General features: G+C 71.0%; 99 protein-coding genes, 1 tRNA gene and 2 pseudogenes (1 of these 102 only partly in view). 40 read left to right on the forward strand and 62 right to left on the reverse strand.

Annotated elements, in window-relative coordinates; genetic code table 11:
• The 5 genes and pseudogenes from ACFPZJ_RS14655 to ACFPZJ_RS14675 form a co-directional block, all read left to right on the forward strand.
• Positions 1-464 (forward strand): annotated as a pseudogene (locus tag ACFPZJ_RS14655) (DUF3459 domain-containing protein); the annotation flags it as partial.
• Positions 461-2,161 carry a maltose alpha-D-glucosyltransferase gene (gene treS, locus ACFPZJ_RS14660; RefSeq protein WP_381021323.1) on the forward strand — a complete coding sequence of 567 codons (1,701 nt, stop codon included), beginning with the start codon at positions 461-463 and terminating at the stop codon, positions 2,159-2,161. The pseudogene ACFPZJ_RS14655 and the gene treS, both read left to right, overlap by 4 nt.
• Before the next feature lie 121 nt (positions 2,162-2,282).
• Complete coding sequence (locus tag ACFPZJ_RS14665) at positions 2,283-3,722, forward strand: maltokinase N-terminal cap-like domain-containing protein (protein ID WP_381021325.1); 1,440 nt, start codon at positions 2,283-2,285, stop codon at positions 3,720-3,722.
• Between the two features lie 52 nt (positions 3,723-3,774).
• Positions 3,775-6,678, forward strand: coding sequence for a 1,4-alpha-glucan branching enzyme (gene glgB / locus ACFPZJ_RS14670; RefSeq protein WP_381021327.1), 2,904 nt, complete (start codon positions 3,775-3,777; stop codon positions 6,676-6,678).
• A gap of 132 nt (positions 6,679-6,810) precedes the next feature.
• Positions 6,811-6,945 carry a hypothetical protein gene (locus ACFPZJ_RS14675; RefSeq protein ID WP_381021329.1) on the forward strand — a complete coding sequence of 45 codons (135 nt, stop codon included), beginning with the start codon at positions 6,811-6,813 and terminating at the stop codon, positions 6,943-6,945.
• A gap of 115 nt (positions 6,946-7,060) precedes the next feature.
• Here ACFPZJ_RS14675 and ACFPZJ_RS14680 read toward each other — a convergent pair whose 3' ends face one another.
• The 4 genes from ACFPZJ_RS14680 to ACFPZJ_RS14695 form a co-directional block, all read right to left on the reverse strand.
• Positions 7,061-9,340: a HelD family protein gene (locus tag ACFPZJ_RS14680; protein ID WP_381022116.1), complete on the reverse strand. Its 2,280-nt coding sequence runs from the start codon at positions 9,338-9,340 to the stop codon at positions 7,061-7,063.
• Between the two features lie 131 nt (positions 9,341-9,471).
• On the reverse strand, positions 9,472-9,786 hold the full coding sequence (locus tag ACFPZJ_RS14685) for a thioredoxin family protein (RefSeq protein WP_381022118.1): 315 nt from the start codon (positions 9,784-9,786) through the stop codon (positions 9,472-9,474).
• Positions 9,783-10,211: a MerR family transcriptional regulator gene (locus tag ACFPZJ_RS14690; RefSeq protein ID WP_381021331.1), complete on the reverse strand. Its 429-nt coding sequence runs from the start codon at positions 10,209-10,211 to the stop codon at positions 9,783-9,785. The genes ACFPZJ_RS14685 and ACFPZJ_RS14690 overlap by 4 nt, the downstream gene beginning before the upstream one ends.
• 202 nt (positions 10,212-10,413) lie before the next feature.
• Entirely contained in the window at positions 10,414-11,799 is a 1,386-nt protein-coding gene (locus ACFPZJ_RS14695) for a cation:dicarboxylate symporter family transporter (RefSeq protein ID WP_381021333.1), read from the reverse strand.
• A gap of 175 nt (positions 11,800-11,974) precedes the next feature.
• Here ACFPZJ_RS14695 and ACFPZJ_RS14700 point away from each other — a divergent pair, with 175 nt between their 5' ends.
• Positions 11,975-13,615, forward strand: coding sequence for a sensor histidine kinase (locus ACFPZJ_RS14700; RefSeq protein ID WP_381021334.1), 1,641 nt, complete (start codon positions 11,975-11,977; stop codon positions 13,613-13,615).
• A complete protein-coding gene (locus ACFPZJ_RS14705; protein WP_381021335.1) occupies positions 13,612-14,298 on the forward strand; it encodes a response regulator in 687 nt (228 codons plus the stop codon). Before ACFPZJ_RS14700 ends, ACFPZJ_RS14705 begins: the two co-directional genes overlap by 4 nt.
• A 48-nt stretch (positions 14,299-14,346) precedes the next feature.
• Here the strand turns inward: ACFPZJ_RS14705 and ACFPZJ_RS14710 are convergent, their stop codons facing one another.
• The gene (locus tag ACFPZJ_RS14710; RefSeq protein WP_381021337.1) at positions 14,347-14,904 is read right to left on the reverse strand and encodes a hypothetical protein; all 558 of its coding nucleotides are present in this window, start codon (positions 14,902-14,904) and stop codon (positions 14,347-14,349) included.
• Positions 14,905-15,063: 159 nt separating this feature from the next.
• On the opposite strand from ACFPZJ_RS14710, the gene ACFPZJ_RS14715 reads away from it, so the two are divergent.
• The 4 genes from ACFPZJ_RS14715 (at position 15,064) to ACFPZJ_RS14730 (ending at position 19,101) form a co-directional block, all read left to right on the forward strand.
• Positions 15,064-16,440, forward strand: coding sequence for an extracellular solute-binding protein (locus tag ACFPZJ_RS14715; RefSeq protein WP_381021339.1), 1,377 nt, complete (start codon positions 15,064-15,066; stop codon positions 16,438-16,440).
• Positions 16,441-16,456: 16 nt separating this feature from the next.
• Positions 16,457-17,407: a carbohydrate ABC transporter permease gene (locus ACFPZJ_RS14720; protein ID WP_381021341.1), complete on the forward strand. Its 951-nt coding sequence runs from the start codon at positions 16,457-16,459 to the stop codon at positions 17,405-17,407.
• An 8-nt stretch (positions 17,408-17,415) separates the two neighbouring features.
• Entirely contained in the window at positions 17,416-18,255 is an 840-nt protein-coding gene (locus ACFPZJ_RS14725; RefSeq protein ID WP_381021343.1) for a carbohydrate ABC transporter permease, read from the forward strand.
• A gap of 108 nt (positions 18,256-18,363) precedes the next feature.
• Positions 18,364-19,101 carry a helix-turn-helix domain-containing protein gene (locus tag ACFPZJ_RS14730; RefSeq protein WP_381021344.1) on the forward strand — a complete coding sequence of 246 codons (738 nt, stop codon included), beginning with the start codon at positions 18,364-18,366 and terminating at the stop codon, positions 19,099-19,101.
• On the opposite strand, the gene ACFPZJ_RS14735 is transcribed toward ACFPZJ_RS14730, so the two are convergent.
• Positions 19,098-20,123: an ATP-dependent 6-phosphofructokinase gene (locus ACFPZJ_RS14735; RefSeq protein ID WP_381021346.1), complete on the reverse strand. Its 1,026-nt coding sequence runs from the start codon at positions 20,121-20,123 to the stop codon at positions 19,098-19,100. The two genes, ACFPZJ_RS14730 and ACFPZJ_RS14735, sit on opposite strands and share 4 nt — an antisense overlap.
• 223 nt (positions 20,124-20,346) lie before the next feature.
• On the opposite strand from ACFPZJ_RS14735, the gene pta reads away from it, so the two are divergent.
• The 3 genes from pta to pyk all read left to right on the forward strand — a co-directional run bounded on the left by pta (position 20,347) and on the right by pyk (position 25,167).
• Complete coding sequence (gene pta, locus ACFPZJ_RS14740; protein ID WP_381021348.1) at positions 20,347-22,458, forward strand: phosphate acetyltransferase; 2,112 nt, start codon at positions 20,347-20,349, stop codon at positions 22,456-22,458.
• Complete coding sequence (locus ACFPZJ_RS14745; protein WP_381021350.1) at positions 22,455-23,669, forward strand: acetate kinase; 1,215 nt, start codon at positions 22,455-22,457, stop codon at positions 23,667-23,669. Before pta ends, ACFPZJ_RS14745 begins: the two co-directional genes overlap by 4 nt.
• Before the next feature lie 73 nt (positions 23,670-23,742).
• Complete coding sequence (pyk, locus tag ACFPZJ_RS14750) at positions 23,743-25,167, forward strand: pyruvate kinase (RefSeq protein WP_381021351.1); 1,425 nt, start codon at positions 23,743-23,745, stop codon at positions 25,165-25,167.
• A gap of 103 nt (positions 25,168-25,270) precedes the next feature.
• On the opposite strand, the gene ACFPZJ_RS14755 is transcribed toward pyk, so the two are convergent.
• The 4 genes from ACFPZJ_RS14755 to ACFPZJ_RS14770 form a co-directional block, all read right to left on the reverse strand.
• Positions 25,271-26,635, reverse strand: a complete 1,365-nt coding sequence (locus ACFPZJ_RS14755) for a hypothetical protein (RefSeq protein WP_381021353.1) — start codon at positions 26,633-26,635, stop codon at positions 25,271-25,273.
• Positions 26,625-27,197, reverse strand: a complete 573-nt coding sequence (locus ACFPZJ_RS14760; protein ID WP_381021355.1) for a DUF6114 domain-containing protein — start codon at positions 27,195-27,197, stop codon at positions 26,625-26,627. The genes ACFPZJ_RS14755 and ACFPZJ_RS14760 overlap by 11 nt, the downstream gene beginning before the upstream one ends.
• A gap of 117 nt (positions 27,198-27,314) precedes the next feature.
• Entirely contained in the window at positions 27,315-27,947 is a 633-nt protein-coding gene (locus ACFPZJ_RS14765) for a DUF6230 family protein (RefSeq protein ID WP_381021356.1), read from the reverse strand.
• 658 nt (positions 27,948-28,605) lie between these two features.
• Positions 28,606-29,586, reverse strand: coding sequence for a tetratricopeptide repeat protein (locus tag ACFPZJ_RS14770; protein ID WP_381021357.1), 981 nt, complete (start codon positions 29,584-29,586; stop codon positions 28,606-28,608).
• 244 nt (positions 29,587-29,830) lie between these two features.
• On the opposite strand from ACFPZJ_RS14770, the gene ACFPZJ_RS14775 reads away from it, so the two are divergent.
• Positions 29,831-30,580, forward strand: a complete 750-nt coding sequence (locus ACFPZJ_RS14775) for a TetR/AcrR family transcriptional regulator (protein ID WP_381021358.1) — start codon at positions 29,831-29,833, stop codon at positions 30,578-30,580.
• Positions 30,581-31,156: 576 nt separating this feature from the next.
• Here ACFPZJ_RS14775 and ACFPZJ_RS14780 read toward each other — a convergent pair.
• The 9 genes from ACFPZJ_RS14780 to ACFPZJ_RS14820 form a co-directional block, all read right to left on the reverse strand.
• Entirely contained in the window at positions 31,157-32,857 is a 1,701-nt protein-coding gene (locus ACFPZJ_RS14780) for an acyl-CoA mutase large subunit family protein (protein WP_381021360.1), read from the reverse strand.
• A 76-nt stretch (positions 32,858-32,933) separates the two neighbouring features.
• On the reverse strand, positions 32,934-33,272 hold the full coding sequence (locus ACFPZJ_RS14785) for a DUF3817 domain-containing protein (protein WP_381021361.1): 339 nt from the start codon (positions 33,270-33,272) through the stop codon (positions 32,934-32,936).
• Between the two features lie 43 nt (positions 33,273-33,315).
• Complete coding sequence (locus tag ACFPZJ_RS14790; protein WP_381021363.1) at positions 33,316-33,825, reverse strand: MarR family winged helix-turn-helix transcriptional regulator; 510 nt, start codon at positions 33,823-33,825, stop codon at positions 33,316-33,318.
• 10 nt (positions 33,826-33,835) lie between these two features.
• A complete protein-coding gene (locus ACFPZJ_RS14795; protein WP_381021364.1) occupies positions 33,836-34,558 on the reverse strand; it encodes a TetR/AcrR family transcriptional regulator in 723 nt (240 codons plus the stop codon).
• On the reverse strand, positions 34,555-35,235 hold the full coding sequence (locus ACFPZJ_RS14800) for a DUF4166 domain-containing protein (protein WP_381021366.1): 681 nt from the start codon (positions 35,233-35,235) through the stop codon (positions 34,555-34,557). Before ACFPZJ_RS14800 ends, ACFPZJ_RS14795 begins: the two co-directional genes overlap by 4 nt.
• A complete protein-coding gene (locus ACFPZJ_RS14805) occupies positions 35,232-35,984 on the reverse strand; it encodes a hypothetical protein (RefSeq protein WP_381021368.1) in 753 nt (250 codons plus the stop codon). Before ACFPZJ_RS14805 ends, ACFPZJ_RS14800 begins: the two co-directional genes overlap by 4 nt.
• A 146-nt stretch (positions 35,985-36,130) precedes the next feature.
• Positions 36,131-36,424 (reverse strand): MTH1187 family thiamine-binding protein, encoded by a 294-nt coding sequence (locus ACFPZJ_RS14810; protein WP_362192941.1) that lies wholly within the window; start codon positions 36,422-36,424, stop codon positions 36,131-36,133.
• A complete protein-coding gene (locus tag ACFPZJ_RS14815) occupies positions 36,421-36,771 on the reverse strand; it encodes a DUF3817 domain-containing protein (RefSeq protein ID WP_381021369.1) in 351 nt (116 codons plus the stop codon). The genes ACFPZJ_RS14810 and ACFPZJ_RS14815 overlap by 4 nt, the downstream gene beginning before the upstream one ends.
• 114 nt (positions 36,772-36,885) lie before the next feature.
• Entirely contained in the window at positions 36,886-37,287 is a 402-nt protein-coding gene (locus ACFPZJ_RS14820; protein ID WP_381021370.1) for an ACT domain-containing protein, read from the reverse strand.
• A gap of 194 nt (positions 37,288-37,481) precedes the next feature.
• Here ACFPZJ_RS14820 and ACFPZJ_RS14825 point away from each other — a divergent pair, with 194 nt between their 5' ends.
• The 4 genes from ACFPZJ_RS14825 (at position 37,482) to ACFPZJ_RS14840 (ending at position 40,156) form a co-directional block, all read left to right on the forward strand.
• Complete coding sequence (locus tag ACFPZJ_RS14825) at positions 37,482-38,114, forward strand: AIM24 family protein (protein ID WP_381022119.1); 633 nt, start codon at positions 37,482-37,484, stop codon at positions 38,112-38,114.
• 1 nt (position 38,115) lies between these two features.
• Positions 38,116-38,766 carry an AIM24 family protein gene (locus ACFPZJ_RS14830; protein ID WP_381021372.1) on the forward strand — a complete coding sequence of 217 codons (651 nt, stop codon included), beginning with the start codon at positions 38,116-38,118 and terminating at the stop codon, positions 38,764-38,766.
• Positions 38,763-39,563, forward strand: coding sequence for an AIM24 family protein (locus ACFPZJ_RS14835; RefSeq protein WP_381021374.1), 801 nt, complete (start codon positions 38,763-38,765; stop codon positions 39,561-39,563). Before ACFPZJ_RS14830 ends, ACFPZJ_RS14835 begins: the two co-directional genes overlap by 4 nt.
• A 116-nt stretch (positions 39,564-39,679) precedes the next feature.
• A complete protein-coding gene (locus ACFPZJ_RS14840; protein ID WP_381021375.1) occupies positions 39,680-40,156 on the forward strand; it encodes a MarR family winged helix-turn-helix transcriptional regulator in 477 nt (158 codons plus the stop codon).
• Between the two features lie 12 nt (positions 40,157-40,168).
• On the opposite strand, the gene ACFPZJ_RS14845 is transcribed toward ACFPZJ_RS14840, so the two are convergent.
• Positions 40,169-41,605, reverse strand: a complete 1,437-nt coding sequence (locus ACFPZJ_RS14845) for a sensor histidine kinase (protein ID WP_381021376.1) — start codon at positions 41,603-41,605, stop codon at positions 40,169-40,171.
• Positions 41,602-42,270 carry a response regulator transcription factor gene (locus tag ACFPZJ_RS14850; protein WP_381021377.1) on the reverse strand — a complete coding sequence of 223 codons (669 nt, stop codon included), beginning with the start codon at positions 42,268-42,270 and terminating at the stop codon, positions 41,602-41,604. Before ACFPZJ_RS14850 ends, ACFPZJ_RS14845 begins: the two co-directional genes overlap by 4 nt.
• A gap of 115 nt (positions 42,271-42,385) precedes the next feature.
• Between ACFPZJ_RS14850 and ACFPZJ_RS14855 the strand changes: the two genes are divergently transcribed.
• Positions 42,386-43,030: a PepSY domain-containing protein gene (locus ACFPZJ_RS14855; RefSeq protein WP_381021378.1), complete on the forward strand. Its 645-nt coding sequence runs from the start codon at positions 42,386-42,388 to the stop codon at positions 43,028-43,030.
• A gap of 533 nt (positions 43,031-43,563) precedes the next feature.
• Here the strand turns inward: ACFPZJ_RS14855 and meaB are convergent.
• Entirely contained in the window at positions 43,564-44,520 is a 957-nt protein-coding gene (meaB, locus tag ACFPZJ_RS14860) for a methylmalonyl Co-A mutase-associated GTPase MeaB (RefSeq protein ID WP_381022121.1), read from the reverse strand.
• Positions 44,521-44,577: 57 nt separating this feature from the next.
• Positions 44,578-45,777: an acetyl-CoA C-acetyltransferase gene (locus ACFPZJ_RS14865; protein ID WP_381021380.1), complete on the reverse strand. Its 1,200-nt coding sequence runs from the start codon at positions 45,775-45,777 to the stop codon at positions 44,578-44,580.
• Positions 45,778-45,925: 148 nt separating this feature from the next.
• On the opposite strand from ACFPZJ_RS14865, the gene mce reads away from it, so the two are divergent.
• The 7 genes from mce (at position 45,926) to ACFPZJ_RS14900 (ending at position 55,807) form a co-directional block, all read left to right on the forward strand.
• The gene (mce, locus tag ACFPZJ_RS14870) at positions 45,926-46,366 is read left to right on the forward strand and encodes a methylmalonyl-CoA epimerase (RefSeq protein WP_381021382.1); all 441 of its coding nucleotides are present in this window, start codon (positions 45,926-45,928) and stop codon (positions 46,364-46,366) included.
• A 232-nt stretch (positions 46,367-46,598) separates the two neighbouring features.
• Positions 46,599-50,546: a polarized growth protein Scy gene (gene scy / locus ACFPZJ_RS14875; RefSeq protein WP_381021383.1), complete on the forward strand. Its 3,948-nt coding sequence runs from the start codon at positions 46,599-46,601 to the stop codon at positions 50,544-50,546.
• 183 nt (positions 50,547-50,729) lie between these two features.
• Positions 50,730-51,668, forward strand: coding sequence for a coiled-coil domain-containing protein (locus ACFPZJ_RS14880; protein ID WP_381021385.1), 939 nt, complete (start codon positions 50,730-50,732; stop codon positions 51,666-51,668).
• A 96-nt stretch (positions 51,669-51,764) separates the two neighbouring features.
• The gene (locus ACFPZJ_RS14885; protein WP_381021387.1) at positions 51,765-52,721 is read left to right on the forward strand and encodes an ABC transporter ATP-binding protein; all 957 of its coding nucleotides are present in this window, start codon (positions 51,765-51,767) and stop codon (positions 52,719-52,721) included.
• A gap of 1 nt (position 52,722) precedes the next feature.
• Positions 52,723-53,493: an ABC transporter permease gene (locus tag ACFPZJ_RS14890; RefSeq protein WP_381021389.1), complete on the forward strand. Its 771-nt coding sequence runs from the start codon at positions 52,723-52,725 to the stop codon at positions 53,491-53,493.
• 122 nt (positions 53,494-53,615) lie between these two features.
• The gene (locus tag ACFPZJ_RS14895; protein ID WP_381021391.1) at positions 53,616-54,923 is read left to right on the forward strand and encodes an ABC transporter ATP-binding protein; all 1,308 of its coding nucleotides are present in this window, start codon (positions 53,616-53,618) and stop codon (positions 54,921-54,923) included.
• The gene (locus ACFPZJ_RS14900) at positions 54,920-55,807 is read left to right on the forward strand and encodes an ABC transporter permease (protein ID WP_381021393.1); all 888 of its coding nucleotides are present in this window, start codon (positions 54,920-54,922) and stop codon (positions 55,805-55,807) included. Before ACFPZJ_RS14895 ends, ACFPZJ_RS14900 begins: the two co-directional genes overlap by 4 nt.
• Before the next feature lie 20 nt (positions 55,808-55,827).
• Here the strand turns inward: ACFPZJ_RS14900 and ACFPZJ_RS14905 are convergent, their stop codons facing one another.
• The gene (locus tag ACFPZJ_RS14905) at positions 55,828-56,160 is read right to left on the reverse strand and encodes an ATP/GTP-binding protein (RefSeq protein ID WP_381021394.1); all 333 of its coding nucleotides are present in this window, start codon (positions 56,158-56,160) and stop codon (positions 55,828-55,830) included.
• A 239-nt stretch (positions 56,161-56,399) separates the two neighbouring features.
• On the opposite strand from ACFPZJ_RS14905, the gene ACFPZJ_RS14910 reads away from it, so the two are divergent.
• Positions 56,400-57,428 (forward strand): LLM class flavin-dependent oxidoreductase, encoded by a 1,029-nt coding sequence (locus ACFPZJ_RS14910; RefSeq protein WP_381021395.1) that lies wholly within the window; start codon positions 56,400-56,402, stop codon positions 57,426-57,428.
• A gap of 147 nt (positions 57,429-57,575) precedes the next feature.
• Here the strand turns inward: ACFPZJ_RS14910 and ACFPZJ_RS14915 are convergent, their stop codons facing one another.
• Positions 57,576-57,968 carry an SCO5389 family protein gene (locus tag ACFPZJ_RS14915; protein WP_381021397.1) on the reverse strand — a complete coding sequence of 131 codons (393 nt, stop codon included), beginning with the start codon at positions 57,966-57,968 and terminating at the stop codon, positions 57,576-57,578.
• A 245-nt stretch (positions 57,969-58,213) separates the two neighbouring features.
• On the opposite strand from ACFPZJ_RS14915, the gene nucS reads away from it, so the two are divergent.
• Positions 58,214-58,885, forward strand: a complete 672-nt coding sequence (nucS, locus tag ACFPZJ_RS14920; RefSeq protein ID WP_381021399.1) for an endonuclease NucS — start codon at positions 58,214-58,216, stop codon at positions 58,883-58,885.
• A gap of 136 nt (positions 58,886-59,021) precedes the next feature.
• Here nucS and ACFPZJ_RS14925 read toward each other — a convergent pair whose 3' ends face one another.
• From ACFPZJ_RS14925 to ACFPZJ_RS14935, 3 genes are all read right to left on the reverse strand, one after another.
• Positions 59,022-61,556, reverse strand: coding sequence for a P-loop NTPase family protein (locus ACFPZJ_RS14925; RefSeq protein WP_381021400.1), 2,535 nt, complete (start codon positions 61,554-61,556; stop codon positions 59,022-59,024).
• Positions 61,557-61,820: 264 nt separating this feature from the next.
• The gene (locus ACFPZJ_RS14930) at positions 61,821-62,144 is read right to left on the reverse strand and encodes an STAS domain-containing protein (RefSeq protein ID WP_003993003.1); all 324 of its coding nucleotides are present in this window, start codon (positions 62,142-62,144) and stop codon (positions 61,821-61,823) included.
• A 161-nt stretch (positions 62,145-62,305) separates the two neighbouring features.
• Entirely contained in the window at positions 62,306-63,154 is an 849-nt protein-coding gene (locus ACFPZJ_RS14935; RefSeq protein ID WP_381021401.1) for a 3-hydroxyacyl-CoA dehydrogenase family protein, read from the reverse strand.
• Between the two features lie 372 nt (positions 63,155-63,526).
• On the opposite strand from ACFPZJ_RS14935, the pseudogene ACFPZJ_RS14940 reads away from it, so the two are divergent.
• Positions 63,527-63,676: pseudogene (locus ACFPZJ_RS14940) on the forward strand (ABC transporter permease); the annotation flags it as partial.
• Between the two features lie 223 nt (positions 63,677-63,899).
• Here the strand turns inward: ACFPZJ_RS14940 and ACFPZJ_RS14945 are convergent.
• Positions 63,900-64,226: a hypothetical protein gene (locus ACFPZJ_RS14945; protein ID WP_381021403.1), complete on the reverse strand. Its 327-nt coding sequence runs from the start codon at positions 64,224-64,226 to the stop codon at positions 63,900-63,902.
• 110 nt (positions 64,227-64,336) lie between these two features.
• Positions 64,337-70,477, reverse strand: coding sequence for a DNRLRE domain-containing protein (locus ACFPZJ_RS14950; protein WP_381022122.1), 6,141 nt, complete (start codon positions 70,475-70,477; stop codon positions 64,337-64,339).
• Positions 70,478-70,780: 303 nt separating this feature from the next.
• Here ACFPZJ_RS14950 and ACFPZJ_RS14955 point away from each other — a divergent pair, with 303 nt between their 5' ends.
• A complete protein-coding gene (locus ACFPZJ_RS14955) occupies positions 70,781-71,353 on the forward strand; it encodes a cob(I)yrinic acid a,c-diamide adenosyltransferase (RefSeq protein WP_381021404.1) in 573 nt (190 codons plus the stop codon).
• A gap of 6 nt (positions 71,354-71,359) precedes the next feature.
• Here the strand turns inward: ACFPZJ_RS14955 and ACFPZJ_RS14960 are convergent, their stop codons facing one another.
• Both ACFPZJ_RS14960 and ACFPZJ_RS14965 read right to left on the reverse strand, forming a co-directional pair.
• Entirely contained in the window at positions 71,360-71,557 is a 198-nt protein-coding gene (locus ACFPZJ_RS14960) for a DUF5708 family protein (protein WP_381021406.1), read from the reverse strand.
• Positions 71,554-72,192, reverse strand: coding sequence for a hypothetical protein (locus ACFPZJ_RS14965; RefSeq protein WP_381021408.1), 639 nt, complete (start codon positions 72,190-72,192; stop codon positions 71,554-71,556). Before ACFPZJ_RS14965 ends, ACFPZJ_RS14960 begins: the two co-directional genes overlap by 4 nt.
• A gap of 152 nt (positions 72,193-72,344) precedes the next feature.
• On the opposite strand from ACFPZJ_RS14965, the gene ACFPZJ_RS14970 reads away from it, so the two are divergent.
• From ACFPZJ_RS14970 to ACFPZJ_RS14980, 3 genes are all read left to right on the forward strand, one after another.
• On the forward strand, positions 72,345-73,514 hold the full coding sequence (locus ACFPZJ_RS14970) for a sensor histidine kinase (RefSeq protein ID WP_381021409.1): 1,170 nt from the start codon (positions 72,345-72,347) through the stop codon (positions 73,512-73,514).
• The gene (locus ACFPZJ_RS14975; protein ID WP_381021411.1) at positions 73,511-74,152 is read left to right on the forward strand and encodes a response regulator; all 642 of its coding nucleotides are present in this window, start codon (positions 73,511-73,513) and stop codon (positions 74,150-74,152) included. Before ACFPZJ_RS14970 ends, ACFPZJ_RS14975 begins: the two co-directional genes overlap by 4 nt.
• A gap of 127 nt (positions 74,153-74,279) precedes the next feature.
• The gene (locus ACFPZJ_RS14980) at positions 74,280-76,103 is read left to right on the forward strand and encodes a glycosyl hydrolase family 18 protein (RefSeq protein ID WP_381021413.1); all 1,824 of its coding nucleotides are present in this window, start codon (positions 74,280-74,282) and stop codon (positions 76,101-76,103) included.
• Between the two features lie 86 nt (positions 76,104-76,189).
• Here ACFPZJ_RS14980 and ACFPZJ_RS14985 read toward each other — a convergent pair whose 3' ends face one another.
• The 26 genes from ACFPZJ_RS14985 to ACFPZJ_RS15110 all read right to left on the reverse strand — a co-directional run bounded on the left by ACFPZJ_RS14985 (position 76,190) and on the right by ACFPZJ_RS15110 (position 104,572).
• Complete coding sequence (locus ACFPZJ_RS14985; protein WP_381021414.1) at positions 76,190-76,636, reverse strand: DUF2550 domain-containing protein; 447 nt, start codon at positions 76,634-76,636, stop codon at positions 76,190-76,192.
• Between the two features lie 129 nt (positions 76,637-76,765).
• Positions 76,766-77,143, reverse strand: a complete 378-nt coding sequence (locus tag ACFPZJ_RS14990; RefSeq protein WP_381021416.1) for a F0F1 ATP synthase subunit epsilon — start codon at positions 77,141-77,143, stop codon at positions 76,766-76,768.
• Between the two features lie 110 nt (positions 77,144-77,253).
• The gene (gene atpD, locus ACFPZJ_RS14995; protein WP_381021417.1) at positions 77,254-78,702 is read right to left on the reverse strand and encodes a F0F1 ATP synthase subunit beta; all 1,449 of its coding nucleotides are present in this window, start codon (positions 78,700-78,702) and stop codon (positions 77,254-77,256) included.
• Entirely contained in the window at positions 78,702-79,619 is a 918-nt protein-coding gene (locus tag ACFPZJ_RS15000) for a F0F1 ATP synthase subunit gamma (protein ID WP_381021418.1), read from the reverse strand. Before ACFPZJ_RS15000 ends, atpD begins: the two co-directional genes overlap by 1 nt.
• Before the next feature lie 21 nt (positions 79,620-79,640).
• Positions 79,641-81,248 carry a F0F1 ATP synthase subunit alpha gene (atpA, locus tag ACFPZJ_RS15005; protein ID WP_381021419.1) on the reverse strand — a complete coding sequence of 536 codons (1,608 nt, stop codon included), beginning with the start codon at positions 81,246-81,248 and terminating at the stop codon, positions 79,641-79,643.
• Between the two features lie 128 nt (positions 81,249-81,376).
• On the reverse strand, positions 81,377-82,192 hold the full coding sequence (locus ACFPZJ_RS15010; protein ID WP_381021420.1) for a F0F1 ATP synthase subunit delta: 816 nt from the start codon (positions 82,190-82,192) through the stop codon (positions 81,377-81,379).
• Complete coding sequence (locus tag ACFPZJ_RS15015) at positions 82,189-82,737, reverse strand: F0F1 ATP synthase subunit B (RefSeq protein ID WP_381021421.1); 549 nt, start codon at positions 82,735-82,737, stop codon at positions 82,189-82,191. The genes ACFPZJ_RS15010 and ACFPZJ_RS15015 overlap by 4 nt, the downstream gene beginning before the upstream one ends.
• Before the next feature lie 39 nt (positions 82,738-82,776).
• Complete coding sequence (locus ACFPZJ_RS15020; RefSeq protein ID WP_010040161.1) at positions 82,777-83,013, reverse strand: ATP synthase subunit c family protein; 237 nt, start codon at positions 83,011-83,013, stop codon at positions 82,777-82,779.
• A gap of 75 nt (positions 83,014-83,088) precedes the next feature.
• Positions 83,089-83,859, reverse strand: a complete 771-nt coding sequence (atpB, locus tag ACFPZJ_RS15025) for a F0F1 ATP synthase subunit A (protein ID WP_381022123.1) — start codon at positions 83,857-83,859, stop codon at positions 83,089-83,091.
• A 273-nt stretch (positions 83,860-84,132) separates the two neighbouring features.
• A complete protein-coding gene (locus ACFPZJ_RS15030; protein WP_381021423.1) occupies positions 84,133-84,570 on the reverse strand; it encodes a hypothetical protein in 438 nt (145 codons plus the stop codon).
• 362 nt (positions 84,571-84,932) lie between these two features.
• Positions 84,933-86,282, reverse strand: a complete 1,350-nt coding sequence (locus ACFPZJ_RS15035; RefSeq protein ID WP_381021425.1) for an MraY family glycosyltransferase — start codon at positions 86,280-86,282, stop codon at positions 84,933-84,935.
• 129 nt (positions 86,283-86,411) lie between these two features.
• The gene (locus ACFPZJ_RS15040; protein WP_381021426.1) at positions 86,412-87,650 is read right to left on the reverse strand and encodes a serine hydroxymethyltransferase; all 1,239 of its coding nucleotides are present in this window, start codon (positions 87,648-87,650) and stop codon (positions 86,412-86,414) included.
• A gap of 128 nt (positions 87,651-87,778) precedes the next feature.
• Positions 87,779-88,459 (reverse strand): arsenate reductase/protein-tyrosine-phosphatase family protein, encoded by a 681-nt coding sequence (locus tag ACFPZJ_RS15045; protein WP_381021428.1) that lies wholly within the window; start codon positions 88,457-88,459, stop codon positions 87,779-87,781.
• A complete protein-coding gene (locus ACFPZJ_RS15050) occupies positions 88,456-89,103 on the reverse strand; it encodes an L-threonylcarbamoyladenylate synthase (protein ID WP_381021429.1) in 648 nt (215 codons plus the stop codon). The genes ACFPZJ_RS15045 and ACFPZJ_RS15050 overlap by 4 nt, the downstream gene beginning before the upstream one ends.
• Positions 89,104-89,156: 53 nt before the next feature.
• A complete protein-coding gene (gene prmC / locus ACFPZJ_RS15055; RefSeq protein WP_381021430.1) occupies positions 89,157-89,996 on the reverse strand; it encodes a peptide chain release factor N(5)-glutamine methyltransferase in 840 nt (279 codons plus the stop codon).
• 115 nt (positions 89,997-90,111) lie between these two features.
• Positions 90,112-91,179 carry a peptide chain release factor 1 gene (gene prfA / locus ACFPZJ_RS15060; protein WP_381021432.1) on the reverse strand — a complete coding sequence of 356 codons (1,068 nt, stop codon included), beginning with the start codon at positions 91,177-91,179 and terminating at the stop codon, positions 90,112-90,114.
• Positions 91,180-91,287: 108 nt separating this feature from the next.
• Positions 91,288-91,512 carry a 50S ribosomal protein L31 gene (rpmE, locus tag ACFPZJ_RS15065; protein ID WP_014675000.1) on the reverse strand — a complete coding sequence of 75 codons (225 nt, stop codon included), beginning with the start codon at positions 91,510-91,512 and terminating at the stop codon, positions 91,288-91,290.
• Positions 91,513-91,761: 249 nt separating this feature from the next.
• Positions 91,762-92,901 (reverse strand): LCP family protein, encoded by a 1,140-nt coding sequence (locus ACFPZJ_RS15070; protein ID WP_381021434.1) that lies wholly within the window; start codon positions 92,899-92,901, stop codon positions 91,762-91,764.
• A 224-nt stretch (positions 92,902-93,125) separates the two neighbouring features.
• The gene (locus ACFPZJ_RS15075; RefSeq protein WP_381022125.1) at positions 93,126-94,934 is read right to left on the reverse strand and encodes a trypsin-like serine protease; all 1,809 of its coding nucleotides are present in this window, start codon (positions 94,932-94,934) and stop codon (positions 93,126-93,128) included.
• Positions 94,935-95,076: 142 nt separating this feature from the next.
• On the reverse strand, positions 95,077-97,104 hold the full coding sequence (rho, locus tag ACFPZJ_RS15080) for a transcription termination factor Rho (RefSeq protein ID WP_381021435.1): 2,028 nt from the start codon (positions 97,102-97,104) through the stop codon (positions 95,077-95,079).
• Positions 97,105-97,512: 408 nt separating this feature from the next.
• Complete coding sequence (gene thrB / locus ACFPZJ_RS15085) at positions 97,513-98,430, reverse strand: homoserine kinase (protein ID WP_381021436.1); 918 nt, start codon at positions 98,428-98,430, stop codon at positions 97,513-97,515.
• 372 nt (positions 98,431-98,802) lie between these two features.
• A complete protein-coding gene (gene thrC / locus ACFPZJ_RS15090; protein WP_381021438.1) occupies positions 98,803-99,861 on the reverse strand; it encodes a threonine synthase in 1,059 nt (352 codons plus the stop codon).
• A 6-nt stretch (positions 99,862-99,867) separates the two neighbouring features.
• Positions 99,868-101,160 carry a homoserine dehydrogenase gene (locus tag ACFPZJ_RS15095; RefSeq protein WP_381021440.1) on the reverse strand — a complete coding sequence of 431 codons (1,293 nt, stop codon included), beginning with the start codon at positions 101,158-101,160 and terminating at the stop codon, positions 99,868-99,870.
• A gap of 163 nt (positions 101,161-101,323) precedes the next feature.
• A complete protein-coding gene (gene lysA, locus ACFPZJ_RS15100; protein ID WP_381021442.1) occupies positions 101,324-102,715 on the reverse strand; it encodes a diaminopimelate decarboxylase in 1,392 nt (463 codons plus the stop codon).
• 15 nt (positions 102,716-102,730) lie between these two features.
• Positions 102,731-104,014 (reverse strand): ArgS-related anticodon-binding protein NrtL, encoded by a 1,284-nt coding sequence (nrtL, locus tag ACFPZJ_RS15105; protein ID WP_381021443.1) that lies wholly within the window; start codon positions 104,012-104,014, stop codon positions 102,731-102,733.
• A 99-nt stretch (positions 104,015-104,113) separates the two neighbouring features.
• The gene (locus ACFPZJ_RS15110) at positions 104,114-104,572 is read right to left on the reverse strand and encodes a response regulator (RefSeq protein WP_381021445.1); all 459 of its coding nucleotides are present in this window, start codon (positions 104,570-104,572) and stop codon (positions 104,114-104,116) included.
• A 272-nt stretch (positions 104,573-104,844) separates the two neighbouring features.
• On the opposite strand from ACFPZJ_RS15110, the gene ACFPZJ_RS15115 reads away from it, so the two are divergent.
• Positions 104,845-104,916, forward strand: a tRNA-Arg gene (locus ACFPZJ_RS15115).
• A 142-nt stretch (positions 104,917-105,058) separates the two neighbouring features.
• Here the strand turns inward: ACFPZJ_RS15115 and ACFPZJ_RS15120 are convergent.
• The 3 genes from ACFPZJ_RS15120 to ku all read right to left on the reverse strand — a co-directional run bounded on the left by ACFPZJ_RS15120 (position 105,059) and on the right by ku (position 108,249).
• Positions 105,059-105,442 carry a DUF6083 domain-containing protein gene (locus ACFPZJ_RS15120; RefSeq protein WP_381021447.1) on the reverse strand — a complete coding sequence of 128 codons (384 nt, stop codon included), beginning with the start codon at positions 105,440-105,442 and terminating at the stop codon, positions 105,059-105,061.
• A gap of 363 nt (positions 105,443-105,805) precedes the next feature.
• Positions 105,806-106,936, reverse strand: a complete 1,131-nt coding sequence (locus ACFPZJ_RS15125) for a class I SAM-dependent methyltransferase (RefSeq protein ID WP_381021449.1) — start codon at positions 106,934-106,936, stop codon at positions 105,806-105,808.
• Positions 106,937-107,166: 230 nt separating this feature from the next.
• Positions 107,167-108,249 (reverse strand): non-homologous end joining protein Ku, encoded by a 1,083-nt coding sequence (gene ku / locus ACFPZJ_RS15130; RefSeq protein WP_461095528.1) that lies wholly within the window; start codon positions 108,247-108,249, stop codon positions 107,167-107,169.
• Between the two features lie 85 nt (positions 108,250-108,334).
• Between ku and ligD the strand changes: the two genes are divergently transcribed.
• Entirely contained in the window at positions 108,335-109,216 is an 882-nt protein-coding gene (gene ligD, locus ACFPZJ_RS15135) for a non-homologous end-joining DNA ligase (protein WP_381021452.1), read from the forward strand.
• Positions 109,217-109,357: 141 nt separating this feature from the next.
• Here the strand turns inward: ligD and ACFPZJ_RS15140 are convergent, their stop codons facing one another.
• Complete coding sequence (locus ACFPZJ_RS15140) at positions 109,358-110,161, reverse strand: nuclease-related domain-containing protein (RefSeq protein ID WP_381021453.1); 804 nt, start codon at positions 110,159-110,161, stop codon at positions 109,358-109,360.
• Positions 110,162-110,260: 99 nt separating this feature from the next.
• Here ACFPZJ_RS15140 and ACFPZJ_RS15145 point away from each other — a divergent pair, with 99 nt between their 5' ends.
• The 4 genes from ACFPZJ_RS15145 to ACFPZJ_RS15160 all read left to right on the forward strand — a co-directional run.
• Entirely contained in the window at positions 110,261-110,767 is a 507-nt protein-coding gene (locus tag ACFPZJ_RS15145) for a protein-tyrosine phosphatase family protein (protein ID WP_381021455.1), read from the forward strand.
• A 202-nt stretch (positions 110,768-110,969) separates the two neighbouring features.
• Positions 110,970-111,710, forward strand: a complete 741-nt coding sequence (locus tag ACFPZJ_RS15150; protein ID WP_381021457.1) for a hypothetical protein — start codon at positions 110,970-110,972, stop codon at positions 111,708-111,710.
• Between the two features lie 5 nt (positions 111,711-111,715).
• A complete protein-coding gene (locus ACFPZJ_RS15155) occupies positions 111,716-112,990 on the forward strand; it encodes an ATP-binding protein (protein ID WP_381022127.1) in 1,275 nt (424 codons plus the stop codon).
• Positions 112,991-113,083: 93 nt separating this feature from the next.
• Positions 113,084-114,420 carry the 5' portion of an FtsW/RodA/SpoVE family cell cycle protein gene (locus tag ACFPZJ_RS15160; protein WP_381021458.1) on the forward strand. 25 nt of this gene lie beyond the right edge of the window, so only the first 1,337 of its 1,362 coding nucleotides appear in the window; its start codon is at positions 113,084-113,086; its stop codon lies off the right edge, out of view.

The raw sequence follows: 114,420 nt of genomic DNA on the forward strand, positions 1-114,420 counted from the left end.
TGCGCGAGGGCAGCGAGGAGTACCTCGACTCCGAGAAGTACCAGCTCCGCCCCCGCGACTGGGAGACAGCCGAACGCGAAGGCCGCACCATCACCCCCCTGATCACCAGGCTCAACACCATCCGGCGCGAGAACCCGGCGCTCCAGCAACTGCGTGATCTGCACTTCCACCAGACGGACAAGGAAGCGGTGATCGCGTACTCGAAGCGGAAGGGTTCGAACACGGTTCTGGTGGTCGCCAACCTCGACCCTCACCACACCCAGGAGGCCACGGTCTCGTTGGACATGCCGCAACTCGGCCTGGAATGGCACGAGTCGGTGCCGGTGCGCGACGAGCTCACCGGCGAGACCTATCACTGGGGCAGGGCCAACTATGTGCGCCTCGAACCGGGCCACAGGCCCGCGCATGTCTTCACGGTTCTGCGACCGTCCACCCCGCAGATCGGAGGGTCACCCACAAAATGATCGTCAACGAGCCCGTTCCGGACACCTTCGAGGACACTCCCGCGAAAGACCGGGACCCTGAGTGGTTCAAACGCGCCGTGTTCTACGAGGTCCTCGTCCGCTCCTTCCAGGACAGCAACGGCGACGGCGTCGGTGACCTGAAGGGCCTGACCGCCAAACTCGACTACCTGCAGTGGCTGGGCGTCGACTGTCTGTGGCTGCCGCCCTTCTTCAAGTCGCCGCTGAGGGACGGCGGCTACGACGTCTCCGACTACACCGCCGTGCTGCCGGAGTTCGGTGACCTGGCCGACTTCGTGGAGTTCGTCGACGCCGCCCACCAGCGCGGCATGCGCGTGATCATCGACTTCGTCATGAACCACACCAGCGACCAGCACCCGTGGTTCCAGGAGTCGAGGAAGGACCCCGACGGGCCGTACGGCGACTACTACGTGTGGGCCGACGACGACAAGCAGTACCAGGACGCGCGGATCATCTTCGTCGACACCGAGGCCTCCAACTGGACGTACGACCCGGTGCGCAAGCAGTACTACTGGCACCGCTTCTTCTCGCACCAGCCGGACCTCAACTACGAGAACCCGGCCGTGCAGGAGGAGATGATCTCCGCGCTGAAGTTCTGGCTGGACCTGGGCATCGACGGGTTCCGGCTGGACGCGGTGCCGTACCTGTACCAGCAGGAGGGCACGAACTGCGAGAACCTCCCGGCCACGCACGCCTTCCTCAAGCGGGTGCGCAAAGAAATCGACGCGCAGTACCCCGACAAGGTGCTGCTGGCGGAGGCCAACCAGTGGCCGGAGGACGTCGTCGACTACTTCGGCGACTTCCAGTCCGGCGGTGACGAGTGCCACATGGCCTTCCACTTCCCGGTCATGCCGCGCATCTTCATGGCCGTACGGCGGGAATCCCGCTACCCGGTCTCCGAGATCCTCGCCAAGACCCCGGCCATCCCCTCGGGCTGCCAGTGGGGCATCTTCCTGCGCAACCACGACGAGCTGACCCTGGAGATGGTCACCGACGAAGAGCGCGACTACATGTGGGCCGAGTACGCCAAGGACCCCCGCATGCGCGCCAACATCGGCATCCGGCGCCGACTCGCCCCGCTGCTCGACAACGACCGCAACCAGATCGAGCTGTTCACGGCCCTGCTGCTGGCGCTGCCGGGCTCGCCGATCATCTACTACGGCGACGAGATCGGCATGGGCGACAACATCTGGCTCGGCGACCGCGACGCGGTCCGCACGCCGATGCAGTGGACCCCGGACAGGAACGCGGGCTTCTCGTCCTGTGACCCGGGGCGGCTGTTCCTGCCGACGATCATGGACCCGGTCTACGGCTACCAGGTCACCAACGTCGAGGCCTCGATGGCCTCGCCGTCCAGCCTGCTGCACTGGACCCGCCGCATGATCGAGATCCGCAAGCAGAACATCGCCTTCGGGCTGGGCTCCTACACCGAGCTGCCCTCCTCCAACCCCGCGGTCCTCGCCTTCCTGCGGGAGTACGAGGACGACCTGGTGCTGTGCGTGAACAACTTCTCGCGCTTCGCGCAGCCCACGGAGCTGGATCTGAGCGCCTTCGAGGGCCGGCATCCGGTGGAGCTGTTCGGCGGGGTCCGCTTCCCGGCCATCGGCGAACTGCCGTACCTGCTGACCCTCGGAGGCCACGGCTTCTACTGGTTTAGGCTCCGCAAGGACGCCGCGTAGGGCCTGCTCCGGCACTGATCGGCCAGGCAGGCCGCAAACCCCGTGGCGGGGCGTTTCCAGCGCCCCGCCCGGGGCACGCATCAGTAACACCCCGCCCACCCCGGGGAAAGGACGCGACGCCATGTCGGAAGCCGTCACACGCATCGTCACCGCCCCTCCCGGCCTCCTTGCGTCACTGGATCCGCTGCTGAGGGAGTGGCTGCCGCGGCAGCGCTGGTTCGCGGGCAAGGGGCGTCCGGTCACCGGGTTCACCCTGGTCGAGGCCACCGAGCTGCTGCCGTCCACCGCCAAGCTGGGCCTGTACCACCTCCTCGTGCGCGCCCATCAGCCGCTCGTGCCGGGCCACAGCGCCCCCGAGCAGCCGGGCGACTGCTACCAGCTGCTGATAGGCGTGCGCGAGGCGCTGCCGCCCCGGCTGGCGCCCGCGCTCATCGGACACGTGACCAGCGGGCCCCTGGCCGGACGGACGGTGTACGAGGCCCTGCACGACCCCCGGCCCGCCGAACTGCTCCTGGAGGCCCTGCGCACCCAGGCCCGCATCGGCGGGCTGCGTTTCGACAGGGACCCGCACCAGGAGATCCGGGCCGGCCTGGTGCCCCGCCTGGTGACCGCCGAGCAGTCGAACTCGTCGGTCGTCTACGGCGATACGTTCATCCTCAAGCTCATGCGCCGGGTGGTGCCCGGGATCAACCCCGATCTGGAACTGCCGCTGGCGCTGGCCCGTGTGGGCTGCCCGAAGGTGCCGCCGCCGACGGCCTGGATGGTGGCCGACGTCGGGCGGTCCGCCGCCTCGGCCGCGGTCACCGGTCCTGCGGACTTCGCCGACGAGCCCTACGTCCTCGGCGTGCTCCAGCCGTTCGTGCAGGGCGCCGCCGACGGCTGGGAGCTGGCGCTGCGCGAGCTGGCCAAGGGCGAGGACTTCGTCGCCGAGGCGCGGGACCTCGGGCGGGCCACGGCCGAGGTGCACACCGCGCTGGCCCGTGCCCTGCCGACGGTGACGATGGGCCACCTCCAGCTCCAGCGGACCGTCGAGGGCATGATCGAGCGGCTGGAGGCGGCCGTACAGGCGGTGCCCGCGCTGCGGCCGTACGCGCCCGGGCTGCACTCGGCGTTCACGGCGCTGGGCGACCTGGCCGCCGAGGGCCGTACCTGGACCGCGCAGCGCATCCACGGTGACCTGCACCTCGGGCAGTGCCTGCGCTCGCCCGCCGGCGACTGGTGGCTGATCGACTTCGAGGGCGAGCCCGTACGGCCGCTGGCCGAGCGGCGGATGCCGCAGCCGGCGATGAAGGACGTCGCCGGCATGCTCCGTTCGTTCGACTACGCGGCCCGCTCGGTGGACCCGCCGCAGCCGGACTGGGCCCGCACATGCCGGGCCGCGTACTGCTCCGGCTACGCGGAGGCCGCCGACCGCGACCCGCGCACCGACCCCGTGCTGCTGCGCGCCTACGAGACGGACAAGGCGATCTACGAGGTGGTGTACGAGGCCCGGCACCGCCCCGACTGGCTCCCGGTTCCGATGGCCGCCGTGCACCGGCTGGCCTCGGCCGACCCGACCTGAGCACCTCCTGACCACCTGATCCACCCGTACCTTCGCCTAGGAGGCCCCGCCCGTGACCCCCCGCCCCGAGTCCAGCGGTTCGCATCCGAAGAAGGCGGCCGAGACCGCCGGCGTCGAGCGGCCCACGACCGCGCAGAAGAAGGCCGCCGCGAAGAAGACGGCGCTGCCGGAGCAGGCGGCGGCGAAGAAGACCGTCGCGAAGAAGACGGCCGCGAAGAAGACGGCGGTCCCGAAACAGGCGACGGCCAAGAAGACGGCGGCCGGGAAGACCGCCGCGAACGAGTCGGCGGTCCCTCAGCAGACACGCGCCAGGAAGACGGCCGCGAAGAATGTCGCGGCGGCCGAGGAGGCGGCGTCGAAGGCCCTGGCCAAGAAGGCGACGACGAAGAAGGCCACAGCGAAGAAAGCCACAGCCAAGAAGGCGCCCGCGGAGAAGGCCGCGGCGAAGAAGACGACAGCGCGGGAGGCTCCGGCCGAGCGGGCGACCGCGCGGGGGACGGCGGCCGAGCAGACCACGGCCGACAGGGCGACGGCCAAGAAGACCGCCGCGAAGACGGTCGCCTCGAAGGCCACGGTCGCGAAGGCGACGGCGAAGAAAGCCACGGCGAAGAACGCCGCGGTGCAGAAGACGGCGCCCGCCAAGACACCCGCCAAGAAGACACCGGCCAAGAAGACACCGGTGAAGACGGCGACGAAGGCCACGGCGAAGAAGGCCACGGCCAGGAAGCTCACTCCGGCTGCCGCCGCCGTGCCGGAGCCCTCGGTCGCCGTCTCCCCCGCCGTCGACGCAGCCGACCGGGAGCGGCTGCTGAGCGGCACGCACCACTCCCCGCACTCCGTGCTCGGCGCCCACCCGGTGCCCGGCGGCATCGCCGTGCGCGCCTTCCGGCCGTACGCCCTGTCGGTGACGGTGGTCGCCGGGGACCTGCGGGCCGAGCTGCACGACGACGGGGAGGGCTTCTTCTCCGGGCTGCTCCCGCTGCGGGAGGTCCCGCAGTACCGGCTGCTCGTCGCGTACGAGGGGACGGTCCAGGACACCGAGGACGCGTACCGCTTCCTGCCCACGCTGGGCGAGTTCGACCTGCACCTGATCGGCGAGGGCCGGCACGAGGAGCTGTGGAAGGCGCTGGGCGCGCACCCCATGACGCACCAGGGCGTGACCGGCACCCGTTTCTCGGTGTGGGCGCCGAACGCGCGGGGTGTGCGGGTGGCCGGCACCTTCAACTTCTGGGACGGCACCGGCTTCCCCATGCGGTCGCTGGGCTCCTCGGGGGTGTGGGAGCTGTTCGTGCCGGGCATCGGCGAGGGCGAGCTGTACAAGTTCGAGATCACCCGCCCCGACGGCTCCAAGACGCTGCGCGCCGACCCGCTGGCCCGCCGCACGGAGGAACCGCCCGCGACGTCGTCGGTCATCACGTCCTCCACCTACGAGTGGGGCGACGAGCAGTGGCTGGCGCAGCGCGCCGAAGTCCCCGCGCACAAGGCGCCGTTCTCCGTCTACGAGGTGCACCTGCCCTCATGGCGCCCTGGACTGACCTACCGTCAACTGGCCGAGCAGCTCCCGGCCTACGTCAAGGACCTGGGCTTCACGCACGTGGAGCTGATGCCGATCGCGGAGCACCCCTTCGGCGGGTCCTGGGGCTACCAGGTCACCGGCTTCTACGCCCCGACGGCCCGGCTCGGCACCCCGGACGACTTCCGGTACCTGGTGGACTCGCTGCACCAGGCGGGCATCGGCGTCCTGATGGACTGGGTGCCCGCGCACTTCCCGCGCGACGACTGGGCGCTCGCCGAGTTCGACGGCCGTCCGCTGTACGAACACGAGGACCCGCTGCGCTCCGCGCACCCCGACTGGGGCACCCTGGAGTTCGACTACGGCCGCAACGAGGTCCGCAACTTCCTGGTGGCGAACGCCCTGTACTGGTGCGAGGAGTTCCACATCGACGGCCTGCGCGTGGACGCGGTGGCCTCCATGCTGTACCTGGACTACTCGCGTGAGCCGGGCCAGTGGGTGCCGAACGAGTACGGCGGCCGGGAGAACCTGGACGCGGTGGCGTTCCTGCAGGAGATGAACGCGACGGTGTACCGGCGGGTGCCGGGCGTGGTGACCGTCGCGGAGGAGTCGACCGCCTGGGACGGTGTCACACGGGCCACCGACCACAAGGGCCCGAGTGGCTTCGGCGGGCTCGGGTTCGGGCTGAAGTGGAACATGGGCTGGATGCACGACTCGCTGGGGTACATGTCCCACGACCCGATCCACCGCCAGTACCACCACCACGAGATGACGTTCTCGATGGTGTACGCCTACAGTGAGAACTACGTGCTGCCGATCTCGCACGACGAGGTGGTGCACGGCAAACGGTCACTGGTGTCGAAGATGCCCGGCGACTGGTGGCAGCAGCGTGCCAACCACCGCGCCTACCTGGCCTTCATGTGGGCCCACCCCGGCAAGCAGCTGCTCTTCATGGGGCAGGAGTTCGCGCAGGGCGCCGAGTGGTCCGAGGCGCACGGCCCCGACTGGTGGCTGCTGGACCCGAACTACGGCGCCGAGCCGGACCACCGGGGCGTGCGGGACCTGGTCCGCGACCTCAACACCGTCTACCTCCACACCCCGGCCCTGTGGCAGCGGGACACGGAGCCGTCCGGTTTCCAGTGGGTGGTCGGGGACGCCGCCGAGGACAACGTCTTCGCGTTCCTGCGGTTCGACGTCGACGGCACCCCGCTGCTGTCGGTCTCGAACTTCTCGCCGGTCGTCCGCCGCGACTACCGTCTCGGTGTCCCGCAGGACGTCTCCGCCTGGCAGGAGGCCCTCAACACCGACGCCGGCCGCTACGGCGGCGGTGACGTCACCAATCCCGCCGTCATCAAGCCGGAGCCGCAGGGCTGGCACGGCCGCCCGGCGAGCATCCGGCTGACCCTGCCACCGCTCTCGACGGTGTGGCTGCGCCCGGCCTGACGGTCAGCGGGCCCACTGTGACAGCGCTGTGACCGGAGGCGTGGCCTCCGCCGCTGTCCGGACGCTGGTGGGGTGGCCGATGTCTGCCGCCCCCCGGCGTCCGCCGCCCGTCCTGCCCCGTGGGGTGGCGGTATGACGGCCTGCTGCCGGCGGGAGGACGGCACCACCTACGAGCTCGCGACCGGGACCCAGGCCGTGTTCTGGGTGTGCTGCTCGGTGACCGTTCTGTCGCCGGCGGGCGGCCTGTGGCGCGCCCTGCGGACCTGAGGGCGCTGCTGCGGTAGGGCGGCGCCGGGCCCGCGCCGGGCCCGCCCTGCCGCAGGGCCGGGTCCGCGCCGGCCGCCCGAGTCCGGCCGGAGCCCCTCGGGCACGCCGCCGCCGGCTACCGCAGGGCCTCGGCCAGCGCCTTCGGCAGCTCCCCGGTGTGCAGCACCCCCAGCCGCTGGGTGGCCCGGGTCAGGGCGACGTACAGGTCGCTGGTGCCGTACCGGCCGGGCTCGACCACGAGGACGGAGTCGAACTCCAGCCCCTTGGCCTGGCGCGGGTCGAGCAGGACGACCGTGCGCGTCAGGTCCGGTTCCGCCCCCGCCGTCACCCCGTCCAGGCGGGCCGCCAGCCTCCGGTGGAGGTCGCGCGGTGCGATGACCGCCAGCCGTCCCTCGGCGGGGGTCAGCTCCCGCGCCGCCTCGGCCACGGCACCGGGCAGGTCGTCGGTGGCGCGGGTCCACGGCCGTACGCCCGTGGACCGCACCGAGCTGGGCGGTTCGAAGTCCGGGTGCTCGGCACGCACCACGGCCGCCGCCACGTCCATGATCTCGGCGGGCGTGCGGTAGTTGACGCCGAGGCGGGTGTGCTCCCAGCGGTCCTCGACGTAGGGCTCGAGGATCTTCGCCCACGAGCCGACACCGGCCGCCTCCGCGGTCTGCGCCGGGTCGCCGACCAGGGTCATCGAGCGGGTCGGGCTGCGCCGCATCAGCAGCCGCCACGCCATCGGCGACAGCTCCTGCGCCTCGTCGACGATGATGTGCCCGAAGGCCCAGGTCCGGTCGGCCGCCGCGCGCTCGGCGGCGCTGCGGTGGTCGTCCTCCTCATGGCGCTCGGCGAACCGTTCGGCGTCGATGATGTCGTGCGCCAGGAGCACCTCGGAGGCCTCGGGGTCGTCCTCCTCCTTGTCCTCGAACTCGTACGTCCGGGAGGCGTACGACACGTCCAGCACGCCCTGCGCGTAGGCGATCTGCGCCTGTCGCTCGCGTTCCGCGCGTTCGCGCGCCAGCCGGTCGTCCTCGCCGAGGAGCTCGGCGGCCTCGTCGAGCAGCGGCACGTCCGCGACCGTCCAGCGCCGGGTCACCGGGCGGCGGATCGCCGCCGCGTCCTCGTCGGGGAGGAAGCCCTCCGGCGCGGCGAGGAAGTCCGCGACGAGCCGCTGCGGGGTGATCCTCGGCCACAGCCGGTCGATGGCGGACCAGACCTCGGGGTTCTCGGCGAGTTCGTCGCGGATCTGGGTGATGTCGCCGGCGTCCAGCAGGCTGGACCCGTCGAACGGGTCGGTGCCGATGCGTTCGGCGTACAGGTCGGTGAGGGTGTTGAGGATGTGGCCCTCGAAGTGTTCGCGCGCGGCGTTGTGGGGCAGCTTGGCGGCGCGGGTGCGTTCGCGGGCCACGTTGACCAGGCCGTCGTCGAGCATGAGGATCTCGCGGTCGTGCTCGATGGTGATCACCGGGTCGGGCAGCGCCTGCCGGCTGCGGACCACCTCGGCGAGCACACCGGCCATCTCGGCGCGGCCCTTCACGGCGGCCGCCTCGGGCGTGTCGGTCGCCGTCGCCTTCACCCCGGGGAACAGCTCCCCGACGGTCGCCAGCAGTACACCGGTCTCACCGAGGGAGGGCAGCACCTCGCCGATGTAGCCGAGGAAGGCGGGGTTCGGCCCGACGATCAGCACGGCCCGCTTGGCCAGCAACTCCCGGTGCTCGTAGAGCAGGTACGCGGCACGGTGCAGGGCGACGGCGGTCTTGCCGGTGCCAGGGCCGCCCTCGACCACCAGCACTCCGCGGTGCGGGGCGCGGATGATGCGGTCCTGGTCGGCCTGGATGGTCCGCACGATGTCGCCCATGCGGCCGGTGCGCGCCGAGTTCAGCGCGGCGAGCAGCACGGCGTCGCCCGTCGGGTCCTCGTGGCCGGTGCGGGTCTCGTCGCCGAGGTCGAGGATCTCGTCGTGCAGGGCGGTGACGCGCCGGCCGTCGGTGGAGATGTGCCGCCGGCGCCTGAGCCCCATCGGGGTGTGGCCGGTGGCCAGGTAGAAGGGACGGGCCACGTCGGCCCGCCAGTCGATGAGGATCGGCGTGCGCTCGGCGTCGTCGGCTCGCAGCCCGATCCTGCCGATGTGGTGGCTCACCCCCGAGGTGAGGTCGATCCGGCCGAAGCAGAGCGAACCGTCCACCGCGTTCAGCGCGGCGAGCAGCCCCGAACGCTCGGCGACGAGGATGTCCCGCTCCAGCCGGGCCTGCATCGGGGTGTTCCCCTGCGCGAGCGCGTCCGTGACGGAGGTTTCGGCGTCGCCGCGCAGCGCGTCCACGCGTGCGTACAGCCCGTCGATGAATCCCTGTTCCTCGCGCAATTCATCGTCCGGAAATTCGGTGTTTGACAATTCCGCTCCCGCCCGGATATACTGTGCTCACTGAACTTCACAGCGGCTTCAAGGGATTGACCTAATCGAAGTCGCGAACCAATGAATATACGCAGTGAAATCCCCCGAGCGCAATTGCTCGGGGGATTTCCTTTCGTCCGGGCCGCGGCCTACAGGACGTCGGCCAGCTCCTCGCGCAGCCGCCGCTCGGGCCGGGCCCCGACCATCGACGCCACGGGCTCGCCGTCCCGGAAGACCATGAAGGTCGGCATCGACAGCACCTTGTACGCGTGGGTGGTCGCCGGGTTGCGATCCACGTTCAGCTGCACCACCTTCAGCCGCGCTCCCTCCTCGGCGGCGAGGGACTTCAGCACCGGCCCCATCTGCCGGCACGGCGGGCACCAGTCGGCGGTGAACTCCACCAGCACCGGCAGCTCCGCGCCGAGCACCTCCGCCTCGAAGTCCGCGTCCGTCACGTCGGTCACCACGCGTGGCCTCCCAGTTCGCACCCGGGTTCCGGACCGCCCGGAACCAGCGTCTCGGCGGCCAGCGCGTCACGCGCCCGCTCGGCCCGGACCAGCTGACGCGCGACCGTCTCCCGCACCGCCGTCAGCTCCCCGATGAGGGAGTCCAGTTCGGTCAGCTTGCGCCGGTAGACCGCGAGGGACGCGGGGCAGGTGTCGCCCTCCGGGTGACCGGCCCGCAGACACTCCACGAAGGGCCGTGTCTCCTCCAGCTCGAAGCCGAAGTCCCGCAACGTCCTGATCTGCTCCAGCAGCCTCAGGTCCCGTTCGTCGTACGTCCGGTGCCCGTTGCCGTCGCGCCGCGCGGGCAGCAGCCCCCGCGTCTCGTAGTACCGCAGCGTCCGCGTGGTGGTCCCGGCCCGTGCGGCCAGTTCGCCGATTCGCATGCCTGCGAACGTACGCCTTGACGCCGACGTCAAGGCAAGGGAGCCGAGCCGGGCCCACGGCAGGGGCCGCGGGCCGGGCGCACGGGCAGCGAAAAGCCGAGCGGCCCGGCCCACGGGGGGAGGCCGGACCGCTCGGCGGCTCGGGGCCGGGCGGCTGAGCGACGGGGGGACACTCAGCCGCCCGGGGTCTGGGCGGTGCCGGTCAGGCCCTGGCGAGTTCCTTGTCGCCGCCCGGCTCGGGCACCTCGGCGCGGGTCTCGCCGCCGTGACCGTCGTCCAGGAGCGTCGTCTCGTCGAAGGGCACCCGGCCGGCGAGTACGTCGTTGACCCGCTCCTTGTCGATCTCCTTGGTCCAGGTGCCGATCAGGACGGTGGCGACCGCGTTGCCCGCGAAGTTGGTCAGGGCGCGGGCCTCGCTCATGAAGCGGTCGATGCCGACGATGAGGCCGATGCCGTCGACCAGGGCCGGCTTGTGCGACTGCAGGCCACCGGCCAGCGTCGCCAGGCCCGCGCCGGTGACACCGGCGGCGCCCTTCGAGGCGACCAGCAGGAACAGCAGCAGCGGGATCTGCTCGCCGATGGACATCGGCGTGCCCATGGCGTCGGCGATGAACAGCGAGGCCATGGTCATGTAGATCATGGTGCCGTCGAGGTTGAAGGAGTAGCCGGTCGGGACGGTGATGCCGACCACCGGCTTGCTGACGCCCAGGTGCTCCATCTTCGCGATGAGCCGCGGCAGCGCGGACTCGGACGAGGAGGTGGACAGAATCAGCAGGAACTCGCGGCCCAGGTACTTGAACAGCGTCAGGATGTTCAGGCCGGAGACGACCCGCAGCAGCACGCCGAGCACGACGAAGACGAACAGCACACAGGTGACGTAGAAGCCCAGCATCAGCACGGCGAGGCTCTTGAGCGCGTCCAGGCCCGCCGAGCCGGTGACGGCGGCGATGGCGCCGAAGGCACCGATCGGGGCCGCCCACATGATCATGGCGAGGACGCGGAAGACGAGCCGCTGGATGTGCTCGACACCGCGCAGGATCGGCGCTCCGGCCGGACCCATGGCCTGCAGCGCGAAACCGGCGAGCAGCGCGATGAGCAGGGTCTGCAGCACCTCGCCCTCGGTGAAGGCGGACACCAGCGTGGTCGGAATGATGCCGAGCAGGAACTCGGTGGTGCCCTTGGCCTCGGCGTCGACCTGCGCGTGACCGGCCTCCTTGACCGCGTCGGTCACCGCCAGGCTCGTACCCGGCTCCAGGATGTTGCCGACGACCAGGCCGATGCCCAGCGCCACCAGGGACATCACCAGGAAGTAGCCGAGGGCGATACCGCCGACGGCGCCGACCTTGGTGGCCTTGCGCACCGAGCCGATGCCCAGCACGATCGTGCAGAAGATGATCGGCGAGATCATCATCTTGATCAGGTTCACGAACCCGGTGCCGATCGGCTTCAGCTCGACCGCGAAGTCGGGTGCGGCCAGCCCCACGGCGATACCGAGGGCGACCGCGATGATCACCGCGATGTAGAGATAGTGCGTGCGGTCCCGCTTGGCTTTTGGTGCGGCAGGTGCCGTATCGGCTGCGCTGGTCACGGCGGCCCTCCTTGACGACGTCGTCGGCATCACCGGCGTGCGGCTCACGTCCGGGCGTCGGGAGCGGTGCTCCCGCAGATGCGGTTGGGGAATGCCGTGACTATGTCCTGCTCTGTGAGCGCGGTCACCCTTCCGTTCATTTAGTTCACAATCAGCCAAGGGGCAGACTGACGACATGCGCATCCCGCTCCCGAGACCCCGCAGCCTCGCGGCCCAGCTCTTCGCCATGCAGGCCGTGCTCATAGCGGTCGTCGTAGCCGGTTACGCGCTGTTCACGTACCTCAGCGACCGCGGCCAGGCCGAGGACGCCGCGGGCCGCCAGGCCACGGCGGTGGCCCGGTCGGTGGCCGACTCACCCTCCGTGGTCGAGGCGATCCGCACCCCCGATCCGACGGCAGAGCTCCAGCCGTACGCACTGCGCGTGATGCGGGACACCGACGTCGACTTCGTCACGATCATGAACCCGCGGGGCATCCGCTGGACCCACCCCGATGCGAAAGAAATCGGCCAGCGCTTCCGCGGCCACACCGACAGGGCGCTGAGGGGCCAGACCTTCACCGAGACCTACACCGGCACGCTCGGCCCGTCGGTCCGCGCGGTGACCCCGATCCGGGACGGCGAGAGGATCGTCGGCCTGGTCAGCGCCGGCATCCGGGTCGAGGAGATCAGCCAGCGGGTGCAGAGCCAGCTCACGGCCCTGATCGGCGTGGCGGCCGGGGCGCTGGCGCTGGGCGCCGTCGGCACCTACGTCATCAACGCCCGGCTGCGGCGCCACACCCACGGCATGAACGCGGAAGAGCTCAGCCGCATGCACGACTACCACCAGGCCGCGCTGCACGCCGTGCGCGAGGGGCTGCTGATGCTCGACGGGCAGTACCGTGTGGCGCTGATCAATGACGGCGGGCGGGAGCTGCTGGGCGTGTCGGGCGAGGTGGTGGGCAGGTCGGTGGCCGAGCTCGGCCTGCCTCCGTCGCTGACGGGCGCCCTGCTGGCCTCCGAGCCGCGGGTGGACGAGGTGCACCTGACGGCGGACCGCGTGCTGGTGGTGAACACCTCCCCGGTGTCGGGCGGCGAACGGCGCGGCACGGTGGTGACCCTGCGGGACGTCACCGAACTCCAGGCCCTGATGGGCGAGCTGGACTCCGAGCGCGGCTTCACCCAGGCTCTCCGGTCCCAGGCCCACGAGGCGGCCAACCGTCTCCACACGGTGGTGTCGCTGATCGAGCTGGGCCGGGCGGAGGAGGCCGTGGACTTCGCGACGGCCGAGCTGGAACTGGCCCAGGCCCTCACCGACCAGGTGGTCGCGGCGGTGAGCGAACCGGTCCTGGCCGCGCTGCTGCTCGGCAAGACGGCACAGGCCAACGAGCGGGGCGTGGAGCTCGTGGTCTCCGAGGACAGCCGCCTGGACGACGGACTGCTGCCGGAGAGCCTGTCGGCCCGGGACCTGGTGACGATCCTGGGCAACCTGATCGACAACGCCGTGGACGCGGCGCAGGGCGGGGTACGGCCGCGGGTGACGGTCACGGCACTGACCGAGGACGACAAGGAACTGGTGCTGCGGGTCTCCGACACCGGCCCGGGCGTGGACCCCGCCCACGCCGAGGCGGTCTTCCAGCGGGGGTTCTCCACCAAGCCGTCCAGGCCGGGCGGCCGGGGGCTGGGCCTGGCGCTGGTACGGCAGGCGGCCACCCGGCACGGCGGCTCGCTGTCGGTGGCGGACGCCGACGGGGGCGGGGCGCGGTTCGAGGTACGGCTGCCGCTGCGGGAGGCCGTCGCCGAGGGTGCGATCTCAGCAGGGCCGGGAGGCGACGCATGACGAGCGAGCAGCCGATTCGCGTGCTGGTGGTGGAGGACGACCCGGTCGCCGCCGACGCGCACCTGATGTACGTCGGGCGGGTGCCGGGTTTCGTGGCCGTCGGCAAGGCGCACACGGGCGCGGAAGCCCGGCGCTGCCTGGACCGTACGCCCGTCGACCTGCTGCTGCTGGACCTGCACCTGCCGGACGTGCACGGGCTGCAGCTGGCGCGCTCCCTGCGGGCGGCCGGCTACCACGCGGACGTGATAGCGGTGACGTCGGCCCGGGACCTGACGGTGGTGCGGGAGGGGGTCTCGCTCGGGGTCGTGCAGTACGTGCTGAAGCCGTTCACGTTCGCCACCCTGCGCGACCGCCTGGTCCGCTACGCGGAGTTCCGGGGCGCCGCGGGCGAGGCGAGCGGCCAGGACGAGGTCGACCGTGCGCTGGCGGCACTGCGGGCACCGGGCCCGGCGGCGCTGCCGAAGGGCCTGAGCGCACCGACGCTGGAACGGGTCACCGTCGCCCTCCGGGACAGCAAGGAGGGCCTGACGGCGACCGGCGTCGCCGAAGCGGTGGGCATCTCCCGCATCACGGCCCGCCGCTACCTTGAGCACCTGGTGGACGCGGGCCGGGCGGCCCGGCGCCCCCAGTACGGGACGGTGGGGCGGCCGGAGCTGCAGTACCGGTGGGTGACCGGGCAGTGAGTCCTGAGCCTGTGACGGGCCGGGTCCGCCGGGCGGCGGGCCGGTGCGTCAGGGCGCGGTGACGGGCCGGGCGTACGACACGACCTGGACGCCGAGCCCGGCGACGGTCAGCGCCTCGGCGACGGAGAGCGCGAGGAGCCCCGGGGACACGTTCCCGGCGGCCCAGTAGACGCCGAGCCCGGCGAGCGGCACGACGCAGAAGGCGAGCAGGTCGACGGCGCACTGGATGGCCTTGCGGGAGCGCCGCCGGGCGTCGGAGCGGTGCGCGATCTCCCAGCCGAAGGCCCGCTCGTCCCCGGCGAGCCGGGCGAGACGAGGTCCGAGATCGCCCCGTACGTAGGCCCCGATCGCGGAGATCTTCTCGTCGTTGACGAGGTAGGTCCAGCCGAGCACGACACACACCGGCGGCAGCGCCAGCAGCATCGCGGGCTGCTTTGCCTGCGCGGCCGCGGCGATGACGGCGGCGACGACGGTGAGGGTGACGTAGAGCAGGTTGTCGCGGAAGCCGATGCGGGTCTTCTGCTCGTCCTTGACGGTCTGGTACTCGGCGAGGAGGAGCTGACCGACGGTGATGTCGCTCCGCTCCGGCTGGTCAAGGTCCGGCACGCTGCCCCTCTCCCCCGATGTCCAACGCCCCGCCCCTGACGGGCCGTTGACCTACTTTATGGCCGGGCCGCCGCACACGCATTGACCTGACTAGACCACTCCTCTTACGTTCACTGGGCAGACGACTTGGGCCACCACGACGTGCGCCCGCAGGAGGTCATGCCCGTGCGCCCCACCGCCGCCCTCACCTCCCTCCTCGCCCTCGGCCTCGCCGCCGCGACCACCCTCACCGCCTGCGGCGGTGGCCCCGGCAGCGACCCGGACACCGTCAAGGTCTCCTTCAAACAGTCCACGGACAACTCCATCAAGGTGATGGACACCTACCTCACGGACATCAAGAAGCAGTTCGAGAGACAACACCCGGGCAAGAAGGTGGAGTTCGTGCCCATCAAGGCCCCGGACTCGGAGTACTACACCAAGCTCCAGCAGATGCTCCGCTCCCCGAGGACCGCCCCGGACCTGGTCTACGAGGACACCTTCCTCATCAACTCGGACATCACCAGCGGGTATCTGAAGCCCCTGGACCCCTACCTCGCCACATGGCCCGACTGGGACCGGTTCATCGACACGGCGAAGGCGGCCGCCAAGGGCGAGGACGGCAAGACGTACGGCGTCCCGGACGGCACCGACACCCGCGGCCTGTGGTTCAGCAAGGACATCTTCCACAAGGCGGGCCTACCGGCCGACTGGCAGCCGAAGACCTGGAAGGACGTCCTCGACGCCGCCCGCACCATCAAACGGAAGGTCCCCGGCGTCATCCCCCTGAACGTCTACACCGGCAAACCCGTCGGCGAGGCCGCCACCATGCAGACCTTCGAGATGCTGCTCTACGGGACGAACGACGGCACACAGGACCCCCTGTACGACAAGAGCAGCAAGAAGTGGATCGCCGGCAGCCAGGGCTTCAAGGACGCCCTGTCCTTCGTGGAGACCGTCTACCGGGAGAAACTCGGGCCGGACGTCTCCGACGCCCTAGACCCCCATGTCATGACCCGCGTCCGGGGCGAGTGGCTCCCGCAGGGCAGGCTCGGCATCGCCCTGGACGGCTCCTGGCTTCCGCAGGACTGGTTGAAGGGCAGCGGCCACGAATGGCCCGGGTGGCCGGACGAACTCGGCCTCGCCGCCATGCCGACCCAGCACGGCCAGGCCCCCGGCAAGGTGAGCATGTCCGGCGGCTGGACCTGGTCGATCCCGGCCAAGGCAGCCAACCCGGACCTGGCCTTCGAGTTCATCAAGACGATGCAGACGAGGGCCAACGCCAAGAAGTGGTACGTCGCCAACTCCGGCATCGCCGTACGCGAGGACGTAGCGGCCGACCCCTCGTACGCCACCGCCCAGCCCGGCACCGCGTTCTTCACCGGCCTGGTCGCCCACACCCACTATCGGCCCGCGTACCCGGCGTACCCGAAGGTCTCCACCGCGATCCAGGAAGCCATGGAGGGCGTCACGACAGGGGACCTGTCCGTCGAGGAGGCCGCGCGCGGGTACGACGACGCCCTCAAGGACGCCACCGACAACGAGGTCGTCGAGAAGTGAGCGGACGCCCCCAGCCATGACCACCGCACCGCACGGCGGCCCGGGCCCCGTCGTCGAGGCGCCCCCGGGCCGGCCGGGTCCGCGGCCCTCCGCGTCTCGACCGCCCCGCCTCCGGCGCTCGCCGGCCCGCCTCCTGCCCCTCTCCCCCGCCGTCGTCCTCCTGCTCCTCTTCCTCGCCGGACCGATCGGCTACTGCGTCTACATCGCCTTCACCGACCTCCAGCTCACCGGGCAGGCACGGGAGTCGTTCGTCGGTTTCGACAACTTCCGGCGCGCGTTCGGCGACGAGGAGTTCCTCAACGCGGTATGGCTGACCCTCGTCTTCACCGTCCTGTCGTCCCTCGTCGGCCAGAACACCCTCGGGCTCGCCCTCGCGGCGCTCATGCGGCGGGCGTCGAAGCCGGTCCGCACGCTCACCGGCGGGATCGTGGTCACGGCGTGGGTGCTGCCGGAGGTCGTGGCCGGGTTCCTGCTCTACGCCTTCTTCCGCCGCGAGGGGACCCTCAACGCCCTCCTGGACTGGCTCGGTCTGCCGTCCCAGAACTGGCTGTTCACCCTCCCCATCCTGGCCGTGTCCTTCGCGAACGTCTGGCGCGGCACGGCCTTGTCCATGCTGGTCTACTCGGCGGCCCTCGACGAGGTACCGCGGGAGATCACCGAGGCCGCCGAGGTCGACGGGGCCGGCGGCTGGCGCCGCCTGTGGCACATCACGCTGCCGATGATCCGACGCTCGATCGGCACGAACCTGATGCTCAACACCCTCCAGACGCTGTCCGTCTTCGGCCTGATCTGGGTGATGACCAGGGGCGGCCCGGGCGGCAGGAGCCAGACCCTGCCGCTGTTCATGTACGAACAGGCCTTCCAGAACAGCCTCATCGGGTACGGCACCGCCGTCGCCCTGCTGCTCCTGCTGGTCGGCTCCCTGTTCTCCCTCGTGTACCTGCGCCTGCTGCGGACGGAGGTCTGACGCCCCTCATGGCTCTCCCCCTCACCTCCCGCCGTACGGCCCGCCGCCTGGCCGCAGACGCGGGTCTGCTGCTCGTCGCCGCCGCCTTCGCCCTGCCCCTGGCCTGGGTGGTGCTGTCCGCCCTCGACCCGCACGCTGACCTGCGGGTCAGGACCCCCGACGGCCTCACGCTGGACCACTTCGACGCGATCCTGACCCCCGAGATCACCTTCACGCCCCTGCTGAACAGCCTGATCCTGTGCGGGGGCGCGACCGCGCTGACGGTGGTGTGCGCGGCCCTGGCGGCCTACCCCCTGTCCCGGTTCCTCTCCCGCCTGAACCGCCCGTTCCTGCTGACGATCCTCTTCGCCACCAGCCTGCCCATCACGGCGATCATGGTCCCGGTGTACGCCCTGTTCGTGCGGGTCGACCTCATCGACACCGCGCAGGGCACTATTTTCTTCTTCGCGGCCTCCCAACTCCCCTTCGCCATCTGGCTGATGAAGAACTTCATGGACGGCGTGCCGAAGGAGCTGGAGGAGGCGGCGTGGACCGACGGCGCGAGTGCCCTTCAGTCGCTGACGCGGATCGTGCTGCCGCTGATGGGGCCGGGGACGGCGGTGGTGACGGTGTTCTCGTTCGTGATGATGTGGGGCAACTTCTTCGTGCCCTTCATGCTGCTGCTCACCCCGGACCGGATGCCCGCGTCCGTCAGCATCAACGAGTTCTTCGGGAACCGTGGCATGGTGGCGTACGGACAGCTGGCCGCGTTCTCGATCGTGTACTCGACTCCGGTGATCGTGCTGTACGTACTGATCGCGCGGCGACTGGGGGGCGGGTTCGCGCTGGGCGGGGCCATGAAGGGGTGAGCGTTCCGGGTCCGCGGCGAACCCGCCGGTAGCCGTAGGTTCCTACAATCTGTGATCTCGGCCGAACAGATCGTAGTCAAAACGGACCCGTGCCCCTACGTTGTGGCCGTGCGCCGACCCACTGCTCGAACGAACCAGTCCGCTCCCTCGGACCACGCCCCGCCGTTCAACGCCTCCGCCGCCCGTCGCCTGCGTGCCGCCCTGGGAATGGGACCCGAGCACGTCGCCTACGGCATGCGGGTCTCGTACGGGCTGCCGTACGTCACGCCGGATCTCGTGATCGCGTGGGAACGCGGGATCACCGCTCCGTCCAGTCCCGAACTGACCGCTCTCGCGGGTGTGCTGTGGTGCTCGCCCGGCGAGCTCATCGGCAGGCCCCGTACCCTGCGTGAACACCGCGTCGCACGCGGCCTCGCCCCGGAGGACGTCGCCCGCGCCGTCGGGCACGACCTCCCCGCCTACCTGCGGATGGAGGAGAACGACGCCTGGCGGGGCACCGAGCGCCAGTCCGCCGCCCTGGCCGATCTGCTCGAGCTGTCCCTGCCCGACTTCGTCACCGTCACCGGGCGGGAGACGAAGCTCGCCGAGCTGCTGCACAGCGCCGTCACCACGCGGTGGCAGGCCTACGTGCGTCCGGTCGGGAAGATCGTGCCGCTGGAGAAGCGGCTGCTGGAGTCCGTACTCCAGCAGCTGCACGAGAACTATCAGGGACAGATGGCCGCCACGCTGAGCTGGGGCGGCGGTGGCAGGGACGCCGGGGACGCGGGCCGGGAGTTCCTCGACCGGATCGTGGACCACTTCTGGACCACGGCGGCCGAACACGGCGCCGGAGGCAGCTCCGGCTAGAAGACCGACTCCGCCTCGTCCATCCGGTCCTTCGGCACCGTCTTCAGCTCGGTCACCGCCTCCGCCAGCGGCACCATCACGATGTCGGTGCCGCGCAGTGCGGTCATGTGGCCGAACTCGCCGCGGTGCGCGGCCTCCACGGCGTGCCAGCCGAACCGCGTGGCGAGCACCCGGTCGTACGCGGTCGGCGTGCCGCCGCGCTGGACGTGGCCGAGAATGACCGGCTTGGCCTCCTTGCCCAGGCGCCGCTCCAGCTCGTGGGCGAGGGCCGTGCCGATGCCCTGGAAGCGCTCGTGGCCGTACTGGTCGATCTCGCCCTTGCCGTAGTCCATCGTGCCGTCGGCGGGGTGGGCGCCCTCGGCGACGCAGATGACGGCGAACTTCTTGCCGCGGTTGAAGCGCTCCTCGACCATCTTGACGAGGCCGGCGGGGTCGAAGGCACGCTCGGGCAGGCAGATGCCGTGCGCACCGGCGGCCATACCGGACTCCAGCGCGATCCAGCCCGCGTGACGGCCCATGACCTCGACGACCATCACCCGCTGGTGGGACTCCGCCGTCGTCTTCAGGCGGTCCATCGCCTCCGTGGCGACACCGACCGCGGTGTCGAAGCCGAAGGTGCGGTCGGTGGAGGAGATGTCGTTGTCGATGGTCTTCGGCACGCCGACCACCGGCAGGCCCGCGTCGGACAGCATCCGGGCCGCCGTCAGCGTGCCCTCGCCGCCGATCGGGATCAGCGCGTCGATGCCGAAGTCGCGGATCATGTCGGAGGCGTTGACGCAGGCCTCGCGCAGCCGGTCGCGCTCCAGGCGGGAGGAGCCGAGGATGGTGCCGCCGCGGGCGAGGATGCCGCTGACCCCGTTGAGGTCGAGGTTGCGGTAACGGCCGTCCAGCAGGCCCGCGTAACCGTCCTCGAAGCCGATGACCTCGTCGCCGTAGTTGTCGACCGCTCGGTGCACGACCGACCGGATCACTGCGTTCAGGCCGGGGCAGTCGCCGCCTGCGGTGAGAACTCCGATACGCATCGTGCTGTGTCTCCTGCTCGCTGTTGATACCGGTGAGCCACTGTCGATTGTTCCACGGCCCACAGCCCGGTGCCGCCCCCACTCTGACGGGCGCCTTATCCATCCACAGAGGTATTGTCAAGAGGGTTCTGCTCACCTCGGTGGGCGATTTTTGTACCCCCGCTCCTCGGTGACCCGAGCCCCGCACACACGAAACCCCTCAGAGACGAAACGGAGAGCACGCGTGACCCGCAGCGTGTACGTGACCGGTATCGACCGCGGCGACGGCCGCCAGGTCGTCGAGCTGGGGGTCATGGAACTCCTGACCCGGCAGGTCGACCGGGTGGGTGTCTTCCGTCCCCTCGTCCACGACGGGCCCGACCGCCTCTTCGAGCTGCTGCGGGCCCGCTACCGGCTGTCCCAGGACCCGGCGACCGTCTACGGCATGGACTACCACGAGGCGTCCGCCCTGCAGGCCGAGCGCGGGACCGACGAGCTGGTGGCCACGCTCGTCGAACGGTTCCACCTGGTCGCCCGCGACTACGACGTCGTCCTCGTCCTCGGCACCGACTTCGCCGACACCCAGCTGCCGGACGAGCTGTCCCTCAACGCCCGGCTCGCCAACGAGTTCGGCGCGTCCGTGATCCCGGTGGTGGGCGGGCGCAGGCAGAACGCCGAGTCGGTGCTGGCCGAGACGCGCAACGCCTACCGGGCGTACGACGGTCTCGGCTGCGACGTGCTCGCCATGGTCACCAACCGGGTCGTCCGCGAGGACCGGGACGTGATCGCCGAACAGCTGGCCGACCGGCTCCCCGTGCCCTGTTACGTACTGCCCGACGAGCCGGCGCTGTCCGCCCCGACGGTCGCCCAGATCGTGCACGCCCTCGGCGCCAAGGTGGTGCTCGGCGACGACTCCGGGCTCGCCCGGGACGTGCTCGGCTTCGTCTTCGGCGGCGCCATGCTGCCGAACTTCCTGAGCGCCCTGACCCCGGGCTGCCTGGTCGTGACCCCGGGCGACCGCGCGGACCTGGTCGTCGGCTCGCTCGCCGCGCACAGCGCCGGCACCCCGCCGATAGCCGGCGTGCTCCTCACCCTCGACGAGGTCCCCGGCGACGACATCCTCACCCTCACCGCCCGCCTCGCCCCCGGCACCCCGGTGGTCTCGGTGCCCGGCACCAGCTTCCCCACCGCCGAGCAGCTGTTCTCCCTGGAGGGCAAGCTCAACGCGGCCACCCCGCGCAAGGCGGAGCGGGCGCTCGGCCTGTTCGAGCGGTACGTCGACACCGTCGACCTGAACAACCGGGTCTCCGCGCCCAGCAGCGACCGCGTGACGCCGATGATGTTCGAGCACAAGCTGCTGGAGCAGGCCCGTTCCGACCTGCGCCGCGTCGTCCTCCCGGAGGGCACCGAGGAGCGGGTGCTGCACGCGGCCGAGGTGCTGCTGCGCCGGGGCGTCTGCGAGCTGACGCTGCTGGGCCCGGTCGACCAGATCCGCAAGAAGGCCGCCGACCTGGGCATCGACCTCGGCGACTCCCAGCTGATCGACCCGGCCACCTCCGAGCTGCGCGACGCCTTCGCCGAGCAGTACGCGGCGCTGCGCGCCCACAAGGGCGTCACCGTCGAGCTGGCGTACGACGTCGTCTCCGACGTGAACTACTTCGGCACGCTGATGGTCCAGCAGGGGCTCGCCGACGGCATGGTGTCGGGCTCCGTGCACTCCACGGCCGCGACCATCCGGCCGGCCTTCGAGATCATCAAGACCAAGCCGGACGCGGAGATCGTCAGCTCGGTGTTCTTCATGTGCCTGGCCGACAAGGTGCTCGTCTACGGCGACTGCGCGGTCAACCCGGATCCGAACGCCGAGCAGCTCGCCGACATCGCCATCCAGTCGGCGACCACGGCCGCGCGGTTCGGAGTGGAGCCGCGCATCGCGATGCTGTCGTACTCCACCGGCACCTCCGGCTTCGGCGCGGACGTCGACAAGGTGCGCGAGGCCACCGAGCTCGTCCGCGCGCGCCGCCCCGACCTGAAGACCGAGGGCCCGATCCAGTACGACGCGGCCGTGGAGCCGTCGGTCGCGGCGACCAAGCTGCCGGACTCGGAGGTCGCCGGGCACGCGACCGTGCTGATCTTCCCCGACCTGAACACCGGCAACAACACCTACAAGGCCGTGCAGCGCTCGGCCGGCGCGATCGCCGTCGGGCCGGTGCTGCAGGGTCTGCGCAAGCCGGTCAACGACCTGTCCCGGGGCGCCCTCGTCCAGGACATCGTCACCACCGTCGCCATCACGGCGATCCAGGCCCAGTCCCCCGCCCCGTCCCCCCTGTCCCCGATCGAGAAGGCCCCCGCCCAGTGACTGCCAGCCGCGTCCTCGTCCTCAACTCCGGCTCCTCGTCCGTGAAGTACCAGCTCCTCGACATGCGTGACGGCGGCCGGCTGGCGGTGGGTCTCGTCGAGCGGATCGGCGAGGAGACCTCCCGTCTCAAGCACACCCCGGCGTGCGGCGAGAGCCGGGAGCGGACCGGTCCCATCGCCGACCACGACGCCGCCCTGAAGGCCGTGGCGGAGGAGCTCGCCGCGGACGGCCTCGGGCTGGACTCGCCGGAGCTGGCCGCGATCGGGCACCGGGTGGTGCACGGCGGCAAGCACTTCACCGAGCCGACCGTGATCGACGACACCGTGCTGGCCGAGATCGAGCGGCTGATCCCGGTCGCCCCGCTCCACAACCCGGCCAACCTGACCGGGATACGCACGGCCCGGGCGCTGCGGCCCGACCTGCCCCAGGTCGCCGTCTTCGACACCGCCTTCCACACGACGATGCCGGAGTCCGCCGCCCGCTACGCCATCGACGTCGAGACCGCCGACGCGCACCGCATCCGGCGCTACGGCTTCCACGGCACCTCGCACGCGTACGTCTCCCGGGCGACGGCGAAGCTGCTCGGCAAGGCGCCCGACGAGGTGAACGTGATCGTGCTGCACCTGGGCAACGGGGCGTCGGCATCCGCGGTCAGGGCGGGCAGGTGCGTGGACACCTCCATGGGGCTGACGCCTTTGGAGGGGCTCGTGATGGGTACGCGATCCGGAGACATGGACCCGGCCGTCATCTTCCATTTGATGCGTGTTGGTGGAATGTCCGCCGACGAGATCGACACTCTGCTCAACAAGAAGAGCGGTCTGATCGGTCTGTGCGGCGACAACGACATGAGGGAGATCCGCCGCCGCGTCGACGCGGGTGACGAGCGGGCGAAGCTGGCCTTCGACATCTACATTCACCGCTTGAAGAAGTACATCGGCGCCTATTACGCCGTGCTCGGCCGGGTGGACGCGGTCGCCTTCACCGCCGGGGTCGGCGAGAACGCGGCGCCGGTGCGCGAGGCCGCCGTGGCGGGCCTGGAGGAGCTGGGCCTGGCGGTGGACGCCGAGCGGAACGCCGTACGCGGCGACGAGCCGCGGCTGATCTCGCCCGACGACGCCAGGGTGAAGGTGGCCGTGGTGCCGACGGACGAGGAAATGGAGATCGCGACGCAGACCTACGCGCTGGTAAAGGGCTCGGAGAATCTCACCTGAGCGGCATCCCGCCCTTTTGTATTTTCCGCCAGACGGAATATTCCGCAGCGAAACAAACCGATAGGATCGCCCCATGCGCCGTTCGAAAATCGTCTGTACTCTCGGCCCCGCGGTCGACTCCCACGAGCAGCTCGTCGCGCTGATCGAAGCCGGCATGAACGTGGCCCGCTTCAACTTCAGCCACGGCACGCACGCCGAGCACCAGGGGCGGTACGACCGCGTCCGTGCCGCCGCCAAGGAGACCGGCCGGGCCGTCGGTGTCCTCGCCGACCTGCAGGGCCCGAAGATCCGCCTGGAGACCTTCGCCGAGGGTCCCGTCGAGCTGGTGCGCGGTGACGAGTTCACCATCACCACCGAGGACGTCCCGGGTGACAAGACGATCTGCGGGACGACCTACAAGGGCCTGCCCGGCGACGTCGCCAAGGGCGACCAGATCCTCATCAACGACGGCAACGTCGAGCTGAAGGTCACCGAGGTCGACGGCCCGCGCGTGAGGACGATCGTCATCGAGGGCGGCGTCATCTCCGACCACAAGGGCATCAACCTGCCCGGTGCGGCCGTCAACGTCCCGGCCCTGTCCGAGAAGGACGTCGAGGACCTCCGCTTCGCGCTGCGCATGGGCTGCGACCTGGTCGCCCTGTCCTTCGTCCGCGACGCCAAGGACGTGCACGACGTGCACCGCGTCATGGACGAGGAGGGCCGCCGCGTCCCGGTCATCGCCAAGGTGGAGAAGCCGCAGGCGGTGCAGAACATGGAGGACGTCGTGATGGCGTTCGACGGCGTGATGGTCGCCCGCGGTGACCTGGCCGTCGAGTACCCGCTCGAGAAGGTCCCGATGGTGCAGAAGCGCCTGATCGAGCTGTGCCGGCGCAACGCCAAGCCGGTGATCGTGGCGACCCAGATGATGGAGTCGATGATCACCAACTCGCGTCCGACCCGCGCCGAGGCCTCCGACGTCGCCAACGCGATCCTGGACGGCGCCGACGCGGTCATGCTGTCCGCCGAGTCGAGCGTGGGCGCGTACCCGATCGAGACCGTCAAGACGATGTCGAAGATCGTCACCGCGGCCGAGCAGGAGCTGCTGTCCAAGGGACTGCAGCCGCTGGTGCCGGGCAAGAAGCCCCGTACGCAGGGCGGTTCGGTGGCCCGCGCGGCCTGCGAGATCGCCGACTTCCTCGGCGGCAAGGGCCTGGTGGCCTTCACGCAGTCCGGTGACACCGCGCGCCGACTGTGCCGCTACCGCGCCGCCCAGCCGATCATCGCGTTCACCACGGACGAGTCCACCCGCAACCAGATGACGCTGAGCTGGGGCGTGGAGCCGTACGTCGTGCCGTTCGTGAACAGCACCGACGAGATGGTCGACCTGGTGGACCAGGAGATCCTGAAGATGGGCATGTTCAGCGAGGGCGACGTCGTGGTGATCACCGCCGGCTCGCCCCCCGGCGTCCCCGGCACCACCAACATGGTGCGCGTCCACCACCTGGGCGCCACGAGCTGATCCCGCAGGGCCGGAAGGGCCCCTGAACGGCGCCGAGGGCGCCCCCTGCGACAGGGGGCGCCCTCGGCACTTGCGCGGCTCCCGAACGCACTCACACGGGCGCTCAGTCGGTGATGTACTGATGCAGCCCCGGCACGTGCAGGGTCCCGCCGAACTGGCCGGCCTGCGTGACCTTCACGTTGGTGAAGTAGATGAACGGGATGTTCAGCGGCGGCGGGTGCTCCGGGTCGAAGGTGACCGGGATCAGACCGAGCAGGTTCCCGGAGATCTTCTCCGTGTACATCACCGTTTCGCCGTCGCGGATCGTGGACGTGGAGCCCTTGGCCGCCTGCACGTGGTAGGTCTTGCCGGACTGCTTGTCCTTCACCGTCTGGTGCAGGTCGCCGATGTCGGTGCCCTCGGATATGACGTACTTCAGCACCTTCTTGGTCGTGCCGTTGGCGGTCCGCACCTCGACGATGCCCTGGTAGTCGGCGCCCTTCAGGGTGAGGGAGCTGGCGTTCAGGTACCAGGGGTCGTCGGGCAGCGGGACCTTGTTGTCGACGCCGCCCTCGGCGTCGGTGGCGGCCGGGCAGTCCTCGGGATTGGTGGTGGAGCTCGCCGACGGGCTCGGGGTCGGGGAGGCGGTGGCCTCGCCGGCCGCGTCCTCGGCGGTCTTCTCGACCGCCTCGGCCGGGTCCCCGGCCGCCTTCGACGCCGAGTCGGTGGTGTTCTTGGCGGTGTCCTCGGCCGTTCCGGCGGCCTTGCCGGCGGTGTCCTTCACCGTGTCGGAGGCGCCCTCACCGGCACCTGCCGGACTCTCCGAGGCGGAGGCGGAGGCGGAGGGGGACGGCGTGGGGCTCGGGCTCGCCGTCGCCTTGTCGCCGGTGAAGATGCCGGTGATGGCGTCGCCGATGTCCTCCAGCACATTGCCGCCGCCCGACGACTGTGACGGCGAAGGGGACGGCGTGCCGGCCGCACCACCCTCCGAGGACGGTTCGCTCGGCGAGGGAGCCGGCGTCGGCTCGGACTTGTCGCCCGAGTCGCCCTTGTCGCCGGAACCTGAATCCGGCGAAGAGGGCGAAGCTCCGCTGCCCTGGCCCGTGCCGTCCGGCGCGGAGGCCGAGGGGCTCGGCTGCGCCGTACCGTCCTGGTCGCCTGACGTGTCCTCGCTCGCCGACGGCGACGGCGTGGGCGACGCGGCCTTGTCCTGCGAGTCCTCCAGGGCCGCGACGCAGTCCTTGTACTCCTCGGCGGTCATGCTCTTCGACGACGGCGTCGCGGAGTTCTCGCTGTCGGCGAGGGCGAGCGTCGGCGTGAACCCCATCCCCATGAGGACCGCCGTCGGCATCGCCGCCAGGGCTATCGCCTTCCCGGCCGGCATGTGGAACCTGGTGAACAGCGGCTTCTTGGGTGCCGCGTGGCGCGGCCCGGTTCTCACACGGGACGCCTCCACATCAGCCCCGTGGGTCACCTCGTCAGCCGGCACTGTGCCTCCCGTTCGCCCCGTTGGCCGGGCTCGTTCCTGACAGATCGTTCGGCTCGTACGCCCCGGCCGTGCCCTCGGCGGGCTGGAAGGCCGTGGTGTCCGGGCCCGTGCCCTGCGGGGCGTCCCCCTTGCCCAGCCCGCCCTCCTGCACCGGCTGTGACGCGGGCGGTACGCCCGGCGCCCACGCCACGGCCATCGCCCCGCCGAGGAGCGCGAGCAGGAAGCCGACGAGGAAACCGCCGAGGTTGGACACGGGGATGGACACCAGCGCCAGCAGGATCGCTGCGACACCCGCGAAGACGCGGACGTGCTTCTGGAACCAGAGACTGACGCCGAGGACGACGAGCAGCACGCCGATGATCAGGGACCCGGCGCCCGCGGTGGTGGCCATCGCCAGTGTCAGGTGACCGATCTGGAGGTTCGCGTACGGGAAGTAGGCGATGGGGAGTCCGCCGAGCATGACGAACAGGCCGGCCCAGAACGGCCGCGTGCCCCGCCAGGCGCGGAACTGCTGCCTACGGCGGGTGAACTGGCCGGGGGCGGCAGGGGTCTCGGCGCTCATGGAAAACAGCTCCCTGGTACGGCGTTGCTGTGGTGGTGATGTGTGCCGCGCGTGAACGCACGGCCGGAAGGTGGACGGGCGGGGGCGCCATCGGCTCCCCCGCCCGTTGAAGAGTGCTTAGTAGCACTCCTTGACACCCGTCGACAGCGACATCTTCAGGCCGCTGAGCTTGAAGGTTCCGGCGGTGGTGGCCCACGCCGTCTGCTTCACGTCGGTCAGGGTGACCGAGTCGGCCTGCTGCGCGAATCCGTACGGGTTCGCGGTGTCGCCCTTCTGGATGCCGGGACCCTTGGCGGCGTCCTTCGCGGCCACACCGATGTCGATGTTCCGGAACGTCGCATCGGCGCTGAGGTCCTCGACGTCGATGTACAGGTTCTCGGCCTCGACCGGCGTCTCGCCGCCGCCCGCCTTCAGCACCAGGCTGACGCTGCCGAGCACCGGGATGTTCGGGGTGACGACGGACTGGCACAGACCCTTGATGGTCGCGGACTTGAACGCCGAGACCGCCACCGGGTGGGTCGTCTTCTTGCCGTCGAGCGTGTAACCCGAGTCAAGGGCGCCGTACTGGACGAAGCCCTTGCCGTCGAGCCGCTCGGTCGTCACCTTGAACGACTGACCGGAGACACTGAACGACGCGGCGAGAGCGCCCTGCGCGAGGGCGACACCTATCGCAGCCGTAGCGGCGACGCTGGGCACCATGACCACAGCGAACCGCTTCCATCTGGTCCCGCCACGCACCTGGGACTCCATATTTCCTCCTTCTCGGACGTACATCTCCTGACCTGGCTCGCCCCTAGTCGCGGCTGAAGCCGGGCAGGGATGGGAGAAGTGCTACGTCCTCGGGAAGGAGAGCGCCCGCGCTCGGCGGCGCACAACGCGCCCGAATCACCGGCGATCACCCCCGAGCGACAACCACTGGTCGCGCCTGACACGCATCACGCACAACCCTGCTGGACAGGCTTCGCCGATGAGCGAAGACCCCCCTGTCCAAGAGCCGGCGCCACTGCCGCCGGCTCTGCTCGGTGGGGACCCAGGAAGTCCCGCGACCCGACCGGCTGTCGGGGTGCGGCAATGGACCGAGCGTGGCCGATCGTGGTGCATTCTCGCCGCCCGCACAAGGGGGTTCGTTACTCGCGGGTAACGACCGGATAACCGCGGGGCGACCCAGTGGTCGCGGTCGGCGACGCTCGGTGGCACACAGGTGCGGTACATAACTGTTGATCGCTGGACAGAATCCGACAGATCAACAGCCACGACTTACTCGCAGTAACAGCGGCCGCGATTACCAAGTTTTGGCAAAGCGCGGCCGCAGTGTGCTTCTCGCGGCGAACTTTTCACTCGGGCATCACAGGCCCTTGGGTTTAGCGACTGGTCAGAACGGGGCCGCCGCCTCGCCCGGGTCGGCCGCTCAGAACAGGGCGCGGGCCAGCGCCCGGCGCGCCGCGATCACCCGCGGGTCCTCCGCGCCGACGACCTCGAACAGCTCCAGCAGCCGCACCCGTACGGCGTCCCGGTCGTCGCCCGCCGTGCGCTGCACGGTCTCGATGAGCCGCCCGAAGGCGTCCTCGACGTGACCGCCCACCAGGTCCAGGTCGGCGGCGGTGATCTGCGCCTGCACATCGCCGGGCTTCTCGGCCGCGTCCTTGCGCACCTGCTGCGGGTCCAGACCCTGCACGCGCCGGAGCAATTCGGCCTGCGCGAGGCCCAGTTTGGCCTCCTCGTTGCCCGGGTCCTCGCTCAGCACGTTCTTGTACGCCTGGACGGCACCGGCCAGGTCGCCCGAGTCCAGCGCCTGTACGGCGGCCTCCAGGAGCGCGTCGTACGGCCCGGCCGGCCGGCTGGGGGCCGCCTCGGCGCCGCCGCCCGGCTCGGCGTCCGGGTCGACGGTGAGACCGGTCAGGCCGAAGCGCTGCTCGGCGACCGTGACCAGCTGGTCCAGGGTCTGCCGGATCTGCGCCTCGCCCGCGGCGCCCTGGAAGAGCGGCAGCGCCTGCCCGGCCACGACGGCGAAGACCGCCGGGATCCCCTGGATCCCGAACTGCTGCATCAGCATCTGGTTGGCATCGACGTCGATCTTGGCGAGGACGAAGCGCCCGTTGTACTCGACGGCGAGCCGCTCCAGGACGGGGCTCAGCTGCTTGCAGGGCTCACACCACTCGGCCCAGAAGTCGATGACGACCGGGACCTCGGTGGACCGCTGCAGGACGTCGCGTTCGAAGGTGTTCTCGCTGACGTCGATGACGAGATCGGCCGGGGAGACGGCTCCCGGCCCGCCGCCCTGCCGGGCCGCTTGTGCGCGCGCCTGCTCCGCCTTGGCCTTGGCCTCCTGGGCCGCCTTCACCGCGGCGAGGTCGACGACTCCGCTCATGGACATGTTCCGTGGCTGCATGCGTCTATCCTCCCCCGTCCCGCGCGTGTCTGTGAAAGCCGCCGTGAAAGCCGGTCCGGCCGTGTGATGTCCGATGGTGTGCGGCGCCGGGTCCCCACCCGACGCCCGTGGTCGTCGCTCGAGCATGTCGGTCGTCCATGCTTTCGCTACGAGTCGTAGCGTAATGGCACCGGGTGCCGCGGGAACACTACCCCGCGGTGATCTCCCTCACGGCACCCCAGGACCCGCCGGTTATGGTCATGGCATGCACAGCCGCACGCCCGCCGGCCGTACGGGACGACCGCGCAGTGCCACCGCCGACGCCGCGATCCTGGCCGCGACCCGGGCGGCCCTGGTCGAACTCGGCTGGTCCAAGCTCACGTTGGGAGACGTCGCCACACGCGCCGGGGTTGCGAAGACGACCCTGTATCGCCGCTGGGCGGGCAAGAACGAGCTGGTGGTCGACGCGGTCGCGGAACTCTTCGACGAACTGCGCCTGCCCGACCGCGGCAGCCTCGCCGCGGACATCGAGGGCGTGGTCCTCCAGTTCGCCGCGATCCTGGCCCGCCCGGAGGCGCGGAGCGGCCTGATGGCGGTGGTGGCGGAGGCGACCCGGGACGACGCCCTGCGGGCGCGCATCCGCGCCTCGATCGTCGACCGCCAGAAACGGCTCGTCCTGGAGGGAAGGGCCCGCGCCCAGGCCCGCGGCGAACTCCCCCCGGAGCCCGACCCGGCGACCGCCGCCCGCACGGCCGACCTCATCTTCGACATGGTCGCGGGTGCGGTGGTCCACCGCACCCTGGTGAGCGCGGAACCGGCGAACGAGGAGTGGGCCCACGGCTTCACACGGGTACTGCTGACGGGTCTGACGGCGACGGGCCCCGCCTCGGCCGCCCCGACTCCGGCCGACCCGAATGCGGCCGACCCGACTGACTCGGCCTTGTCCCGTCCGGCTGACTCGGCCTCGACCCTTCCGGCTGACACGGGCCCCGCCCGTCCGGCTGGCTCGGCGTGAACCCGTCCGACCGACGCGGGCCCCGCCCGTCCGGCTGACTCGGGGTGAGACCGTCCCACCGACGCGGGCGCAGCCGTCCGGCTGCCGGCCCGGCCCATATGGCCGACTGGGCTCGGCCCACCCCGCCGACGCGGACCCAGCCCGCCCGAGCGACTCAGACTCGACCCGTCCGGCCGACTCCGCCTCGGCCGCCCCGACTGACTCAGACTCGACCCGTCCGGATGACTCAAGGTGACCCCGTCCGGCTGACTCGGGCTCGGCCCACCCCCACCGACTCGGGCGCAGCCCGCCCGGCTGACACCGACCGACGCGGGTCGGGCCCGTCCCGCCGACTCGGACTCGGCCCATCTGGGTGCCTGGGGCTCGATCCGCCGGCTGCCGGGGTCCGGGCCCGCCCGGCCGACGCGGGCGCAGCCCGTCCCGCTGACCCGGGCTCGCCCCGCCCCGCTGGACGACTCCGATCCCCTGCTCCAGCCCGGCCCGCTCCCGCTCGCCGGACACGGCTCGGCCGAGGAGCTCGGGGGGCGGGGTGGTGGGCCCGCCGAAGCAGGCAGCCGCCGCCCGCCCCCGGCTCGGCTAGAAGCCCGCCGGCTCCGTGTACACCCCCCACTCGTCCCGGAGCACCCCGCAGATCTCCCCGAGCGTCGCCTCCGCCCGTACGGCGTCCAGCATGGGGTCGATCATGTTGGCACCGGACCGGGCGGCCGCCACCATGCCGTCGAGCGCGGTGCGCACCCGCGCTTCGTCGCGCGCGGACTTCCGTTCCCGCAGCAGCCGCACCTGTTCCCGTTCCACCTCGTGGCTGACCCGCAGGATCTCCAGGTCGCCGGTGACGGACCCGGTGTGGACGTTGACGCCGACGACCTTCTTGTCGCCCTTCTCCAGCGCCTGCTGGTACCGGAACGCCGACTCGGCGATCTCGCCGGTGAACCAGCCGTCCTCGATGCCGCGCAGGATGCCGGAGGTGATCGGACCGATCGGGTGCTGCCCGTCGGGGTGCGCCCGCAGGCCCCGCTCCTTGATCTGGTCGAAGATCTTCTCCGCGTCCGCCTCGATCCGGTCCGTCAGCTGCTCGACGTACCAGGAACCGCCCAGCGGATCGGCGACGTTGGCGACCCCGGTCTCCTCCATCAGCACCTGCTGCGTGCGCAGGGCGATCTCCGCGGCCTGCTCGCTCGGCAGGGCCAGCGTCTCGTCCAGGGCGTTGGTGTGCAGCGAGTTGGTGCCGCCGAGCACCGCCGCCAGCGCCTCCACGGCCGTCCGTACGACGTTGTTGTAGGGCTGCTGCGCGGTCAGCGAGACCCCGGCGGTCTGCGTGTGGAAGCGCAGCCACTGCGCCTTCTCGGTCTTCGCCCCGTACACGTCCCGCATCCACCGGGCCCAGATCCTGCGCGCCGCGCGGAACTTGGCGATCTCCTCGAAGAAGTCGACGTGCGCGTCGAAGAAGAAGGACAGCCCGGGCGCGAACACGTCCACGTCCAGCCCGCGGCTGAGCCCCAGCTCGACGTACCCGAAGCCGTCCGCCAGCGTGTAGGCCAGCTCCTGCGCGGCCGTCGCGCCGGCCTCGCGGATGTGGTAGCCCGAGACGGAGAGCGGCTTGTAGGCGGGGATGCCGGCCGCGCAGTACTCCATCAGGTCGCCGATCAGACGCAGGTGCGGCTCGGGCTGGAAGAGCCACTCCTTCTGCGCGATGTACTCCTTGAAGATGTCGGTCTGCAGCGTCCCGTTCAGCACCGACGGGTCGACGCCCTGCCGTTCCGCGGCGACGAGGTACATGCAGAAGACGGGCACGGCGGGCCCGCTGATCGTCATCGACGTCGTGACGTCCCCGAGCGGGATGTCCCGGAACAGCACGTCCATGTCGGCCGCCGAGTCGATGGCCACGCCGCAGTGCCCGACCTCGCCCAGCGAGCGGGGATCGTCGGAGTCGCGTCCCATCAGCGTCGGCATGTCGAAGGCCACGGACAGACCCCCGCCACCGGCGGCGAGGATCATCTTGTACCGCTCGTTGGTCTGCTCGGCGTTCCCGAACCCGGCGAACTGCCGGATGGTCCACGTACGGCCTCGGTAGCCCGTCGGGTACAGCCCGCGGGTGAAGGGATACTCCCCGGGCCAGCCGATCCGCTCGAACCCCTCGTACCTGTCCCCGGGCCGGGGCCCGTACACCGGCTCCACGGGATCGCCGGAGAGCGTGGTGAAGTCAGCGTCGCGCTTGCGCGCGGCGTCGTACCGGGCCTGCCACCGTCGGCGGCCCTCCTCTATGGCGTCAGCGTCCATACCCTCGAATTTACTAGGACGTCCAAGTAAATGTCGATGGCAGACCGCCGCACGCTCGTCCGTACGGCGGTACCGGTTACGCCTTGGCGACCGCGGGCGAGTCCTCCGCGAGCCTCGCCTCCAGCTCACGGCTGATCCTGCGCTCCACGAAGAACGCGGCCGTCGGAACGGTCCCGGCCAGCAGCACCCACAGCTGCTTGCCGACCGGCCACTTCGCCTTGGAGCCCAGGTCGAAGGCGAAGACCAGGTACAGGACGTACAGCCAGCCGTGCGCGATGCCGACGACGCGCGTGAAATCGTCCGCGCCGTCCATCCTGAGCAGGTACTTGGCGATCACGCCGATGGTCAGCAGGACCAGCAGGACGCCGGTGACGTAGGCCATCACGCGGTAGCGGGTCAGCACGCTCTTTTTCATGCCGACGAGCCTAACCACCCCTTTCGAGGGATCTTGCCCCGGGTCACTCCTCTTCGAAGTCCCCGGCGGCGAGCCGCAGCGGCCGCAGCATCGCGAAGATCTCCGCGCACTCCTCGGCGTCGTAGCAGCCGAGCCCGAAGTCCATCGCCATCAGGTCGCGGGTGGCCGCCTCGACCACCTCGCGGCCCTTGTCGGTGATGGTGGCGAGCGTGCCGCGCCCGTCGTTGGGGTTGGGGCGCCTGGCCACCAGACCGGACCTCACCAGCCGGTCCACGGTGTTCGTCACGGACGTAGGGTGCACCATGAGCCGCTCACCGATCTTGGACATCGGCAGCTCGCCGGACTTGGAGAACGTGAGCAGCACCAGCGCCTCGTACCGCGCGAACGTCAGTCCGTACGGCTTGACCACCGCGTCGACCTCGGCGAGCAGGATCTGGTGCGCGCGCATGATCGAGGTGATCGCCGCCATGGACGGCACGTTTCCCCAGCGCTGTTTCCACAGTTCGTCGGCGCGGGCGATGGGATCGAAGGAGAGACTGAGGGGCTTGGGCACGTTCCCGACCTTACCGGCCGGTCATATGCTGGTCAGCCCCGTCTCGCTGTTCGGTCGGCTCCGGCTCGCCGCCGGCGCGGGCGGAACGACGGCTGGTGCGCCGCAGCCGGTGCCGCACCGCCCGCTGGGCCACCGGCCCCAGCTCCTCCAGGGCGGCCACCAGCACCCCGAGCTGCTCCAGCGCGTCCAGCGCCGCGCCGGCCCCGGCCTCGTCCACCCCCTCGTACAGCTCGACCCCCACGAACGACGCCGCCACCGCCCGCGCCAGCCCCGAGGGGTCGGTGAACTCCCCGAACGGCGTGCCCGCGAGCACCCGCGTGAGCACCGTCTCGATCTCCACGATCCACAGATCGAGCCCGGCCGCCGTGGCGGGCCGCAGGCTGGCGTGGGTCTGGGCGCCGGCGAGGAGCTGGCCGAGGAGGGCCACATGGCCTCCGGCGCGCTCCTGGGCGTGGATCGCGCGGCCGACGGCCAGCAGCTCGGACAGGGAGGTGACGGTGGACAGGCGGGCTCGGTAGCGCGCCACCGCCTGCTCCGCGCCGTAGCGGCACGCGGCGGCGAGGAGTTCGTCCACCGAGCCGAAGTGGTAGAAGACCAGCGCCTGGTTGACCCCGGCCGACGCCGCGATCGTACGGGCCGAGGTCTTGGCGATGCCCTGCTCGGTGAGGGTGCGCAGCGCGCCCTCCAGGAGCCGGGCCTTCGTCTCCTGGGACTTGGCCGTGTCGGGCGTCATGCGCGCGCCTCCTCGCGGACGGGGCGCAGGCCGGGGCGTACGCCGCAGGAGGTGACGTCCGTGTAGTCGGCGGTGAAGGAGCCCTCGTAGCCGAAGAGGGGCCCGAAATAACGGTTCACGACGCGGACCCGGATGCGGAAGCGGCCGGTCGAGTCGTCGTAGGACTCGCGGACCTCGGCGGTGGCGCCGATCAGCTCGGGGACGCGGACGTCCACCACCCCCTCCCTGAAGCGGTGCTCGCCGGAGCGGATCAGGAGCGAACCGTCGGGCTCCGCGCGCAAGTGCAGCTCGCTGGCCAGGTGCTGGTGGGTGCCGAGGTAGTCGAGGACGCGGTCGCCCTTCGGGCTGAGCACCATCTGGGCGTCGAAGCGGCGGGGGCGGCCGGGCAGGTCGAAGGTGCGCACGAAGGTCACCGTCTCACGGCCGCAGGTGTCGGTGTACGGGACGTTCTCGATGGTGAAGGGGATGTGGCGGCCCTCACGCGGGACGAGGATGTTGCGGGTCGCGCCCAGCGCCAGGAACGGCTTGACGAAGGCGCCGCCGTGCCAGACGCGGTCCATCACCCCCCGGCCGGTGCACGCCTCGCCGCTCGCCAGTCCCACGGAGAAGCGGCGCCGCAGCCGGGGGTGGAGGCGGTCGAAGTCGGCGCCCATCGCCGCGCGGAAGATGGAGGTCATCGCGGGGTCTCCAGGGTGCGCAGGACACGGGGCGCCCGCACGCGCGTGGGCGGCCGGCGCAGACAGCGGCGGGCGGCCGGGGTGCGGGACAGCGGGGAGGTGAAGAGAGCCAGCGGGATGGCGACGGTCAGCAGCAGCGGGCAGGTGTAGGCCGCGGCGGGTGCGAGGGGGCCGGAGAGGCCGAGGGCGGGTTCGACGCCGAGACCCCGGCACGCGGCGATGATCACGAGGGCGCGGACGAACAGTTCCGTGAGCCAGTTCCGCAGCGCCCGCTCCGGGGTGACGCCGTGCTCCAGCCACAGGCGCAGGCGATCGAAGGACCAGGCGGTCGCCCAGCGCATGAACGGGCGCAGGAGCAGCCGGTCGGCGAGTGCGCCGAAGGCGCCCCAGCGGGGGCGGTAGTCGTAGCCGGTCAGGAAGCGCACCCCGTCGCCGTCGGGGACGTAGCGCCAGTAGCCGCTGCCCTCGGCGAGCAGGGAGAGCGGGTGCGGCGAGGAGAAGCGGAGGGCGGAGGTGCGAGTGCCGTCGGGGCGCTCCTTCTCGCCGGCGGAGACTCCGGTGCCGGTGACCGTCAGGAAGGGCAGCACGCGCGTGGCGTACCGGAAGCGCTGCGGCTCGCCCTCGACGCACGGCAGATGGCGTATCTCGGTGAAACGGAGGTCCCAGCGCTGGTGCTGGGCCGGGTCCTGCGTCCGCGCCCACAGCTCGTCGAGGTCGGCGCGGATACGTGCCTCTATGTACAGCCCCATGCGATCCCCCGGTTCAGCTGCGCTCTTGAGCGTTCGCTCAATCTCTTCACCCAGGAAAGTACACCCTTTTGAGCGATCGCTCAAACAGTGGGTGCGAGAAAACCCCGGCCCGCGCGGGCCGGGGTCGGGCGGTGGGCGAGGGCGGCCTACCCGGCGAGGTGGCGCTCCACCGTCTCCACCTTGGAGGTGAGCCCGTCGGTCACTCCCGGGCGGATGTCCGCCTTGAGGACGACGGACACGCGGGGCGCGCGGGCCTCGACGGCGGCGACGGCGCGCTTGACGACGTCCATGACCTCGTCCCACTCGCCCTCGATCGAGGTGAACATCGCGTCGGTCCGGTTGGGCAGGCCCGACTCGCGCACCACACGGACGGCGTCGGCGACGTACTCCCCCACGTCCTCGCCGACGCCCAGCGGCGTCACGGAGAAGGCGACGATCACGCGTTCACGACCCCTTCCTTCTCCTTGCGGGCACGCGAGGCGATGACCGCGTCCTCGGCCTCGCGGCGCAGCATGCGGTCGGCGAAGAAGCCGCCGGCGGGCAGGACGGAGAGGACGAAGTAGAGGGCGGCGGTCTTCAGCGGCCACTTGGCGCGGTTCCAGGCGTCGGCCCAGAAGATCACGTACAGGATGAAGAGAACGCCGTGGATCATGCCCATCGCCGGCACGGCGTTGAAGTCCGTGGTCCGCTTCAGCACCGAGCAGACGAGCAGCAGCAGGAAGGACACGGCCTCGGGCGCGGAGACGAGGCGCAGACGGCGGAGGGCGGTGGCGGTCTTGATGTCCACGGGTCACCTTCGGTGGGAGAGACGTCGAGGGGCTTGTGAAGGCAAGCACAAACGTCCGCCCATTGTGGCAAACCGGCGCGGTGCTCCGGGCGGCGGGGTGGTCCGGCCCCCTGCTCACGCGGCGGAACGGCGCGCCAGGTCCTCCAGGAGGGCCACCGCCAGGGTGGCCCGCTCGTACGGCACGAACAGGTGGTCGTGGTGGAAGCCCGCCACGACGTTGCAGCTCAGGCCCGCGTCGGCGAGCTCCCGTGCGACGGCGGCGGTCAGCCCGATCGCCGCGAGCGCCGAGTGGACGCGCAGGGTGACCCAGCCGGCCACGTAGTCGTACGCCATTCCGGCGGCGTCGGCCTCCTCCTGCCGCACCACGACGGTCAGGCCCTCCTGCTCGGCGACCGTCACCACCGGGGAGAGGCCGGAGGGCACGCCGCCCTCGACCGTGGTGAACACATAGCGGCCCGGGTTCAGCTCCGGACGCATACCGCTGAGCAGCTTCCGCAGATCACGCTCGCCAGACATGCCCGTCACCCTACGTGAGGGGCGGTGTGTCCGCCCGCCCACGGAGACGCCGACGCGGCCCGTGCGCCCGCTGCCCGGCCTGCGAACCGGCGGTGAGGACGGTCGGGTCGATCCCAGGGTCGCGTCAGGGCCGGTCTCCTCCTTGCGGCTCTGTCGGCGGGCCCGGCCCGCGGCGTACCGTCGCTGCCGTGGCGATGTTCCGACTTCAGAGCAGCAAGGTGCTCGCCGTCGACATGACCGGGGACGCCGTCAAGGCGAAGAACGGCGCGATGGTCGCGTACGACGGCCGGATGGCCTTCAAGAAGCTCAGCGGTGGCGGCGAGGGCCTGCGGGGCATGGTGACCCGGCGGCTGACCGGCGAGCAGATGACGTTGATGGAGGTGAAGGGGCAGGGGACCTGCTGGTTCGCGGACCGGGCTGCCGAGATCAACCTCGTCCGGCTCCAGGGCGACACGCTGTACGTGGAGTCCAGCAACCTGCTCGCGGCCGACGGCGGGCTGCGCACCGGCACCAGCTTCACGGGACTGCGCGGCGCCTCCCAGGGCAACGGGCTGTTCACCACCACCGTGGAGGGGCACGGCCAGGCGGCGATCATGTCGGACGGACCGGCGGTCGTGCTGCGCGTCAGCCCGCAGTACCCGCTGACCGTCGACCCGGGGGCGTACGTCGCGCACCAGGGGAACCTGCGGCAATCCTTCCAGTCCGGTGTGACCTTCCGCACGCTGATCGGGGAGGGCGGCGGTGAGGCCTTCCAGATGCGCTTCGAGGGGGACGGGCTGGTGTACGTGCAGCCGAGCGAGCGGAACACGATCGCGGGGGAGGTGTGACATGGGCTTCCGGGAGATCAACCCGAAGATGGTCGAGGCGACCGTGACCCCGGGCCAACGGCTGTTCAGCCAGCGCGGCGCGATGCTCGCGTACCGGGGCGAGGTGTCCTTCACCCCCAACACGGCCGGCGGCCAGGGCGGGGTCCTGTCGATGATCGGCCGCCGGGTCGCCGACGAGGACACCCCCCTGATGACCGTCGAGGGCGACGGCACGGTCCTGTTCGGGCACGGCGGCCACCACGTCCATGTGATCGACCTCGCCGGTGACACCCTGTACGTCGAGGCGGACCGCCTGCTGGCCTTCGAGGGCACGCTCCAGCAGGGCACGATGTTCCTGGGCGCGCAGGGTGGCGTCATGGGCATGGTCCGCGGCCAGGTCACCGGCCAGGGCCTCTTCACGACGACCCTGAAGGGCCACGGCGCGGTGGCCGTGATGGCCCACGGCGGCGTCTTCGAGATCCCGATCACCCCGCAGCGCCCGGTGCACGTCGACCCGCAGGCCTACGTCGCCCACCACGGCGACGTCCGCAACAAGCTCTCCACCGCCCTGGGCTGGCGGGACATGGTGGGCCGCGGCTCGGGCGAGGCGTTCCAGCTGGAGCTCAGCGGCAACGGTGCGGTGTACGTCCAGGCGTCGGAGGAGAAGCTGTGAGCACCTACGGAACCCCCTGGGCCGGCCCTGCGGTCCTCGACCCCGCGACCCTGCCCGCCGACGACAACGTCAACCCGTACACCTTCTGCGTGGAACTCAAAGGGAGCCAGTGGTTCCTGCAGAAGGGGAAGATGATCGCCTACTACGGCTCGATCGAGTTCGACGGCGTCGGACACGGCAGGTTCGAGCACCTGATGCGCACGTCCTTCCATTCGCCTCTGCACGCGAGCGACTGGGTCGTGGCCCGCGGCTCGGGCAAGATGCTCCTCGCCGACCGGGCCTTCGACGTGAACTCGTACGACCTGGAGGACGGCAATCTGACCATTCGCTCGGGCAACCTGCTCGCTTTTCAGCCAAGTCTGTCGCTCAAGCAGTCGATCGTGCCGGGTTTTCTGACCCTCCTTGGAACCGGAAGGTTCGTGGCCGCATCCAACGGACCGGTGGTGTTCATGGAACCCCCGGTCCGGGTGGACCCGCAGGCGCTCGTCGGCTGGGCCGACTGCCCCTCTCCGTGCCACCACTACGACCACGACTACATGACCGGCCTGCTGGGCGGTCTACGTGCGATGACGGGCCTTGGAGGGGTCTCCGGAGAGGAGCACCAGTTCGAGTTCGTGGGGGCCGGCACGGTACTGCTGCAGTCGTCCGAGACGCTGATGGCCGAGCAGGCGACGGGAGCGGTTCCGCAGCAGGAGGGGGTACCCGGGGGCGGGCCGTCCGGCGGACACGGACAGCCGTCCGGGGCACCGCGCCTTCCCGGACAGCTGGGGGACCTCCAGCGTCGCTTCGGGCTGTGAGCGGTAGTCTGCGGAGTGTGACATCGAACGCCTGCGCACCGCCGCTCCACGGGTGCGCACCGTCACACCAAAACCCTCGTTAGTTCACCTTTCAACTTCTTAGGTAGACTTCATTCATGGAGACCGAGACGGCCACGCGCTGGCTGACTGATACGGAGCAGTGCGCCTGGCGCACCCACCTGGAGGTCAACAGGCTGTTGACATACCAGCTCGAAAAGGACCTGCAGCCGTTCGGCCTGACAATGAACGACTACGAGATCCTGGTGAACCTCTCCGAGTCAGAGGATCTGCGGATGCGCATGAGCGACCTCGCCTCCGCCACCCTCCAGTCGAAGAGCCGCCTGTCCCACCAGATCACCCGCATGGAGAACGCGAACCTGGTCCGGCGCGAGAACTGCGAGTCGGACCGCCGCGGGCTCTACGCGGTGCTCACCGAGCACGGCATGGAGACCATGAAGAAGGTCGCCCCCCACCACGTGGCGTCCGTGCGGCGGCACTTCATCGACCTGCTGTCCCCCGAGGCCCTGACGGAGCTCGACAAGGCCCTCAAGCCCATCGCCGAGCATCTGCGGGGCCAGCGCGGCCGACCGTGACCCGGCAGGGCCCTATGCGCCGGACCAGCCACGGGTGAGTGGCAGGCGGAGTTCGAACAGGGCTCCGCCTGCCGGCGCTTCGCCGACCGTGAGCGTGCCGCCGTGCCGTACGGCGACGTCCCGGGCGATGGCGAGCCCCAGCCCGGCGCCGCCGTCGTCCCGGCTGCGCGCGGCGTCCAGCCGTACGAACCGCTCGAAGATCCGCTCCCGGTCGGACTCGGGCACCCCGTCCCCGTCGTCGGCGACCCCGACCACGGCCCGGTCCCCCTCCCGCCGCACGGTCACGGCGACCGTCGAGTGGGCATGGCGCTGCCCGTTGTCGAGCAGATTGGCGAGCAATCGCCCCAATTGCCCGCGGGATCCGGCCACTTCCACGGGCTCCGCGTCCACCGTCACCCCCGTGCGCCCCGCGGCCTCCTCCCGCGCGAGCTCGGCGAGGTTCACCCGGGCGTCCGGCGCCGGCCGCTCCCCCGCGTCCAGCCGGGCGAGCAGCAGCAGATCGGCGGCGAGACGCTGGAGCCGTACGGTGTCCTCGACGGCACCGTCCAGGTCGAGCAGCTCGGGGTGGGCGGCGGCGACTTCCAACTGCGTCCGCAGGGAGGCGATGGGGCTGCGCAGTTCATGGGAGGCGTCGGCCACGAACCGCCGCTGCCGTTCCACGGAGGTCTCCAGGGCGGCGAGCGTCTCGTTCGTCGTACGGGCCAGCCGTGCCACCTCGTCATGGGTGTCCGGCTCGGGAACCCGGCGCGCCAGGTCCTCGGAGGCGGTGATCGCCGCCATCTCCCGCCGGATCCCCTCCACCGGGCGCAGCGCACGCCGGGTGACCAGCCAGGTCACTGCCGCCACGACCCCCAGCAACAGCGGGAAACCGATCAGCATGACGGTCAGGGCCGTCCGCACGGCGCCGTGCTCCGCCGCGAGCGGCGCGCCCGCGTAGACGGTGAGACGCCCACGGTCGCGGGTCTCCACCGCGACCTCGGCGAACCGGTAGTCGGCCGTGTCGCCGTCGATCGTCGCGGAGCCGTTGGTGAAGGTGGTCTTCTTGTCGATCTCGCCGGGTTCGAGCGAGTCGGCTGCGTCGTCGGCGTCGTCCGCGTCGTCGTCCGCGTCGTCGCGGGCCGCCGCTGGCCGCGGTTTCACCGCGTCCGTCCCCGTCCCGCTGATCCGCTCCAGGTTCTCACTGACCGCGACCAGTCTGCCGTCCTCGTCGACGACCTGCACCGGCTCGTGGTCACCGTCCAGTCCGGCGATGTCGTCGAGGCGCGCGCCGAGGGCGAGTTCGGAGGCGACCGCCCGCGCGGAGCGCTCCGCCTGGGTGCCGGCCTCGCCCATCAGGTTCGACCGCAGCGACAGCAGCACGGCGGCGCCGGCCGCGACCAGCGCCACGGCGACCACGACGGTGGCGGCGAGCGTCGCCCGCGCCCGGACGGACCCGAACAGCCGTCTCATGGCGCCGTCTCCAGCCGGTACCCGGCGCCGCGCACGGTGCGGATGAGCCCCGCGCGCAACTTCCGCCGCAGGGTGCTGACGTACACCTCGACGATGTTCGGATCGCCCTCGTAGGCGAAGTCCCAGACGTGGTCGAGGATCTCCGACTTGGATACCACCTCACCGGCCCGCACCACGAGCTGCTCCAGCACGGAGAACTCCTTGGCGGTCAGGCTCACCTCGTCCTCGCCCAGGAAGACCCGGCGGGCGGCGGTGTCGACCTTCAGATCACCGTGCACATGGACCGGCGAGGCCCCGGCGCCCTGCCCGCGGCGGCGCAGCAGCGCCTTGATCCGGGCGACGAGGACGACGTACGAGAACGGCTTCGTCAGGTAGTCGTCGGCGCCCGTGTCCAGCCCCTCCGCCTCGTCGTACTCCCCGTCCTTGGCGGTCAGCATCAGGATCGGCACCTCGTGCCCGGCGGCGCGCAGGGCGGCGCAGACGCGGTAGCCGTTCATCCCCGGCAGCATGATGTCGAGGATCACCAGGTCGTACGCCCCCTCCGAGGCCCGGTGCAGCCCCTCGCGTCCGTCGTGGACGACGTCCACGGCATACCCCTCGGCCGTCAGGCCCCGGGCCAGCGACAGGGCCAGCCGCTTCTCGTCCTCCACGATCAACAGGCGCATGGGTAAAGGGTCGCAAAACCAACCTGAAGATCTTTTCAGGGGCTTTCAGGTTCCTCTCAGCCTCCGTCGGCGACATTGAAGGCGTCGAAAACCAAGCGACTCGGGAGGAATCCGCATGAAGCGCAACATCGTGATCGCCGCGGTGACGGCTGCCGCACTGATCGGGGGCGGCACGGCCACGGCCCTCGCCGTCACCCGAGACGACGGGGCGACGGCGCGACACGCGGCGGACACCCGGCTGTCCGACGACGACGCCCGCGACGACCGGGGCGTACGGGATGACGACGACAGCCGGGACGACGACGCCACGCGGGTGAACTCCGCCGACGTGACGGCGCCGGAGGCCATCGCCGCCGCGCTGAAGCACACCCCGGGCACGGTGGTCGCCGCGGAGCTGGACGACGAGGACGACAGCGGCAAGACGGTCTGGAAGGTCGACGTCCTCTCCGGCGGCAACACCTGGCACGACGTCCAGGTCGACCCCCGCACCGGCAAGGTCCTCGGCTCCGGCTCGGACGACGAGGACGACACGGCCGAGGTCCGGGCGGCGCTGAAGGGTACGTCCGTCACGGCGGCGGAGGCCGCGAAGGCCGTCGCCGGCAAGGGCGTGGTGACGTCGCTGGACCTGGACGAGGACGGTGGGAAGAAGTCCTGGGAGGTGGAGACGCACGCCTCCGGCGGCGCCGGGCAGGACTGGCGGGTCGACCCGCACACGGGCGCGGTGACGGCGGACCGCGCGGACGACTCGGACGACGACTGAGCAACCGCCGACCGCGGCTGAGGCAGGGGTGGTGCGCAACCCGGCGCGACCGGGCACCGCTGCGCCCACCCGTGCCGCCCCAGGCGGCACGCATGCCCGCAGCTGGGGCACACAGCCCGCAGGGGAGGCCGCACAGGCCCGCGCAGACATCCCCGCCCGACCGAAGCCGCACGGCCCCTGGAGACACCCCCGCCCCAGGAAGCCGCACAAGCCGCCGCAGGCATCCAAGCCACCCAGGCCCGGGGCACTCCGGCCCCGCCCCAGCCACGCAGCCCCCGGGCACCGAGGCCCGCCCCAGCCACCCAGCCCCCGGAGGCATCCCGCCCACCAAGCCACACAAGCCGCCGTAGCCACCCAAGCCACGCCGCCCGGCAGGCACCCCCCGCTCAAGCCCCCAAGCCCCGCAGGCCTCGCGGGCCACGCAAGCAACACAAGCCGCAGGCATCCGTGCCACCGAGCCACGCAGGCGGCAGGCACCCGCCCCACCGCCAGAGGCAACCGACTCCATCCGGCCCAACCGCCGGAGGCACCCGTCAGCCCTCGGTAAGCCCCGCCACCAGCTCGTCCGCCGCCCGGTACGGGTCCAGGTCGCCCGCGACGATGCGCTCCGCGAGCGCGCCCAGCCGGCGATCCCCGTGCAGGTCCCCGATCCGCTCCCGCAGTGCCGTGACCGCGATGGTCTCCACCTCGCGCGCGGCCCGCGCCAGCCGGCGCTCGGCCAGCACCCCCCGCTCCTCCATCCACGCCCGGTGCTTCTCCAGCGCCTCGACCACCTCGTCGACGCCCTCGCCCCGCGCCGCGACCGTCTTGACGATCGGCGGGCGCCAGTCGCCCGGGCCGCGCGCCTCGCCCAGCCCGAGCATGTGGTTCAGCTCGCGCGCGGTCGCGTCCGCGCCGTCCCGGTCGGCCTTGTTGACGACGTACACGTCCCCGATCTCGAGGATGCCCGCCTTGGCGGCCTGGATCCCGTCGCCCATCCCGGGCGCGAGCAGCACCACGGACGTGTCCGCCTGCGACGCGATCTCGACCTCCGACTGGCCGACCCCCACCGTCTCGACGAGGATCACGTCGCACCCCGCCGCGTCCAGCACGCGGATCGCCTGGGGCGCGGCCCACGCGAGGCCGCCCAGGTGGCCCCGCGTCGCCATCGAACGGATGTACACACCGGGATCGGAGGCGTGCTCCGACATCCGCACCCGGTCACCGAGCAGCGCCCCGCCGGAGAACGGCGACGACGGGTCCACGGCCAGCACCCCGACCCGCCTGCCCTGCTTCCGGTAGGCCGTCACCAGCGCCGACGTGGAGGTCGACTTGCCGACACCGGGCGACCCCGTCAACCCGACGACGTACGCCCCGCCCGTCAACGGCGCGAGCGCCGCCATGACCTCCCGCAGCTGCGGGGACGCCCCCTCCACCAGGGAGATCAGCCGGGCCACGGCCCGCGGCCGTCCCTCCCTGGCCTGGGCCACCAGCGTGGAGACGTCCTGCATCACAGCTCCGTTCACGAGAAGAAACCGTCCGACACCGGCGCATACCGGCACGTGCGATCAGGCCTTCGGCACCCGCACGATCAGCGCGTCGCCCTGACCGCCGCCACCGCACAGCGCCGCCGCGCCGACTCCGCCGCCGCGCCGCTTCAGCTCCAGCGCCAAGTGCAGCACGAGCCGCGCACCGGACATCCCGATCGGGTGACCCAGGGCGATCGCGCCACCGTTGACGTTCACCTTTTCCGTGGATACCCCGAGGTCCTTCATTGACTGCACCGCCACGGCGGCGAAGGCCTCGTTGATCTCGATGAGGTCGAGGTCCGAGACCTCCAGCCCCTCCTTCTTCAGCGCGTGCAGGATCGCGTTGGACGGCTGGGACTGCAGCGAGTTGTCCGGCCCCGCCACGTTCCCGTGCGCACCGATCTCCGCGATCCACTCCAGGCCGAGCTCCTGCGCCTTGGCCTTGCTCATCACCACGACCGCCGCCGCGCCGTCGGAGATCTGCGAGGACGACCCCGCCGTGATCGTGCCGTCCTTGGAGAACGCGGGACGCAGCCTGCCCAGCGACTCCACCGTCGTGTCCCCGCGGATGCCCTCGTCCTTGCTGAACAGCACGGGGTCGCCCTTGCGCTGCGGGATCTCCACCGGGGTGATCTCGGCCTCGTAGATCCCGTTCTTCTGGGCCGCGGCGGCCCGCTGGTGCGACAGCGCGGCGATCTCGTCCTGCTCCTGCCGGCCGATGCCCAGCCGCGTGTTGTGCTTCTCCGTCGACTCGCCCATGGCGATGCCTTCGAAGGAGTCGGTCAGACCGTCGTGGGCCATGGCGTCGAGCATCTGGACGGCGCCGTACTTGAAGCCCTCGCGGGACTTCGGCAGCAGGTGCGGAGCGTTGGTCATGGACTCCTGACCACCGGCGACGATGACGTCGAACTCGCCCGCGCGGATGAGCTGGTCCGCCAGCGCGATCGCGTCGAGGCCGGACAGGCACACCTTGTTGATCGTGAGCGCCGGGACGTTCATCGGGATGCCGGCCTTGACCGCTGCCTGCCGCGCCGGGATCTGCCCTGCCCCGGCCTGCAGCACCTGACCCATGATGACGTACTGCACCTGGTCGCCACCGATCCCCGCACGGTCGAGGGCGGCCTTGATCGCGAAGCCGCCGAGGTCGGCTCCGGAGAAGGACTTCAGCGAACCGAGCAACCGTCCCATGGGCGTACGAGCGCCCGCGACGATCACAGAACTGGTCGTTGCAGAAGACATGAGCTGCGATCCCCTTACCGGCTGCACAGCCGAGGAGTGAACGAGGGTTTACTTCGAATGTACTGACCGGTACTCCGCCCCGTCATCGGGCCGTCGGTGTGATCGCGCGCACGTTGCGTAACCACCTCCGGAGCGCTGCACTGAATCCATGCTGACGCGAATCGACCACATCGGAATCGCCTGCCACGACCTCGACGCCACTGTCGCGTTCTACCAGGCCACCTACGGGTTCGAGGTGTTCCACACCGAGGTCAACGAGGAGCAGGGCGTGCGCGAGGCCATGCTCAAGATCAACGATACGTCCGACGGCGGCGCCTCGTACCTCCAGCTGCTCGAACCCATCCGCGAGGACTCCACCGTCGCCAAGTGGCTCGCGAAGAACGGGGAGGGCGTCCATCACATCGCCTTCGGCACGGCGGACGTCGACGGCGACGCCCGCGACATCCGCGACAAGGGCGTCCGCGTCCTGTACGAAGAGCCCCGGCGCGGCTCCATGGGGTCACGGATCACCTTCCTGCACCCCAAGGACTGCCACGGCGTACTCACAGAACTGGTCACTTCGGCGCCTGTTGAGTCACCTGAGCACTGACCCTCGTACATAAGGGCCGGTAGGGTTGGGTGCGGTCGCCGCTCAATCCAGGGTGACCCGGTTCTGCCGCCTTGTCGGCAGGACCGCCGGGGACCGGGTTTCGGGGGACGAGCGCCGGGCGGCAGCCCATGCTCCGCCGTTGATCTGACACCATTCCCCGGGGGCCCCGTTCGGCGGATGGACGGAGCTCGTTTGGAGAGACTTGCGACCAGGGGACGGATGGGACCGCGCAGTGCGGGGCTACGAGAGCCAGGAGCGAGAGCCGGCGGCTGACGTCGACCACCTCTCTCGGTTCGAAGCCGAGATGAAGCGGCTGAAGACCGAGCGGGAAAAGGCGATCCAGCACGCCGAGGACCTCGGCTACCAGGTCGAGGTGCTGCGCGCCAAGCTGCACGAGGCGCGGCGCACCATCATGTCCCGGCCCGCGTTCGACGGCGGTGACATCGGCTGGCAGGCCGAGCAGTTGCTGCGCAACGCGCAGATGCAGGCCGACCAGATCCGCGCCGACGCCGAGCGCGAGCTGAGCCAGGCGCGGGCGCAGACCCAGCGCATCCTGCAGGAGCACGCCGAACAGGCCGCCCGGCTCCAGGCCGAGCTGCACCAGGAGGCGGTGACGCGCCGCCAGCAGCTCGACCAGGAGCTGGCCGAGCGTCGGCAGACGGTCGAGTCGCACGTCAACGAGAACGTGGCGTGGGCAGAGCAACTGCGCGCCCGTACCGAGCAGCAGGCCCGCCGTCTGCTGGAGGAGTCCCGCGCCGAGGCCGAGCAGGCCATGGCCGCCGCCCGCGCGGAGGCCGAGCGGCTGACCGCCGAGGCCCGGCAGCGCCTGCAGAGCGAGGCCGAGACGGCCCGTGCCGAGGCCGAGCAGATCCTGCGCCGCGCCCGCGCGGACGCCGAGCGGCTGCTGAACGCCGCCTCCACGCAGGCCCAGGAGGCCACCGACCACGCCGAGCAGCTGCGTACGTCCACCGCCACCGAGTCGGAGACCGCGCGCCGCCAGGCCCAGGAGCTGAGCCGCACCGCCGAACAGCGCATGGCCGAGGCGGAGACGGCGCTGCGCGAGGCCCGCGCCGCCGCGGAAAAGCTGGTCGCGGAGGCCAAGGAGGCCGCGGCCAAGGCCCTCGCGACCGCCGAGTCCGCGAACGAGACGCGCACCCGTACGGCCAAGGAGCAGGTCGCCCGGCTGGTCGAGGAGGCCACGAAGGAGGCCGAGAACACCAAGGCGGAGGCCGAGCAGCTCGTCGCCGACGCCCGCGCCGAGGCCGAGAAGCTGCTCGCCGAGGCCGCCGAGAAGGCCCGCACGGTCACCGCCGAGGAGGCGGCGACCCAGCTGTCCAAGGCGGCCCGGACCGCCGAGGAGGTCCTCAACAAGGCGTCCGAGGACGCCAAGAAGACCACCAAGGCCGCGGCCGAGGAGGCCGACCGGATCCGCAAGGAGGCCGAGGCCGAGGCGGACCGGCTGCGCGCCGAGGCGCACGACATCGCCGAGCAGCTCAAGGGCGCGGCGAAGGACGACACCAAGGAGTACCGCGCCAAGACCGTCGAGCTGCAGGAGGAGGCCCGCCGGCTGCGCGGCGAGGCCGAGCAGCTGCGGGCCGAGGCGGTCGAAGAGGGCGAGAAGATCCGCGCCGAGGCCCGCAAGGAGGCCGTGGCGCAGATCGAGGAGGCGGCCCGGACCGCCGAGGAGCTGCTCGCCAAGGCCAAGGCGGACGCGGACGAGCTGCGCACCACCGCCCAGACGGACAGCGAGAAGGTCCGTACCGAGGCCATCGAGCGGGCCACGACGCTGCGCCGGCAGGCCGAGGAGACCCTCCAGCGCACCCGCCAGGAGGCCGAACGGCACCGCGAGGAGGCCGTCGAGCAGGCCGAGGCCCTCAAGGCCGACGCCGAGCGGGCCGCGCGCGAGCTGCGCGAGGAGACCGAGCGGGCCCTCGTGGCCCGGCAGGCGGAGGCCGCCGAGGAGCTGACGCGGCTCCAGACGACGGCCGAGGAGCGCCTGGCGGCCGCGGAGCAGGCGCTGAGCGACGCCCGGGAGGAGGCCGCCCGGATCCGCCGGGAGGCCGCCGAGGAGACCGAACGGCTGCGCACCGAGTCCGCCGAGAGGATCCGTACGCTGCGCCGGCAGGCCGAGGAGGAGGCCGAGCGGCTGCGCACCGAGGCCGCGTCGGACGCCTCCGCGTCCCGCGCCGAGGGCGAGGCCGTCGCCGTACGCCTGCGTTCGGAGGCCGCGGCCGAGGCCGAGCGGCTGAAGGCGGAGGCACAGGACACCGCCGACCGGGTGCGGGCCGAGGCCCAGGCAGCCGCCGAGCGGCTGGCCACGGAGGCGTCCGAGACGCTGGCCGCCGCGCAGGAGGAGGCCAACCGCCGCCGCCGCGAGGCCGAGGAACTCCTCGGCGCCGCCCGGCAGGAGGCCGACCAGGAGCGCGAACGGGCCCGGGAGCAGAGCGAGGAGCTGCTGGCCTCGGCGCGCAACCGCGTGGAGGAGGCACAGGCCGAGGCGCTGCGCCTGGTGGAGGAGGCCGACCGGCGCGCCACCGAGATGGTGTCGGCGGCCGAGCAGCACGCCCAGCAGGTCCGTGACTCCGTCGCCGGGCTGCACGAGCAGGCCCAGGAGGAGATCGCCGGGCTGCGCAGCGCGGCCGAGCACGCGGCGGACCGGACGCGCCGGGAGGCCCAGGAGGAGGCGGACCGGGTCCGCGCCGACGCCTACGCCGAACGGGAGCGGGCGAGCGAGGACGCCACCCGGCTGCGGCGCGAGGCGCACGAGGAGACCGAGGCCGCCAAGGCGCTCGCCGAGCGCACGGTGTCCGAGGCCATCGCGGAGGCCGAGCGGATCCGTACGGACGTCGCCGAGCACGCCCAGCGGGTGCGCACGGAGGCGTCGGACACCATCGCCGAGGCCGAGCAGAGCGCGGCGCGCACCCGGGCGGACGCCCGCGAGGACGCCAACCGCATCCGGTCGGACGCGGCGACCCAGGCGGACACCCTCATCACCGAGGCGCGCAACGAGGCCGAGCGGCTCACCACGGAGACCATCGCCGACACCGACCGGCTGCGGACGGAGACGGTCGCCGAGGCCGAGCGCGTGCGCACCGAGGCCCTGTCGGAGGCCGAGCGGGTCCGCGGTGAGGCGGCAGCCGAGGCCGAGCGGGTACGGGCCGAGTCGGTCGCCAAGCTCGAGAAGCTGATCGGCGACGCCGCCTCGGAGGCGGAGCGGCTGCGCGCCGAGGCCGCCGAGACGGTCGGCTCCGCGCAGCAGCACGCCGAGCGGATCCGCACCGAGGCCGGGCGCGTCAAGGCCGACGCCGAGGCGGAGGCGGAGCGGCTCGTGGCCACCGCGCGCGAGGAGGCCGAGCGCACCCTCGACGAGGCCCGCAAGGACGCCAACAAGCGGCGCTCCGAGGCGGCCGAGCAGGTCGACAAGCTCATCACGGAGACCACGGCCGAGGCCGACAAGCTGCTCACCGAGGCGCAGCAGCAGGCCCTCAAGACCACCGCGGACGCCGAGGCCCAGGCCGACACGATGGTCGGCGCGGCCCGCAAGGAGGCCGACCGGATCGTCTCCGAGGCCACCGTCGAGGGCAACTCCCTGGTGGAGAAGGCCCGTACGGACGCCGACGAGCTGCTGGTCGGCGCGCGCCGGGACGCCACCCAGATCCGGGAGCGCGCCGAGGAGCTCCGCGACCGCATCACCTCCGAGATCGAGGAGTTGCACGAGCGGGCCCGCCGCGAGGCGACCGAGACGATGAGGACCACCGGCGACCGTTGCGACGCGCTCATCAAGGCCGCCGAGGAGCAGCTCGCCAAGGCGGAGGCGAAGGCCAAGGAGCTCGTCTCCGAGGCCAACTCGGAGGCCGGCAAGGTGCGGATCGCCGCCGTGAAGAAGGCCGAGGGCCTGCTGAAGGAGGCCGAGCAGAAGAAGGCCGCACTCATCCGGGAGGCCGAGGAGCTCAAGGCCGAGGCGACCCGCGAGGCCAAGCGCACGGTCGAGGAGGGCCGCCGCGAGCTGGAGGTCCTGGTGCGGCGCCGCGAGGACATCAACGCGGAGATCTCCCGTGTCCAGGACGTCCTGGAGGCGTTGGAATCCTTCGAGGCCCCGTCGGCGGGCAAGGACAACGGGGTCAAGGCCGGCGCGGCGGCGGGCGCAACCCGTTCGGGTGGCAAGTCGTCGGAAAACTAGCGCTACGGGACGAATCCGGTGTCTGCTAGGGCCTTTGACCAAGTCTTTGGCAAGCTATCCGCAGGTGAGCCACTCAAAAGGGGTGTCATTCTCCAGATCAAACGCGCATCCGCTCGATGACACACCGCTTCGGCCCCTAGGATTCCACCTATCACCTCACCGGTCTCATTCGACAGGAACCCCATGAGCGACACTTCCCCCTACGGCTTCGAGCTTGTGCGGCGTGGGTACGACCGCGCTCAGGTGGACGAACGTATCTCCAAGCTCGTCTCCGACCGTGACAGCGCTCTCGCCCGCATCACCGCTCTGGAAAAGCGCATCGAGGAGCTCCACCTCGAGACGCAGAACGCCCAGGCCCAGATCACCGACGCCGAGCCGTCGTACGCGGGTCTCGGCGCACGCGTGGAGAAGATCCTCCGCCTCGCCGAGGAAGAGGCGAAGGACCTGCGCGAGGAGGCCCGGCGCGCGGCCGAGCAGCACCGCGAACTCGCCGAGTCGGCCGCCCAGCAGGTGCGCAACGACGCCGAGTCGTACGCGGCCGAGCGCAAGGCCAAGGCCGAGGACGAGGGCCTGCGGATCGTCGAGAAGGCCAAGAGTGACGCCGCCCAGCTGCGGGCCGAGGCGCAGAAGGACGCGCAGTCCAAGCGCGAGGAGGCGGACGCCCTCTTCGAGGAGACCCGCGCCAAGGCCGCGCAGGCCGCCGCCGACTTCGAGACGAACCTGGCCAAGCGCCGCGAGCAGTCCGAGCGCGACCTGGCGTCCCGTCAGGCCAAGGCCGAGAAGCGCCTGGCCGAGATCGAGCACCGCGCCGAGCAGCTGCGCCTGGAGGCCGAGAAGCTGCGCACCGACGCGGAGCGCCGCGCCCGCCAGACGGTGGAGACGGCCCAGCGCCAGGCCGAGGACATCGTGGCCGACGCCAACGCCAAGGCCGACCGCATCCGTTCGGAATCCGAGCGCGAGCTCGCGGCTCTCACCAACCGCCGCGACTCCATCAACGCCCAGCTCACGAACGTGCGCGAGATGCTCGCCACGCTCACGGGCGCCGCGGTGGCCGCGGCCGGCACGCCGGCCACGGACGACGAGCCGATCTCCCGTGGGGTGCCGGCCCAGCAGTCCCGGTAACGCCCCGGCGTACGGCCGCTGAGAATCGGCTGAAAACCGCGAAGCCCTCTGCCACTGCGGTGGCAGAGGGCTTCGTCGCGTTCTAGCGTGGGCCGCATGATCGAGCTCGAGGGGCTGACCAAGCGGTACGGCGAGAAGGTGGCGGTGAACAACCTGTCCTTCGCCGTCAGACCGGGGATGGTCACGGGCTTCCTCGGCCCCAACGGCGCGGGCAAGTCGACCACCATGCGGATGATCCTCGGCCTGGACCGGCCGACCGCCGGGGACGTGCGGATCGACGGCAAGCACTACGACCAGCTCAAGGACCCGCTGACGTACATCGGCGCCCTGCTGGAGGCCAAGGCCTGGCACGGCGGGCGCAGTGCCTACAACCACCTGCTGTGCCTCGCGCAGAGCAACGGCATCCCGAAGCAGCGGGTGAGCGAGGTGCTGGAGACGGTCGGGCTGACGGCGGTCGCGCGCAAGAAGACCAAGGGCTTCTCGATGGGCATGGGGCAGCGGCTCGGCATCGCCGCCGCGCTGCTCGGCGACCCGCGGATCGTGATGTTCGACGAACCGGTCAACGGCCTCGACCCCGAGGGCATCCACTGGATCCGCACGCTGATGAAGTCCCTGGCCGCGCAGGGCCGGACGGTGTTCGTCTCCAGCCACCTCATGAGCGAGATGGCCCTGACCGCCGATCACCTCGTCGTCATCGGGCAGGGCCGGCTGCTCGCCGACACGTCCATGGCCGACTTCATCGAGCGCAACTCCCGGTCGTACGTGCGCATCCGCACGCCGCAGCGGGAGCGGCTGCTCGACGTGCTGCGCGAGGCGGGGATCACGGCCGTGGAGGCGGGTGGCGGGACGCTGGAGGTGGACGGCGGCAAGGCCGAGCACATCGGTGAGCTGGCGGCGCGGCACCGGATCACCCTGCACGAGCTCAGCCCGCAACAGGCCTCGCTGGAGGAGGCGTTCATGCAGCTGACCGCGGAGTCGGTGGAGTACCACGCACACGCCGAAGCCTCACCCGCCGCGCAGCAGCAGTGGGGCGAGGGCTGGAGGAAGGGCTGACATGGCGGCGACCCAGGTCATCCGGTCGGAATGGACCAAGATCCGGTCAGTGGCGTCCACCGTGTGGACGCTCTCCCTCGCGGTGGTCGTCACCATCGCGCTCGGCATGCTGATCTCGGCGCTGTCGAAGAACGAGTTCGACAGGATGGGCGCCCAGGAGAGAGTGGACTTCGATCCGACGTTCATCAGCTTCGCGGGCATGAGCCTCGGCCAGCTCGCCATGATCGTGTTCGGTGTGCTGGTCGTGTCGAACGAGTACAGCACGGGCATGATCCGCACCTCGCTGGCCGCCGTGCCGCAGCGCGGCACCTTCCTGTTCAGCAAGATCGCGGTCGCGAGCGGGCTCGCCCTGGCGGTCGGCCTGGCCACCAGCTTCGCCGCCTTCTTCCTCGGACAGGCGATGCTGGGCGAGCGCAGGACGTCCGTCGGCGAGCCGGGAGTCCTGCGGGCCGTCATCGGCGGCGGGCTCTACATGACCCTCATCGCGATGTTCTCGATGGGCGTCGCCGCGATGCTGCGCTCGCCGATGCTGTCGCTGGGCATCCTGATGCCGTTCTTCTTCCTGGTCTCCAACATCCTCGGCAACGTCGACGCGACGAAGAAGGTCGGCCGGTATCTGCCCGACCAGGCCGGCAGCACCATCATGCAGGTGGTCACCCCGGTCGGCGACGACCGGCCGTACGGGCCCTGGGGCGGCCTGGGCATCATGGCGCTGTGGGTGCTGGCCGCGCTGGCCGGGGGGTACGTCGTACTGAAGAGGCGCGACGCGTAGGCGGGGCCGCCCCGCGTGACCTTTTACTCGCTCTTGGGCGGAACCGTCAGCGCGTGGATATCCTCCTAACCCTTACGGGGGCGTGTGCCCCGCTGTCCTGAACCTTGCGATGGGTGCGGAGCATGATCGAAGCAGTCGGCCTGACCAAGCGCTACGGCGACAAGACCGCTGTGTACAACCTTTCCTTCCAGGTGCGGCCCGGAGCCGTGACCGGCTTCCTCGGGCCGAACGGCTCGGGCAAGTCGACGACGATGCGGATGATCCTCGGCCTGGACAATCCCACCGCGGGTCACGTCACGATCGGCGGCTATCCGTACCGCAAGCTGCCCAACGCCCCCCGCCAGGTCGGCGCCCTGCTGGACGCCAAGGCCGTGCACGGCGGCCGGGCCGCCCGCAACCATCTGCTGTCCCTCGCCCAGCTCTCCGGCATCCCGGCCAGACGCGTCGACGAAGTGCTCGGGGTCGTGGGCCTGCAGGAAGTGGCCAGGAAGCGGTCCAAGGGGTTCTCCCTCGGCATGGGCCAGCGGCTCGGCATCGCCGCCGCGCTGCTCGGCGACCCGCAGGTGCTGCTGTTCGACGAGCCGGTCAACGGCCTCGACCCCGAGGGCATCCTCTGGGTGCGGAACTTGATGAAGTCCCTGGCGGCGGAGGGGCGAACGGTGTTCGTCTCCAGCCACCTCATGAGCGAGATGGCGCTCACCGCCGACCACCTCATCGTCATCGGGCGCGGACAACTGCTCGCCGACATGAGCGTGAAGGACTTCATTTCGGCCAACTCCGCCGATTTCGCACGGGTGCGCACGCCCGACACCGAGCCGCAGCAGCGCGAGAAGCTGTCGGCCGCGCTCACCGAGGCCGGCGGGCACGTCCTGCCCGAGCAGGACGGCGCGCTGCGCGTGACCGGCCTGCCGCTGCCGCGCATCAGCGACATCGCGCACGACCACGACGTACGGCTGTGGGAACTGTCGCCGCACCAGGCCTCCCTGGAGGAGGCGTACATGCGGATGACGCAGGGCGCCGTCGACTACCGCTCCACCATCGACCAGAAGGAAGGGCTCCAGCAGCCCCTGCCGCCCGGCGCGCAGCCGCCGATGCCGGTGCCCGGGCAGGGCCAGCCCGGCTGGTACGCCCCGCCGCCGCCCCAGCAGGGTGCGCAGCCGCCGCAGGGCGCCCCGGTCCAGGCGCCTGCGGGCCCGTACGGCGCGCCCGTGGTGCCGGGCGCGGGTACGCCCAACCCGTACGCGCAGCCCACGCCTCAGGCGCCCACACCCCAAGGCCAGGCGCCGGCGCAGCCCGCGCCCCAGGCGCCCGCGCAGCCCCCGGCCCCGGCGCAGCCGCCGGCCCAGCCGCCCGCGCCGCCCCAGCAGGCGCCGGCCGCCGCCCGGCCCGCCGCCCCGACCGACGTGACCAAGTCCGAGGACGCCCGATGAGCACGCCCCAGCCCTCGATGCCGCAGGCCGCGCCCACCTGGCAGACGGCGCCCGGTGCCCCGTATCCCGCCCCCGGCTCGGCCGGCCCCACGTACACCTCGCCGATCCCGGTGGTGCGCACGCACCTCGGGCACGCGATCGCCTCCGAGTGGACGAAGATCAGGTCGGTGCGCTCCACGATGTGGACGCTCGGCGTGTTCGTCCTGCTCGTCGTCGGCATCGGTGTGCTGACCGGCGTGGTGGTGGCCGGCTCCGACCCGGGCCAGTCCGGTGAGAACACGCTGGGCCTCGGCTTCTTCGGTCTGCTGCTCGGCAGCATGTGCATCATCACGCTCGGCGTGCTGACCACGGCCTCCGAGTACGGCACCGGCATGATCCGCACCACGATGACCGCCTGTCCGAGCCGGGGGCGGGTGCTGGCCGCGAAGGCCATCGTGTTCTTCCTGGTCGCGTTCGTGGTGACGCTGGTGTCCGCCTCGCTCGTCGCCTTCCTGCACGTGGCGATGCTGGACGGCGAGGTCAGGTCGCCCTCCGGCGGGGAGTGGCTGAAGGGCACGCTCGGCATCGCGCTCTACATCGCGCTGCTCGGCACGGTCTCGCTCGCCGTCGGCTCGATGATCCGGCACTCAGCGGGCGCCATCACCATCATGATCGGCGCGGTGCTCGCCCCGCTGGTGATCGCGTTGTTCATGTTCTCGGAGTCCCTGGACAAGGTCCGCCAGGCCCTGTTCGAGTACTCGATCCCCAACCAGCTCAGCGTCTTCTACGCCAACTCCCTGAGCGATACCGGCCCGTCCGGCTGGGACCCGCTGTGGATCATGCTCGGCGTGACGGCCGCCGCGTTCGCCGGCGCGTTCGCGCTGCTGGAGAAGCGGGACGTCTGAACCCCGCAGGACCGACAGCCTCACAACCTCGGCGCGTTACGGGACCGCTGCACCCGCGTGGTGCGGCGGTCCTTGGCGTTCCAGCACGCCCGGTGCCAGTGGCGGCGGTCGTCGACGCCCGCGTACGACGGCCAGGCCACCACGTGCGGCACTCCGTCCGGGATCAGCTGCTCGCAACCGGGGCAGCGGTAGGACTTGCCCTGCGCGCTCGCGCCCGCCACGTGCCGCACGCTCCAGTCCTCGCCCTGCCAGGTCTCCGAGGACTGCCAGCCGCCGTAGCGGCCGGGACGGTCGTCCTCGGCGCTCCGGCCGGACGAACCGGCGCCCTTGGGTCGGTTGCGACGCGGGGACACGGGACACCTCACGGGGCTATACAGGAAGCACGGGCCGTGTCCAGCCTACGCGGCGCCGACGGGGGTACGCGTACGCCACCAATCACCACAATCTCTCGCGACGGCGTCGGGGTTCCCCTCCCGAGCGGCCATTCAGCAGACAATCCGCAAAATCATCCGCCGGGCCGTGTCCTCGGCACGTGTCAGACGGTTATGCCCTGTGGGGGAGCTCCGTGTCGGAGCCAAGGAAGCAGGAAGCGATGCGCGTTGGAAGTTTCGTGTTGGCGGCCCAGTTCCCGGGGCAGGGCGAGGGGGAGGCGCTGCACCGCGCGGTCCGCTCGGCCGAGGTGGCCGAGGTGGCCGGGCTCGACACGGTCTGGCTGGCCGAGCACCATTTCGTGCCGTACGGCACCTGTCCGTCGGCCGTCACCCTGGCCGCCTTCCTGCTGGGCCGCACCCGCCGCATCCGGGTCGGTACGGCGGTCAGCGTACTGCCCACCACCCACCCCGTGACGCTCGGCGAACAGGCCGCGCTGCTGCACCTCACCAGCGGCGGGCGTTTCACGCTGGGCGTCGGGCGCGGCGGTCCGTGGGTGGACCTGGAGGTGTTCGGCATGGGCCTGGAAGCCTACGAGAAGGGGTTCCCGGAATCACTCGATCTGCTGGTGCGCTGGCTGCGCGAGGCGTCCGTGGCGGCCGACGGGGAGCGCTTCCGTTTCCGTGAAGTCCCGGTCGTGCCACGGCCGTCGGAGGCGCTGACGGAGATCGAGGGGCCCGAGGTCGTGGTCGCCTGCACCTCGCCGGCGAGTGTGCGGCTGGCCGCGGAGCGCGGTCTGCCGATGCTGCTCGGGATGCACGTCGGGGACGAGGAGAAGGCCGAGATGGTCGCCCTGTGGCGGCGGCACGCGCGGGCGTGCCGGCGGCCGCCGGAGGAGATCCACGGCGCGGCCCATGTGTCGGCCGGCGTCTGCCAGATCGCGGACCGGCGCACGGACGCGGTGGAGGCGCTGACCAAGGCGATGCCGGGCTGGCTGAAGCAGGGTCTGGAGGCCCATGTCACGGTGGACGGCCGGGCACGTCAGATGCGTGACCCGCTGGCGTACACCGAACTGCTCTGCGGCCTGCACCCGGTGGGCACGCCGCGGCTGTGTGCCGACCGGCTCGCGGCCACCAGCGAGCGGACCGGTATCTCCCATTTCGCGCTGCTCGTCGAGGGCTCCGGAGACCTGGCGGCCACCGAGGAGAACGTACGGCGGCTCGGGGCCGAGGTGCTGCCCCGGCTCCGGTGACCGGCTCCGGCGCACGGCGCGGCCGTCGGCCGTCCGCAGTGTCCCCCGAGTGACTCGCGGCCCCTCGGGGAACGTCACGAAAGTTTGCCGCCCCGGTACTCTCGCACCTCCCGCGTACGGGAGCGGCACACCAGCGGCTTGTCTGCGTCAGCAGTCGCGCAGTTCCGGTGACTGGTTCAGCAGCTGGCTGCGGACCGAGGTGAAACGTGCCAGCGTCTCGTCGACCGAGGAGTCAAGCGGGAACACCGCCACCCGGTGGCAGTTCTGGAAAGCCAGCCGCACACCGAAGTGCCGTTGCAGCGCGCCGCGTATCGCGTCACTCGCGAGCGCACGCAGCAGCTGACCGCGTGCCTGCTCGTCCGGCGGGGGCGTCTGGTTGTCGGCGAACTGGCCGCCGTCCACCTTCAGCTGAGCCACCAGGGAGCTGACCATCTCCCACGCGTAGGGCAGGGAGGTCCGGACGCAGTCGACGAAGGCAGCTTCGTCGACCTCGCCTCGCTCGGCCTGTTCGAGTAGGGCCGGTGAGACGTCGAGCGACATGGGTTCTCCTCTCGCACCCCTGAAGAGCAGGGGTTGCCGGACAGATAGGGGAGTTCGCACATATCGCGCACGCTGCGTACACAGATCGCGACCTCCCGTTCAATACGGTAAGCAACGGACCGTGACGGCACCAGGAGAATCCCCGGATGGGGAACTTCCTGTGGGCAGGTAATCGGCCATCGCGGAACATGCGTTTTCCAGGGCGAATCGCGTGCACCCTGGCCCGTCCAGTAGCGTTGCCGACCATGCGTCTCGTCATTGCCCGCTGCTCCGTGGACTACGCCGGGCGGCTCACCGCCCACCTCCCCTCGGCCCCCCGCCTGATCCTGGTCAAGGCGGACGGCAGCGTCTCCATTCACGCTGATGACCGGGCTTACAAGCCCCTGAACTGGATGTCGCCGCCCTGCACGCTGAAGGAGGGCACCGGCGAGGAAGAGGGCGTCTGGACCGTCATCAACAAGGCGGGCGAGAAGCTCATCATCACGATGGAGGAGATCCTGCTCGATTCCACGCACGAACTGGGCGTGGATCCCGGCCTCATCAAGGACGGCGTGGAAGCGCACCTGCAGGAACTGCTCGCCGACCGCATCGAGACGCTCGGCGAGGGCTACACCCTCATCCGCCGCGAGTACCCGACGGCCATCGGGCCGGTCGACATCCTGTGCCGGGACGCGGACGGGCAGACCGTCGCGGTCGAGATCAAGCGCCGCGGCGAGATCGACGGCGTGGAACAGCTCACCCGCTACCTGGAGCTGCTGAACCGCGATCCCCATCTCGCCCCGGTGCGGGGCATCTTCGCCGCCCAGGAGATCAAGCCCCAGGCCCGCGTCCTCGCGACCGACCGGGGCATCGGCTGCCAGGTCCTCGACTACGACGCGCTGCGGGGCATCGAGGACGACAAGCTGCGGCTGTTCTGAACGGGCGGCTTCGAGCGGGCAGTTCGCACAGAAGGTCCTGAGCGGACGGCCCCGGGCGGGCGGGAGAGGAAGCGGTACGACGTTCAGCGGGGCCGGGTCCGGCAGACGGACCCGGCCCCGCTGTCCGTGAGCGGCCTCAGATCACCGCGGCCGAGTCCGAGTCGCCGGACGTGCCCGCGACGGTGCTCTCCGGCGCGCTCGCGGGCGCGCTGGAGGAGACCGGCGCGCTGGAGGCCGGGCCGCTGGCCGAGTCGGAGGTGGACGGCTCGGTCGACGGCGGTGGCGTCGTCTCCGTGGGCGTCCCGGGATCCGTGGGCGTCGGCGAGGACGGTGTCGTCGGCGTCGTCGGAGGCTTCGTCGTCGAGGACGGCGGCTTGGTCGGCGTGGACGGCGGTTTCGACGGGGACTTGGACGGCGAGCTCGAGGAACCGCCTCCGGAGCCCCGGGTCCCGCTCGGGTCGTCCGACGGCTTGGCCGACCGCTTGTCCGTCGGCGTCGGGTCGTCGGACGTGCCGTACGTGCCGTCCGGGCCGGGGTCGGTCGGGCGGCTGGTCGCCTCGCCGGTGCCGCCGCCGTTCTTCGCGGGCCGGTCGGCGCCGAGGCTGCCGTCGTCCAGGCCCTGACTGGCGGACGGGTTGACGCCCACGTGGTCGGACGGATTGCCGGCGTCGTTGTCGGACGTGGCGCCGAGGGTCACCACCGTGCCGAGCACGGCGACGAGCACCGCGCCGGCGCCCGCCGCGACGAGGTTGCGCCGGGCCAGGCCCCTGACGCCGCCCCGCGCCTTGCGCGACGAGGCGTGCGGCGAGGACGCGGGCGGGATGCGGTGGGTGACCAGGCCCGTGTCGGCGGGCGGCTGGAGGTGCGGGAAGGCCGCCGGGACCCCGCGGGGCGGCGAGGCCGGCTCCTCGTGCCGGATGTCGGGCACCTCCTCCCCCGCCATCGACGCGAGGGCCAGGGGGCTGCCGGAGCGGTCGGCGACCAGGGCGAGGGCGCGGCGGCCGGCGACGATGCCGCGCTTGTCGGCGAGCGCGCCGCGCAGCCCGATGGAGGTCTCCAGCTCGGCGCGGGCCCGGTCGAGCTGCCCGTGGCACAGCGCGAGGATGCCGAGTTCGTGGTGGAAGTAGGCCTGTTCGGTCACGTCCCCGGCGAGCCGGGCGGCCTCGGCGCCGGCGCGCAGCGCCTGCTCCCAGCCGCTCCAGTGCAGGCCCGCGGCGAAGGCGGGTGCCGCCGTGCGGGCCAGCAGCACCGCGGTGCTCTCCTCGCCCTCGACGGGCGGGGTCGTGGCCGGGACGAGCACGCCCAGCGCGGCGAGCACGGCGTCGGCCTCGGCGCACACGCGCTCCGGGGTGACCGAGGGGTGCCCGGCCCACCAGGCGTAGTGCTGGGCGGCGGCACGGGCCTGCGTCTGGGCGTCGTCGGCGTATCCGGCGGCCTCCAGCTGGGTGAGCACCCCGGCGGCGAGCCGGTAGCCGGAGCCGGCCGGGGAGACCAGGCCGGCTGCGGCCAGCTCGCCGAGCGCGGCGTCCGCGTGGGTGTCGCCGACCAGGGCGGGCAGGTGCGCCTGGTGCGGCACCTCGCCGCCGAGGGCGACGGCGAAGCGCAGGGTGGCCCGCGCGGAGGCGCTCAGCCTGGAGGCGAGCAGCGGGGCGGGCGCGGCGGCCTCGCCGAGCGAGGGCAGCGGCACCTCGTCGTTCCCGGCGTCGAAGGAGATGTCGTCCGGCCGGGCGTCCTCCACGGCGCCGAACTCGTCGGCGAGGGCACCGGCACGCAGCCGGTCGCGCTGCCTGAGCAGGGCCCCGGCCTGGACGAACCGCAGCGGCAGGCCCTCGGACTCGAACCACAGGTCGCCGGCCCAGTTGGCCTCCTCCTCGGTGAGGCGGCGGCCGACGGCGTGCTCCAGCAGGTCGAGGCCGGCCGCGCGGTCGAGGCCGGGCAGGACGACCTCTTCGACGCCCGAGTCGGCGGAGGGGGCCGGCACGTCCGGGGTGGCGCCCATCAGGAAGGCGCACTCGGGGGTGGCCTCCAGCAGCTCGTCGAGCGCCGCGCCGCCGAACTCCAGGTCGTCCACGACCACGACGGCGCCGATCTGGCGGACGGATTCGAGCAGCTGGGCGCGGGCCGGCCGGTGCAGGGGGGCGTTGTGGACCGCGTAGAAGAGGTCGTGGAGGAGGTCGTCGGCCGTGCGGTGGCAGCCGCTGAGGCGTACGACGCCGTCGGGGGCCAGGTCCGCGCAGTCCTCGGCGACGGTGTCCAGGAGGCGGGTGCGGCCGGACCCGGCGGGGCCGGTGAGGCGTACGGAGCGGCCGCGGGCGAGGAGCCGCACCAGCTGCTCGCGTTCGTCCTGACGGGCCAGCAGCGGCAGCGCGGGCAGCGCAGGGCCGGCCGGGACGGGCGGCCTGGCCGCGCGGTCGACCTCGGCGCGCTCGGCCGCCGTCAGCTTGGCGGGCGGGCCGGGCCGCTCGGCGGGCGGGCAGGCCTCTATCTCGCTGCCGTCGACGGGGTTGACGGTGAGCAGGAAGTCGCCGGAGACGAGCTGCACCGTGCGGGCCAGCGCGGGCGCGTGCTGGCCGAAGTCGGATGCGAGGGATTCCCTGGGCGGGCGCTGGCGCGGCGCGTGGCCGTCACCGTCATGGCCGTGCTCCTCGGGTCCCCGGTTGTTAGGGTCCATGGGTTCAAGCCCCCAAAAGCGTCGTGTGCCTGTAGCCCCTCCCGGCCTTGCTGCACACCGCGCTGTCGCTTCTGGTCCGGGCCCGCTCGAAGGGTGGCAAGGCAGCGGGCAGCCGAACCCTAAACCTTCGCTCAGTATCTACGACAGTCCGGGGTACCGCGTCGTCCGAGACGTCACAGTCTCGTGAGGATTGTGCGCGTCGCGCGATGCGCCGGCGTCGGTCCGGGTCACCCCCGGTCGCCCGGTCCACACCCGTACGGGATGTCACACGCGGGGCAGCGTCTCCACCCCGATGCCTCCCTCGATCGCCAGGATCCGGTGCAACCGGGTGGCCACCAGCAGGCGCTGCATCTGCGGCGGAACGCCGCGCAGCACCAGCCGCCGGCCGCAGCGGCCGGCCCGCCGATGGGCCCCCATGATCACACCGAGTCCGGTGGCGTCCCAGGAGTCCAGTTCGGACAGGTCGAGCACCAGGTCGCCGACTCCGTCGTCGACGGCCGAGTGCAGGACCGTACGGGCGTCCGCCGCGCTGCGGACGTCGAGGCGGCCCCCGACGACCAGCTCGGCGTGGTCGCCCCTGATGTGCATATGCGCTCCCCGTGCGTGCGTCTCGTACTCCGCGTTCTGAAGCAGTTCTGATGCCGGTGTTGCAACCTCTGACTGCTTTGAGGGCTTGGAGGTTGCCATCTGTTGGCGAACCGATACCGAATTCACCCCGAGGTGTGATGCACCTCGGGGCATGTGCGGTTTCAGTGCTTGTAGAAGCCCTGCCCGCTCTTGCGTCCGATGTCACCGGCGTCAACCATCCGGCGCATCAGCTCCGGCGCGGCGAACTTCTCGTCCTGGGACTCGGTGTAGATGTTGCTGGTAGCGTGCAGCAGGATGTCGACGCCCGTCAGGTCCGCCGTCGCCAGCGGGCCCATCGCGTGGCCGAAGCCCAGCTTGCACGCCAGGTCGATGTCCTCGGCGCTGGCCACGCCCGACTCGTACAGCTTCGCGGCCTCGACGACGAGGGCGCAGATGAGACGGGTCGTCACGAAACCGGCGACGTCGCGGTTGACGACGATGCAGGTCTTGCCGACCGACTCGGCGAACCCGCGGGCCCTGGCGAGGGTCTCGTCGCTGGTCTTGTAGCCGCGGACGAGCTCGCACAGCTGCATCATCGGCACCGGCGAGAAGAAGTGCGTGCCGACGACCCGCTCCGGGCGCTCCGTCACGGCCGCGATCTTGGTGATCGGGATGGCGGAGGTGTTGGAGGCGAGGACGGCGTCGTCCTTCACGAGCTTGTCGAGCGTGCGGAAGATCTCGTGCTTGATCTCGAGCTTCTCGAAAACGGCCTCGACGACGACGTCCGCGTCGGCCACGGCGTCCAGGTCGGTGGTCGCGGTGATGCGGGCGAGGGCGTTGTCGGCGTCGTGCGCCTCCATCTTCCCCTTGGCGACGAACTTGTCGTACGAGGCCTTGATGCCGTCGGTGCCCCGCTTCAGCGCCTCGTCGGTGACGTCGCGCAGGACGACGTCCCAGCCCGCCTGCGCGGAGACCTGGGCGATGCCGGAACCCATGAGGCCGGCTCCGATGACGGCGAGCTTCCCTGCCACTGTGCGACTCCCCTGACACGCTGTTTATGTCTGCCTCTCGGGCGGACACTAGCGCTCGCAAGGGCCGGTGTGACCGGTAAGTAATGCGCGTCACGTCTCACATGACGGACATCACACCGGGGCGGGTCATTCCGCGCCACGGACGGCCTAGTTGAGCGCCTTCTCGCTCAACAGGCCTTCCCTCTCCTCCGGCAGCGCCGGCGTCTCGCGGGAGACTCGTCGCGGTCGCGTCCGGCGGCCATCGCGCGCCCCAGGGTGCCGTGGATGCTCCACAGCCGGGAGGGCGGCGGCGGCGCGTCGTGGCTGCCCTCCATGCAGTGGTCGTCCCCTCCCTCAAGCCGCCCCGGGGCGGGACCGCCTCGACCTCGTCGCCCTGTGCGGTACCTGGTGGACGCGGTCCGGGAGGCGTACGCCGGCGGTTACGGGACGGCGCACATGCTGTACGGCGTCCTCGTGGCCGTCGGCCTCGCGGCGCCGGCCGTGGCGGTGGGCACACGGGTGTTCCGGACGGCCGGAGCGTGACGGGCGACGCCCCGGCGGACGCGTCCCGGGCAGGCCCATACGGACCAGCAGCACCGCGGCGTACGATCCCAGTGCCGGGATCAGCAGGTTGAGGAACGCCGCCGTCCCCCACAGGCAGCCGCCCACGACAGCGGTGAGGGTCAGCGCGACCGACAGCGCGTGAACCGTGCGCAGTTGCCCGCGGGGAGACAGCGACAGCCTCGGGCGGCCGCTGTCCCTCCGGCTACTTCTCCAGCAGGAGAATCGCCGTCTCCGCGACTCCCGGAGCATCGCTCCGCCCCCGTCCGTGACGGTCCCAGTAGGCGGTGACCCGCCGCTCCAGCGCCTCTTCGTCGACCCGTTCCGTCGTCTCGACGACGACGGGCCCGCGCCAGCCCTGCGGGGCCGTCACCAGGACGACGCGTCCGTCCGGAGTGTAGGCGTCCGGATATTCGCCGTCCGCGACGTCGGGCGCCTCGAGCCATTCCGCTGCCGCGTCGGCGGACGGAAAGACCGACAGTCCCCCGTCGCGGTCGAACACCATCACGGCGTCGGCCGGAAGTGCATCCATGTGTGCATCCTCGCACTCTCGCTCTTTGCGTCTGTCTGTGTACCCGCGGGGGCACGGGCGGCCCGTACCACTGGGTCGCCCGTGCCCTCACGGGGAATGCCGCACCGGTCCTAGAACCGGCGCCACCAGGGCAGATAGCGTCCCCTGTTGTCCCTCGGCCGGTCCCACGGCCGGTGGTACTTCATGCCAGGCCGCCGGTGGTAGTGCGGCACCCACGAGTACCACTTTCCGCGCACCGGGTGGACGTCGACCCTGAAGACCTGCCGTCCCTTCCAGCTCAGGGAGCAGCCGCCCCCGCCGTTGCGGTAGGGCCACATGCACTTGACGCGGGTGTTGCGCACCACGCTGCGGGCACCCCGCCACGCCTTGCGGGCGTAGCGGCCGATCTTCCGGCACGACCTCCAGCACCACTGGGCCGCACGCCCCACCCAGGCCACCCAACGGCCGTCGAGGTCGTACTTGTTCACCGGGTCGGCGTACGTGTACTCGTACGCGTTGGCGCTTCCCCCGTAGACCGGGTCGATGGACAGGAAGCGTCCGGTGGTGGGGTTGTAGAGGCGGACCCCCATGAGGGTGAGGCCGGTGAGGGTCTCGGCCGAGCGCTGCTTGGCGCCGAGCCAGCGGTAGCGGGTGGCCGGCTGGCCGGGCCGGGCGTTGCCGTACTCGTCGGAGTCCAGCGCCGTGGGTGCCTGGCTCGTGTCCAGCGGGAGCTGCAGCGCCACGTCACCGTGGATGGTCGTGAGCTGCAGAACCGTGTCGCCGGCCTTGCCGGTGGTGGCGGCCAGGTCCCCGCCCGGGGACTCGACGTTGCGGGTGAGCGCACCGGTGGCGGTGTCCTCCACGATCCAGCGGGGGTTGTCGCCGTCGCCGTCGTAGTGGTTGACCTTGGACGCGGTCCGCGTCCAGGTGGTGCCGCCGCCGGTCTCCACCGTCCAGGAGCGGAAGCGCAGGGCGGCGTCGAGCTGCCACGTCTGGCGCTTGCCGTTGGAGGTCTGCCGGTGCACGAGGTCGTTGGCGTAGTAGCCGATCTCGCTGCCCGGCAGGGCGGTGGTACGGCCGAAGGCGTCGTAGACGTAACCCGTGTCGACGAGCCGGTCGGCGCTGTCGAAGGTGTGGCCGGTGGTGGTGCCTCCCGTCGAGGTGCAGGCGCTGCCCGGCTCGGCCGTGGCCGTGGTCAGGGACTTGCGGTTGGCGCGCCGGTCGAAGGCGTAGCTCCGTCGGGTGCACACCTCGCCGACCGTGTCGTCGACGTCGGTGAGCCGCCCGGCCCTGTCGTAGCGGTACTTCTGGGCGGACCAGCCCTGGTGGCTGCTGACCTGGCCGTGGACGTTCTCGGTGACGGTGTCGGTGTAGACCGTCGTTCCGTCGCTGTCACGGGTGTAGACCCGGGACACGGCGGCGCCCGTGGGGTCCTCGGCGACGGTCAGCGTGTAGCCACCGGGGAGCTTCTCCTTGGCGACCGATCCGTCCGCGTCGTAGGCGACCGTGAAGTCCCCGGCGACGGAGTCGCTGGTCCTGGTCACCAGGCCGCGGGGCTCCGCCGTGTGGTCGTAGGTGTAGGTCACCGTCGAGGGAACGCTGTCGCCGGTCTTGACCGGACGGTCCAGACGGTCGTACTCGGTGGTGGTCCTGCCTCCGTCCGCGTCGGTGTAGGAGATGAGCCGGCCGAGCTTGTCATAAACCTTGGTGATGGTCCCTCCGGTGGGGGACGTCACCTTGGTGACCTTGCCGGTGGCCGGGTCGTACTCGGTGGTCGATTCCGGGACGGCCTGTCCCAGGCCACCGCTGACCGTGGTCGTGCGCGGACGGCCCGCCTCGTCGTGTGTCGTGGTGGTGGTGCGGGCCTGGCCGCCCGCGGTGTCGGTGACCTTGGTGACCTGGCCGTAGTAGCCGTACTCGGTGATCGTGTCCGGCAGTTGGGCCGGGTTGGACCCGCCGCCGGTGATGTCGCCGGCCGGTCCGGTCCAGCAGACCTGGTCGGCCCACTCCGGGCGGCCCTTGCACCAGCCGGTGCCGTCCGCCGACCAGTACTCGGTGACCCGCGTGGCGGCGTCGTCGCCCGTGCCGCCCGGCAGGATCTGGGAGGTGATCCGGCCCTGGGCGTCGTACCCGGTCGTCGTGGTGAGGTTGAGGCCGCCCGAGTCCTGGATGGTGAGCGTGGGCAGGCCCTTGGCCCAGTCGTACTGGGTCTCGGTGACGCGCTTCTCACTCATGACCGAGTAGTAGTCGCGTACCCGGGCACCGCTGATCTCCAGGGTGACCTGGTCCTTGATCGTCGCCGTGCCGTCGGTCGGGCGGCCCTCGTCGTACTCCTTGACCGTCCAGGACCGGGCCGGTACGGAGGTGCCCGCCTCGACCAGGACCGTGGTGCCGTCCTTGAGGTCCTCGCTCAGGTCCACCCGGCGGATCGGCCCGAACTCCTCCAGCTCCCGCGTGCCGCTCTCGTTGTACAGCGAGGACGTCGACAGCAGGTGGGCGCGCTCGGCGGAGGACCGGGAGACGATGCCCAGATCGGTCAGGGCGTCCTTGTCCGCGTCCGTGGTGCCGAGCGCCAGTGCCCGGTTGGCCGCGGTCAGTTCCCGGACCGTGTTGCCGTACCGGTCGTACTCGGTGGTGCTGATGTGCTTGCCGGGAGTGGCGGTGTTCACCTCGCGGCCGGAGGCGTTGAGGTAGTGGACGGTCGCCCGGCCGTAGCCGGTGGAGGTGAGGTTCGCGCCGTCGTTCGACGCGGGGACGGAGTCGGCCGGGAAGACCGCGGTGGCGTCGCTGGGGGCGTCGAGCTGGCCCCAGTCGTCCACGTCGGACGCCCCCATGGCGTACGGCGCCTTGCTCCCGGTGAGCGGAACGCCGTAGACGACGCTGGTCTCCGCCTCGCCCTCGACGGTGTCCACCGTGCCCTGCCGCAGCGTCGGGCGCGTCGTCTTGAGCAGCATCCCGGCGCCTGGCACGGTGCCGCTGCCGGCGTTGCCGTACGTGAACGAGTACGGCAGCTCACCGGGCGGCTGCAGCCAGGTGACGCGGCCCTCGTGGTAGGCGTACTGCGTCTCGGCCTGCTGGCCGATGCGCGGGTCCCAGGACTGGCGCAGCCGCCCCTGGGAGTCGTAGCGGTACGTGGCGACGGCGGTCGCCGTCGCGGCACTCGCGCCGGGGCCGGTGGACCACAGCCGGATCTGCTTGACCTGGCCGGTGAAGTCGCCGAAGTCCGCGTCGGACTCGGTGCCGGTGGCCGTGGTGGAGGTGGCGTAGACGAACTCCAGGGCCCGGCAGCCCTTGGTGGCCGGGGTGGTCTCGCAGGTGGCCGCGGTCGCCGCCGAGGTGGGGGCGATGATCCGCTTGGGGCGGGACAGGGTCTTGCCGTCCACGGTGACGGTCTCGGAGACCACCTTGGTGGTGGAGTTCGTCAGGCCGTCCAGCAGGGTGCTGGAGACCGGCCAGGTGGTGGCCGCGGCACCGGGCTTGGTGAACGTCGTCACGGTCCCGTCCGTGTCGCTGAGCGTGAACGAGCCGGTCACACTGCCCTTGAGGGTCAGGTCCTCCCAGCCCGGTTCGGCCACCCAGCCGGTCTTGCCGGCGTTCGCCGTGAAGTGGATAGCGTCGCCCTCCGCCAGCACCACGGCGACGGCGGTGTCGGAGATTCTGCGGAGGTGGCTGTACTCGCTCTCCGTGTCCTCGGCGACCGTTCCGGCGACCCACTCCTTGCCGAAGATCGCGGCCTGCCCCTCCTGCCGGGCGCCCTGGTCGGGGTCGCGTGAGGAGGCGGTGCGGGTGACCGTCATGCCGAAGAACGACGCGTCCTGCTCGGACAGCGTGTAGTCACCGGTGAGCAGGTTCAGCGAGCCGGGGCCGATTTCGGTGGTGGCCGCGCCGTCAGCGTCGCGGTCCACGACGACGCTGAGCGGGGCCGTGCTGCTGGAGGCGGAGTTCGGGCCGGTGAAGTCGGCCTTGAGCTGGACGGTGCCGTCGGGGTCGACGGTGCCGGTGGCGTTCCACACCAGCGCCGCGTTCTTGCCGTTGGTCAACGGCACCGGCCAGGAGGTGAGCGCGGTACCGCCGGAGGTGACGTCCCCGACGGGGATCCTCACCCACGGGTCGGCCTCGGAACGCCGCCAGGAGAAGGAGACCTGGTCGTACTTGCCTGCCTCCGCCTCGGCGACGAGGGGCAGACGGCGTGCGGTGCGCTCGCCCTCGGCGGGCTGGACGAAACCGCCCGAGCCGGCGTGGAAGACGTACTCCTTGGCCTCGGACTTGTTGTCCGCCTTGTCGACCGAGCGGACCTGGAGGGTGTGGGTGCCGTTGCGCGGCGGGGTGACGCTGATGTTCTTGTCGGCGGTCGATCCGCCGGTGGTCACCTTGGTCCAGGTCACCCCGTCCAGCGACCACTCCAGCCAGTTGTGGTCCGCGGCGGGCGGAGTGACGGTGAACGTGCCCGCCTGGCCCTCGCCCTTGACCCACTGGCCCGTCGGGTAGTCCGTGGACACGATCTTGCCGGGGGCGGAGGGTGCCGATGTGTCGACGGTGAAGGTCTTCCATGCCGACCAGCCGTTGTTGTAGTGCGTCCCGTCGTACGGCGAGGTGCGGAATTTGTACGTCTTGCCACTGCTCAGCACGCCCGACGGCACCGTCACCGAGGCGGCCGACCCTGACGCCACGTACTTGGACACGAGAACGTCACCGACCTGCGTGTTGGTGGCGTTGTCGTAGATCTGGAAGGTGCCGTTGACCTTGTCGCCGTCGGCGTCGACGAAGGTGTCCCGCAGCGTGGGCGTGGTGGTGTTCACCATGTAGGCGCCGCTGTAGGAGAAGAACGGCGGACCGGCCTCCTGCCTGGTGCCGGTCTTCGGGCGGAAGTTGTAGGTGACGACCAGCTTCGGCGGGTTGGAGGCCGCGTTGGCCGAGTTGACACGTTTCCACTGCGCCGGCACCGACTCGCTGGAGGCGCGGAGACCCATGTGGCCGCGGGTGGCCTTGGCCGACGCCCACTCCTGCACCAGCGTGGTGACGTCGGCGTTGATCCAGCCGTCGGGCTGTGTGGAACAGCCGGCGTTGCCGCGGGTCTCGGTGGAGGTGGCCTTCTTCGCCGTCATCGCGGGGCGGTTGGTCCACCGGCTGGCGGTCGAGGCCGCCCCGGAGGCCCACACCTCCCACGGGTAGAGCTTGCAGTCGGTGTTGCCGGAGTGGAAGTTCCACAGGCTCAGCTTCGCGCTGGAGACCAGCGCGTCCTGGACCGGCGTGGAGTTCCAGGTGATGAAGGACTGCGCGGTGCGCGGCGTGCCGTCGGCGTTCGTGGTGCCCGGGTTGCCGAAGTCCAGTTCCGTGTCCGTGGACCAGTCGACCGTCTCGCCCTGCTGCACGTAGGTGTCGAAGACGTTCGACAGCGACGACGTCGACGGGTCGACGGTGACCGGGTACTTCGTGTCCGGATCCGCGAGGAACTTCGCGTCCGGGGTGACGACGAGGTCCACGCCGCCCTTGGTCCTGACGGCCTTCATGTCGACCCTGGCCCGGTTGGTGTGCTCACCGGAGCGCTTGTCGACCGTGGAGTCCCACATGACCGGCGCGGGCATGACAGCCCGTTTTCTGCTCTTCTCGTCGGTGAAGAGCAGGCTGCCGTCCTTGAGCTGCTTGACCTTCAGCCCCTCGGCCTTGAGCGGCAGCGTGTAGGAGTAACCGCCCGTGTCCGGCTTGCGCTTGAGCTCGACGTACTGCTCGAACCCGGTGCGCGTCGCCTCGATCACGACGTCCGCACCGGGTAAGGCGTTCGTGTACTCCGCCCGCGTGCCCTCCAGTCGGGGTTTTGGCAGCCCGCCCTTCCACTGGAGCGTGATCTGCTCGTCGCCCTCGCCGAGCGTCACCAGGTCGACGGCCTCGGCCTTTTGGGCGGCCCCCAGCGACTTCGCGGGGACGCCGGTCTCACCGGCCAGCCGCAGCCGGTTGGGGTGCGCCACGGGCACCACCCCGTCGCCCGACGCGCGCAGGTCCACATCGACGTCGACCCAGTCGCCGCCCCGTTCGAAGCGCACCGGGCCCGCGGACAGCTCCGTGGTCAGGCTGCCGTCCTTGTTCACCCACGTCGTCGACGTCTCGGTGCGCTCGCTCAGCGCCTCGACCCGCCTGCCCGACAACCGGGCGGCGACCTTGGCCGAGGCGATGTCCGCCGCGGCCGTCACCGTCTTCGGCTTCTGCTTGGGCGTCTCGTCCGGCATGGCGGAAGGCGCAGCCGCCGCGGCGCCTTCCAGGAGCGTCACCGACATGAGGACAGCGAGCCCGCCGGCGATCCAGCGCAGGCTCCTGCTCTTCTCATGCCATATCCACCCTCTCTCCTGGGGAGAGGGCAGATCTTCGATTGGCTTCACGGTCCCCCACTTTCAAGATCCTGCAAATAATGTGATCATTCGGCAAAGTATCGGGAGACACAAGATCACCAAGGCGGCCAACGGGACGCAATCGGGCACATGCGCACGGTGACCACTCAGGTGACCTTGACCACATCGCATCCGACCGATGACCCCCGCCCGCCCTCGGCACAGGGGCAGGCCATCGGTTACGTTCCAGGCATGGTCAATCTGACGCGCATCTACACGAGGACCGGCGACCAGGGCACCACCGCCCTCGGCGACATGAGCCGGGTCGCCAAGACCGACCTGCGCATCGCCGCGTACGCCGACGCCAACGAGGCCAACGCGGTGATCGGCGCGGCCATCGCGCTGGGCGGCCTGGACGAGGAGATCGTCAAGGTCCTCACCCGCGTGCAGAACGACCTGTTCGACGTGGGCGCGGACCTGTCGACGCCGGTGGTGGAGAACCCGGAGTACCCGCCGCTGCGGGTCGAGCAGTTCTACATCGACAAGCTGGAAGCGGACTGCGACCGTTTCCTCGCGGGACTGGAGAAGCTGCGCTCCTTCATCCTGCCCGGCGGCACCCCCGGCGCGGCGCTGCTGCACCAGGCGTGCACGGTCGTGCGCCGCGCCGAGCGCTCCACCTGGGCCGCGCTGGAGGCGCACGGCGAGACGATGAACCCGCTCACCGCCACCTACCTCAACCGCCTGTCCGACCTGCTGTTCATCCTGGCGCGGGCGGCGAACAAGGAGGCCGGGGACGTGCTGTGGGTGCCGGGCGGGGAGCGCTGAGGCGCGCTACCGGTCCTGCCGGGCGGCGCGCAGCGACCGGTACAGGCCCCACAGGACCTGGGCGCCGCCGACGCACATCATCACGATCCCGGCCTTCGCCAGGCTGACGGCCGGGACCTCCACGTCCCCCGCGAACAGCCACACCACCAGGCCGATCGCGAGAGTGGCGCTCCCCTCCCCCAGGTGCCGCGCCCCGCGGCTCACCGGCGCGCCGCCGCCCTCTCGTCCCTGATCTCGTCGCTCGGGTCGTTCACGTCGCTCCCGTCGTTCGCGTCCCGCTTCCCGGGCGCCTCCCCGGCCACGCCCACCGGCGCCTTCCTCGGCCACAGGGCGTACGACAGCGCGAGCAGGCCGTGCAGGCAGGCCGCCCGCCAGGCGACGTACCGCCAGCTCTCCAGGGTGCCGGTGCGGCCGGGGTCGTCGACGTACCAGATGGCGGTCTGGAGCAGTGCCGTGGCCACCGCGGCGGCCGTCACCGTACCGAGCCACACCTTGCCCTCGTGCCGGGCCCGGGCCATGCCGTACCGCGGGGGCTTGCGCGGCGGCGGGCCGCCTCCGAGGCGGTGGGCGGCGTGACCGTCCAGCCACTTCACCGTGCGGTGGCCGTGGCCGACGGTGTAGCCGATGTAGAGCGCGGCCAGGCCGTGCGTCCAGTTCGGCTCGGCGCCGTTCTTCAGGTCCAGGGCGGTGGCCACCAGCAGGACGATCTCCAGCAGGGGCTCGCACAGCAACAGGGCCAGGCCCGTCCGCGGCATGCGCAGCGGATAGCGGAAGGCCAGTCCGGCCGCCAGCAGCACCCAGAAGCCGATCTCGCAGGCGGCGATCAGGGCGACGATCACGGTTCGCTCCTTTCCATGACCCTTTCAGACTCGCGGGCGCGGCGGCCCGGATCGTCGTCACCGGAGACGAACTCGCGGTACATCGAAGGATGCAGTCCAGGACCCTTCCCGAGGGTCAGGCGGGACAGGGGACGGCCGTGTTGGATGGACCCATGGCCCTCCTCCCACCACGCCCGCACCGCTTCGACGTGTACATCGCGGCCGGCGGGCTGCTGTGCGGCGTGCTGGTCTGGGCGATCGGCCTGTACACCACGCCCGGCCGGGACGTGCCGGGGGCATGGACGCTGGTGCCGCTCGCCGTGATGTCGCCCCTGGAACTGCTGCGCCGGACCAGGCCGCAGGCGGCCGTGGCGCTCGGCACGCTCGCGCTGGTCGCCGACCAGTTCACCAAGGGCAATCTGGTGACGATCGTGATGTACACGGACCTGATGTACGCGGCCGCCCTGTACGGCACCCCGGCCGCCGCCCGCCGCCTGCCCGTCACCACGGGGCTGGTGACCGTCGCCGCGACGATCGGGTTCGTGGTGTGGTGGCGGACACCGGAGGCGCTGCTCATCGGGTTCGCGGTGGGTGTCGTGTCGTTCGGACCGGCCGCCACCGGCGCGCTGGTGCGCTACCACCGCGACGCCGCGGAGGCCGCCCGGCTGCGCGCCGAGCAGACCGCGCTGCTCGCCGAGGTGGACCGCACCCAGGCCGTCACCGCAGAGCGTGCGCGGATGGCCCGCGAGCTGCACGACATGATCGCCAACCACCTCTCGGCGATCGCCATACACTCCACGGCCGCCCTCTCCCTCGACGATCCGAGGACCTCCCGGGAGGCGCTCGGCGTCATCCGCGAGAACAGCGTGGAGGGTCTCTCCGAGATGCGGCGGCTGATCGGCATCCTGCGCGACAGCAGCGGCGACCTCGAACCGGTCGCCGCCCCGACCCTCGACGGTCTCGGCTCGCTCGTGGAGGGCGCCCGCACCAACGGCCTCGACGTCACCCTCCACACCGAGCACACGGCGCTGCCCGCGCCGGTCGAACTCGCCGCCTACCGCATCGTCCAGGAGTCGCTGACCAACGCCCTCAAGCACGCCGGCCCCGGCCGGGTCACCGTGTCCCTCGCCCAGCGGGACGGCTCGCTGACCGTCACGGTGACCAGTCCGTACGGCGACCAGGGCGGGCCCCGCGCCCCCGGTTCCGGGGCGGGGCTGGTCGGCATGCGGGAGCGGACCGCCCTGCTCGGCGGCACCTTCGAGGCCGGACCCGAGAGCACACCCGACGGCAAGATCTGGGCCGTACGCGCCACCCTGCCCACCACGGAAGGAGACCCCGCATGATCCGCGTCCTGGTCGCCGAGGATCAGTCCGCCGTCCGGGCAGGGCTGGTGCTCATCCTGCGCAGCGCGCCCGACATCGAGGTGGTGGGCGAGGCGGCGGACGGCGAGCAGGCCGTGGCGCTCGCCCGCGAGCTGCGGCCCGACCTGGTGCTGATGGACGTTCAGATGCCCCGCCTGGACGGGGTGTCGGCGACCCGGCAGGTCGTCGCCGAGCAGCTCGCCGACGTGCTGGTGCTGACCACCTTCGACCTGGACGAGTACGTCTTCGGGGCGCTGCGCGCGGGCGCCTGCGGGTTCCTGCTGAAGAACACCGAGGCGAAGGACCTGCTGGAGGCCGTCCGTACGGTCGGCCGCGGCGAGGGCCTGATCGCGCCCGCCGTCACCCGCCGGCTGATCGCGGAGTTCGCCGCCAGGCCCGTACGGGAGCCCGCGGCCGACCCGTCCGTCCTCCGTCAGCTCACCCGGCGCGAGCGGCAGGTGCTGTCCTGCCTCGGGGAGGGCCTGTCCAACGCCGTCATCGCCGAGCGGCTCGACATGGCCGAGGCGACCGTGAAGACGCACGTCAGCCGTCTGCTGGGGAAGTTGGGACTGCGCAGCCGGGTCCAAGCGGCCGTGCTGGCGCAGGAGTTGGGGATCTGACCGGTTCCGGGGATGAACCGAGGACGACTGGTCCAGACCTATTGACCCGTGGTCCAGACCTTTCTATTCTCGCCGCACTGCGCTCCGGCTCAGTCATGCCCCCGACAACCCCCTTAGGAGGCGCGGCATGCGCTTCAGACACAGAGCCGCGGCAGGGTTCGCGACCCTGCTGCTCCCCCTCGCCGGTCTGGTCGGACTCGCGAGCCCCGCCCAGGCCGCCGCCTCGGCGACCGCCACCTACACCAAGACCCAGGACTGGGGCTCCGGCTTCGAGGGCAAGTGGACGGTGAAGAACACCGGCACCACGACCCTCAGCTCCTGGACCGTCGAGTGGGACTTCCCCTCCGGCACCTCCGTCACCTCCGCCTGGGACGCCGACGTCACCTCCTCCGGCACCCACTGGACCGCCAAGAACAAGTCCTGGAACGGCACCCTCGCCCCCGGCGCCTCCGTCTCCTTCGGCTTCAACGGCTCCGGCTCCGGCTCCCCCGCCAACTGCAGGCTCAACGGCGGCAGCTGCGACGGCACCTCCGTCCCCGGTGACACCCCGCCCTCCGCGCCCGGCACCCCCACCGCCTCGAACATCACCGACACCTCGGTGAAACTGTCCTGGGCCGCGGCCACCGACGACAAGGGCGTCAAGAACTACGACGTCCTGCGCGACGGCGCCAAGGTCGCCACCGTGACGACCACCTCGTACACGGACAGCGGCCTGACCAAGGGCACCGACTACTCCTACTCCGTGCAGGCCCGGGACACCGCCGACCAGACCGGCCCGGTCAGCGGCGCGGTCAAGGTGCGCACCAGCGGCAGCACCGAGGAGCCCCCGCCCACCGGTGACAAGGTCAAGCTCGGCTACTTCACCGAGTGGGGCGTCTACGGCCGCAACTACCACGTCAAGAACCTGGTGACCTCCGGCTCGGCGTCGAAGATCACGCACATCAACTACGCGTTCGGCAACGTCAAGGACGGCAAGTGCGTCGTCGACGACACCTACGCCGCCTACGACAAGGCCTACACCGCCGACCAGTCCGTCAGCGGCACCGCCGACACCTGGGACCAGCCGCTGCGCGGCAACTTCAACCAGCTGCGCCAGCTGAAGGCGAAGTACCCGCACATCAAGGTGCTGTACTCGTTCGGCGGCTGGACCTACTCCGGCGGCTTCGGCCAGGCCGCGGCCAACGCCACCGCCTTCGCCAAGTCCTGCAAGGCCGTGGTCGAGGACCCGCGCTGGGCCGACGTCTTCGACGGCATCGACATCGACTGGGAGTACCCGAACGCCTGCGGGCTGACCTGCGACACCTCCGGCGCGGCGGCGTTCAGGAACCTCTCGCAGGCACTACGTGCCGAGTTCGGCTCGAACTACCTGATCACCGCCGCCATCACGGCCGACGCCTCGTCCGGCGGCAAGATCGACGCGGCCGACTACGGCGGCGCCGCCCAGTACCTCGACTGGTACAACGTGATGACGTACGACTACTTCGGCGCCTGGGACAAGACCGGCCCGACCGCCCCGCACTCGCCGCTCACGTCCTACACCGGCATCCCCAAGGAGGGCTTCAACTCGGCCGCGGCCATCGCCAAGCTCAAGGCCAAGGGCGTGCCGGCGAGCAAGCTGCTGCTCGGCATCGGCTTCTACGGCCGCGGCTGGACCGGCGTGACCCAGTCCGCCCCCGGCGGCACCGCGACCGGCCCGGCGCCCGGCACCTACGAGGCGGGCATCGAGGACTACAAGGTCCTCAAGGGCTCCTGCCCGGCCACCGGCACCGTCGGCGGCACGGCGTACGCGCACTGTGGCAGCAACTGGTGGTCGTACGACACGCCGGCCACCATCGGCACGAAGATGGCCTGGGCCAAGAACCAGGGGCTCGGCGGAGCCTTCTTCTGGGAGTTCAGCGGCGACACGAGCAACGGCGAGCTGGTGAACGCGATCAACAACGGGCTGAAGTAAGCCCTACGAGCACCACATCTCAGGCGACCTCGACGCTCCCCCCGGACGTCGTCCCGGGGGGAGCCTCACCCGACGAGTGAACGTGGCTAAGCCACGTTCACTCGCTGTCCGGGCGGGGCTGCCTCCAGCCACGCGAGGAAACCGGTCAGCGCGTCCTCGCTCATCGCCAGTTCCAGGCGGGTGCCGCGGTGCAGACAGGCCAGGACGACATGGTCGGACAGCAGGGCCAGCTCCTCCTCGCCCTCCGGGACGCGGCGGCCCGCCACCTCGATCGCGGAGCGCTCCAGGACCCGGCGCGGGCGGGGAGCGTAGGAGAAGACACGGAACCACTCGACGCGGTCGCCGTTGTACCGGGCCACGCCGTACGCCCAGCCCTTGCCGCTGGGGTCACCGTCCCGCGGGGCGTTCCAGCGCAGACTGCAGTCGAAGGTGCCGCCCGAACGCTGGATCAGCCGGCGGCGCAGACCGAAGACGAACAGTCCCACCACCACGAGGGCCACGACAATTCCGCACACAGTCAGAGCGAGGACCATCGGCACCGACCTCCTCGTCTCCTAGGTAACGGAACGTAAAAAACACCTATATCTGCCTCAGCCGCGACCGGCTCCGGATCGCTCCGGTGCCGGCCGCGGCTGAGTGACGTCATCGTACGACGCGCGGGGTCACCGCCCCGCGGTCGCCGTCCGCAGACGGACGTCCGCACGGCGCTCGGCCGTGGCGTCGCCCTCCGCCTTCGCACGCTCGAGCTCGCGCTCCGCGCGCTGGACGTCGATCTCGTCCGACAGCTCGGCGATCTCGGCCAGCAGCGACAGCTTGTTGTCCGCGAACGAGATGAAACCGCCGTGCACCGCGGCGATGACCGTTCCACCTTCACTCGTACGGATGGTCACGGGGCCCGACTCCAGCACACCGAGCAGCGGCTGGTGACCGGGCATGACGCCGATGTCGCCGGACGTGGTGCGCGCGACGACCAGGGTGGCCTGGCCCGACCAGACCTCACGGTCGGCGGCGACCAGCGCGACGTGCAGCTCAGCAGCCAAGGGTGGCTCCTCGGGTCACCACCCGGCGGGAGTGCCGGGTGTTGGTTACAAGTCTAGTGGGCGTGAGAGAGGGGGCGGGACGTGCCCGCCCCCTCACACGAGTGCCGGGGTCAGGAGACGCCCAGCTCCTTCGCGTTCTTCTTCAGGTCCTCGATACCACCGCACATGAAGAACGCCTGCTCCGGGAAGTGGTCGTACTCGCCGTCGCAGATCGCGTTGAACGCGGCGATCGACTCGTCCAGCGGCACGTCCGAACCCTCGACGCCGGTGAACTGCTTGGCGACGTGGGTGTTCTGGGACAGGAAGCGCTCCACGCGACGGGCACGGTGGACGACGAGCTTGTCCTCCTCGCCGAGCTCGTCGATACCGAGGATCGCGATGATGTCCTGGAGGTCCTTGTACTTCTGCAGGATGTTCTTCACGCGCATGGCCGCGTTGTAGTGCTCCTGCGTGATGTAGCGCGGGTCCAGGATCCGGGACGTGGAGTCCAGCGGGTCCACGGCCGGGTAGATGCCCTTCTCGGAGATCGGACGGGACAGAACCGTCGTCGCGTCGAGGTGGGCGAAGGTGGTGGCCGGGGCCGGGTCGGTCAGGTCGTCCGCGGGGACGTAGATCGCCTGCATCGAGGTGATCGAGTGGCCGCGGGTCGAGGTGATGCGCTCCTGGAGGATGCCCATCTCGTCGGCCAGGTTCGGCTGGTAGCCCACCGCGGAGGGCATACGGCCGAGCAGGGTCGACACCTCGGAACCGGCCTGGGTGAAGCGGAAGATGTTGTCGATGAAGAACAGCACGTCCTGCTTCTGGACGTCGCGGAAGTACTCCGCCATCGTCAGACCGGCCAGCGCCACGCGCAGACGGGTGCCCGGGGGCTCGTCCATCTGACCGAAGACCAGCGCGGTCTTGTCGATGACGCCCGACTCGCTCATCTCGTCGATGAGGTCGTTGCCCTCACGGGTGCGCTCACCGACGCCCGCGAACACCGACACACCGTCGTGGTTGTTGGCGACGCGGTAGATCATCTCCTGGATCAGAACGGTCTTGCCGACGCCGGCGCCGCCGAACAGACCGATCTTGCCGCCCTTGACGTACGGGGTCAGCAGGTCGATGACCTTGATGCCGGTCTCGAACATCTCGGTCTTGGACTCGAGCTGGTCGAAGTTCGGCGCCTTGCGGTGGATCGGCCAGCGCTCACCGTCGTAGCGCTCGTCGGTGTTGAGCACCTCACCGATGGTGTTGAACACCTTGCCCTTGGTGAAGTCACCGACCGGCACGGAGATGGGGGCGCCGGTGTTGATCACCGTGGCCTGGCGGACCAGACCGTCGGTGGGCTGCATGGAGATCGTGCGGACCAGGCCGCCGCCCAGGTGCTGGGCGACCTCCAGGGTCAGCGTCTTCTTCTCGCCCGCCTTGGCCGGGTCGGCGACCTCGACGTGAAGGGCCTGGTAGATGTCCGGGATCGCGTCGACGGGGAACTCCACGTCGACGACCGGGCCGATGACCCGCGCGACGCGGCCAGTGGCCACGCCAGCAGGAGCGGTCGGCTCAACAGTGGTGGTCATTAGTAGTCACTCCCCGCGGTCGCGTCGGCCAGGGCGCTGGCGCCACCGACGATCTCGCTGATTTCCTGGGTGATTTCGGCCTGGCGGGCCTGGTTGGCAAGCCGGGTGAGGGTCTCGATGAGCTCCCCGGCGTTGTCGGTGGCCGACTTCATCGCGCGCCGCGTGGCGGCGTGCTTGGAAGCGGCCGACTGGAGCAGCGCGTTGTAGATACGGCTCTCCACGTAGCGCGGCAGGAGGGCGTCGAGCACGTCCTCCGCCGAGGGCTCGAAGTCGTACAGCGGAAGCAGCTCGCCCTTGGGCGTCGCCTCCTCCGCGACCTCTTCGAGGCTCAGCGGCAGCAGCCGGGACTCGACCGCCGTCTGCGTCATCATCGACACGAACTCGGTGTAGACGATGTGGAGCTCGTCCACGCCGCCGTCCGCCGTCTCCGTCTCGATCGCCTCGATCACGGGCGCCGCCACCTTCTTGGCGTCCGCGTACGACGGCTCGTCGGTGAAGCCCGTGAACGACTGCGCGACCTTGCGCTCGCGGAAGTTGTAGTGGGCGACACCGCGGCGGCCGACGATGTACGTGTCGACCTCCTTGCCCTCGCGCTCGAGCCGTTCGGTGAGCTGCTCCGCCGCCTTGATGGCGTTGGCGTTGAAGGCGCCGGCCAGACCGCGGTCGCTCGTCAGGAGCAGGACCGCGGCACGGGTCGGGTTCTCCGCCTCCGTGGTCAGCGGGTGCCGGGTGTTCGAGCCGGTGGCGACCGCGGTGACCGCGCGGGTCAGTTCCTTCGCGTACGGCGTGGAGGCCGCCACCTTGCGCTGCGCCTTGACGACGCGCGAGGCGGCGATCATCTCCATCGCCTTCGTGATCTTCTTGGTCGCGGTGACGGATCGGATGCGACGCTTGTAGACCCGGAGCTGGGCTCCCATGAGTCAGGTCCCTTCCTTACGTCACTTGGAGGCGCTGGTCGCCTTCGGCGCGGCCGGGGCTTCCTCGCCGAGCAGCTTGCCGTCGGAGGTCTCGAACTGCTTCTTGAACTCCGTGATCGCCTCGGCGACGGCCTGCAGGGTGTCGTCGGACATCTTGCCGCCCTCGCGGATGGAGGTCATGAGGCCCTGCTCCTTGCGGTGCAGGTATTCCAGCAGCTCCCGCTCGAAGCGGCGGATGTCGGCGACCGGAACGTCGTCCATCTTGCCGGTGGTGCCGGCCCAGACGGAGACGACCTGGTCCTCGGTGGACATCGGCTGGTACTGGTCCTGCTTCAGCAGCTCGACCATGCGCTGACCGCGCTCCAGCTGGGCCTTGGAGGCCGCGTCCAGGTCGGAACCGAAGGCGGCGAACGCCTCCAGCTCACGGAACTGGGCGAGGTCCACGCGCAGACGGCCGGAGACCTGCTTCATCGCCTTGTGCTGGGCGGAACCACCGACTCGGGAGACGGAGATACCGACGTTCAGCGCGGGGCGCTGACCGGCGTTGAACAGGTCCGACTCCAGGAAGCACTGGCCGTCGGTGATGGAGATGACGTTGGTCGGGATGAACGCCGAGACGTCGTTGGCCTTGGTCTCGACGATCGGCAGACCGGTCATCGAGCCGGCGCCCATGTCGTCGGAGAGCTTCGCGCAGCGCTCCAGCAGACGGGAGTGCAGGTAGAAGACGTCACCCGGGTAGGCCTCGCGGCCCGGCGGGCGGCGCAGCAGCAGGGACACGGCGCGGTAGGCGTCGGCCTGCTTGGACAGGTCGTCGAAGATGATCAGAACGTGCTTGCCCTGGTACATCCAGTGCTGGCCGATGGCCGAGCCGGTGTACGGCGCCAGGTACTTGAAGCCGGCCGGGTCGGACGCCGGGGAGGCGACGATGGTCGTGTACTCCAGCGCGCCGTTCTCCTCCAGCGCGCGGCGCACGCCGGCGATGGTGGAGCCCTTCTGGCCGATGGCGACGTAGATGCAGCGGACCTGCTTGTTCGGGTCGCCCGAGCGCCAGTTGTCGCGCTGGTTGATGATCGTGTCGACGGCCAGGGCGGTCTTGCCGGTCTGGCGGTCGCCGATGATCAGCTGACGCTGACCACGGCCGATCGGGGTCATCGCGTCGACGGCCTTGTAGCCGGTCTCCATGGGCTCGTGCACCGACTTGCGCTGCATGACCGTGGGGGCCTGCAGCTCGAGGGCGCGGCGGCCGTCGGTCTCGATCTCGCCGAGGCCGTCGATCGGGTTGCCGAGCGGGTCGACCACACGGCCGAGGTAGCCCTCGCCGACGGCGACGGACAGCACCTCGCCGGTACGGGTGACCGGCTGGCCTTCCTCGACGCCGCTGAACTCGCCGAGGACGATGGCACCGATCTCGCGCTCCTCGAGGTTGAGGGCGAGGCCGAGGGTGCCGTCCTCGAACTTCAGCAGCTCGCTGGCCATGGCCGAGGGCAGGCCCTCGACCTTCGCGATGCCGTCACCGGCAAAGGTGACCGTGCCGACCTCCTCGCGCGAGGCCGCGTCCGGCTTGTACGCCTGGACGAAGTTCTCCAGCGCGTCCCGGATCTCCTCCGGCCGGATCGTGAGCTCCGCCATCTGGGTTCCCTGCTCTCCTTGTTGGGCCCGAAGTTTCTTTGGGGGTCTGGGGGCGACCCCCAGGAATCCTCTGCACGGCCCAACCAGGGCCGTAAGTACGTACTGCGTGTTCAGTTGCGGAGGTGTCGCTAGCTCGCCATGCGGCGGCCGGCGTCCTCCAGACGGTCCGCGATGGAGCCGTTGATGACCTCGTCGCCGACCTGTACCCGGATCCCGCCGAGGACCTCGGGGTCCACGTCCAGGTTCAGGTGCATCCGGCGGCCGTAGAGCTTCGCGAGGGCGGCGCCCAGGCGCTGCTTCTGCACGTCGCTCAGCGGTACCGCGGAGGTGACGACGGCCACCATGCGGTCCCGGCGCTCGGCGGCGAGCTTGGACAGGGACTCCAGTCCCGACTCCAGGCTACGTCCCCGCGGCGCGGTCACAAGACGCGTCACCAGACGCTCGGTGGTCGCCCGGGCCCGGCCGCCGAGCAGGCTGCGCAGCAGCTCGCTCTTGGCCGAGACGGTGGCCTTGCGGTCGGTCAGTGCGGCACGCAGCTCGGTGCTGGAAGAGATGATCCGGCCGAACCGGAACAGCTCGTCCTCGACGTCGTCCAGCGTGCCCGCGCGCTGCGCGGCGGTGAGGTCGGCGAGGTTCGCCAGCTGCTCCAGCGCGTCCCCCAGGTCGCGCGACTGCGACCAGCGGGAGCGCACCATGCCGGCCACCAGGTCCGCGGCCGCGCCGCCGACCTGGGTGCCGAGCAGGCGCTGGACCAGCTCGGCCTTGCCCTCACCGGCCTGCGCCGGGTCGGTGAGGACCCGACGCAGCGACACCTCGCGGTCGAGCAGCGCGGTGACGGCGGCGAGCTCGTCGGCGAGCTGCGCCGCGTCCACGGACGTGGAGTCCGTCAGCGCGTCGAGACGCTCACGTGCGGCTGCCAGGGCCGTGCGGCTCGCCCCGTTCATCGGCCGGCCTCGGCCTTCTCCTCGAGCTCGTCGAGGAAGCGGTCGATCACGCGGCTCTGCCGGGCATGGTCCTCGAGGGACTCGCCGACGAGCTTGCCGGCCAGGTCGGTGGCGAGCTTGCCGACGTCCTGACGCAGCGCGCCCGCGGCGGCCTTGCGGTCGGCCTCGATCTGGGCGTGGCCGGCGGCGATGATCTCCTCGCGCTGACGCTGGCCCTCGGCCCGCATCTCGGCGATGAGCGCGGCACCCTGCTCCTGCGCCTCCTGGCGCAGACGCGCGGCCTCGTGCCGGGCCTCGGCGAGCTGTGCCTTGTACTGCTCAAGGACGCTCTGGGCCTCGACCTTCATGGTCTCGGCCTCTTCGATACCGCCTTCGATCGCCGCGCGACGCTCCTCCAGAACCCTGTTGATGTTCGGAAGCAGCTTCTTCCAGAAGAAGAAGAACACGATGGCGAAGGCGATGGTGCCGACGAGCAGCTCGGGGCCGGGCGGGAGGAGCGGGTTCTGCTCCTCCTCGGCCGCCAGCTGTACCAGGTTGGCGATCACATCAGTGCCTTTCGTCGAAACGTGCCGGTGAGTAGGTGATTACTGACCGAACACGAACGGCATGACGATGCCGATGAGGGCGAGCGCCTCACAGAAGGCGAAGCCCAGGATCTGGTTGGCACGGATCAGGCCGGCGGCCTCGGGCTGGCGGGCCAGGGCCTGGGTGCCGTTGCCGAAGATGATGCCGACGCCGATGCCGGGGCCGATGGCGGAGAGGCCGTAGCCGATGGAGCCGAGCGAACCGGAGACAGCGGCGAGGGTCTCAGTGGCAGCCATGCTGATTCTTCCTTCTCTTTCACGGACCGGCGGGGGTTGGCCACCGGACGTTCTTGGGATTGATGGGGCGGGGGCTCAGTGGTGCTCGGCCAGAGCGCCCTGGATGTACGTGCAGGCGAGGAGCACGAAGACGTAGGCCTGGACGGCCTGCACGAAAAGCTCGAAGCCGATCATGGCGACGGTCATGACGAAGGAGACGCCGGCCGCCGGGATCATCCAGCTGTTCAGCAGGTACCAGGAGGCGACGGTGAACATGACCAGCATCAGGTGGCCGGCGAACATGTTGGCGAACAGTCGCACCGCGTGCGTGAAGGGCCGGACGAGCAGGTTCGAGAAGAACTCGATGACCATCACGAGCGGCAGCACCGGGCCGAGCGACTTGTCGTAGCCGGTGATGTTCTTGAAGAACCCGACGAAGCCGTGCCGCTTGAAGGTCAGCGAGACCCAGACGACGTAGACGATCGCGGCCAGCACCGCCGGGTAGGCGATGATCGACGACACCGGGAACTGGGCCAGCGGGATCACGGACCAGATGTTCATGATCCAGATGAAGAAGAACAGCGAGACCATGAGGGGGACGTACTTCTCGCCCTCACGCTTGCCGAGCGTCTCGTAGACGATGCCGCGGCGCACGAAGTCGTAGCCGGCCTCGCCGACCATCTGGAGCTTGCCCGGCACCACCTTGGCCTTGCCGAAGGCCGCCCAGAAGAAGCCGATGACGAGGACGGTGGTGATCAGCGCGAGCAGCATCACCTTGTTGAACTCGACGCCGCCCACCGTGGCGATCGGCTTGAACAGGAACGAATGCAGGCCCGGAGCCGGAAAACCACACCCGTTGTCGGACATGATCCGACAGCTCCAGTCAAAGGCGAGCTGGGTCTGGTCAGCACTCACCGCGGGCTCCTTCGGCGTGACGCATGGGTACGGCAACCTCGTTGTGTCGGCGCGGCGCGCAGCCGCGGATCGGCACCGGACTGGTGTTACGGATGTGGGGGCGGCTGGGGGGCATCGAGCCTCGCGATTGAGCAGGCGTCAGCTCAGATGCCCGCGCCCGCGATGCCGCAGTTGGCACCGGACGATAGCAGGAGTTCGCACTTGCCTTTATCCCGCCCCTACCTGTCACGACGACGGCCCTGTCTTCTCGGCCTTCTCACTCTTCGCGGAGTCCGGATCGATGTAGAAGATCTTGGCCTTCATGTGCGCGCGGGCCTGCGCGGCCATCCACACCACGGTCGCGACGACGAGCGCGATCGCGAACGCCTTCGCATTGAAGAGAGAGGTGTCCTTGAAGAGGGCGACGAAGATCAGGAGCAGCAGGAGCTGGGCGACATAGAGCATCAACCCCATGGCCTGGAACAGCTGCGGGAGCGTTTTTGCCGTCCACTGCAGGACGTACAGGCCGATTCCCATGAAGAAGATCGCCAGTACCGCGCCGACGGCCGCCCCGATCGCGCCCTTGCCGCCGGCGACCACACCACTGACGGCGACGGCCACCGCACCGGCAGCCGCTGTGGGCACAGCGCACTGCAGAAGGTTCCGGGCGTCATTGGACGGCATGGCGGCAACTCCGCTTTCACAGGGGGCAGGGGTGTCGTCATGGACGAGCGTAGTCCCGGGCTGAGTGGAGACCTCACACCAATGGACCGTCGCACTTCGGTCCTTCGGTTCTATCCGGGGTTCTCGTGAACCGTATCACAAACTATTTGATGCAGTCTTTACCTGAAGGGTGTGCTTGCTGTCACACATGAGGACGAATCTGCGCGTCTGAGCGAATCCGCAGCCGACTTGTCTGGTATTGGGCGCTTCGCACCCCCATCAGTCTCTTACGACTTGGCAATGCTCTAGTCAGATTCTTACCTTGCGGCGTCCGAGGAGCCGCCGCTTGGAGACACCGGCAGCGGTACCGGCGGAGGCGGCCGTCAGCGCGACGTTCCCGCCTTGCGCCGGTCCGGGAAACGCGAACGGGGGCCGATCGCCGTCGCTCCGTTGACGCCGGCCACCCCGCTCACCACGGGAGTGCGGGGCGCCGGCTCGGTCGCGGCGTGCTCCTCCAGGGCGGACGCCGGCGTCGAGGCCTCCGGTGCCACGGCCGGTACCGCGCCGTGCCGCCGGTACCGCGGCGGCACGAACCGCTCCGCCCAGCGCGGGGCACGCGGCGTGAAGCGCGGCAGCAGAAGCAGCACCAGCCCGATCGCGCTGAGGAAGACGACACCCAGGACGATCCACATGGACGCCGAGTTCACCGAGTAGGCGAGCGCGCCGAAGGCGATCAGCGCCGACCAGAAGTACATGATCAGCACCGCGCGGCTGTGCGAGTGGCCGATCTCCAGCAGCCGGTGGTGCAGGTGGCCGCGGTCCGCGGCGAACGGCGACTGGCCACGCCAGGTGCGCCGCACGATGGCCAGGATCAGGTCGGCGGTCGGGATCGCGATGATCGTCAGCGGCAGCAGCAGCGGGATGTAGACGGGAACCGTCTGGTGCACGGCCGCCTTCTCCGACCCCGCGTACAGGTTGAGCGCGTCGGGGTCGATCTGGCCCGTGATGGAGATGGCGCCCGCCGCCAGGACCAGGCCGATGAGCATAGAACCCGAGTCGCCCATGAAGATCCGCGCCGGGTGCATGTTGTGCGGCAGGAAACCCAGGCACATGCCGAGCAGGATCGCCGAGAAGAGGGTGGCGGGGGCGGCGGCCTCGATGCCGTACGAGTACCAGATCCGGTAGGCGTACAGGAAGAACGCCACCGAGGCGATGCCGACCATGCCGGCCGCGAGTCCGTCCAGGCCGTCGACGAAGTTGACCGCGTTGATGGTGATGACGACGAGCGCGACCGTCAGCAGGGTGCCCTGCCACTGGGTGAGCGCGACCGAGCCCACACTCGGGATGGGCAGCCACAGGATCGTCAGACCCTGCATGACCATCACGCCGGCGGCGATCATCTGGGCGCCCAGCTTGATCAGGGCGTCCATCTCGAACTTGTCGTCCAGCACGCCGATCAGCCAGATCAGCGCCGCACCCGACAGCAGCGCGCGCGGCTCGTTGGAGTTCTCGAAGACCTGGTTGAGGTTGGTCAGGTGGTCGGCGACCAGCAGGCCCGCGCACAGGCCGAAGAACATCGCGATCCCGCCGAGCCGCGGAGTGGGTTCCCGGTGCACGTCACGTGCCCGGATCTCCGGCATGGCCCCGGCCACGATCGCGAACTTCCGTACCGGCCCTGTCAGCAGATACGTCACCGCGGCCGTGACGCAGAGCGTCAGCAGGTATTCACGCACGGGCTTCCCCACAGGTCTCGCTGGCCATCTCAGCCCCACACCCTAGCGATGGCTGCATATGTGTGGGGACTTCCGGGTAGCGACGATGGTTGCACGAGTGGCTGTGCACGCAGGTGCGCCTACCCCGCCTCACCGCGGATACGGCGGAAATCCACCGGCCAGCTCCCGCACTTCTTCACGGGCCCGGGCCGGTTCCACATCGCCCCGCAGCACCGCCGCGAGCAGCGCGGCGATCTTCCGCATCTCCCCCTCCCCCATGCCCTGCGTGGTCACCGCCGCCGTGCCCAGCCGCAGTCCGCGGGTGTCGCCGTGCGGCAGCGCGCAGCAGTCCAGGACCATCCCGGCCGCCGCGAGCCGGCCGCGTGCGGTGCGGCCGTCGACGCCGAGGGGCGAGGGGTCGGCGGTGATCAGATGCGTGTCCGTGCCGCCGGTGGTGACGACCAGCCCCTCGGCGGTCAGTTGGGCCGCGAGGACCCGCGCGTTGGTGACCACCTGGTGGGCGTACACGGCGAACGCGGATGTCGCCGCCTCCCCGAACGCGACCGCCTTGGCAGCGATCGTGTGCATCTGCGCGCCGCCCTGGGTGAAGGGGAACACGGCCCGGTCCACCCGCTCCGCCAGGTCGGCGCCGCACAGGATCATCCCGCCGCGCGGACCGCGCAGCACCTTGTGCGTGGTGGCGCAGACGATGTCGGCGTACGGCACCGGGTTGGGGGCCGCTCCCCCGGCCACCAAACCGATCGGGTGGGCTGCGTCCGCGATCAGATACGCGCCGACCTCGTCGGCGACCTCGCGGAAGAAGGCGTAGTCGATGTGCCGGGGATAGGCGGTCGAACCGCACACGATCGCCTTCGGGCGGCGCGTCCGGGCCAGAGTGAGCACCTGGTCGCGGTCGACCAGCCCGGTCTCGGCGTCCACCCCGTACCCGACGAAGTCGAACCAGCGGCCGGAGAAGTTGGCGGGCGAGCCGTGCGTGAGGTGACCGCCGTACGCCAGGCCGAGCGCCAGGACGGTGTCGCCGGGGCGCAGCAGGGCGGCGTACGCGGCCAGCACCGCCGAAGAGCCCGAGTGGGACTGGACGTTGGCGTGCTGGGCGCCGAACAGCTCCCTGGCCCGCGCCACCGCGATGCGCTCGGCGACGTCCACGACCTCGCAGCCGCCGTGGTGCCGCGCCCCCGGGTACCCCTCGGCGTACTTGTTGGCGAGCGGCGAGCCGAGGGCCGCCAGCACGGCCGGCGAGCAGAAGTTCTCGGCGGCGATCAGTTGCAGCGTCGTCGACTGCCTCTCCCGCTCCCCGAGCAGGATGTCGGCGAGCTCGGGGTCCTGGCGCCGCAGGACATCGGCCTCGATGGCAGGGGTGACCGTCATGGTGGACTCCGGGCGTCGTCGACGGTGACGTACGTCCAATGTAGGCCCGGCGCACCGGCGACGCCCGGTGTGCGCGGCCGGCCGCTACCGCCGCCGGGGGCCGGTCAGCCGCGGCCCCGGCCCCTCGACTACGTACGCGCCGGCACTCCGGTCAGCGCGGTGACCACCGGATCCAGCGCCTGGTGTATCTCGTCCCCGATCGACCGGAAGAACGTCAGCGGCGCCCCGTACGGGTCGTACACCTCGTCCGCCTCCGCCGTCGGCGCCAGGAGCCACCCGCGTAGAGCCGCGGCGGCGCGGACCAGCGCACGCGCGCGGGTGACCACGCCCTCCTCCAGCGGCGGCAGCGTCGCCGGGTCGATGGCCTTCACGAGCCGGGTGAACTCCTTCAGCGTGAAGGTCCGCAGGCCCGCCGAGTGGCCCATGGAGATCACCTGGGCGCGGTGGTCACGCGTCGCCGTCAGCACCAGGTCGGCGCGGATCACGTGGTCGTCGAGCAGCTCCCGGCCGACGAATCCCGAGGCGTCCGCGCCGAAGTCGGCCAGCACGGTCTCCGCGTGGGCCTCCATGGGCGCGCCCTCGTGCCCCCAGGTGCCCGCGCTCTCCACGATGAGCCCGCCGCCCAGCACGCCGAGCCGCTCCCGCACGAAATGGCGGGTCAGCCGCTCGGTGATCGGCGAGCGGCACACATTGCCGGTGCTGACGTGGAGGATGCGGAAGCTGTCGCGCGGAAGCCCCACGAATGTCGTCGTGATCTCCGCGGCACTCTCCCCGTTGCCTATGCCACGCCCCGCGTCAGGGGCTGTCAATTCGCCACCTCGAGGTCGGGTACGACCTTGCGCAGCTCGTCCGGCGAGAGCGCGCCCTCGCGCAGCAGGACGGGCACCGGACCGGTGACGTCGACGATGGAGGACGGCACGTTGCCGGGGGTCGGGCCGCCGTCGAGGTAGACCGAGACGGAGTCGCCGAGCATCTCCTGGGCGGCGTCGCAGTCCTCCGGCGCGGGGTGGCCGGTGAGGTTGGCGGAGGACACGGCCATGGGGCCGACCTCCGTCAGCAGCTCGATGGCGACGGGGTGCAGCGGCATGCGCACGGCGACCGTGCCCCGGGTGTCGCCCAGGTCCCACTGGAGGGACGGCTGGTGCTTGGCGACCAGGGTCAGCGCGCCCGGCCAGAAGGCGTCCACCAGCTCCCAGGCCCGCTCGGAGAAGTCGGTGACGAGCCCGTGCAGGGTGTTCGGGGAGCCGATCAGGACAGGGGTGGGCATGTTGCGGCCCCGGCCCTTGGCCTCCAGCAGGTCGGCCACGGCCTCCGGCGAGAACGCGTCGGCGCCGATGCCGTACACGGTGTCCGTCGGCAGCACCACGAGCTCACCGCGGCGGACGGCGGAGGCGGCCTCGCGCAGACCGGTCGCGCGGTCGGTCGCGTCGTTGGTGTCGTATCGCCGAGCCATCTAGCGGGCCTCCTCGTACACGTGCTGCTGGGGGGACGAAGTCTGCGGGGTGCTCACGGCAGCGCCTTGCGTGCCGTGGCGAAGCGGGGGCGGTTGTTGAGGTCGGGGTGGTCGGCCGCATCGGTCCAGCCCCGGTCCTCGGCGAAGATCCACGGCACCTGGCCGCCCTGGGTGTCGGCGTGCTCGACGACGACGAGGCCGCCGGGCCGCAGCAGCCGGTGCGCGGTGCGTTCGATGCCGCGGATCAGGTCGAGGCCGTCCTCGCCGGAGAACAGGGCCATGTCCGGGTCGTGGTCCCGGGCCTCGGGAGCGACGTACTCCCATTCGGTGAGCGGGATGTACGGCGGGTTGGAGATGACCAGGTCGACCTGGCCGTCGAGGTCCGGGAAGGCCGTCAGGGCGTCGCCCTGGCGCAGTTCGACCCGGGACCCCTCCATGTTCTTGCGGGTCCACGTCAGGGCGTCCTCGGACAGCTCCACCGCGTGGACCCGGGAGCGCGGCACCTCCTGCGCCATGGCGAGCGCGATGGCGCCGGAGCCGGTGCACAGGTCGACGATGCACGGCTCGACGACGTCCATGGCCCGCACGGCGTCTATGGCCCAGCCGACCACGGACTCGGTCTCGGGCCGCGGCACGAACACCCCGGGCCCGACCTGGAGTTCCAGGTACCGGAAGTAGGCCCGCCCGGTGATGTGCTGGAGCGGTTCACGGGCCTCGCGGCGGGCGACGACCTCCCAGTAGCGGGCGTCGAAGTCGGAGTCCTTCACGGTGTGCAGCTCGCCCCGCTTGACGCCGTGCACGAACGCGGCGAGCTCCTCCGCGTCGGTGCGCGGCGAGGGCACGCCGGCGTCGGCCAGCCGCTGGGTGGCCTGGGCCACCTCCGCGAGCAGCACGCTGCGGGGGCTCGGGGGTCGCCCCCCGGGTTCTTGCTGCACGCTCGTCCTCCGGTACTCGGTGCTCTGTACTACGTACTACGCGATGTCGTACGCACTGCGCGACACACGCGCCTTACGCGGCTGCGAGCTTGGCCGCCGAGTCCGCGTCGACGCACGCCTGGATCACCGCGTCGAGGTCGCCGTCCAGGACCTGGTCCAGGTTGTACGCCTTGAAGCCGACGCGGTGGTCCGAGATGCGGTTCTCCGGGAAGTTGTAGGTGCGGATCTTCTCGGAGCGGTCGACGGTACGGACCTGGCTGCGGCGGGCGTCGGCGGCGTTCCTCTCCGCCTCCTCCTGGGCCATGGCGAGCAGCCTGGAGCGCAGGATACGCAGGGCCTGCTCCTTGTTCTGCAGCTGGCTCTTCTCGTTCTGGCAGGAGGCGACGACTCCGGTCGGAATGTGCGTGATGCGCACCGCGGAGTCGGTGGTGTTGACCGACTGGCCGCCGGGGCCGGAGGAGCGGTAGACGTCGATGCGGAGGTCGTTGGGGTTGATCTCTACGTCGACCTCCTCGGCCTCGGGGGTCACGAGGACACCGGCCGCGGAGGTGTGGATACGGCCCTGGGACTCGGTGGCCGGCACGCGCTGCACGCGGTGCACGCCGCCCTCGTACTTCAGCCGCGCCCACACGCCCTGCCCGGGCTCGATCTGACCGCGGGCCTTCACGGCGACCTGGACGTCCTTGTAGCCGCCCAGCTCGGACTCGGTGGCGTCGATGATCTCGGTCTTCCAGCCGACGCGCTCGGCGTAGCGCAGGTACATGCGCAGCAGGTCGCCCGCGAAGAGGGCGGACTCGTCGCCGCCGGCGCCCGCCTTGATCTCGAGGATGACGTCCTTGTCGTCGCTGGGGTCGCGCGGGACGAGCAGCAGGCGCAGCTTCTCGGTGAGCTCCTCGCGCTGCTTCTCCAGGTCCTTGACCTCGGCGGCGAAGTCGGGGTCGTCGGCGGCCAGTTCGCGCGCGGTCTCGACGTCGTCGCCCGTCTGCTTCCAGGAGCGGTACGTGGCGACGATCGGGGTGAGCTCGGCGTAGCGCTTGTTCAGCTTGCGCGCGTTGGCCTGGTCGGCGTGGACCGACGGATCGGCGAGCTTCTTCTCCAGGTCGGCGTGCTCGGCGACGAGTTCCTCGACGGCCTCGAACATCTTGGGCTCCTGTGTACTGCGGTGAAGGGGAAGGCGGGCGACCAAAAACGCCGGTCCCGGCGCACGCCTCGAACGGGGCGCGGCCGTGGACCGGCGGTTTGGGGCTCGCTACTTCTTGGAGCCGGCGGCAGCCTTGCCGAAGCGGGCCTCGAAGCGGGCCACACGGCCACCGGTGTCGAGGATCTTCTGCTTGCCCGTGTAGAACGGGTGGCACTCGGAGCAGACCTCGGCCCGGATGGTGCCGGACTCGATGGTGCTGCGGGTGGTGAACGACGCGCCGCAGGTGCAGCTGACCTGCGTCTCGACGTACGCGGGGTGAATGTCGCGCTTCAAGGTGTCTCCTAGGTTTCGGGAGGGCGCCGGGTCGCAGCCGCGGGGTGCGGGTGCGTGAACCGGAGCCGACGTACCAGTCTGCCAGGACTGGCGCCTTCACCCAAAACCGGGGGTTGCCGTCGTTTGTTCCCTGCGGGTCGGGTGTGGTGCGCGGTCGGGGGTGCGACCCGACCGCCGGGGTCGGGTGCGGGCCGGTCGTGGCGGGTCGCGCCCACGCGGCGGAGCGCACGTCGACACAGACCGCGCCGCCTACTGGGACGTCACCACGCCCTTGGCTTCACCGGTGGCCGTGCCTTCGGTGGCCGCCTTCGGGATCGGTCTGTCGTTCTTCAGGGCGTCCCACACCAGCTGCGCCTTCGCCTTCTGGACGATGACGCGGTTGGGGTCGGCGGGGTCGTACTGCACCGGCATCGTGACCATGTGCATGTTCTTCGGGGTGATGCCCTTGAGGCCGTTGGCGAAGGACATCAGGGCGTTCACCGAGCCCAGGTCGGAGTCGGTCGTGACGGTCCTGGTGGCGGTGTCGGCGAGGTCGTACAGCTTCTTGGGGCTGGTGAAGATGCCGACCTCCTTGACCTGGTTGACCAGGGCCTTGATGAAGGCCTGCTGGAGCTGGATACGGCCGAGGTCGGAGCCGTCGCCGACGCCGTGCCGGGTGCGGACCAGGCCGAGGGCCTGTTCACCGTCGAGGCGGTGTGTGCCGGCCTGGAGCTCGAGGTGGCTGTCGGGGTCGTCGATGTTCTTGGTCGTGGTGACCTCGACGCCGCCGAGCTCGTCGATGAGCTTCTGGAAGCCGCTGAAGTCGACCTCCAGGTAGTGGTCCATGCGGACGCCGGTCATCGACTCGACGGTCTTCACGGCGCAGGCGGCCCCGCCGGTGGAGTAGGCGGAGTTGAACATCACGCCGTTCGCGGCGGGGTGGTCGTCGCCCTGGGTGTCCACGCACTCGGGGCGGTCGATGATGGTGTCGCGCGGGATGGAGACCACGCTTGCCTTCTTGTGGCCCTCGTAGACGTGCACGATCATCGCGGTGTCGGAGCGGGCGCTGCCGTCGTCGGTGCCGCCGCCGAGCTTCTTGTTGCTGCCGGAGCGGGTGTCGGAGCCCAGCACGAGGATGTTCTCCGAGCCGTTGTCGACCTTCTCGGGCCGGTCGGTGCCGAGGGCCTGGTCGATGTCGACGCTCTTGATGTTGCCGTTGAGCTTGAAGTACAGGTATCCGGCGCCGGTGCCGCCCAGGACGACGATGCCCGCGGCGGTCCAGGCCATGACCATCAGGCCCTTGCGGTGTCCGCCGCGCGGCTTGCGGCGGCGGCCCTTCGCGCGGTGGCGCGGGGTGCTGATGCCGGACTCCCCCGGTATGCCGGGTCCCGGTGTGCTCTCGGCAGACATGTGCTCCTCAGCTCGTCTCCGGTCGGTTACCCCCTGCGGGTCGGTGCCAGACCTGGCCTGTTCGGACACGCTCCGTTCAGACCCGTACTGCACCCATCGTCACCCCGTCCGGTCAGACGGGAAAACCGGCCACAGAGTTGCACAACGCTCTGTGCCCACCGCATGCGGCGATGGGCACAGAGCGTGGTCGTTTCAGCGTGAGAGCACGGCGCTCACCTGCGGTTTCAGCCCCAGATGTCGTACTGCTGGTAGCCGGTGCCCACCGAGATCCGTGTGGCGAAGATCTCGCTGGTCGCCTTGCCGGTGCCCTTGTACAGGTACAGCGTGCCGCCGGGCGTACGGGCCAGGAAGTCGGCCTTGCCGTCGCCGGTGATGTCGCCGACCGCGTCGAAGGCGTTGTACGTCGTGCTGCTCCAGGTGCGCACCTTGATCCGGCTGGAGAAGGCCCCGGAGCCCGACTTGCCGGTGCCCTTGTAGAGGTACACGTAGCCGTTGCTCTTGCCGCGGGCGATCAGGTCGGTCTTGCCGTCGCCGGTGAAGTCGCCGTGGCCGCGCAGCGAGTTGTACTGGTTCCAGCCGGAGCCGACCTTCACCCGGGGCGCGAAGGTGCCGTCGCCCTTGCCCGGGTAGATCCACAGGTAGCCGCCGGAGTCCACGGACAGCAGGTCGGGCAGGTGGTCGCCGGTGACGTCGCCGGGCGTGACGATCCGGGTGCGGGTCTTCCAGTTGTCGGCGATCTGCTTGGTGGCCCAGGTGCCGCTGGAGGTCACGTAGTGCGACCAGTAGACGTCGCCGGTGCTGCTGACCCGGTAGACCAGGTCCTGGTAGCCGTCCCGGTCGAGGTCGGTCTGCAGGACGAGGTTGACGCCGCTCCAGTCGCCCCACGACTCGCGGGCGGCGAACGACGTGCCCGTGGAGTTCTTGGAGTAGCCGGTCCGGGTGGAGGCGTTGCGCACCCACAGGTCGGCCTTGTGGTCGCCGCTGATGTTGGTGTCGTCGATCCGCGGGTAGACGGCGCCGACGTACGAGCTGACCTTGGCGAAGACGCTGTAGGCGCCCTCCGCGACGCAGTCCTGCACGCCCCAGGAGACGACACCGACGATCCGGTTGTTCACGACGAGCGGGCCGCCGGAGTCGCCGTTGCAGGCGGACGTGGTGCCCTCGTCGCTGCCGGTGGCGGGTTCGCCCGCGCAGACCATGTGGTTCTTGACGAAGTCGGCGCCGTAGTAGCCCGCGCAGGTGGTGTCGGACTGGATGGGCAGCGTGGCCGTCTTCAGCGTCTCGGAGATGTCCTGGCTGGTGGAGCTGGTGCGGCCCCAGCCGTAGACCTTGGCGCTGGTGCCGGGCGTGTACGAGGCGGTGTCGCCGGACGTCGTCATCCGGATCGGCGTGACCTTGACGGGGTTCGGCAGGGTCAGGACGGCGATGTCGTTGTCGATGGTCGTCGCGTTGTACGACGGGTGGTTCCACTGCCGCCAGACGCCGGAGACGGTGCCGCCGTGCAGGTCGGTGTCGCCGGACTCGTCCGTGGTGGGCAGCTGGGCGGTGCCGGTGAGGATCGCGCCGTTGTTGTGCCAGTCGTAGCCCTTGACGCAGTGCGCGGCGGTGAGGATCTTCGTCGGCGCGACGACGGCTCCGCCGCAGAAGAACCCGATGTCGTCGGTCTCGCTGGTGGTGCCCCGGTCGTCGTAGTACCAGAGCTGGGCCATCCAGGGGGCCGAGGCGATGGTGGTGTTCGTACCGCCGATGACCTTGGCGTCGACGGTGCCGTCGCCTGAGTCCGAGCCGGAGCTCATCGACGACTTGCTGGTCTGCCCCGCGGTGTCGTCGCCGGCGAGGGCGCCCGCGACGCGCCTTTCCAGCTCGGCGAGGGAGGGCGCGCTGGTGGCGGGCTTGACGGTGGGCCGCGGCAGCGCGGTCGCCGCGTCCGCGGACGAGGTCAGCAGCGCCGCGGCGACGGCGGCGGCGACTCCGGCGGCGGCGACGGGCAGGGCGAGGCGTATCCGGCGTCTGTGACGACCGCCACCGGACATGGACGTGGACAAGGATGTCCCCCCAGAGGTGCATGAGATCGATGAGGTGCCTGATGCACCCCTTCCCCTCAGCGCCAGAAGGCCGTTTCCCGTCACTGGCTGACGGAAAACGGCCTTCTTCGGGGTCGCGGCCTACCGGCGACTAGTCGCCGTTGCCCGGCGCCGGCGTCGTCTTCTGGATCTGCATCAGGAACTCGACGTTCGACTTGGTCTGCTTCATCTTGTCGAGCAGCAGCTCGATGGCCTGCTGCTGGTCGAGCGCGTGCAGCACCCGGCGCAGCTTCCAGACGACGTTCAGTTCCTCGGCACCGAGCAGGATCTCTTCCTTACGGGTGCCGGAGGCGTCGACGTCGACGGCCGGGAAGATGCGCTTGTCGGCGAGCTTCCGGTCGAGCTTGAGCTCCATGTTGCCGGTGCCCTTGAACTCCTCGAAGATCACCTCGTCCATGCGGGACCCGGTGTCGACGAGCGCCGTCGCCAGGATGGTGAGCGAGCCACCGTCCTCGATGTTGCGCGCGGCACCGAAGAAGCGCTTCGGCGGGTACAGGGCGGTGGAGTCCACACCACCGGACAGGATGCGGCCGGAGGCGGGCGCCGCCAGGTTGTACGCACGGCCCAGACGCGTGATCGAGTCGAGCAGCACGACGACGTCGTGGCCCAGCTCCACCAGGCGCTTGGCGCGCTCGATGGCGAGCTCGGCGACCGTGGTGTGGTCCTCGGCCGGGCGGTCGAAGGTCGAGGAGATGACCTCGCCCTTGACCGACCGCTGCATGTCGGTGACCTCTTCCGGACGCTCGTCGACGAGGACGACCATCAGGTGGCACTCGGGGTTGTTGTGCGTGATCGCGTTGGCGATCGCCTGCATGATCATGGTCTTGCCGGTCTTCGGCGGGGCCACGATCAGACCGCGCTGGCCCTTACCGATCGGCGAGACCAGGTCGATGATGCGGGTGGTCAGCACGCCCGGGTCCGTCTCCAGGCGGAGGCGGTCCTGCGGGTACAGCGGCGTCAGCTTGTTGAACTCCGGGCGGCCGCGGCCGTGTTCGGGTGCCATGCCGTTGACGGAGTCGAGACGCACCAGCGCGTTGAACTTCTCGCGGCGCTCGCCCTCCTTGGGCTGGCGCACGGCGCCGGTGATGTGGTCGCCCTTGCGCAGGCCGTTCTTGCGGACCTGGGCGAGGGAGACGTACACGTCGTTCGGACCGGGCAGGTAGCCGGAGGTCCGGATGAAGGCGTAGTTGTCGAGGATGTCCAGGATGCCCGCGACGGGGATCAGGACGTCGTCCTCGGTGATCTGCGGCTCGGAGGCCATGTCGTCGCGGCCACGGCGACCGCGGCGGTCGCGGTAGCGGCCGCGACGGCCACGCCGGCCGCCCTCGAAGTCGTCGTCGTCCTGCCGGCCGCCGCCCTGCTGCTGACGCTGCTGGTTGCCCTGGCCCTGCTGGCTCTGCTGCTGGTCGTCGCCCTTGCCCCGGCGGTCGCGGTCGCGGTCCCGGTCCCGGTCGCGGTCCCGGTCCCGGCCGCGCTCGCGGCGGTCGCGGCGGCGGCCCTCGCCGCCCTCACCGGCATCGCCCTTGGCGTCGTTCTGGGACTGCTGCTGGGACTGCGCCGGCGTCTCGGCCTTCGGTTCGCTCTTCGCCTCGGCGGCGATGGTCTCGGGAGCGGCGGCCGCCGGCGCGCCGGCCTCCGCGGTGGCGCGGCGACGCCGGCGCTCGGCGGGGGCGTCGTCGCTGGCGGGCTGGCCCGGGATCTCGATCTGCTGCTGGGCGACGGCCTTCTCCGCGGGGGCCTCGGCCTTCGCGTCCGCCGTCTTCTCGGCCTTGTCGGCGCTGTCACCCGTACGGGTCCGCGAGGTGGCACGGCGCTTCGGCTTGGTCTCGGCGGGGGCCTCGGCCTTGTCGGCCGGGGCGGCATCCGCTCCCCCGGAGGGGGCACCCCCCGCCTGCGCCTCCTTGATGACCTCGATCAGCTGGCTCTTGCGCATGCGCGCGGTGCCCCTGATGCCGAGGCCGGATGCGACCTGCTGCAGCTCGGCCAGCACCATGCCCTCGAGGCCGGTACCGCGGCGCCGCCGGGAGCCGGCACCGGTGGCAGGCGCGGAGGCGTCCGTGGCGGGCGCGGCAGCGGTCTCCTCGACACGTGCGCCCATCAGATCGGTGGTGTCGCTCACGAAGGGTCCTTCCCTGGAGCGGACGTCGGCCTGTCTGGCTCGGCGACCGGTTGTGCTGTCCGGCGGTGGTCCCGTTGGTGTGGACCGTGCCGGGGCGGTGGTCCGCCTAAGCGGCGGAGGAAATATCTGGTGATGGCGCTTCCTTGAGCCGTGGCACCCAGTGTCTGTGTCACGCGGCGTGGTCGCACCGGTTCCGAAGCGTGCCCGTCGGCCCGCTCAGTGTCCGTGTACGTCGTACGCTCCACGTACGACGTACGGAACACAGTGCGGCTTGGGGGGCTCCCGGAAGAATGTCTGTCCCGGACGGGGACACGAGGCACCTCGCCATGGTGGGGTCGGGTGCAGACTTGAGGTTAACACTACCGGATCCAACAAACATTCCCCCTCTCCAAATCCGGCAACCGTGTGTCAGGCCGCGAGCGGAAGCACGCTCGCGCCCTGCAGATCGAGGCTCAGCCGGTTCGCGGCCCAGTCCTCGCCCGCCAGTGTCTCGATCTTGTCGGCGGTGCCCGCATCGGCCAGCGCCATGACCGTGGGTCCGGCGCCGGAGATCACCGCGGGGATGCCGTCGGCCCGCAGCCGGTCCACCAGCGCCGCGCTCTCGGGCATGGCGGGGGCGCGGTACTCCTGGTGGAGACGGTCCTCGGTGGCGGGCAGGAGCAGTTCGGGGCGCCTGGTCAGGGCCTCCACGAGCAGGGCGGCACGGCCCGCGTTGGCCGCCGCGTCGACATGCGGCACGGTGCGCGGGAGCAGGCCGCGCGCGGTCTCGGTCAGCACCGGCTTTCCGGGCACGAAAACCACCGGAACGATGGAATCCGAGGGGTCCATCCTGATCGCCCGGGCCGCGCCACCCTCCATCCAGGAGAGGGTGAAGCCGCCCAGCAGGCAGGCCGCGACGTTGTCGGGGTGGCCCTCGATCTCGGTGGCGAGTTCCAGGAGCGCGGTGTCGTCGAGCTTGGCCTCGGCGCCTATGGTCACGGCCCGGGCGGCGACGATGCCGGCGCAGATGGCGGCCGAGGAGGAGCCGAGGCCCCGGCCGTGCGGAATGCGGTTGGCGCAGACGATCTCCAGGCCGCGCGGCTGTCCGCCCAGCACATCGAAGGCGGTGCGCAGGGACCGCACCAGAAGGTGGCTTTCGTCGCGCGGGAGCGTCTCGCTGCCCTCACCCGCGATGTCGATGTGCAGCCCGGAGTCGGCCACCCGGACGACCACGTCGTCGTACAGACCCAGCGCGAGGCCGAGGGCGTCGAAGCCCGGGCCGAGGTTGGCGCTGGTGGCGGGGACGCGCACCCGGACGGCGGCGGCGCGGAACGCTGGACCGGCCATCGCTCGATGACTCTCCTTGAGCTGCGTGACTGTCGAATGACATTCGATGACGTACGAGGACCCTGGGGGCCGCTGCCGACCGGAGGGCCGGCCGCTGTCCGGGCCGCGGAGACGGCGCGGCACCGGCCGCTGTGCGGAGGCATATGCGGCGGGCGGGTTCAGTACAGCCTATCGAAGGAAGGTTCAGTGGCGACATAGGGCGCACAGGAGGCGCACGATGCGTGTCGTAAGCCCCCTGTGCACCCCCCGTAGGGAACTTCCCCAGGTAAGCGCCGTCTTACGCCGGACCGTGGCGCGCGTTACACCGGCGCTGCTCGCGCGGCACCGTCCGCCCCGGCCCGGGGCCGTGCACGCCCGTCCGGGCGCGCGGCACTACGCCAGACCGAGGCGCTCGGCGGCGGCGGCCGCGTCGACGGGCACGGTGACCGGCTGCGGGGCGCCGGCGACGGCCCAGTCGGGGTCCTTCAGGCCGTTGCCGGTGACGGTGCACACGATGCGCTGGCCCGGGTCGACCTTGCCCTGTTCGGCGGCCTTCAGCAGACCGGCGACGGACGCGGCGGACGCCGGCTCGACGAAAACGCCCTCCTGCGCGGCCAACAGCCGGTAGGCGCGCAGGATCTCGCGGTCCGTCACCTCGTCGATGAGACCGCCGGACTCGTCCCGCGCGGCCAGTGCGAACTGCCAGGAGGCGGGGTTGCCGATGCGGATGGCGGTGGCGATGGTCGACGGGTCCTTGACCACCTCGCCGCGCACGATCGGGGCACTGCCGGAGGCCTGGAAGCCCCACATGCGGGGGGTCCGGGTGGCCACGCCGTCGAGGGAGTACTCCTTGTACCCCTTCCAATAGGCCGTGATGTTCCCGGCGTTGCCGACCGGCAGGACATGGATGTCGGGCGCGTCGCCGAGCATGTCGACGATCTCGAAGGCGGCGGTCTTCTGCCCCTCGATACGCACCGGGTTGACCGAATTCACCAGTGCGACGGGGTAGTTCTCGCTCAGAGCGCGCGCGAGGGTGAGGCAGTCGTCGAAGTTGCCGTCGACCTGGAGGATCTTCGCGCCGTGCACCAGGGCCTGGCCCATCTTGCCCAGCGCGATCTTGCCCTGCGGCACGAGCACCGCGGACACCATGCCGGCACGCACCGCGTACGCGGCGGCGGAGGCGGAGGTGTTGCCGGTGGAGGCGCAGATGACCGCCTTCGCCCCCTCCTCCTTGGCCTTGGTGATGGCCATGGTCATACCGCGGTCCTTGAAGGACCCGGTCGGGTTCGCGCCCTCCACCTTGAGGTGGACCTCGCAGCCCGTGCGCTCGGAGAGCACCTGCGCGGGCACGAGGGGCGTGCCGCCCTCGCGGAGCGTCACGACCGGCGTGGTGTCGGATACCGGCAGCCGGTCCCGGTACTCCTCGATGATTCCGCGCCACTGGTGGGTCATTGCTGGTTACTCTCCTTCAACCCGCATGATGCTGGCGACACCGCGCACGGTGTCGAGCTTGCGCAACGCCTCGACGGTCCCGCCGAGAGCCGCGTCGGTCGCACGGTGGGTGACGACGACGAGGGAGGCCTCGCCGTCCTTGCCCTGCTGCCGAACCGTATCGATCGAGACACCGTGCTCGGCGAACACGGTCGCCACATGGGCGAGAACGCCCGGTTTGTCGGCCACTTCGAGGCTGATGTGGTAGCGCGTGACGACGTCGCCCATGGGCGACACGGGCAGCGCGGCGTAGGCGGACTCGCCGGGTCCGGTCGCGCCGCTGAGCCGGTTGCGGCAGACGGCGACGAGGTCGCCGAGCACGGCGGACGCGGTCGGCGCGCCGCCGGCGCCGGGCCCGTAGAACATCAGCTGCCCGGAGGCGTCCGACTCGACGAACACGGCGTTGTAGGCGCCACGCACGGAGGCCAGCGGATGGGTCAGCGGAATCATGGCCGGATGCACGCGCGCGGTGACGGAGCCGCCGTCCGCGGCCCGCTCGCAGATGGCGAGCAGTTTGATGGTGCAGCCCATCTCCTTCGCGGAGGCGAAGTCGGCGGCGGTGACCTCGGTCATGCCCTCGCGGTAGACGTCGTCGAGCCGCACGCGCGTGTGGAAGGCGATCCCGGCGAGGATGGCGGCCTTCGCGGCGGCGTCGAACCCCTCGACGTCGGCGGTCGGGTCGGCCTCCGCGTAGCCCAGGGCGGTGGCCTCGTCGAGGGCCTCCTGGTACCCGGCACCCGTCGAGTCCATCTTGTCGAGGATGAAGTTCGTGGTCCCGTTCACGATGCCGAGGACACGGTTGACCTTGTCACCGGCGAGGGACTCCCGCAGCGGCCGGATCAGCGGGATGGCGCCGGCGACGGCGGCCTCGTAGTAGAGGTCCCTGCCGTGCTCCTCCGCCGCCGCGTGGAGGGCGGCCCCGTCCTGGGCGAGGAGGGCCTTGTTGGCGGAGACGACGGAGGCACCGTGCTCGAAGGCGGTGGTGATGAGGGTCCGGGCCGGCTCGATGCCCCCGATGACCTCGACGACGACGTCGATGTCGCCGCGTTTGACGAGGGCGGTGGCGTCGGTGGTGACGAGCTCGGCGGGGACGCCCTCGCGTACCTTGCCGGGCCGCCGGACGGCCACCCCGGCGAGCTCCACCGGGGCGCCGATGCGGGCGGCGAGGTCGTCGGCGTGCGTCGTCATGATGCGCGCCACCTCTGAGCCGACCACTCCACAGCCCAGCAGCGCCACCTTCAGCGGACGCGTACGCATCATCCGACCTCGTTTCCTGAATACCGTCACGGTGGGACCAGTCTCACTCACCGGACGGGAGTTTCTGCCCCCGGTCCGGATCGTGAGACATCTATTTCATTTGTACCGGGGCGGAAGACAGGAGATCTTCCGCCCTGGTGGCGGCCGGTTCCTTTTCGGACCCGGGTCAGCCGACGTCGAGACGCAGGAGGTCCTCCTCGGTCTCGCGGCGGACGATCACACGCGCCTCGCCGTCCCGCACGGCGACGACCGGCGGGCGCAGCACGTGGTTGTAGTTGCTGGCCATGGACCGGCAGTACGCCCCGGTGGCCGGTACGGCGACCAGGTCACCGGGTGCCACGTCGGCGGGCAGGAAGGCGTCCCGTACGACGATGTCACCGCTCTCGCAGTGCTTGCCGACGACCCGGCACAGCATCGGCTCGGCGTCGGAGCTTCGCGAGACCAGGGCGACGCTGTACTCGGCGTCGTACAGCGCGGTGCGGATGTTGTCCGACATGCCGCCGTCGACGGAGACGTACGTCCGCAGCCCGTCGAGCGGCTTGATGGTGCCCACCTCGTACAGCGTGAAGGCGGTGGGTCCGACGATGGCGCGGCCCGGCTCGACGGAGATCCGCGGCGTGCGCAGCCGGGCCGCCTCGCACTCCCGGCTGACGATCTCGCTCAGCGCCTTGGCGATCTCGTGCGGCTCGCGCGGGTCGTCGTCGCTGGTGTAGGCGATGCCGAGACCGCCACCGAGGTCGATCTCGGGCAGCTCGACCCCGTGCTCGTCACGGATGTCCTTCAGCAGCCCGACGACGCGGTGCGCGGCGACCTCGAACCCGGACATGTCGAAGATCTGCGAGCCGATGTGGCTGTGGATGCCGACGAGCTCCAGCCCGTCCAGCTGCAGGGCGCGACGTACGGCTTCGGCGGCCTGTCCGCCGGCGAGCGGGATGCCGAACTTCTGGTCCTCGTGGGCGGTGGCGATGAACTCGTGCGTGTGGGCCTCGACACCGACGGTGATCCGGATGAGGACCTTCTGCCGCTTGCCCAGCTCCTGGGCGATGTGGGCGACCCGGACGATCTCCTGGAAGGAGTCGAGCACGATGTGCCCGACACCCGCCTCGACGGCCCTGGTGATCTCGCTGACGGACTTGTTGTTGCCGTGGAAGGCGATGCGCTCGGCGGGCATGCCGGCGGACAGGGCGGTGGCGAGCTCGCCGCCGGAGCAGACGTCGAGGTTCAGCCCCTCCTCGTGCAGCCACCGCACGACGGCCCGGGAGAGGAAGGCCTTGCCCGCGTAGAACACGTCGGCGTCCTGCCCGAAGGCGGTGCGCCACGCACGCGCGCGTGCCCGGAAGTCGGTCTCGTCGAGGATGTACGCGGGCGTGCCGAACTCCTCGGCGAGCCGGGTGACGGGCACGCCGCCGACGGTGACGACACCGTCGGCGTGACGGGAGACGGTCTGCGCCCAGACCTTGGGGTCGAGGGCGTTGAGGTCGGCGGGCGGAGCGCTGTAGTGGCCCTCGGGGAGGACGTCGGCGTGACGGGGCCCGGCGGGGTGTGCGGAACGGCTCATCTTCGGCGTGCTCTTTCAGAGGTGGTCGGGTGCGTCGATGCCGAGCAGGGACAGGCCGCCGGCCAGCACCGTCCCGGCGGCTTCGGCGAGGGCGAGCCGGGCACGGTGGGCGGCCGAGGGTTTCTCCTCACCCAGCGGCAGGACGGCGGGGAGAAGGGGAAGCACGGCATCGGCGACGGTGACGAGGTGCCGGGCGAGACGGTCGGGCCTGCGGTGCGCTGCCGCGTGAGCCAGGACGCGGGGGTGGTCCCCGAGAGCGGCGACGAGGCTTTCCACGCCGGCCACCGCGCTCCCGGCCCGCAAGGCGACGGGGCCCGGTTCCGCGCCGAACCCGAGGTCGGCGGCGTTCCGGGTGAGCGCCCGGGTACGGGCGTGGGCGTACCGGACGCGGAAGAGCGGGTTGCTCTCGCGCTGCACGAGGTGGTCGTCGGTGATCCGCGGCCGGTCGTGCGGGGCGGGATGCAGCAGGGCCCACCGGGCGGCGTCCCGACCGAGCGGCAGCGGGTCGGCCGGGGCGGGCACGGGGCGGACGTCGACGTCGAGAGCTACGGATACGGGGGCGTGGGCGGGGGCATCGGGCCGCCCGCCGGCTTCGGCACGCACTCCGAGAAGGTCCTCCCACTCCGGCTCGGGCCGGGCCACGTAAGCGGTACGGACGAGGACGCCCTGGGAACGGAGGATCCGGGCGAGGGCGTCCATGACCACGATGGCGCGGACTTCGTGGGGGGAGTGGAGGGTGAGGGTTTGGGGGGGGTGGGGGGCGTGGTTGGGTGCGGGGGTCTGGTTGGGCTGGGGGGCCTGGTTGGGCCAGGGGTTCTGGTTGCGCCGGCGGTTCTGGAAGTGCTGGGGGGCCTGGAGGGTCATGGCCGTCTGAGCGGTCTCGACGGTCTGGCCGGCAGGGGCCGCCGCGCACCGATCGGCGGGCTCGGTGAGCTCGGTGAGCTCGGCGGACCAGGTGGCGTGCCCGTACCGGGTGCCGTCCCGGAGGATCTCCCGTACGAGTGCTGCGGGCGCGGCGTCCCGCAGGCTGATGTTGAGGAACCCGGGCCCGGTGACGACGACATCGGCGATGCCGTCGAGCCCGGCGAGACGCGGCCGGAGGATCTCGGCGACACGCCGCGGCAGCTGCCCGGCGGGCCTGGAGAGCTGCAGGGCGATCGTGGTGGCGTAGTCACCACAGCCTCCCGGCCCCGGCGGGGCGACCACGGCCCGCTGCGGAACGGTCACGCTGAGTTCCCCGTCGTCGACAGCACGACGCACGGCGTGCAGCACGGTGCGCGAGAGCTCGACGGGGGTCACGGGACAAGCGTAGGGGAGGAGGGGGGTGGGTAGGCGAGCCGGTTTGCGGAGGGTCCGGGATGTGGACGGGCTGGGCTACGCGCCCCCGACCGACACCTGTCAACCGCCGGCCTGCCCGGCCCGCTCGGCCTCCCCCACCTCGACGACGCCCCCGAACGAGGAGTCGCCCTTCGCGCCACCGACCTGCCGTTCGACCAACTGCCGTACGAGACGCACGAGCTCGGCGGGCTCGAACGGCTTGGGCAGGAAGGCGTCGACGCCGACCTCGAGCCCGGCCTCGACCTCGTGCTGCGTACAGGCGCTGACGATGGCCAGGGGAAGATCGCGGGTGCGGGGATCGGCACGCAGTCGCGCGGCGGTGCTGAGCCCGTCCAGCCGCGGCATGACGACATCGAGGGTGACGACATCGGGCCGCACCTGATGAACGACTTCCAGACACTCGGCACCATCGGCCGCGGTCACGACCTCGAGGCCCTCCAGCTCGAGGTTGACCCTGATCAACTGCCGGATGACCTTGTTGTCGTCCACAACAAGAACCCGGCCCGATGCGCCTGGCACAACTCGAGAGTAGGTCCGGACCGGCCACCGCGTCCGGGTTTTGCCCACTTCCACCCCGTGCGAGGGACGCGGACTTCGCCCTGACGCGACGCGACCGAGGCATGGGAGGACTCGGTCGTGTTGGTGTCATGGCCACCTCTGGCCGCCCGGGCATGCGCCGCCCTCGATGGCGAGCCGCCGACGCATGCCCGGACCTGCCGGAAACCCGTTCATGACCACCCCGGCAGAGCTGGTAGTGTTCTACCCGTCGCCGCGAGCAACGCGACGGACACGCCCCCGTAGCTCAGGGGATAGAGCAACGGCCTCCGGAGCCGTGTGCGCAGGTTCGAATCCTGCCGGGGGCACCCTGCATGAGGTGCCCAAAGACCCCGTCACCAGCGGAAACGCTGCGGTCGGGGTCTTCGCGTATGTGCAGGCGGGTGTCGCTCGGAGGGGCCGGGCCATTGGGCATCTTCCCTTGTCAGCTCCGAGGTTTCGACGTGCCCGTCAGCCGGCGTGCGGCCATTGCTCAGGAGGCGGAGGCGGCTTCGGGTCGTTCTGCCGCTCCACTCGCCGCGCGTTCTCCCCTCGCAGGCTCGTCAGCCACGGCCACAGATCCGGCAGAGGCTGTGCCGGACAGGCGAGACCGTGCTCGATCCGGCACCGCTGGAACTGATCGGGCGGACACACCCCGTAGACCGTCACCCGCCCGTCGGACAGCTCGATCCACCGATGCTCCGCCGGCACCGTATGAGCCAGCGGGCGCATGTCCGGTTCCAGCAGCACCCATTCGTGCTCGAGCGTCGCGACTCGGTCCTGCAGCAGTCCGCAGTACGGGCAGCGGGACTGCCCACCACCCAGCCGCCGCGGTTCCTCATTCAAAGCCCCCATACCGTGAGAGTCGCCAGCCCGTCGGCCCAGGCGTAGAGCGCGAACCGGACGGAACACCTGGGGCGGCCGTCCGTCAGCGAGGCGCAACACGACGCGGCAGGTGCAGCCAGCAACCAACGGCCGAGAGCGCGCGGCCGAGACACGGCGTAGACCCCGGCCCGCAGGCAGGCTGGGGGCTGTCGATTTGCGTGTGGCATCACTCGTTCTCGCGCTCGACTTTTCGACATTGCGGTTGGCGATCTCCTGTCGTGCCAGGTCGTGCGGGGAACCACGGGGAAGCACCGGATACCGACTTGGCGGTCGAACGCGGGCGCAGACACCCGGAGCCGCAGGTCCGCCGGAGAGACGCCGGCACCGGCGCCCTCAGTGCTTCCCCGCCACGTAGTACGCGTTGATCGGATCGCCCTCCACCGACTTGATGGTGATGGACTCGAAGCCGGCGTCCTCCAGCATCTGGACCGCTGTCTCGCTGCCCCATACCGTGCCCAGGCCCGCGCCGCCCGTGCTGAGGGACGTTGTCATGCAGTAGAAGACGGAGAAGCCGTAGAGCGCGGGGCCGAAGGGGTGGGTGACGTTCTGTTCCAGCCTGCTGGACGCGGCTATGTCGCCCATGAGGAACGTGCCGTCGGGGCGGAGGGACCGTGCGATCGCTGCCAGGGTCTCGGCCGGTCTCGCCAGGTCGTGGATGACGTCGAAGGCGGTGATCAGGTCGTAGAGGCCGGTGACGTCCGTCGAGTCGCCGAGGGTGAAGCGCACGTTGTCGAGGCCGGTGCGGGTCGCTTCGGCGCGGGCGGCGGCGATGCCGGACTCGGACTGGTCCAGGCCGTGGAAGCGGCTGGCGGGGAACGCCTTCGCCAGGACGACGGGGGCGTGGCCCTGGCCGGTGCCCACGTCGAGGACGTCGATGCCGGCGCGGAGTCGTTCGGGCAGTCCCGGTACCAGCGGCACGATCGTGTCCACGAGGGCCTCGTCGTAGACCCGTGCGGTCTCCTCGGCCTGGAGGGCCTGGAAGCGGGGGTAGGCCGAGTACGGGACGCCTCCGCCGTCTCGGAAACAGCGCAGGACCTGTTGTTCGACCTCGCCCATCATGGCGATGTAGGGCATCATGCCGGCCAGGTTGTCGGGGCCCGCCGCGGTGGTGAGGGAGGCCGCGTGTTCCGGCGGGAGGCGGTAGGTGCGCCCCTGCGGCGCGTACTCCAGGAAGCCGCCGACGACCATGCCGCCCAGCCACTCGCGTACGTAGCGTTCGTCCAGGCCCGCCGCCTCGGCGATGTCGGCACTGGTCGAGGGTGGCAGTCCGGCCAGTGTGTCGAACAGGCCGCACTGGTGGCCGACGCTGGTGAGCAGGGCGAGCGCGGCCTTGTTGAGGACGTCGACGACTTCGCCGGCGAACGCCTCCGTCCTGGCCGGGTCCAGGGGTGTCTGTGGTCTCGGTGGTGACGGCGGTGGTGTCCCCGGTGTTTCCGCTGGTTGTAGTGGCTGGGAGATCTGCATGATCGCTCCCTCTTCGCACGTTGCGGCATTTTTCACGTTACGCCGCATCTCAAGGGGCGGGTCTTACGGATCGGGGACGGGTGGCGCGAGGGTACCGGTACCGGTAGTCGTGTCCAGCTCCCGGGCTCCTGGGGACGCCAGAGGCGGCGCAGACAGCCGATCGGTCTCAGACTCTGGCTCCGGCTCCGGCGTCGCCGCCGGGCGCGCCGGTGTCGGCACGTGGTGACCGGTCAGGCGCTGCGCTTGCGTGACGTCGCCTTCTTGGCCGTCGTCTTCTTCGCCGTCGACTTCGCCGTCGATTTCGGCGTCGACGTCGTCGACTTCGCGGTGCTCTTGGCCGCCGTCTTCTTCGCGCCCTCTCCCGACTTCGCCGTCGATCTCGCCGTCGACTTCTTCGCCGACGCCGACGCGGTCGTCTTCTTGGCCGCCGTCTTCTTCGCGGTGGACTTCTTCCCGCCCGCCTGCTTGGGCGCCGTCCGTGCCGTCTTGCGCTCGGGGAGCGGCTTGACCTCGGCCTTCTCCCCCGCGGCCGTCTCGCCCCGCGCCTCCCGGGCCGCGCGCACGCTCTTCTCCAGGGCCGCCATCAGGTCCAGGACCTTGCCGCCCCGGGCGGGCTCGGGGGCCTCCGGCAGCACCTCGCCGGCGGCCTTCGCGGCGATGACCTCCTCCAGCGCCTCGCGGTACTCGTCGTGGAGGTCCTCCAGGTCCACCTCGCCCAGGGTGTCCATCAACGCGTCCGCCAGGTCCAGTTCCTTGTCGCGGACCGTGACGTCGGTGTCGGGGGCGATGCCCTCGGGGGCGCGGACCTCGTCGGGCCAGAGCAGGCCGTGCATCGCGATCGCGTCGCCGACGACCCGCAGCATGCCCAGGCGCTCGCGTCCCCGCAGCGCGAACTTCGCGATCGCCACCTTGTTGCTGCGCTTGAGGGCCTCCCTCAGGAGGGTGTACGGCTTGGCGGCCGGGGCGCCGCCGGCCGCCAGGTAGTACGCCGCGTCCATCTGGAGCGGATCGATTCTGTCCGCCGGGACGAAGGCCACGATCTCGATCGTCTTGGCCGTGGGGATGGGCAGGTGGGACAGGTCCTCGTCGGTGATCGGGATGACCGTGCCGTCCGCGTCCTCGTAGCCCTTGCCGATCTCCGCGCCGCTGACCTCGCGGTCCTCCAGTTCGCAGAACTTGCGGTAACGGATGCGGCCGCCGTCCTCCTCGTGGATCTGGCGGAACGAGATCGAATGGCTCTCGGTGGCGTTCACCAGCTTGATCGGGATGCTGACCAGGCCGAACGAGATGGCGCCGTTCCAGATGGATCTCACGTGCAGCACCCTTCCGGTGGTCTTCCGGTCGTCTGCCGGTCACTGTTGTCAGGATTCGTATCGGTTTGCGTGGGATTCTCATCGTATGGCTCCCATCACAGAGGTGGAGGGGCGGCGGGTCCCGCTCAGCAATCTGGAGAAGGTGCTGTATCCCGCCACCGGCTTCACCAAGGGCGAGGTGCTGCACTACTACGCGACCGTCGCCGAGGTCCTGCTGCCGCATCTGCGCGACCGGGCCGTTTCCTTCCTGCGGTATCCGGACGGGCCGGACGGGCAGGTGTTCTTCACGAAGAACGTGCCGCCGGGTACGCCCGAGTGGGTCACCACCGCGGAGGTGCCGAGAGTGGAGGGGCCGTCACGGATGGTGGTGGTGCAGGATCTGCCGAGTCTGATGTGGGCGGCCAACCTCGTCACCGAGTTCCACACGCACCAGTGGCTGGTCGACACCCCGCAGGAGGCCGACCGGATCGTCTTCGATCTCGACCCCGGGACGCCCGCCACCATCGTGCACTGCTGCGAGGTCGCGCTGTGGCTGCGGGAGCGGCTGGCCGAGGACGGGATCGAGGCGTACGCCAAGACGTCCGGGTCCAAGGGGCTGCATCTGCTGGGCGCCGTGCGCGGGGCCTCCTCCGAGCGGACGTCCGAGTACGCCAAGGGGCTGGCCGTCGAGGCCGAGCAGGCCATGCCGCGGCTCGTGCTGCACCGCATGACCCGGAGCCTGCGGCCCGGGAAGGTCTTCGTCGACTGGAGTCAGAACGCCGCCCGGAAGACCACGGCCACGCCGTACACCCTGCGGGCCCGGCCGGAGCCGCTGGTGTCCGCGCCGGTGACCTGGGCGGAGGTGGAGGAGTGCCGCTCGCCCGGTCAGCTGGCGTTCCACGCCCAGGACCTGCCTCCGCGCGTCCAGGACTACGGCGACCTCCTCGCTCCGCTGCTCGATCCGGAGCATGCCGGTCCGCTGCCTTGAGACCAGCCTGCGAGCTGCTGCCCTGTGATCACACCCTGAGGGGTGTCTCACACGGTCTGCTCGTGGTCTCCCAGAGTCTCCTGGGGCCCGCTCCCACCAGCCCTTGCCCGGTGGCCCGTCGGGCCGGCTCCGGCCCCGGTCTCACACCCGCGTCCACGTGTTGCGGTCCCGTGCCATCGCGTGCAGTGCCTCCACGTCGGCCGGCTTGAGCACTCCGCCCAGGTGGGCGAGGTCCCCGAGGTCGGTGTCCGCCAGGACGCGGACGTCACGCGGCGGGACGGCGGACGAGACGTCCGAGGCGCCCACCAGGGCCAGTACGGGGCGCACCTCGGCGGTCAGGGCGTAGGAGGCGCGGTCGGCGTCGGCGCGGACGCGGCGCAGGAGGGGGCGCGGCTCGCGGCGGCCCAGGGTGACCAGGGGGTCGGTGAGCGTCACGCGCTGCTTACGGGCGTACAGCGTGTGGACGGCGAAGAGTCCGCCGGGGCCGATGACCAGGTGGTGGATGCGGTCGCCGCCGGGCAGCGGGACGGAGTGCAGGGCGTGCCAGCCCGCGCCGTCCAGGTGGTCCAGGGCGTCACCGACGGTCTGTTCCGCCTCCAGGGCCCGGCGGCGCGGGTCGGGGCGCAGGCGGTGGGCCGGGCCGGGGGCGCGGTCGAGGGCGACCAGCAGGGCCTCGCCGGGGCGGTTGGGGGCCAGGTCGTCGTCCGGGTGCAGTGCGAGACGGGCGAGCTCGGCGGGGGTGGGCACCGGGGGCGGGCCGACGGTCACGTCGCCGGTGACGAAGGGGCCCAGCGCCTCCAGGACGTCCTCGGCCCGGTCCTCGCTGAGCAGGTTGACCCGGGCCGCCTCACGGTCGTACCAGGCGATGTTGCGGCCGTCCGGGAGGCAGACGTAGAGCCGTTCCCGGCCGTGCCGCCAGGTCGGTATGACGCGCAGTCCGCTCATGCACCATCACCCCATGACCATGGGAACAGGCGGGGTGCTGCGGGGGCAAGAAGCCGGTTACCTTTGGATGGAGTTGGGCGGTGATGGTGGGAGGCGCCGTTGCGGACCCGCGGGAAACAACCCGACGTACCGGCCCCGGACAGTCCGTGGAGTGAGATCGTCCCCGGTCTGTGGATGGGCGGGCACCAGTTCCAGGGCGAGACGGGGCGGCTGGAGCTCGCCGTGGTCCGTGACGAGTTCGATCTCGTGCAGACGCTGCTGCGACTGCCGGGGCACGGGCCCGGTCCGGGTGTCGAGCACCATGTGTGGCCCATCCCGGACGGGCCGCTCGACGGGACGCAGCTCGCCGGGGTGATACGGCTGGCCGAGGCGGCGTGCGAGGCGCTGGAGGAGGGGCGCAGGGTCCTCGTGCGCTGTTACCACGGCTACAACCGCTCGGGGCTGGTCGTGGCGCACGCGCTGATGCGGCAGGGCGGCTCCGCCGACGCGGCGATCCGGTTGATCCGGGCCCGCCGCTCCCCCTGGGCGCTGCACAACGCGTTGTTCGTCGAGTACCTGCGGGCGGGTCTGGCCACGGCCCGGCTGCTGGAGGAACTGGCCGAATGAACCGGTGCGCCGCGGGTCCGGGACCTCTGTACGGCCCACCCGGGACGCAAATAGGACTTCCTCGCGAATAAGGTGTACGGGCCCCGCCCGCCCCGCCCCAGGGCCCCGCCCGCCCCGCACCCAGGGGACCGGCCGCCCGGCCACCGCGGCCCCCGGCCGCCCCGCCAGCAAGGGCACGCCCGCCCCGACCCGCAGGAGAACCGTGCCCCGCAGCCGCCGCCCCTCGCGCCTGGCCCTCCGTACCGCCCTGGTCTGCGTGCTGCTGGCGGTCGCCGTGGGCTGCGGGGACGCGGGCGGGTTGCAGGGCGCCGGGGCGGCGCCGACGGCGGTGGGCCCGGCCCGGCTGTGGCCGGAGCTGACGCCGGCGTCGAGCCCGGCGTTCGTCATCGGCGAGGTGGACACCGAGGTCGTGAAGGGCATCACCGTCCCCGGGGACGACATCCGCCGGGTGGACCCGGTCGCGGTCGTACGGGCCGAGATCGCCGCGGCTCCGGGCGACTACGACCTGGCGAAGGGGCCGTACCGGGAGACGGCCCGCCGGATGGCCGACTGCGGCCAGGGCCCCGACAAGGGCCGGTGCCCGGTTCTCGAGCCGTACTACCGGGACCTGACCGGCGACGGGCGCGACGAGCTGACGCTGGGCTTCCGGCTGCTGCCGGGCCGGACCACCGCGGTGCGGGTCTACACCGTCGACGAGCACCGGCTCCTGCGGGTGATGGCGTGGGACGACGCCCTCAGCGGCGTCGAGCTGGCCGGGCGGTCGGTGATCATCCGCTCGCCGTCCGAGGTGGCGGGGTACGAGTACCGGCTGACCTGGACGTGGGACCGGGAGCAGCGCGCGATGCTGCTCACCCACGACGAGATGCTCCGCACCGGCCCCCGGACGCACCCCTCCCGGCACCCGTCCGCCAAGGCCCCCTCCCCCTCGCCGAGCCCGCGGTGAGGGCCCTGTCCAGGCTCGTCCTCCCCCAGTGGGCGGCGACGCTCACGGCGAAGGCCGCGGTGTTCATCACCGTGATGTGCTGCGCCCTGGCCGCCCTGCTCGGCGTCCTCGTGCACGTCCAGGTGACCAACCAGACCGTCGGCCAGGCCCGGGACCGCGCGCTGCAGCGGCTCACGGAGGCGACGAAGGCGTACGAGGCCGGGGACTCGCTGATGCCGGGCGCCGGGCTCGATCCGGCGGGGCTGCCCGCCTCGCTGCGGACGCTGGCGGTGACCGGTCGGCGGGGCACGATGGTCGCCGAGTACCGCGGGCGCCCCACGATGTGGGCGGCGGGGCCCGCCGACGGCGGGCGGGCGCTGGCCGTGGAGATCGACTACTCGCAGCAGGCCCGCACGATCAGCGGTCTGGACCGGGCGATCCTGTGGTCGTCGGGGCTGGCCATCGGGGCGACGCTGCTGGTGGGCGCCTTCGCGGTGACCCGGGTGACCCGGCGGCTGCACACCACGGCCCGGGTGGCCCGGCGGATCAGCGCGGGCGACCTGGACGCACGCGTCCACGACCCCCGTACGGGCACGGGTCCCCGTGCGAAGGATCCGGCGCGTCCGCAGGACGAGGTGGCCGCGGTCGCCGCCGCGCTGGACTCCATGGCCGCGTCGCTGCAGGGCAAGCTGCTCGCCGAGCAGCGGTTCACCGCGGACGTGGCGCACGAACTGCGCACCCCGCTGACCGGGCTGCACGCGGCGGCCGAGCTGCTGCCGCCGGGCCGGCCGACCGAACTGGTCCAGGACCGGGTGGCGGCACTGCGCACCCTCACCGAGGACCTGCTGGAGATCTCCCGTCTGGACACCGGGCGGGAACGGCTGGAGCTGGACACCGAGCATCTGGGGCCGCTGGCCGAGCGGGTGGTGCGGGCGTCGGGGGCCGGCACCGAGGTCAGGGTCGTACGGGACGTGGCGGTGGAGACGGACCGGCGGCGGCTGGAGCGGGTGCTCGGCAATCTCGTCGCGAACGCGCACCGGCACGGGCGGCCACCGGTGGTGCTGACCGTCGACGGGCCGGTGGTCACCGTACGGGACCACGGGGACGGCTATCCGGAGTACCTCGTCGCACACGGGCCGCAACGGTTCCGCACGGAGGGCGGCGCGAAGGGCCACGGGCTCGGGCTGACCATCGCGCTGGGCCAGGCGGAGGTGCTGGGGGCCCGGCTGGAGTTCGCGAACGCGCCGGACGGCGGGGCGGTGGCGACCCTGACGCTGCGCATGCCCCCGCCGGAAGGCTGAACCGCGCGTCCCTGAGCGCCCGTTTCCGCCCCGCGCCACGCTGGCGTGATTGACGGAAGCGCACAAGGACTGCCATTTGGGTAAGTTCCGGACATGAGCAAGGCCGGAATCACCCTGGCGACGGCGGACCCGCCCGCGCCTGCCGCACGCCTCCCCCGGCGCCGCGGCATCGAAGTCGCCCTCATCCTCCTGGCCGTCCTGCTGTCCGTGTACGGCTACTGCGCCGTCGGCCTGGCCAGGACCGGTGCCGTTCCACCCGGCGCCGCCGGGTACGGTGCCGGATTGGGCGTCCTCGCGCTGCTGGCGCATCTCGCGGTCCGCCTGCGCGCCCCCTACGCCGATCCCCTCCTCCTGCCGATCGGCGTGCTGCTCAACGGCCTGGGTCTGGTGCTGATCTACCGGCTCGACCTGCAGACGCCGGGCGACCGGGCGGCTCCGGCGCAACTGGTGTGGTCGACGCTGGGCGTGGCGCTGTTCATCGTGGTCGTGCTGCTGCTGCGCGACTACCGGGTTCTCCAGCGCTACGCGTACGTCTGCGTCGCCGCCGCGCTCGTGCTGCTCACGCTGCCGATCCTCTTCCCCGCCGTGAACGGCGCCCGCATCTGGATCCGGATCGCCGGATTCTCCATCCAGCCCGGCGAGTTCGCGAAGGTGCTCCTCGCGGTGTTCTTCGCCGCCTACCTGGCCGCGAACCGCAGCGCCCTCGCCTACACCGGCCGCCGCGTGTGGAAGCTCCAACTGCCCACCGGCCGTGTCCTGGGCCCCATCGTCGCCGTCTGGCTGGTGAGCGTCGGCGTACTGGTCCTGGAGCGCGACCTGGGCACCTCGCTGCTCTTCTTCGGCCTGTTCGTCGTCCTGCTGTACGTCGCCACCGGCCGCACCGGCTGGATCGCCGTCGGGCTACTGCTGGCGGCGCTGGGCGCGGTCGCGGTGGGCCGGCTGGAACCCCACGTCCACAGCCGCATCGACACCTGGCTGCACCCGTTCGCGTCGATCGAGGCCGGTCAGGGACCCAACCAGCTCGCGCAGTCGCTGTTCGCCTTCGCGGAGGGCGGGATGCTCGGCACCGGGCTGGGGCTCGGCCACTCCGTCCTCATCGGCTTCGCCGTCAAGTCGGACTTCATCCTCGCCACGGCGGGCGAGGAGCTGGGCCTGGCCGGTCTGTCCGCGATCTTCCTGCTGTACGGACTGCTCGTGGAGCGCGGTTTCCGGGCGGGCCTGGCGATCCGCGACCCCTTCGGACGGCTGCTGGCCGTCGGGCTCGCCTCGATCGTGGCGCTCCAGGTGTTCGTCATCGCGGGCGGGGTGACCGGGCTGATCCCGCTGACCGGCATGGCGATGCCGTTCCTGGCGCAGGGCGGTTCGTCGGTGGTCACCAACTGGGCGATCGTGGCGCTGCTGGTGCGGGTGAGCGACTCGGCCCGGCGGCA

It is taken from the genome of Streptomyces bullii, assembly GCF_042657145.1.
GTDB lineage: Bacteria > Actinomycetota > Actinomycetes > Streptomycetales > Streptomycetaceae > Streptomyces > Streptomyces bullii.

What these genes read in the sequence shown, in the direction of transcription:
- thrB (WP_381021436.1), bottom strand. Translation starts at nt 98,430, where the DNA reads ATGGCCGGTCCAGCGTTCCGCGCCGCCGCCGTCCGGGTGCGCGTCCCC.
- ACFPZJ_RS15125 (WP_381021449.1), bottom strand. Translation starts at nt 106,936, where the DNA reads ATGCAGATCTCCCAGCCACTACAACCAGCGGAAACACCGGGGACACCA.
- ACFPZJ_RS14955 (WP_381021404.1), top strand. Translation starts at nt 70,781, where the DNA reads ATGGTCAATCTGACGCGCATCTACACGAGGACCGGCGACCAGGGCACC.
- ACFPZJ_RS14820 (WP_381021370.1), bottom strand. Translation starts at nt 37,287, where the DNA reads ATGTCTGGCGAGCGTGATCTGCGGAAGCTGCTCAGCGGTATGCGTCCG.
- ACFPZJ_RS14975 (WP_381021411.1), top strand. Translation starts at nt 73,511, where the DNA reads ATGATCCGCGTCCTGGTCGCCGAGGATCAGTCCGCCGTCCGGGCAGGG.
- ACFPZJ_RS15020 (WP_010040161.1), bottom strand. Translation starts at nt 83,013, where the DNA reads ATGGCTGCCACTGAGACCCTCGCCGCTGTCTCCGGTTCGCTCGGCTCC.
- ACFPZJ_RS14890 (WP_381021389.1), top strand. Translation starts at nt 52,723, where the DNA reads ATGGCGGCGACCCAGGTCATCCGGTCGGAATGGACCAAGATCCGGTCA.
- treS (WP_381021323.1), top strand. Translation starts at nt 461, where the DNA reads ATGATCGTCAACGAGCCCGTTCCGGACACCTTCGAGGACACTCCCGCG.
- ACFPZJ_RS14690 (WP_381021331.1), bottom strand. Translation starts at nt 10,211, where the DNA reads ATGCGAATCGGCGAACTGGCCGCACGGGCCGGGACCACCACGCGGACG.
- ACFPZJ_RS14665 (WP_381021325.1), top strand. Translation starts at nt 2,283, where the DNA reads ATGTCGGAAGCCGTCACACGCATCGTCACCGCCCCTCCCGGCCTCCTT.
- ACFPZJ_RS14850 (WP_381021377.1), bottom strand. Translation starts at nt 42,270, where the DNA reads ATGCGCCTGTTGATCGTGGAGGACGAGAAGCGGCTGGCCCTGTCGCTG.
- ACFPZJ_RS15070 (WP_381021434.1), bottom strand. Translation starts at nt 92,901, where the DNA reads ATGTCTGCCGAGAGCACACCGGGACCCGGCATACCGGGGGAGTCCGGC.
- ACFPZJ_RS14855 (WP_381021378.1), top strand. Translation starts at nt 42,386, where the DNA reads ATGAAGCGCAACATCGTGATCGCCGCGGTGACGGCTGCCGCACTGATC.
- ACFPZJ_RS14725 (WP_381021343.1), top strand. Translation starts at nt 17,416, where the DNA reads ATGGCTCTCCCCCTCACCTCCCGCCGTACGGCCCGCCGCCTGGCCGCA.
- atpD (WP_381021417.1), bottom strand. Translation starts at nt 78,702, where the DNA reads ATGACCACCACTGTTGAGCCGACCGCTCCTGCTGGCGTGGCCACTGGC.
- ACFPZJ_RS14700 (WP_381021334.1), top strand. Translation starts at nt 11,975, where the DNA reads ATGCGCATCCCGCTCCCGAGACCCCGCAGCCTCGCGGCCCAGCTCTTC.
- ACFPZJ_RS14840 (WP_381021375.1), top strand. Translation starts at nt 39,680, where the DNA reads ATGGAGACCGAGACGGCCACGCGCTGGCTGACTGATACGGAGCAGTGC.
- ACFPZJ_RS14775 (WP_381021358.1), top strand. Translation starts at nt 29,831, where the DNA reads ATGCACAGCCGCACGCCCGCCGGCCGTACGGGACGACCGCGCAGTGCC.
- ACFPZJ_RS14715 (WP_381021339.1), top strand. Translation starts at nt 15,064, where the DNA reads ATGCCCGTGCGCCCCACCGCCGCCCTCACCTCCCTCCTCGCCCTCGGC.
- ACFPZJ_RS14705 (WP_381021335.1), top strand. Translation starts at nt 13,612, where the DNA reads ATGACGAGCGAGCAGCCGATTCGCGTGCTGGTGGTGGAGGACGACCCG.
- ACFPZJ_RS14770 (WP_381021357.1), bottom strand. Translation starts at nt 29,586, where the DNA reads ATGCAGCCACGGAACATGTCCATGAGCGGAGTCGTCGACCTCGCCGCG.
- ACFPZJ_RS14825 (WP_381022119.1), top strand. Translation starts at nt 37,482, where the DNA reads ATGTTCCGACTTCAGAGCAGCAAGGTGCTCGCCGTCGACATGACCGGG.
- ACFPZJ_RS15120 (WP_381021447.1), bottom strand. Translation starts at nt 105,442, where the DNA reads ATGGGGGCTTTGAATGAGGAACCGCGGCGGCTGGGTGGTGGGCAGTCC.
- prfA (WP_381021432.1), bottom strand. Translation starts at nt 91,179, where the DNA reads ATGTTCGAGGCCGTCGAGGAACTCGTCGCCGAGCACGCCGACCTGGAG.
- ligD (WP_381021452.1), top strand. Translation starts at nt 108,335, where the DNA reads ATGGCTCCCATCACAGAGGTGGAGGGGCGGCGGGTCCCGCTCAGCAAT.
- ACFPZJ_RS14845 (WP_381021376.1), bottom strand. Translation starts at nt 41,605, where the DNA reads ATGAGACGGCTGTTCGGGTCCGTCCGGGCGCGGGCGACGCTCGCCGCC.
- lysA (WP_381021442.1), bottom strand. Translation starts at nt 102,715, where the DNA reads ATGAGCCGTTCCGCACACCCCGCCGGGCCCCGTCACGCCGACGTCCTC.
- ACFPZJ_RS14800 (WP_381021366.1), bottom strand. Translation starts at nt 35,235, where the DNA reads ATGACCTCCATCTTCCGCGCGGCGATGGGCGCCGACTTCGACCGCCTC.
- mce (WP_381021382.1), top strand. Translation starts at nt 45,926, where the DNA reads ATGCTGACGCGAATCGACCACATCGGAATCGCCTGCCACGACCTCGAC.
- thrC (WP_381021438.1), bottom strand. Translation starts at nt 99,861, where the DNA reads ATGACCCACCAGTGGCGCGGAATCATCGAGGAGTACCGGGACCGGCTG.
- ACFPZJ_RS14915 (WP_381021397.1), bottom strand. Translation starts at nt 57,968, where the DNA reads ATGTCGCTCGACGTCTCACCGGCCCTACTCGAACAGGCCGAGCGAGGC.
- ACFPZJ_RS14910 (WP_381021395.1), top strand. Translation starts at nt 56,400, where the DNA reads ATGCGCGTTGGAAGTTTCGTGTTGGCGGCCCAGTTCCCGGGGCAGGGC.
- ACFPZJ_RS15050 (WP_381021429.1), bottom strand. Translation starts at nt 89,103, where the DNA reads ATGGCTCGGCGATACGACACCAACGACGCGACCGACCGCGCGACCGGT.
- atpB (WP_381022123.1), bottom strand. Translation starts at nt 83,859, where the DNA reads ATGTCCGACAACGGGTGTGGTTTTCCGGCTCCGGGCCTGCATTCGTTC.
- ACFPZJ_RS14865 (WP_381021380.1), bottom strand. Translation starts at nt 45,777, where the DNA reads ATGTCTTCTGCAACGACCAGTTCTGTGATCGTCGCGGGCGCTCGTACG.
- ACFPZJ_RS14805 (WP_381021368.1), bottom strand. Translation starts at nt 35,984, where the DNA reads ATGGGGCTGTACATAGAGGCACGTATCCGCGCCGACCTCGACGAGCTG.
- ACFPZJ_RS14830 (WP_381021372.1), top strand. Translation starts at nt 38,116, where the DNA reads ATGGGCTTCCGGGAGATCAACCCGAAGATGGTCGAGGCGACCGTGACC.
- ACFPZJ_RS14880 (WP_381021385.1), top strand. Translation starts at nt 50,730, where the DNA reads ATGAGCGACACTTCCCCCTACGGCTTCGAGCTTGTGCGGCGTGGGTAC.
- ACFPZJ_RS14945 (WP_381021403.1), bottom strand. Translation starts at nt 64,226, where the DNA reads ATGGATGCACTTCCGGCCGACGCCGTGATGGTGTTCGACCGCGACGGG.
- ACFPZJ_RS14765 (WP_381021356.1), bottom strand. Translation starts at nt 27,947, where the DNA reads ATGGAGTCCCAGGTGCGTGGCGGGACCAGATGGAAGCGGTTCGCTGTG.
- ACFPZJ_RS14925 (WP_381021400.1), bottom strand. Translation starts at nt 61,556, where the DNA reads ATGGACCCTAACAACCGGGGACCCGAGGAGCACGGCCATGACGGTGAC.
- ACFPZJ_RS14980 (WP_381021413.1), top strand. Translation starts at nt 74,280, where the DNA reads ATGCGCTTCAGACACAGAGCCGCGGCAGGGTTCGCGACCCTGCTGCTC.
- ACFPZJ_RS15140 (WP_381021453.1), bottom strand. Translation starts at nt 110,161, where the DNA reads ATGAGCGGACTGCGCGTCATACCGACCTGGCGGCACGGCCGGGAACGG.
- ACFPZJ_RS15030 (WP_381021423.1), bottom strand. Translation starts at nt 84,570, where the DNA reads ATGCCGTCCAATGACGCCCGGAACCTTCTGCAGTGCGCTGTGCCCACA.
- ACFPZJ_RS14930 (WP_003993003.1), bottom strand. Translation starts at nt 62,144, where the DNA reads ATGCACATCAGGGGCGACCACGCCGAGCTGGTCGTCGGGGGCCGCCTC.
- ACFPZJ_RS15075 (WP_381022125.1), bottom strand. Translation starts at nt 94,934, where the DNA reads ATGTCCGGTGGCGGTCGTCACAGACGCCGGATACGCCTCGCCCTGCCC.
- ACFPZJ_RS14795 (WP_381021364.1), bottom strand. Translation starts at nt 34,558, where the DNA reads ATGACGCCCGACACGGCCAAGTCCCAGGAGACGAAGGCCCGGCTCCTG.
- ACFPZJ_RS14780 (WP_381021360.1), bottom strand. Translation starts at nt 32,857, where the DNA reads ATGGACGCTGACGCCATAGAGGAGGGCCGCCGACGGTGGCAGGCCCGG.
- ACFPZJ_RS14970 (WP_381021409.1), top strand. Translation starts at nt 72,345, where the DNA reads ATGGCCCTCCTCCCACCACGCCCGCACCGCTTCGACGTGTACATCGCG.
- atpA (WP_381021419.1), bottom strand. Translation starts at nt 81,248, where the DNA reads ATGGCGGAGCTCACGATCCGGCCGGAGGAGATCCGGGACGCGCTGGAG.
- ACFPZJ_RS14895 (WP_381021391.1), top strand. Translation starts at nt 53,616, where the DNA reads ATGATCGAAGCAGTCGGCCTGACCAAGCGCTACGGCGACAAGACCGCT.
- ACFPZJ_RS14900 (WP_381021393.1), top strand. Translation starts at nt 54,920, where the DNA reads ATGAGCACGCCCCAGCCCTCGATGCCGCAGGCCGCGCCCACCTGGCAG.
- ACFPZJ_RS14985 (WP_381021414.1), bottom strand. Translation starts at nt 76,636, where the DNA reads ATGGTCCTCGCTCTGACTGTGTGCGGAATTGTCGTGGCCCTCGTGGTG.
- ACFPZJ_RS15040 (WP_381021426.1), bottom strand. Translation starts at nt 87,650, where the DNA reads ATGACGGTCACCCCTGCCATCGAGGCCGATGTCCTGCGGCGCCAGGAC.
- ACFPZJ_RS15000 (WP_381021418.1), bottom strand. Translation starts at nt 79,619, where the DNA reads ATGGGAGCCCAGCTCCGGGTCTACAAGCGTCGCATCCGATCCGTCACC.
- meaB (WP_381022121.1), bottom strand. Translation starts at nt 44,520, where the DNA reads ATGCAGGACGTCTCCACGCTGGTGGCCCAGGCCAGGGAGGGACGGCCG.
- ACFPZJ_RS14785 (WP_381021361.1), bottom strand. Translation starts at nt 33,272, where the DNA reads ATGAAAAAGAGCGTGCTGACCCGCTACCGCGTGATGGCCTACGTCACC.
- ACFPZJ_RS14760 (WP_381021355.1), bottom strand. Translation starts at nt 27,197, where the DNA reads ATGAGCGCCGAGACCCCTGCCGCCCCCGGCCAGTTCACCCGCCGTAGG.
- ACFPZJ_RS14950 (WP_381022122.1), bottom strand. Translation starts at nt 70,477, where the DNA reads ATGTCGGTGACGCTCCTGGAAGGCGCCGCGGCGGCTGCGCCTTCCGCC.
- nucS (WP_381021399.1), top strand. Translation starts at nt 58,214, where the DNA reads ATGCGTCTCGTCATTGCCCGCTGCTCCGTGGACTACGCCGGGCGGCTC.
- ACFPZJ_RS14735 (WP_381021346.1), bottom strand. Translation starts at nt 20,123, where the DNA reads ATGCGTATCGGAGTTCTCACCGCAGGCGGCGACTGCCCCGGCCTGAAC.
- ACFPZJ_RS14675 (WP_381021329.1), top strand. Translation starts at nt 6,811, where the DNA reads ATGACGGCCTGCTGCCGGCGGGAGGACGGCACCACCTACGAGCTCGCG.
- pyk (WP_381021351.1), top strand. Translation starts at nt 23,743, where the DNA reads ATGCGCCGTTCGAAAATCGTCTGTACTCTCGGCCCCGCGGTCGACTCC.
- ACFPZJ_RS15010 (WP_381021420.1), bottom strand. Translation starts at nt 82,192, where the DNA reads ATGAACGGGGCGAGCCGCACGGCCCTGGCAGCCGCACGTGAGCGTCTC.
- ACFPZJ_RS14720 (WP_381021341.1), top strand. Translation starts at nt 16,457, where the DNA reads ATGACCACCGCACCGCACGGCGGCCCGGGCCCCGTCGTCGAGGCGCCC.
- ACFPZJ_RS14885 (WP_381021387.1), top strand. Translation starts at nt 51,765, where the DNA reads ATGATCGAGCTCGAGGGGCTGACCAAGCGGTACGGCGAGAAGGTGGCG.
- ACFPZJ_RS15095 (WP_381021440.1), bottom strand. Translation starts at nt 101,160, where the DNA reads ATGATGCGTACGCGTCCGCTGAAGGTGGCGCTGCTGGGCTGTGGAGTG.